Source organism: Cellulomonas sp. P2_B4, from assembly GCF_056404795.1.
The window spans coordinates 1-114,589 of the sequence record NZ_JBFUDI010000014.1 but is presented as its reverse complement, the minus strand read 5'-3'; the positions used below and the strand labels follow the sequence as shown (position 1 = coordinate 114,589).

Annotated in this window: 101 protein-coding genes, 3 tRNA genes, 1 pseudogene and 1 riboswitch; of the genes and pseudogenes, 32 read left to right on the top strand and 73 right to left on the bottom strand. The window is 71.8% G+C overall.

What is annotated here, in order from left to right; genetic code table 11:
* Window positions 1-525 precede the first annotated feature (525 nt).
* Together AC1DZC_RS18945 and AC1DZC_RS18940 are read left to right on the top strand one after the other, a co-directional pair.
* Window positions 526-2,421: a GH32 C-terminal domain-containing protein gene (locus AC1DZC_RS18945; RefSeq protein WP_477044336.1), complete on the top strand. Its 1,896-nt coding sequence runs from the start codon at window positions 526-528 to the stop codon at window positions 2,419-2,421.
* Between the two features lie 367 nt (window positions 2,422-2,788).
* On the top strand, window positions 2,789-3,865 hold the full coding sequence (locus tag AC1DZC_RS18940; RefSeq protein WP_477040952.1) for a LacI family DNA-binding transcriptional regulator: 1,077 nt from the start codon (window positions 2,789-2,791) through the stop codon (window positions 3,863-3,865).
* Between the two features lie 57 nt (window positions 3,866-3,922).
* Here AC1DZC_RS18940 and AC1DZC_RS18935 read toward each other — a convergent pair whose 3' ends face one another.
* The 7 genes and pseudogenes from AC1DZC_RS18935 to AC1DZC_RS18905 all read right to left on the bottom strand — a co-directional run bounded on the left by AC1DZC_RS18935 (window position 3,923) and on the right by AC1DZC_RS18905 (window position 12,503).
* Window positions 3,923-5,467 (bottom strand): glycoside hydrolase family 32 protein, encoded by a 1,545-nt coding sequence (locus tag AC1DZC_RS18935; RefSeq protein WP_477044335.1) that lies wholly within the window; start codon window positions 5,465-5,467, stop codon window positions 3,923-3,925.
* Between the two features lie 44 nt (window positions 5,468-5,511).
* On the bottom strand, window positions 5,512-6,597 hold the full coding sequence (locus AC1DZC_RS18930; protein WP_477044334.1) for an oligopeptide/dipeptide ABC transporter ATP-binding protein: 1,086 nt from the start codon (window positions 6,595-6,597) through the stop codon (window positions 5,512-5,514).
* On the bottom strand, window positions 6,594-7,574 hold the full coding sequence (locus AC1DZC_RS18925; RefSeq protein WP_477044340.1) for an ABC transporter ATP-binding protein: 981 nt from the start codon (window positions 7,572-7,574) through the stop codon (window positions 6,594-6,596). Before AC1DZC_RS18925 ends, AC1DZC_RS18930 begins: the two co-directional genes overlap by 4 nt.
* Window positions 7,575-7,655: 81 nt before the next feature.
* Window positions 7,656-8,624, bottom strand: a pseudogene (locus AC1DZC_RS18920) (ABC transporter permease); the annotation flags it as partial.
* A 21-nt stretch (window positions 8,625-8,645) separates the two neighbouring features.
* Window positions 8,646-9,623 (bottom strand): ABC transporter permease, encoded by a 978-nt coding sequence (locus AC1DZC_RS18915; protein WP_477040950.1) that lies wholly within the window; start codon window positions 9,621-9,623, stop codon window positions 8,646-8,648.
* Between the two features lie 120 nt (window positions 9,624-9,743).
* Window positions 9,744-11,408, bottom strand: coding sequence for an ABC transporter substrate-binding protein (locus AC1DZC_RS18910; RefSeq protein WP_477040949.1), 1,665 nt, complete (start codon window positions 11,406-11,408; stop codon window positions 9,744-9,746).
* Window positions 11,409-11,465: 57 nt separating this feature from the next.
* On the bottom strand, window positions 11,466-12,503 hold the full coding sequence (locus tag AC1DZC_RS18905) for a LacI family DNA-binding transcriptional regulator (protein ID WP_477044333.1): 1,038 nt from the start codon (window positions 12,501-12,503) through the stop codon (window positions 11,466-11,468).
* A 443-nt stretch (window positions 12,504-12,946) separates the two neighbouring features.
* Between AC1DZC_RS18905 and AC1DZC_RS18900 the strand changes: the two genes are divergently transcribed.
* The 5 genes from AC1DZC_RS18900 (at window position 12,947) to AC1DZC_RS18880 (ending at window position 18,331) form a co-directional block, all read left to right on the top strand.
* A complete protein-coding gene (locus AC1DZC_RS18900; protein ID WP_477040948.1) occupies window positions 12,947-14,062 on the top strand; it encodes a LacI family DNA-binding transcriptional regulator in 1,116 nt (371 codons plus the stop codon).
* Between the two features lie 96 nt (window positions 14,063-14,158).
* Complete coding sequence (locus AC1DZC_RS18895; protein WP_477044332.1) at window positions 14,159-15,430, top strand: sugar ABC transporter substrate-binding protein; 1,272 nt, start codon at window positions 14,159-14,161, stop codon at window positions 15,428-15,430.
* A 168-nt stretch (window positions 15,431-15,598) separates the two neighbouring features.
* A complete protein-coding gene (locus AC1DZC_RS18890) occupies window positions 15,599-16,441 on the top strand; it encodes a carbohydrate ABC transporter permease (RefSeq protein ID WP_477044331.1) in 843 nt (280 codons plus the stop codon).
* A gap of 3 nt (window positions 16,442-16,444) precedes the next feature.
* Window positions 16,445-17,359: a carbohydrate ABC transporter permease gene (locus AC1DZC_RS18885; RefSeq protein ID WP_477044330.1), complete on the top strand. Its 915-nt coding sequence runs from the start codon at window positions 16,445-16,447 to the stop codon at window positions 17,357-17,359.
* A 3-nt stretch (window positions 17,360-17,362) separates the two neighbouring features.
* Window positions 17,363-18,331 carry a family 43 glycosylhydrolase gene (locus AC1DZC_RS18880; protein ID WP_477044329.1) on the top strand — a complete coding sequence of 323 codons (969 nt, stop codon included), beginning with the start codon at window positions 17,363-17,365 and terminating at the stop codon, window positions 18,329-18,331.
* Window positions 18,332-19,389: 1,058 nt separating this feature from the next.
* On the opposite strand, the gene AC1DZC_RS18875 is transcribed toward AC1DZC_RS18880, so the two are convergent.
* From AC1DZC_RS18875 to AC1DZC_RS18800, 16 genes are all read right to left on the bottom strand, one after another.
* Entirely contained in the window at window positions 19,390-20,262 is an 873-nt protein-coding gene (locus tag AC1DZC_RS18875; protein ID WP_477044328.1) for a hypothetical protein, read from the bottom strand.
* Between the two features lie 1,613 nt (window positions 20,263-21,875).
* The gene (locus AC1DZC_RS18870) at window positions 21,876-23,156 is read right to left on the bottom strand and encodes a site-specific integrase (protein ID WP_477044327.1); all 1,281 of its coding nucleotides are present in this window, start codon (window positions 23,154-23,156) and stop codon (window positions 21,876-21,878) included.
* Entirely contained in the window at window positions 23,153-23,386 is a 234-nt protein-coding gene (locus AC1DZC_RS18865; RefSeq protein ID WP_477044326.1) for a helix-turn-helix transcriptional regulator, read from the bottom strand. The genes AC1DZC_RS18870 and AC1DZC_RS18865 overlap by 4 nt, the downstream gene beginning before the upstream one ends.
* A 160-nt stretch (window positions 23,387-23,546) precedes the next feature.
* A tRNA-Ala gene (locus AC1DZC_RS18860) sits at window positions 23,547-23,619 on the bottom strand.
* A gap of 72 nt (window positions 23,620-23,691) precedes the next feature.
* Window positions 23,692-24,384 (bottom strand): histidine phosphatase family protein, encoded by a 693-nt coding sequence (locus AC1DZC_RS18855; protein ID WP_477040943.1) that lies wholly within the window; start codon window positions 24,382-24,384, stop codon window positions 23,692-23,694.
* The gene (gene rsfS, locus AC1DZC_RS18850; RefSeq protein ID WP_477040942.1) at window positions 24,381-24,770 is read right to left on the bottom strand and encodes a ribosome silencing factor; all 390 of its coding nucleotides are present in this window, start codon (window positions 24,768-24,770) and stop codon (window positions 24,381-24,383) included. The genes AC1DZC_RS18855 and rsfS overlap by 4 nt, the downstream gene beginning before the upstream one ends.
* 22 nt (window positions 24,771-24,792) lie before the next feature.
* A complete protein-coding gene (locus AC1DZC_RS18845; RefSeq protein ID WP_477044325.1) occupies window positions 24,793-26,268 on the bottom strand; it encodes a hypothetical protein in 1,476 nt (491 codons plus the stop codon).
* A 149-nt stretch (window positions 26,269-26,417) separates the two neighbouring features.
* The gene (nadD, locus tag AC1DZC_RS18840; protein ID WP_477044324.1) at window positions 26,418-27,026 is read right to left on the bottom strand and encodes a nicotinate-nucleotide adenylyltransferase; all 609 of its coding nucleotides are present in this window, start codon (window positions 27,024-27,026) and stop codon (window positions 26,418-26,420) included.
* Window positions 27,027-27,063: 37 nt separating this feature from the next.
* The gene (locus AC1DZC_RS18835; RefSeq protein WP_477044323.1) at window positions 27,064-27,204 is read right to left on the bottom strand and encodes a hypothetical protein; all 141 of its coding nucleotides are present in this window, start codon (window positions 27,202-27,204) and stop codon (window positions 27,064-27,066) included.
* Between the two features lie 57 nt (window positions 27,205-27,261).
* Window positions 27,262-28,572 (bottom strand): glutamate-5-semialdehyde dehydrogenase, encoded by a 1,311-nt coding sequence (locus AC1DZC_RS18830; RefSeq protein WP_477040939.1) that lies wholly within the window; start codon window positions 28,570-28,572, stop codon window positions 27,262-27,264.
* A complete protein-coding gene (locus tag AC1DZC_RS18825; RefSeq protein WP_477044322.1) occupies window positions 28,569-29,729 on the bottom strand; it encodes an LLM class flavin-dependent oxidoreductase in 1,161 nt (386 codons plus the stop codon). Before AC1DZC_RS18825 ends, AC1DZC_RS18830 begins: the two co-directional genes overlap by 4 nt.
* Entirely contained in the window at window positions 29,695-30,801 is a 1,107-nt protein-coding gene (locus tag AC1DZC_RS18820; protein WP_477044321.1) for an LLM class flavin-dependent oxidoreductase, read from the bottom strand. The genes AC1DZC_RS18825 and AC1DZC_RS18820 overlap by 35 nt, the downstream gene beginning before the upstream one ends.
* Window positions 30,798-31,793 carry a GNAT family N-acetyltransferase gene (locus tag AC1DZC_RS18815; RefSeq protein ID WP_477044320.1) on the bottom strand — a complete coding sequence of 332 codons (996 nt, stop codon included), beginning with the start codon at window positions 31,791-31,793 and terminating at the stop codon, window positions 30,798-30,800. Before AC1DZC_RS18815 ends, AC1DZC_RS18820 begins: the two co-directional genes overlap by 4 nt.
* Window positions 31,790-33,136 carry a M20 family metallopeptidase gene (locus AC1DZC_RS18810; RefSeq protein ID WP_477044319.1) on the bottom strand — a complete coding sequence of 449 codons (1,347 nt, stop codon included), beginning with the start codon at window positions 33,134-33,136 and terminating at the stop codon, window positions 31,790-31,792. The genes AC1DZC_RS18815 and AC1DZC_RS18810 overlap by 4 nt, the downstream gene beginning before the upstream one ends.
* Window positions 33,133-33,549 carry a rhodanese-like domain-containing protein gene (locus tag AC1DZC_RS18805; protein WP_477040934.1) on the bottom strand — a complete coding sequence of 139 codons (417 nt, stop codon included), beginning with the start codon at window positions 33,547-33,549 and terminating at the stop codon, window positions 33,133-33,135. Before AC1DZC_RS18805 ends, AC1DZC_RS18810 begins: the two co-directional genes overlap by 4 nt.
* Window positions 33,550-33,578: 29 nt before the next feature.
* Window positions 33,579-34,397 carry an NADPH-dependent oxidoreductase gene (locus AC1DZC_RS18800; RefSeq protein ID WP_477044318.1) on the bottom strand — a complete coding sequence of 273 codons (819 nt, stop codon included), beginning with the start codon at window positions 34,395-34,397 and terminating at the stop codon, window positions 33,579-33,581.
* 175 nt (window positions 34,398-34,572) lie between these two features.
* A riboswitch (SAM riboswitch) is annotated at window positions 34,573-34,680 on the top strand.
* 43 nt (window positions 34,681-34,723) lie between these two features.
* Here AC1DZC_RS18800 and AC1DZC_RS18795 point away from each other — a divergent pair.
* From AC1DZC_RS18795 to AC1DZC_RS18780, 4 genes are all read left to right on the top strand, one after another.
* Entirely contained in the window at window positions 34,724-35,722 is a 999-nt protein-coding gene (locus AC1DZC_RS18795; protein ID WP_477044317.1) for an ABC transporter permease, read from the top strand.
* Between the two features lies 1 nt (window position 35,723).
* Window positions 35,724-36,638: an ABC transporter permease gene (locus AC1DZC_RS18790; protein ID WP_477044316.1), complete on the top strand. Its 915-nt coding sequence runs from the start codon at window positions 35,724-35,726 to the stop codon at window positions 36,636-36,638.
* The gene (locus tag AC1DZC_RS18785; protein ID WP_477044315.1) at window positions 36,635-38,272 is read left to right on the top strand and encodes a dipeptide ABC transporter ATP-binding protein; all 1,638 of its coding nucleotides are present in this window, start codon (window positions 36,635-36,637) and stop codon (window positions 38,270-38,272) included. Before AC1DZC_RS18790 ends, AC1DZC_RS18785 begins: the two co-directional genes overlap by 4 nt.
* Window positions 38,273-38,336: 64 nt before the next feature.
* Window positions 38,337-39,983: an ABC transporter substrate-binding protein gene (locus tag AC1DZC_RS18780; RefSeq protein ID WP_477044314.1), complete on the top strand. Its 1,647-nt coding sequence runs from the start codon at window positions 38,337-38,339 to the stop codon at window positions 39,981-39,983.
* A gap of 62 nt (window positions 39,984-40,045) precedes the next feature.
* Here the strand turns inward: AC1DZC_RS18780 and proB are convergent, their stop codons facing one another.
* From proB to AC1DZC_RS18755, 5 genes are all read right to left on the bottom strand, one after another.
* A complete protein-coding gene (gene proB, locus AC1DZC_RS18775) occupies window positions 40,046-41,194 on the bottom strand; it encodes a glutamate 5-kinase (protein ID WP_477040929.1) in 1,149 nt (382 codons plus the stop codon).
* Between the two features lie 49 nt (window positions 41,195-41,243).
* Window positions 41,244-42,767, bottom strand: coding sequence for a GTPase ObgE (obgE, locus tag AC1DZC_RS18770; RefSeq protein WP_477040928.1), 1,524 nt, complete (start codon window positions 42,765-42,767; stop codon window positions 41,244-41,246).
* Between the two features lie 203 nt (window positions 42,768-42,970).
* A complete protein-coding gene (rpmA, locus tag AC1DZC_RS18765) occupies window positions 42,971-43,231 on the bottom strand; it encodes a 50S ribosomal protein L27 (RefSeq protein WP_028050268.1) in 261 nt (86 codons plus the stop codon).
* A 64-nt stretch (window positions 43,232-43,295) separates the two neighbouring features.
* A complete protein-coding gene (rplU, locus tag AC1DZC_RS18760) occupies window positions 43,296-43,604 on the bottom strand; it encodes a 50S ribosomal protein L21 (RefSeq protein WP_477040958.1) in 309 nt (102 codons plus the stop codon).
* A gap of 282 nt (window positions 43,605-43,886) precedes the next feature.
* Window positions 43,887-47,048 (bottom strand): Rne/Rng family ribonuclease, encoded by a 3,162-nt coding sequence (locus AC1DZC_RS18755; RefSeq protein WP_477044313.1) that lies wholly within the window; start codon window positions 47,046-47,048, stop codon window positions 43,887-43,889.
* Between the two features lie 444 nt (window positions 47,049-47,492).
* On the opposite strand from AC1DZC_RS18755, the gene AC1DZC_RS18750 reads away from it, so the two are divergent.
* From AC1DZC_RS18750 to AC1DZC_RS18725, 6 genes are read left to right on the top strand one after another with little or no spacing between them, the layout of a single operon-like run.
* Window positions 47,493-48,995 carry a cytochrome ubiquinol oxidase subunit I gene (locus AC1DZC_RS18750; RefSeq protein ID WP_477044312.1) on the top strand — a complete coding sequence of 501 codons (1,503 nt, stop codon included), beginning with the start codon at window positions 47,493-47,495 and terminating at the stop codon, window positions 48,993-48,995.
* A gap of 13 nt (window positions 48,996-49,008) precedes the next feature.
* Window positions 49,009-50,076: a cytochrome d ubiquinol oxidase subunit II gene (gene cydB, locus AC1DZC_RS18745; protein ID WP_477040925.1), complete on the top strand. Its 1,068-nt coding sequence runs from the start codon at window positions 49,009-49,011 to the stop codon at window positions 50,074-50,076.
* Complete coding sequence (gene cydD, locus AC1DZC_RS18740; RefSeq protein WP_477044311.1) at window positions 50,073-51,707, top strand: thiol reductant ABC exporter subunit CydD; 1,635 nt, start codon at window positions 50,073-50,075, stop codon at window positions 51,705-51,707. The genes cydB and cydD overlap by 4 nt, the downstream gene beginning before the upstream one ends.
* Window positions 51,704-53,446 (top strand): thiol reductant ABC exporter subunit CydC, encoded by a 1,743-nt coding sequence (cydC, locus tag AC1DZC_RS18735; protein WP_477044310.1) that lies wholly within the window; start codon window positions 51,704-51,706, stop codon window positions 53,444-53,446. Before cydD ends, cydC begins: the two co-directional genes overlap by 4 nt.
* Complete coding sequence (locus AC1DZC_RS18730; RefSeq protein WP_477044309.1) at window positions 53,439-55,118, top strand: sensor histidine kinase; 1,680 nt, start codon at window positions 53,439-53,441, stop codon at window positions 55,116-55,118. The genes cydC and AC1DZC_RS18730 overlap by 8 nt, the downstream gene beginning before the upstream one ends.
* Before the next feature lie 22 nt (window positions 55,119-55,140).
* The gene (locus AC1DZC_RS18725; RefSeq protein ID WP_477044308.1) at window positions 55,141-57,141 is read left to right on the top strand and encodes an MDR family MFS transporter; all 2,001 of its coding nucleotides are present in this window, start codon (window positions 55,141-55,143) and stop codon (window positions 57,139-57,141) included.
* On the opposite strand, the gene AC1DZC_RS18720 is transcribed toward AC1DZC_RS18725, so the two are convergent.
* Window positions 57,138-57,761 (bottom strand): response regulator, encoded by a 624-nt coding sequence (locus AC1DZC_RS18720; RefSeq protein WP_477040957.1) that lies wholly within the window; start codon window positions 57,759-57,761, stop codon window positions 57,138-57,140. The genes AC1DZC_RS18725 and AC1DZC_RS18720 overlap by 4 nt on opposite strands.
* A gap of 68 nt (window positions 57,762-57,829) precedes the next feature.
* Between AC1DZC_RS18720 and AC1DZC_RS18715 the strand changes: the two genes are divergently transcribed.
* Window positions 57,830-58,777, top strand: a complete 948-nt coding sequence (locus tag AC1DZC_RS18715; RefSeq protein WP_477044307.1) for an NAD(P)-dependent oxidoreductase — start codon at window positions 57,830-57,832, stop codon at window positions 58,775-58,777.
* Here AC1DZC_RS18715 and mutM read toward each other — a convergent pair.
* The 6 genes from mutM to coaD all read right to left on the bottom strand — a co-directional run bounded on the left by mutM (window position 58,774) and on the right by coaD (window position 62,226).
* Window positions 58,774-59,664, bottom strand: coding sequence for a bifunctional DNA-formamidopyrimidine glycosylase/DNA-(apurinic or apyrimidinic site) lyase (mutM, locus tag AC1DZC_RS18710; RefSeq protein ID WP_477044306.1), 891 nt, complete (start codon window positions 59,662-59,664; stop codon window positions 58,774-58,776). The two genes, AC1DZC_RS18715 and mutM, sit on opposite strands and share 4 nt — an antisense overlap.
* 1 nt (window position 59,665) lies before the next feature.
* A complete protein-coding gene (gene rnc / locus AC1DZC_RS18705; protein WP_477040918.1) occupies window positions 59,666-60,328 on the bottom strand; it encodes a ribonuclease III in 663 nt (220 codons plus the stop codon).
* A 38-nt stretch (window positions 60,329-60,366) separates the two neighbouring features.
* Window positions 60,367-60,564 carry a 50S ribosomal protein L32 gene (gene rpmF, locus AC1DZC_RS18700; protein ID WP_028046804.1) on the bottom strand — a complete coding sequence of 66 codons (198 nt, stop codon included), beginning with the start codon at window positions 60,562-60,564 and terminating at the stop codon, window positions 60,367-60,369.
* 2 nt (window positions 60,565-60,566) lie between these two features.
* The gene (locus AC1DZC_RS18695; RefSeq protein ID WP_477040956.1) at window positions 60,567-61,145 is read right to left on the bottom strand and encodes a YceD family protein; all 579 of its coding nucleotides are present in this window, start codon (window positions 61,143-61,145) and stop codon (window positions 60,567-60,569) included.
* A 110-nt stretch (window positions 61,146-61,255) separates the two neighbouring features.
* Complete coding sequence (locus tag AC1DZC_RS18690) at window positions 61,256-61,741, bottom strand: hypothetical protein (RefSeq protein ID WP_477044305.1); 486 nt, start codon at window positions 61,739-61,741, stop codon at window positions 61,256-61,258.
* The gene (coaD, locus tag AC1DZC_RS18685) at window positions 61,738-62,226 is read right to left on the bottom strand and encodes a pantetheine-phosphate adenylyltransferase (RefSeq protein WP_477040916.1); all 489 of its coding nucleotides are present in this window, start codon (window positions 62,224-62,226) and stop codon (window positions 61,738-61,740) included. The genes AC1DZC_RS18690 and coaD overlap by 4 nt, the downstream gene beginning before the upstream one ends.
* 64 nt (window positions 62,227-62,290) lie before the next feature.
* On the opposite strand from coaD, the gene AC1DZC_RS18680 reads away from it, so the two are divergent.
* Entirely contained in the window at window positions 62,291-62,905 is a 615-nt protein-coding gene (locus AC1DZC_RS18680; protein WP_477044304.1) for a GNAT family N-acetyltransferase, read from the top strand.
* On the opposite strand, the gene rsmD is transcribed toward AC1DZC_RS18680, so the two are convergent.
* Genes rsmD through AC1DZC_RS18655 form a run of 5 tightly spaced genes read right to left on the bottom strand, consistent with a single transcriptional unit; the run spans window position 62,894 to window position 69,619 of the window.
* A complete protein-coding gene (gene rsmD, locus AC1DZC_RS18675) occupies window positions 62,894-63,439 on the bottom strand; it encodes a 16S rRNA (guanine(966)-N(2))-methyltransferase RsmD (protein WP_477044303.1) in 546 nt (181 codons plus the stop codon). The two genes, AC1DZC_RS18680 and rsmD, sit on opposite strands and share 12 nt — an antisense overlap.
* Window positions 63,436-65,082 carry a DUF6297 family protein gene (locus AC1DZC_RS18670; RefSeq protein ID WP_477044302.1) on the bottom strand — a complete coding sequence of 549 codons (1,647 nt, stop codon included), beginning with the start codon at window positions 65,080-65,082 and terminating at the stop codon, window positions 63,436-63,438. Before AC1DZC_RS18670 ends, rsmD begins: the two co-directional genes overlap by 4 nt.
* A complete protein-coding gene (locus tag AC1DZC_RS18665) occupies window positions 65,079-65,771 on the bottom strand; it encodes an ABC transporter ATP-binding protein (RefSeq protein WP_477040912.1) in 693 nt (230 codons plus the stop codon). Before AC1DZC_RS18665 ends, AC1DZC_RS18670 begins: the two co-directional genes overlap by 4 nt.
* 51 nt (window positions 65,772-65,822) lie before the next feature.
* On the bottom strand, window positions 65,823-68,129 hold the full coding sequence (locus AC1DZC_RS18660; protein WP_477044301.1) for an ATP-dependent DNA helicase RecG: 2,307 nt from the start codon (window positions 68,127-68,129) through the stop codon (window positions 65,823-65,825).
* A gap of 2 nt (window positions 68,130-68,131) precedes the next feature.
* Window positions 68,132-69,619 (bottom strand): DAK2 domain-containing protein, encoded by a 1,488-nt coding sequence (locus AC1DZC_RS18655; protein WP_477044300.1) that lies wholly within the window; start codon window positions 69,617-69,619, stop codon window positions 68,132-68,134.
* Window positions 69,620-69,903: 284 nt separating this feature from the next.
* On the opposite strand from AC1DZC_RS18655, the gene rpmB reads away from it, so the two are divergent.
* The gene (rpmB, locus tag AC1DZC_RS18650) at window positions 69,904-70,095 is read left to right on the top strand and encodes a 50S ribosomal protein L28 (protein ID WP_029289091.1); all 192 of its coding nucleotides are present in this window, start codon (window positions 69,904-69,906) and stop codon (window positions 70,093-70,095) included.
* 85 nt (window positions 70,096-70,180) lie between these two features.
* Entirely contained in the window at window positions 70,181-70,705 is a 525-nt protein-coding gene (locus AC1DZC_RS18645) for an N-acetyltransferase family protein (protein WP_477040909.1), read from the top strand.
* 14 nt (window positions 70,706-70,719) lie between these two features.
* On the opposite strand, the gene AC1DZC_RS18640 is transcribed toward AC1DZC_RS18645, so the two are convergent.
* Window positions 70,720-71,697 (bottom strand): thiamine-phosphate kinase, encoded by a 978-nt coding sequence (locus AC1DZC_RS18640; protein WP_477044299.1) that lies wholly within the window; start codon window positions 71,695-71,697, stop codon window positions 70,720-70,722.
* Between the two features lie 47 nt (window positions 71,698-71,744).
* Between AC1DZC_RS18640 and AC1DZC_RS18635 the strand changes: the two genes are divergently transcribed.
* A complete protein-coding gene (locus tag AC1DZC_RS18635; protein ID WP_477041081.1) occupies window positions 71,745-72,218 on the top strand; it encodes a DUF3515 family protein in 474 nt (157 codons plus the stop codon).
* Window positions 72,219-72,221: 3 nt separating this feature from the next.
* On the opposite strand, the gene AC1DZC_RS18630 is transcribed toward AC1DZC_RS18635, so the two are convergent.
* On the bottom strand, window positions 72,222-73,298 hold the full coding sequence (locus AC1DZC_RS18630) for a fatty acid desaturase family protein (protein ID WP_477044298.1): 1,077 nt from the start codon (window positions 73,296-73,298) through the stop codon (window positions 72,222-72,224).
* 334 nt (window positions 73,299-73,632) lie between these two features.
* Entirely contained in the window at window positions 73,633-74,766 is a 1,134-nt protein-coding gene (locus tag AC1DZC_RS18625) for a D-alanine--D-alanine ligase family protein (protein WP_477041083.1), read from the bottom strand.
* Between the two features lie 97 nt (window positions 74,767-74,863).
* On the opposite strand from AC1DZC_RS18625, the gene AC1DZC_RS18620 reads away from it, so the two are divergent.
* A complete protein-coding gene (locus AC1DZC_RS18620) occupies window positions 74,864-76,015 on the top strand; it encodes a trans-sulfuration enzyme family protein (RefSeq protein WP_477044297.1) in 1,152 nt (383 codons plus the stop codon).
* 169 nt (window positions 76,016-76,184) lie between these two features.
* Here the strand turns inward: AC1DZC_RS18620 and AC1DZC_RS18615 are convergent, their stop codons facing one another.
* The 6 genes from AC1DZC_RS18615 to leuC all read right to left on the bottom strand — a co-directional run bounded on the left by AC1DZC_RS18615 (window position 76,185) and on the right by leuC (window position 82,289).
* Complete coding sequence (locus AC1DZC_RS18615) at window positions 76,185-77,183, bottom strand: NAD(P)H-dependent glycerol-3-phosphate dehydrogenase (protein ID WP_477044339.1); 999 nt, start codon at window positions 77,181-77,183, stop codon at window positions 76,185-76,187.
* Window positions 77,184-77,188: 5 nt separating this feature from the next.
* Window positions 77,189-77,953 carry a lysophospholipid acyltransferase family protein gene (locus tag AC1DZC_RS18610; protein WP_477044296.1) on the bottom strand — a complete coding sequence of 255 codons (765 nt, stop codon included), beginning with the start codon at window positions 77,951-77,953 and terminating at the stop codon, window positions 77,189-77,191.
* Between the two features lie 20 nt (window positions 77,954-77,973).
* On the bottom strand, window positions 77,974-79,302 hold the full coding sequence (murA, locus tag AC1DZC_RS18605) for a UDP-N-acetylglucosamine 1-carboxyvinyltransferase (protein WP_477041086.1): 1,329 nt from the start codon (window positions 79,300-79,302) through the stop codon (window positions 77,974-77,976).
* 96 nt (window positions 79,303-79,398) lie between these two features.
* Window positions 79,399-80,046 carry an HU family DNA-binding protein gene (locus tag AC1DZC_RS18600; RefSeq protein ID WP_477044295.1) on the bottom strand — a complete coding sequence of 216 codons (648 nt, stop codon included), beginning with the start codon at window positions 80,044-80,046 and terminating at the stop codon, window positions 79,399-79,401.
* Between the two features lie 97 nt (window positions 80,047-80,143).
* Window positions 80,144-80,809 carry a 3-isopropylmalate dehydratase small subunit gene (gene leuD / locus AC1DZC_RS18595; RefSeq protein ID WP_477041088.1) on the bottom strand — a complete coding sequence of 222 codons (666 nt, stop codon included), beginning with the start codon at window positions 80,807-80,809 and terminating at the stop codon, window positions 80,144-80,146.
* Between the two features lie 25 nt (window positions 80,810-80,834).
* Window positions 80,835-82,289 (bottom strand): 3-isopropylmalate dehydratase large subunit, encoded by a 1,455-nt coding sequence (gene leuC / locus AC1DZC_RS18590; RefSeq protein ID WP_477044294.1) that lies wholly within the window; start codon window positions 82,287-82,289, stop codon window positions 80,835-80,837.
* Window positions 82,290-82,395: 106 nt separating this feature from the next.
* On the opposite strand from leuC, the gene AC1DZC_RS18585 reads away from it, so the two are divergent.
* The 3 genes from AC1DZC_RS18585 (at window position 82,396) to AC1DZC_RS18575 (ending at window position 84,293) form a co-directional block, all read left to right on the top strand.
* Window positions 82,396-83,115, top strand: a complete 720-nt coding sequence (locus AC1DZC_RS18585) for an IclR family transcriptional regulator (RefSeq protein WP_028046824.1) — start codon at window positions 82,396-82,398, stop codon at window positions 83,113-83,115.
* A 2-nt stretch (window positions 83,116-83,117) separates the two neighbouring features.
* Window positions 83,118-83,348, top strand: coding sequence for a hypothetical protein (locus tag AC1DZC_RS18580; protein WP_477044293.1), 231 nt, complete (start codon window positions 83,118-83,120; stop codon window positions 83,346-83,348).
* Between the two features lie 90 nt (window positions 83,349-83,438).
* Complete coding sequence (locus AC1DZC_RS18575) at window positions 83,439-84,293, top strand: LysR family transcriptional regulator (RefSeq protein WP_477044292.1); 855 nt, start codon at window positions 83,439-83,441, stop codon at window positions 84,291-84,293.
* Window positions 84,294-84,361: 68 nt separating this feature from the next.
* Here AC1DZC_RS18575 and AC1DZC_RS18570 read toward each other — a convergent pair whose 3' ends face one another.
* The 15 genes from AC1DZC_RS18570 to AC1DZC_RS18500 form a co-directional block, all read right to left on the bottom strand.
* The gene (locus tag AC1DZC_RS18570) at window positions 84,362-85,417 is read right to left on the bottom strand and encodes an LLM class flavin-dependent oxidoreductase (RefSeq protein ID WP_477044291.1); all 1,056 of its coding nucleotides are present in this window, start codon (window positions 85,415-85,417) and stop codon (window positions 84,362-84,364) included.
* Window positions 85,417-86,229, bottom strand: a complete 813-nt coding sequence (locus AC1DZC_RS18565) for an alpha/beta hydrolase (protein WP_477044290.1) — start codon at window positions 86,227-86,229, stop codon at window positions 85,417-85,419. The genes AC1DZC_RS18570 and AC1DZC_RS18565 overlap by 1 nt, the downstream gene beginning before the upstream one ends.
* A 31-nt stretch (window positions 86,230-86,260) precedes the next feature.
* On the bottom strand, window positions 86,261-87,949 hold the full coding sequence (locus tag AC1DZC_RS18560) for an FAD-dependent oxidoreductase (RefSeq protein ID WP_477044289.1): 1,689 nt from the start codon (window positions 87,947-87,949) through the stop codon (window positions 86,261-86,263).
* A 13-nt stretch (window positions 87,950-87,962) separates the two neighbouring features.
* On the bottom strand, window positions 87,963-88,781 hold the full coding sequence (locus AC1DZC_RS18555; RefSeq protein ID WP_477044288.1) for an ABC transporter ATP-binding protein: 819 nt from the start codon (window positions 88,779-88,781) through the stop codon (window positions 87,963-87,965).
* Window positions 88,771-89,625 carry an ABC transporter ATP-binding protein gene (locus tag AC1DZC_RS18550; protein WP_477044287.1) on the bottom strand — a complete coding sequence of 285 codons (855 nt, stop codon included), beginning with the start codon at window positions 89,623-89,625 and terminating at the stop codon, window positions 88,771-88,773. The genes AC1DZC_RS18555 and AC1DZC_RS18550 overlap by 11 nt, the downstream gene beginning before the upstream one ends.
* Before the next feature lie 9 nt (window positions 89,626-89,634).
* The gene (locus AC1DZC_RS18545; protein ID WP_477044286.1) at window positions 89,635-90,480 is read right to left on the bottom strand and encodes an ABC transporter permease; all 846 of its coding nucleotides are present in this window, start codon (window positions 90,478-90,480) and stop codon (window positions 89,635-89,637) included.
* A gap of 2 nt (window positions 90,481-90,482) precedes the next feature.
* The gene (locus AC1DZC_RS18540) at window positions 90,483-91,463 is read right to left on the bottom strand and encodes an ABC transporter permease (protein ID WP_477044285.1); all 981 of its coding nucleotides are present in this window, start codon (window positions 91,461-91,463) and stop codon (window positions 90,483-90,485) included.
* Window positions 91,464-91,524: 61 nt separating this feature from the next.
* A complete protein-coding gene (locus AC1DZC_RS18535; RefSeq protein ID WP_477044284.1) occupies window positions 91,525-93,066 on the bottom strand; it encodes an ABC transporter substrate-binding protein in 1,542 nt (513 codons plus the stop codon).
* 29 nt (window positions 93,067-93,095) lie between these two features.
* Window positions 93,096-94,448: an LLM class flavin-dependent oxidoreductase gene (locus tag AC1DZC_RS18530; protein ID WP_477044283.1), complete on the bottom strand. Its 1,353-nt coding sequence runs from the start codon at window positions 94,446-94,448 to the stop codon at window positions 93,096-93,098.
* 153 nt (window positions 94,449-94,601) lie between these two features.
* Window positions 94,602-94,727 (bottom strand): hypothetical protein, encoded by a 126-nt coding sequence (locus AC1DZC_RS18525; protein WP_477044282.1) that lies wholly within the window; start codon window positions 94,725-94,727, stop codon window positions 94,602-94,604.
* A gap of 152 nt (window positions 94,728-94,879) precedes the next feature.
* Window positions 94,880-94,952, bottom strand: a tRNA-Glu gene (locus AC1DZC_RS18520).
* A 97-nt stretch (window positions 94,953-95,049) separates the two neighbouring features.
* Window positions 95,050-95,121: transfer RNA gene (locus tag AC1DZC_RS18515), tRNA-Gln, on the bottom strand.
* Window positions 95,122-95,260: 139 nt separating this feature from the next.
* Complete coding sequence (locus AC1DZC_RS18510; RefSeq protein ID WP_477044281.1) at window positions 95,261-95,725, bottom strand: DUF6912 family protein; 465 nt, start codon at window positions 95,723-95,725, stop codon at window positions 95,261-95,263.
* 59 nt (window positions 95,726-95,784) lie between these two features.
* Window positions 95,785-97,026, bottom strand: a complete 1,242-nt coding sequence (locus tag AC1DZC_RS18505; protein WP_477044280.1) for a CpaE/TadZ family protein — start codon at window positions 97,024-97,026, stop codon at window positions 95,785-95,787.
* 1 nt (window position 97,027) lies between these two features.
* Window positions 97,028-97,690 (bottom strand): hypothetical protein, encoded by a 663-nt coding sequence (locus tag AC1DZC_RS18500; RefSeq protein ID WP_477044279.1) that lies wholly within the window; start codon window positions 97,688-97,690, stop codon window positions 97,028-97,030.
* A 117-nt stretch (window positions 97,691-97,807) separates the two neighbouring features.
* On the opposite strand from AC1DZC_RS18500, the gene AC1DZC_RS18495 reads away from it, so the two are divergent.
* Complete coding sequence (locus AC1DZC_RS18495) at window positions 97,808-98,032, top strand: helix-turn-helix domain-containing protein (protein ID WP_477041103.1); 225 nt, start codon at window positions 97,808-97,810, stop codon at window positions 98,030-98,032.
* Window positions 98,033-98,034: 2 nt separating this feature from the next.
* Here AC1DZC_RS18495 and AC1DZC_RS18490 read toward each other — a convergent pair whose 3' ends face one another.
* Window positions 98,035-98,559, bottom strand: coding sequence for a hypothetical protein (locus AC1DZC_RS18490; protein ID WP_477044278.1), 525 nt, complete (start codon window positions 98,557-98,559; stop codon window positions 98,035-98,037).
* 124 nt (window positions 98,560-98,683) lie between these two features.
* Between AC1DZC_RS18490 and AC1DZC_RS18485 the strand changes: the two genes are divergently transcribed.
* Window positions 98,684-99,544, top strand: a complete 861-nt coding sequence (locus AC1DZC_RS18485) for a LysM peptidoglycan-binding domain-containing protein (RefSeq protein WP_477044277.1) — start codon at window positions 98,684-98,686, stop codon at window positions 99,542-99,544.
* Window positions 99,541-100,119, top strand: a complete 579-nt coding sequence (locus AC1DZC_RS18480; RefSeq protein WP_477044276.1) for an Rv3235 family protein — start codon at window positions 99,541-99,543, stop codon at window positions 100,117-100,119. The genes AC1DZC_RS18485 and AC1DZC_RS18480 overlap by 4 nt, the downstream gene beginning before the upstream one ends.
* Window positions 100,120-100,176: 57 nt before the next feature.
* On the opposite strand, the gene secA is transcribed toward AC1DZC_RS18480, so the two are convergent.
* From secA to mtrA, 8 genes are all read right to left on the bottom strand, one after another.
* Window positions 100,177-102,984, bottom strand: coding sequence for a preprotein translocase subunit SecA (secA, locus tag AC1DZC_RS18475; RefSeq protein WP_477044275.1), 2,808 nt, complete (start codon window positions 102,982-102,984; stop codon window positions 100,177-100,179).
* 3 nt (window positions 102,985-102,987) lie between these two features.
* Window positions 102,988-103,968, bottom strand: coding sequence for a DMT family transporter (locus AC1DZC_RS18470; protein ID WP_477044274.1), 981 nt, complete (start codon window positions 103,966-103,968; stop codon window positions 102,988-102,990).
* Window positions 103,965-105,188 (bottom strand): winged helix-turn-helix domain-containing protein, encoded by a 1,224-nt coding sequence (locus AC1DZC_RS18465; RefSeq protein ID WP_477044273.1) that lies wholly within the window; start codon window positions 105,186-105,188, stop codon window positions 103,965-103,967. Before AC1DZC_RS18465 ends, AC1DZC_RS18470 begins: the two co-directional genes overlap by 4 nt.
* Before the next feature lie 131 nt (window positions 105,189-105,319).
* Window positions 105,320-105,955, bottom strand: a complete 636-nt coding sequence (hpf, locus tag AC1DZC_RS18460) for a ribosome hibernation-promoting factor, HPF/YfiA family (RefSeq protein ID WP_477041110.1) — start codon at window positions 105,953-105,955, stop codon at window positions 105,320-105,322.
* 204 nt (window positions 105,956-106,159) lie between these two features.
* Entirely contained in the window at window positions 106,160-106,915 is a 756-nt protein-coding gene (locus AC1DZC_RS18455) for a ComF family protein (protein ID WP_477044272.1), read from the bottom strand.
* A gap of 78 nt (window positions 106,916-106,993) precedes the next feature.
* Window positions 106,994-108,685, bottom strand: coding sequence for an LpqB family beta-propeller domain-containing protein (locus AC1DZC_RS18450; protein ID WP_477044271.1), 1,692 nt, complete (start codon window positions 108,683-108,685; stop codon window positions 106,994-106,996).
* Window positions 108,682-110,358: an MtrAB system histidine kinase MtrB gene (gene mtrB, locus AC1DZC_RS18445; protein WP_477044338.1), complete on the bottom strand. Its 1,677-nt coding sequence runs from the start codon at window positions 110,356-110,358 to the stop codon at window positions 108,682-108,684. Before mtrB ends, AC1DZC_RS18450 begins: the two co-directional genes overlap by 4 nt.
* Before the next feature lie 64 nt (window positions 110,359-110,422).
* Window positions 110,423-111,106: an MtrAB system response regulator MtrA gene (mtrA, locus tag AC1DZC_RS18440; RefSeq protein WP_477041113.1), complete on the bottom strand. Its 684-nt coding sequence runs from the start codon at window positions 111,104-111,106 to the stop codon at window positions 110,423-110,425.
* Window positions 111,107-111,290: 184 nt separating this feature from the next.
* Between mtrA and AC1DZC_RS18435 the strand changes: the two genes are divergently transcribed.
* Genes AC1DZC_RS18435 through AC1DZC_RS18425 form a run of 3 tightly spaced genes read left to right on the top strand, consistent with a single transcriptional unit; the run spans window position 111,291 to window position 114,432 of the window.
* The gene (locus AC1DZC_RS18435; protein ID WP_477044270.1) at window positions 111,291-112,547 is read left to right on the top strand and encodes a glycerophosphoryl diester phosphodiesterase membrane domain-containing protein; all 1,257 of its coding nucleotides are present in this window, start codon (window positions 111,291-111,293) and stop codon (window positions 112,545-112,547) included.
* A complete protein-coding gene (locus AC1DZC_RS18430; RefSeq protein WP_477044269.1) occupies window positions 112,544-113,233 on the top strand; it encodes a DUF4129 domain-containing protein in 690 nt (229 codons plus the stop codon). The genes AC1DZC_RS18435 and AC1DZC_RS18430 overlap by 4 nt, the downstream gene beginning before the upstream one ends.
* Window positions 113,230-114,432 carry a DUF4350 domain-containing protein gene (locus AC1DZC_RS18425; RefSeq protein WP_477044268.1) on the top strand — a complete coding sequence of 401 codons (1,203 nt, stop codon included), beginning with the start codon at window positions 113,230-113,232 and terminating at the stop codon, window positions 114,430-114,432. The genes AC1DZC_RS18430 and AC1DZC_RS18425 overlap by 4 nt, the downstream gene beginning before the upstream one ends.
* Window positions 114,433-114,589: the final 157 nt, after the last annotated feature.

The window sequence follows — 114,589 nt, the reverse complement described above, 5'->3', positions numbered from 1 at the left end:
CAGCGTCGAGCGCGCGCCTCGTGGCCTCGTCGATGCAGGTCGTCGCGCGGATTCGGTGGAGAGTGCGCATCGGCGGGCTCGACGTCTACGCCGCCATACTTCGCCCGAGGGCACCCGCTGCGAGCTGGATCCGGGAGCTCACATGGCTGCGGCGCGGTTGACGGCGTCCTTCTGCGGTGGCATCCTGCCGGTGACAACGTTGTCGGTACATGCTCCACAGCGCCGGGTCAGGCAAAGGTGCCTCTCTACGGATCTACCGGCGCGATCGGCAGACGCTCGCCGTCCCCGCCCCTGAAGAAGTGACCAGAAGGAAACTGCACCCCGACCGGACGGCTCCTGTCGAGCGGACGGTTCGGCCAATCGGCGATGACGCCATTTCGCTGCACCCAGACAACCTCGTGCTGAACCTGCGGAAGCGTCACGGCCAGAAAGTCGGTCCCTATGTCGCGAGCACATCGAAGCCTCGTGCGCGCCCTCTGCATTGCATTGTCCGCAGCAACCGCTCTTGCGGCCAGCGCCCTCTCCGTGGCAATTGCCCCGCGCGCGCAGGCCGGAAGTCCGAGCGCCTACAGCGCGCAGGATGCGCCGGCGGACTCCCTCTCGTCCTACCGTGCGGCTTATCACTTCACCGTGCCGGACAATTGGAAGAATGACCCGCAGCGACCCATCTTCATCAATGGGAAGTACCAGTATTACTATCTGTACAACGGCAACTACAACTCCGGTGGCGGGGGAACCGCGTGGCGGATGGCAAGCAGCACCGATCTCGTCAGCTTCCAGGACGAGGGCATCGCCATCCCGAAGTTCACGACTCCCAACGCTGACATCTGGAGCGGAAGCGCAGTCGTCGACACCAACAATACCGCCGGTTTCGGCGCCGGAGCCGTAGTCGCCTTCGGCACACAGCCGGACGCGGGAGGCGGAAACGCCCAGGCACAGTTCTTGTGGTATTCCACCAACGGTGGGGACACGTTCACCCCGTACAGCAACGCACCCGTCGTGGCGAACCCTGGGGTCGCCGACTTCCGGGACCCCAAGGTCGAGTGGGACCCGGTGCGCAGCCGTTGGGTCATGGTCGTCGCCATGGGAGAGCGCATCCGGGTGTTCACGTCGACGAACCTTCGCGCATGGACGTTCCGTAGCGACTTCGATCCGCCCAACCTGGGCTTCCTCGAGTGCCCTGACCTGTTTCAGATGCGGGCTGCCGACGGCACGCTCCACTGGGTGCTGGGCGTCAGCGCGACGGGTCCTGGCGGTTCGCCCTTCTCGTTTGCCTATTACACCGGCGCGTTCGACGGGAATGTGTTCGTCCCGGACACGAGCGCCCATCAATGGCTCGACCACGGCTACGACTGGTACGGCGCAGTGACGTGGGCAAATGCTGCTAGCAGCGACCAGTCCAGCCGCTACGCCATGGCTTGGCTGAACAACTGGGCGTACCCGGACAACACGCCCACGCGTGCATCTGACGGGTTCAACGGCACCGACTCGATCGTGCGAGAGATACGGCTCGTACGACGCAGCAATGGCACCTACGGCTTCAATTCTGCTCCCGTGAACCTCGATTCCGTCGCACGCTCGTCAGCGACCGTGCCGACGACAACCGTCGACGGGAAGACGGTGTTGCCGAACACCGGCCAGGCGTTCGAGCTCACGGCCGACGTGTCGTGGACGACGGCGACGAATGTCGGCCTGGAATTGCGTCGTTCCACCGATGGCGCGCGACATGTCGACGTCGGGGTGTACACGCCGGGGTCGTACTCGTACGTGAGCCGTCGAAGCACCAACCAACCGGACACGTCTAACACCCGGCTCGAGTCACAGGCGCCGTTCGATTCTGCACGCAAGTCCGTGAAGCTCAGGATTCTCGTCGACCGGACGAGCGTCGAAGTGTTCGTGGACGACGGGCAGTACGTGCACTCCGACCAGATGTTCGCTCCCCTCGCTGACCAGGGGATCGCGCTCTACAGCAGCGGCGGCGCCGCAACCTTCACCAACATGCGGATCCGTCAGCTCAACTACTCCTCAGGCCCGAGCACGGCCCCGACGGGAGGAGCAATCCGCTCCGCCGTCGATGCAAGCAAGTGCTTGGACCGCGATGGTGGCAGCGGTCGCGCCCAGATCTGGAGCTGCACCGGCGGCAGCAACCAGACGTGGGAGTTCAACACCAACGGGACCATCACGACGGGCGGCTCCTGCCTCACGCTGCCATCGGGTCAGACCGGCAACGGAACCCTGGTCTCGGCCGGTGCCTGCAACGGCACGGCCGCACAACGCTGGACACGCTCGACAAATGGGTCCTTGCGCAACGAGGCAGCCGCCCGCTGCCTCGACCGGCCATCGGGTGACCACTCCAACGGACGACAAGTTCAGATCTGGGACTGCAACGGCGGCGCCAACCAGACGTGGGCCGTGCAGTAGCACCGAACGGCCGAAAGGCCAGCTCGTGGCGGTGGGGCGAGCGTCAGCGCTCGCCCCACCGCTGGCTCAGCCGATGCTGAAAGAGCACAGTGCTCTGGGACCAAGTCGGAGACTTCCCGTCTGTCTGCGACCTGGCCGCCTGCGGGTCAGCGGCGGGCGCGGCCCGCGGGCTGACGTGTGTTCGCGTCGGTCCCACGCCGCGTCAGCAGGGTCGCGTCGTGGCGGATGACACGGAGAAAGTTCACACTCGGTATCCACGGAAGCGAGACTCGACAACCATCTCGACGGGCCGCTGATTCTGGCCGAGCGGGATCGGCACGCGTGAGCGCTCCGGCGGTCGTGCCATCAGCAGGGCTATGGTGCCGCCATGACGACGCTGTCGACTCAATCGACTTCCGCCGGAGGTGGGCGGCCCGAGCCGCGGTCGCGGTCCCGCGCGACGATGCGTGATGTCGCTGCCTTGGCGGGCGTCGGACTCAAGACTGTCTCCCGGGTCGTCAACGGGGAACCCGGTGTGGCTCCGGCGACGGCGGAGCGAGTCAACCGCGCCGCAGCGGAGCTCAACTTTCAAGTCGACATGATGGCCGGCAACCTCCGTCGGGTCGGCCGGCGCACGCGGAGCATCGGCCTGCTGTTGGCCAGCGTCGATAATCCGTTCGCCGCCGCTATACACCGCGCTGTGGAGGACGTCGCCGAGACCCGCGGAGTCGCTGTCTTCTCAGCGAGCACCGACGAGAGCCCAGCCCGGGAACGCGCGCTCGTCGAGGCCTTCACATCACGGCGGGTCGACGGGTTGATCCTCACGTCTACCGGCGCGGACCAGACGTTCCTCCTGCCGGAGATGGACGCAGGAACACCCATCGTCGTCGTCGACCGACCAGCGATCGGAATCGAAGTCGACACAGTCATGGCGGACAATGTCGAGGGGGCCCGGCATGCCGTCGAGCACCTCATCCGCCACGGGCATCGCCGGATAGCGATCATGAGTGACCTCGGGACTATCGCCACCGCCGCGCAGCGCCTGGAAGGCTTCCGACAAGCCCTGGCCGACGCCGAAATTCCGACCGATCCTTCGCTGGTGATCGAGGACCTGCATGACGAAGAGAGCGCCTTCGATGCGGCCATGGAACTCTTGATCCGCCCGCATCGACCGACGGCCATATTTGCGAGTCAGAATCTCGTCACCATCGGGGTGTTCAGGGCGCTCCGCACTCTCGGCCTCCACCACTCGATCGCTTTGATTGGTTTTGACGACTTTTCGCTCGCAGACCTTCTAGACCCGCCCGTGACGGTAGTCGCACAAGACCCGTTCGCCATCGGACGCGCTGCGGCCGAGCGGCTCTTTGGACGAATGACCGATGCGTCGTTCCCGCCGCAGAGAATCATTGTGCCCACTCGCCTTGTCCAGCGCGGTTCGGGCGAGATCCGACCGCCCAGAATTTGAGGCATGACTGAGACGGGCCCAAAGTCAGAGCCCGCCGGCCGGCCCGACGAGTGCAGCTCACGGCGGGCCTCCGGCCGTCGGCCACAAGGACCGTGGTCCGTCGACGATGCTCGCCATTCGCCAGGAATCGACACGTTCGACGCGGACGTCGGCGCCGTCGGCCCCGAGCGCGACGCCGACGGCGTCAGGACCGACCGGGTAGACCCGCGTCGTCAGCGGCACGCCGTTGACGAAGATCTCGACGGCCGAGCGATCCAGGACCACCCGCAGGTGCACGCGCCCGTCCGAACCCATCGGCGCGTCACCGGAACGCTCGGACATGTCGACGTCCGCGTCGAGGCTTGAGTCCGACCGGTCGAGCCGCACTGCCACGCGTCCTTGGTCGTCGGCGCGGCGGGTGACCGAGAGCACGGTCCGCTCGGGTCCGCCCTGCCGCACCACCAGATGTGCCGTCGCGCCGGGGGAAAGCACCAGCTGCATGTCGAGATCGAGCTCGTCCCCCCTGACCTCCTCGAGCGAGAGCAACGTGCCGGCCGCGAGCTCGAACGCGTCGATCCGCACGTGGTCCCGTCGGAGCGTCGCAACCTCTGGGGCAGGCTCCTGGTGAACCGATCCGTCGGCCGCCAGAGTGACGACCCGAGGCAGTGACATGACGCCCGACCACCCGGCCTCGACCTGAGCAGCGTCGGAGCGGCCCTCCTGCAGCCACCCGAACATGAGCCTGCGCCCCGACTCGTCCCGCATGGACTGCGGTGCGTAGAAGTACCGGCCGCCGAGATCCAGCCGGCGCAGGTCGCGCGGGACGAAGGAGTCGCCGTCGTAATCGCCCGTCCAGTAGAGAGCGTGGTGAGTCACGCCGTCGTCCCACGCCGAGAAGACGAGCACGTCGGCCCCACTCCCGCGATCAGCGCCCGGCACACTCGTGGATCCGTCGAACCCGAGGCGGAAGAGGTCGACGCACTCCCACATCGTTCCCGTCCAGAGCGGGTCCACGGATGTCTCTCCCGGGACCGGCTCCCTTTCCAGCGCATCACCCACGACCAAGGGACCTACCAGCTCCCAGGAACGCAGGTCTGCCGACTCGTAGAGGAAGGCCGTCCCGCCGACACCCGCGATCCCCGATCCGACCAGATGCCGCCACACACCACCCTGCCGCCACACGCAGTGGTCACGAAAAGCCGTGACGTCGACGCCAGGCGGAGTCGAGCTGATGACGGGGTTGCCCGGGTCCTTCGTCCAGGTACGAAGGTCGGATGATCCCGTCGCGACGCACGGCAGCTCGCGCTCCGAGTGTCGGCCCGAGTACACGAGAGTTGGCACGCCGTCGTCGTCGACCAAGACACCCGACCAGCAACCGTCGACGTCCGGACCGTGGGGCGACGGCGCCAGCGCTACCGGCTCGTCTTCCCAGCGGACGAGGTCCCGAGAGATGGCGTGACCCCAGTGGATGCGCTCGTGCACCGGGGCATGCGGGTTGTACTGGTAGAAGAGGTGGTAGATCCCGTCACGCTGAACCAGCCCGTTCGGGTCGTTGAGCCAGCCCGCCGGAGCCACGAAATGAAACCGGGGGCGGTGCGGATCGGCAGCTGCCCGTTTCAGCATCGTGGCGCCGACCTCGGAAGTTGCGGGCCGAGTGCTCTGGTCCGTCATCGCTCTATCCAGTCCTTCGTCGTGGGTTCGGGGGTGGCAGGGGCGGCTTCGACGGTCAGTGCGCGTCTCGCCACCTCGGCCCGCGGGCGGTAGAGGTGGCACCGCACCACGTGCTCGTCGCCGACGCGGTGCCACACAGGAGCGTCGGAACGGCAGGCTTGATCGACGTCGTTCGCAAACTCGCATCGAGTCGGCTCGAGCACCGCCGCCCTCAGTCGCGACCTCTCGATCGGGTCGTAACCGCCGACCCGGTGCGGGTCCGGCACAGCTGACAGGAGCAGCCGGGTGTACGGGTGCGCCGGCGCCTCCATGAGGGACAGCGACTCACCGCTCTCCACCACCTCGCCGGCGAACAGGACAGTGGTGCGGTCGGCGACGTACCGTGCTGACGCCAGGTCGTGCGTGATGTAGAGCATCGAGATGCCGCGCTCGTCGCGCAGCTTGCGCATGAGGTTGAGGATCCCGATCCGCACGGAGACGTCGAGCATCGACGTGGGCTCGTCGGCGAGGATGACTTCTGGCTCGACCGCGAGAGCACGCGCGATCGCGATGCGCTGGCGCTGACCTCCGGAGAGCTCGTGCGGGAAGGCGTCGAGGATGTCGTCCGTCAGGTCCACGGCCCTCATGAGCTCACTCAGGGCAGCCTGCAACTCCGCCTGGGACCGCACGTGCCCGTGCAGGCGCAGGGCACGCGTGAGGAAGTGGTCTACACGGTGCACGGGGTTCAGCGACCCGAAGGGGTCCTGGAAAACCATCTGCACGGTGCGGCGGTACTCGCGCGATGCGCGCCGCGGCTCCGCCCGGAGCACATCCACGCCGGCGACGGTCATAGAGCCTGACGTCGGCTTCTCCAGTCGCGCCAGGCAGCGTGCGATCGTGCTCTTGCCGCTGCCTGACTCGCCGACGAGAGCCATGATCTCGCCTCGACGCACCTCGAGGTCGACGCCACCCAGCGCCCGGATGTGACCACGAGAGAAGAGGCCACCCATCGGGAAGTCCTTGACCAGCCCGGTCACGCGGACCACTGGCTCGGCCGCGGGAGCGGCGACCGATGCGGAGGAATCGGCGACGGTGACGCTCATGAGTCGTGCCCCAACGAGTTCTGTACGGCGGTGTCGACGTCGCGCGACGCAGCACCGAGAAGGACTGGTGAGGCGACGGCGACACTCGATCCGGCTGCCACCCAGTGCCGCGGCGTCACCTCCTCCAGGTCTCCGATGTCAGTGAACCGGACCCCGTCGGCGAGGCCCGCGAGCGTGTTGCGCGGACCCGACAGCGGAGGGAACGCATGCATCAGCGCGTGCGTGTACGCATGGCGAGGGTGCGTCAGGATCTCGGCGGAGTCGCCCATCTCGACGAGCCGGCCGCCGTACATGATGCCCATCCGGTGGGAGAGCTCGACCATCAGCGAGATGTCATGGGTGATGAACAGGATGGAGAACCCGAGCTCGCGCTGCAGGTCGGCGATCTGCGCCATGATCTCCTGCTGGACGACGACGTCGAGCGCCGTGGTTGGTTCGTCCATGATCAGCAGCCGCGGTCGCAACGCGACGGCCATGGCGATGACCACCCGCTGCCGCATCCCCCCCGAGAGCTGGTGAGGGTAGGACTTGAGCCGGGCCGGCTCGATCTTCACCAGCTCCAGGAGCTCGGCAGCCCGGCGACGGGCGTCCCGCTTGGACATGTTCTCGTGCGTGGTGAAGATGTCGATGATCTGGTCCCCGACCGTCATCACGGGGTTCAGCGAGTTCATGGCGGACTGGAAGACCATCGCGACGTCACGCCAGCGGAAGCGCCGCAGCTCGTCCGGGGTCATGGCCAGCACGTCGCGACCACAGAACGTCACCGTGCCGGAGCTGATGACGGCAGGGTCGCGCAGGAGCCGCATGATCGCGTTGGCCACCGTCGATTTTCCCGAGCCCGACTCGCCGGCCAGCCCGAACGCCTCGCCTGCGCCGATCTGGAAGGACACCCGGTCAGCGCCGACCACGGTCCGATCCCCGCGATACTCGACCGTGAGGTCGAGCACTTCCAAGACGGGGTCCCCCTCCCCCCACACCTTGGCGGCCCCGACCTCGCTGACGTCGACCACCGTCGGCGCGCTGGCGGAGTGCCCATGGGAGCCACGACGCCGGCGCGGACGGCGCAAGCGGGGGTTCGTCACCTCGTCGACCGCGTAGTTGATCTGGGCCAGCGCGTAGGCGATGAGCGCGATGCAGATTCCGGACGGGACGAACACCCACCAGTTCCCGGTCAGGAGCGCACCGTCGTTGCTGGCCCAGTAGAGGTTGGTGCCCCAGCTGACGGTCGAGGTGTCGCCGAGGCCGAGGAACTCCAGCCCAGCCTGCGCACCGATCCCGAAGATGACGCACGCCAGGAACGTGCTCATGACGATCGACGCCATGTTCGGCAGGATCTCGCGGAACATGATCCAGGAGGCGCGTTCGCCGGTCACCGTCGCCGCGGCGACGAAGTCTTTCGAGCGGACGGACATCGCCTGCGAGCGCAGGACTCGCGCCGAACCTGCCCACCCTGTGATCACCAGCACGATGACGACCGTGCCCGACCCCGACGGCAGGAAGGCGGCGAGGATCACCAGCAGCGGCAGGCCGGGAAGCAGCAGGAACACGTTGGTGATCAACGAGAGGAGGTCGTCGGTGAGGCGACCGAAATATGCCGACGAGAGCCCGACGACGATGCCGATGAGGGTCGCCATGATCCCGACCAGGAACCCGACGGTCAGCGACGAGCGCGCGCCCCACAGCGTCAGGCTCAGGACATCCTGCCCCTTGCTCGTCGTCCCCAGCAGGTGCCCGAGCGAGGGCGGCTGGGAGCCGATATTCGTGACGAGGCTCGGGTCCGCCGGAGCGATCACAGGCGCGAGGATCGCCAGCGTCGCGAAGACGAGCAGGATGACGACCCCGAAGGTCGCCTTGCGATTGGCCAGCAGGGCACGCCAGAGATTGGTGCGCGGACGGCGCTCGACCTTCGATGCGACGACGTCCGGCGCGGCGCTCGACGAGCCACCCGTGGCATCGGGACCGGCGCCGGTGCCGACCCCGGCCTTGCGGGGCGTCGCCGAAGCGGCCCTGGGGTTGATGACGGACATGGAGGCTCCTTCGTCGCCGGTTCAGGAGACCCGTACGCGCGGGTCGAGACGGACGTAGACGATGTCGACGAGAAAGTTGGCGACGAGCACAGCCGCGGTGATCGTCAGGAAGATCCCTTGCATCAACGGGTAGTCGAGGCCCTGCACCGCGGCAAGGAGCTGGTAGCCGACGCCGGGATAGGCAAAGACGACCTCGGTGAGCAGCGCACCGCCGATCACGAACCCCAGCGACATGCCGAAGGCGGTGGCCGCGGGGAGCATCGCGTTCCGTGCCGCGTACCGCATCATGATCCGGCCCGGGCGCAGGCCCTTTGCCTCCGCCATCGTGATGTAGTCCTCGGCCGACGTCGCGATCATCGTGTTGCGCATCGCGATCATCCAGCCGCCGATGGAGACGAGCACGATGGTCAGTGCGGGCAGGAACAGGTGCGTACCGACGTCCGTGATGAACTCAGCGTTCCAGCCGGGAGCAGACCCGACGCTGAACGCATGCCGCATCGGGGCCCAGCCGAGCACCAGTCCGAAGATGTACAGCGCCCCCATGGCGAGCCAGAAGTACGGGAACGACCCGATGAACACGAGCATCGGCGGGAAGACCGAGTCGAGGATGCCGCCGCGACGCCATGCCGCGACGATGCCGAGCAGGTTGCCGATGACCACGGCGATGAGCAACGCGGTCCCGCCCAGCAGGAGCGTCCATCCGACCTGGCTCGCGATGACCTCGGACACCGGGGTCGGGAACCGCGAGATCGAGACGCCCATCTGCCCGGTGAAGAAGTTGTGGATGTAGTCGATGTACTGCGCCAGGATCGGGCGGTCGTCGACACCGAACAGCCGTTGGAGCTGGACGATCTGCTCGGGCGTCATCTGGCTCTGCGAGCGGGCGAACATTCTCGAGACGGGATCGCCAGGCATGAACCTTGGCAGGAGGAAGTTCAGGGTGATCGACACCCAGAAGGCGATGAGGTAAAAACCCAGTCGTCTGAGGACGAATCGCACGGCGGGCTCCGATCGAATGGGGTTGAGGCGGTGAGTCGCGACGACGCCCCGCGGGCTGCCCCGCGGGGCGTCGTCGAACAGAAGGGCGAGGATCGCTCACCCGGTTCGCAGTTCGCGAGGTCAGCCCTCGACGGGCTGCAACGTCGTGAGCACCAGGACCGTCGTGGGTGCACGAGTACTCAGCGTCGCGTAGGGGTTGTCCTCGCCCGGCCAGCCGGTGAACCGGACGTCCGTGTAGGCGCCCCACTCAGGGCCGGGGAACAGCGGGACGACCGGTGCCTGTGCGTCGAACTCGGCCTGCAGCTTGTTGACCACGTCGTGCTGCGCAGCCTCGTCGCCCGTGGCGGCGAACTCGGCGAGCAGAGCGTCAGCGGCGGGGTCGCCGAACCGGTGGTAGTTCTCGAACGCCTTCTCCCCCACCGGCTTGACGGTCTCGGTCGACATGACGCCGCGGTAGAACTGATACGGCGTGGGCGCGTTGTTCGACCACACGATGCCGGAGTCGAACGTGCCGTCCTCGTAGCTGGCGACCACGGACGCCCAGTCGGGAGAGTTCACATTGGCCGTGACGCCGATCTTGGCCAGGTCCTGGCTGATGATGTTGGCGACCGACAGCCAGTCCGAGGACGCCGAACCGACCGAGATGTCGAACGTGAACGGGCTTCCGTCCGGCTTCGTCCGCTTGCCGTCGGCGCCCTTGGTGAAGCCGAGCTCATCGAGCTTGGCGTTGGCGGCATCGACGTCCTGGACCGTCCACGTGCAGGTCTCGACGACGCTGTCGTCCCGCCAGGTGTCGTACCCACCGCTCAGACCTGTGCAGTCGGTCGGGTGCGTGTACCCGTTCATGGCGACCTTGGTGATCTGGTCGCGGTCGATCGCCATGCTCAGGGCCTTGCGCACCTCGACGTCATCGAAGGGCGCCTTCGTCGTGTTGAGCTGCCAGCTGACCAGCGACCCGGTCGGGGGGAACCAGTAGTGGTTGTGCTCGGGGTCCTTGGCGACGAATGCCTTGTCGATGTCCGGGATGAACTGGGGCGCCCAGTCGACCTCACCGTTGGCGGCAGCGAGGTTGGCGCCGTCATTGCCAGCGAAGGCGAGCATCCGGACGCCGGCGATCTTCTGCTTGTCCGGCTGCCAGTAGTGCGGGTTCTTGAGCAGGTCGAACGACTGGCTCTGGAAGTTGGAGACCTCGGTGTAGGGGCCGGTCCCGATCGGGGTGGCGTTCGTGTCCTTGGCCGGGTCAGAGACCTTCTCCCAGACGTGCTTCGGGATGATGATCTGCTGTCCGATCTCGTAGAGCGCCGGCGAGTATGGGCGGTCGAAGGAGAACTGGACGGTCTTGTCGTCGACCGCTTCGACCGAGCTCACGTAGTCGAAACCACCCATGATCTTCTTCTGGAGGTCGAACGTGTAGACCACGTCGTCCGCGACCAGAGGCTGACCGTCCGACCATTGCACGCCGTCGCGGAGGGTGAATGTGAGACCGGTTCCGTCCGGAGACGCCGTCCATTCCTCGGACAGCCACGGCGTCGTCGACCCGTCAGCAGGGTTGTAGATGAGCATCGACTCGTAGATCGCCTGCTGGGTCATGGGCGCCACGTTCGGCGAGAACGGGTTGAAGTTGCGGTTGAACGTGCCCATGTCTTCGCGCGGGATCGTCAGGAGCTGGCTGCCATCCGCATCCGCGTTGCTCGAGGCGTTCGAACAGCCGGAGATCAGAAGGGCGCCCGCGAGAGCGACCGCGGAGGCGAGCCAAGCACGCCTCAGGAGGGTAGTTCGTGCCATGATCGTGTTCTTTCCTCTCTTCAACACTGAAGACGAAGGGGCGGGGAGATCTCTCCTCTATGGGGCGATTCGCACTCGCACCGAGGAGCGTTCGAGCAGCGGGCAGCCGATCGTCACCTGTTGTGTGCCGGTCGGCTGTCCAGCTGTGAGAGCGGCGAGCATTGCTACGCCGCGCGCGCCCATCTCCTGAAAGGGAAGGGCGACGGTGGTGAGGGCTGGTCGCAGGTAGGCGGCGATCAGCTCCTGGTTGTCGAACCCGACGACACTGACATCGTCTGGGATGCGCAGGCCCCGCTCTTTGATGGCGTCGTACGCACCCATCGCCATGCGGTCGTTCGCGCAGAACAGCGCCGTGGGCGGCTCCCCCGCGGTGTCCAGAAGTCGAACTGCGGCGTCGTAGCCGCCGTGCGCTGTCGCGTGCCCCGAAGCAACGAGAGCGGGATCGAACTCCACCCTCGCCTCGGCGAGAGCACGTCGGTAGCCGACCTCTCGCCCGACCGCGGCAGGCGTCTCCGGGTCGAGGTTGATGAGTGCGATCCGTCGGTGGCCGGCATCGACCAGATAACGCGTCGCTTCGTAGCCGCCCCCGACCTCATCCGGGACGATGGACGGCAGCACGCCATCGGCGTCGAAGCAGTTCACCAGGACGGTCGGCACCTCATGCAAGGCCTTGGGGACGTGCACTGCACGGTGCCACGTCGCGGCATAGAGGATGCCCTCGACCCTCTGCTCGAGGAGCATCTCGACGGTGGCTGCCTCGTTCTCGCCTTCGCTCTCGGTGGAGGAGATGAGCAGCATCTTGCCCTCGCTCCACGCCTGGTCCTGAGCCCCTTTGATGATGTCGACAGCGAACGGAGCAGTCACGATCTCGGTCACGATGCCGTACCAGTCGCTACGTCGGGCCGCGAGCGCTCGCGCTCCGGCGTTCGGGCGGTAGCCCAGGGCGGCAGCGGCGTCGAGGACCCGACGTCGAGTCTCGGCCGACAAGCTGATGTCAGATCGCCCGTTGAGCACGAACGACACGGCCGTACGCGAGACTCCCGCGCGCTCCGCTACGTCGCCCATGGTGGCGCGCGTCGTCGTTCGTGTCGCCATTGACCAGGCTCTTCCTCGTTGTCCGCTGCGCACTAACGCGCGTTAACGCCGCAGAACTTACGCGCGTTAGTAGGGGCTGTCAAGAACCGGTGGTGGACCTGCACCCGCACCCCCTCGGCTCCACCCGAGCCGTGCTGCCGCTTGCCGGACTAGACAGCGACGCTCCTGCGTCCACATGACAGCGGTGTCACGGACCGTTCTCGACGCCGCCCCGCGAAGACGGCGTCGCTGCGCTCTCCGCGGACGCCTTCGTGCGCATCTCAGCCGTTCTGGTCGGAGGACCCTCTCGAGCCCCCCCAGCTCTTCGAGCTGACCGACAGGGCCACGGGACAGTCGCGTCGGTGGGTGCGCCAGCGTCCGCGCGCCCGGCTCCGTGCTTCCTCCCGCTCGTCGGTGGCCCACATTGCGGTTCGATCACGACGCTTGACGTCTCCTGGTGCGGGATGGATGCTTCCCGATGGTCGGTTAATCGATTTATCACTCACGAGGAGGTGAGATGTGTGCCTGTTGCCCGTGTCCGAATCTCGGACGTTGCTGCAGCGGCCGGCGTCTCGACCGCCACTGTCTCGTTGGTGCTGAATGAACGGACAGCGCGAATCTCCCCCGCCACGCAGGACCGCGTCCGGCGCGCGGCGGCGGCGGTCGGGTACACACCGAACTCCGTCGCCCGGGGTCTTCGCACACAGCGCACGCGGACCATCGGCTTGGTCTCAGACACCATCGCAACCACCCCCTACGCAGGCCGGATGCTCTCTGGCGCGCAGGATGCGGCGCGCGAGTACGGGTACCTGGTGTTCCTGGTCGACACGGACGCGGACCCCGCCGTCGAGCGTGAAGCCATCCGCGCACTGGCGGACCAGCAGGTCGACGCGATGATCTATGCCTGCATGTGGCATCGGGTCGTCGACGTGCCGGCGAGCCTGCCTGCCGGCAGCGTCTTTCTCGATTGTCAGCCAGTCTCCGGGGGCTTCCCCGCGGTTGTGCCTGACGACCGCGCCGGCGGTGTGGCCGCGGTGCGTGAGCTCATCGCCGCCGGACACCGCCGGATCGCCTACGTCGATGTCGAGGAATCGGATGCGCCCGTCGCGTCCGTTCTGCGTTGGGAGGGGTATCTCGAGGTCCTCGATGAGGCGGGCATCGTCCCGGACACGGCGCTGCACGTCCGGGGCGCCACCTCCGCCGCTGGCGGACGAGCGGCGACGGACCTCCTCCTCGATCTACCGGAAGGTCGTCGGCCGACTGCCTTGTTCTGCTTCAACGACCGCATCGCCGCCGGCGCATACATCGCCGCGCATCATCGCGGCCTCGAGATCCCGCGGGACCTGTCCATCGTTGGCTTCGACGACCAGCCTCTCGTGGCTGCGGAGCTTGACCCTCCCCTGACGACCGTGGCGCTTCCCCACTACGAGATGGGTCGCTGGGCGGTCGAGGTCGCCCTCGGGACGCGCTCCTCGGATGCTTCCGACGCCGCGTACCTCATGCCTTGCCCGATCGTGCGCCGCGGATCGGTGGGCCCGCCGCCGGCTACAGCTATCAACTCCAGCCGGCGACGAGCCTGACACACACCGTGATCACCGTCGGTGATCGCAGAGCGGGTGCCCCGACATGCAGGTCGGGCACCAAGAGAGGAACCCCCAATGAAACACAGATCCCTCATGACGATCGTAGCCGTGTCCGCCGCGTCAGCTCTGATGCTGTCGGCGTGCGGCCAAGCCGGTCAGGACGACGGCGGATCCGGTGACGGACCCACCACCCTGAAGATGTGGACGCACTCGGCGGGCAACCCGGCCGAGCTCGAGGTGTACAAGAAGATCATCGACGACTTCAACGCGTCCCAGAGCGACTACAAGGTGGTCGAGGAGTCCTTCCCCCAGGGCGCCTACAACGACGCGATCGTCGCCGCAGCAGCTGCAGGCGACCTGCCCTGCCTGCTCGACATGGACGGGCCGATCGTCCCCAACTGGGCCTGGGCGAAGTACATCCAGCCGCTCGGGATCTCTAGCGACATCACCGACTCGTTGCTCCCCACCGCGGTCGGCACCTACAAGGACGAGATCTACGCCGCCGGTTACTGGGACGCCGCTCTGTCGATCTTCGCCCGCAAGTCGGTCCTGGACGCCAACGGCATCCGGATCCCGACGGTCGACGAGCCATGGACCATCGACGAGTTCGACGCTGCGCTCGCCACGCTCAAGACGGCGGGCTACGACACCCCGCTCGACATCGGCGCCGAGGACACGGGCGAGTGGTGGTCCTACGCGTACTCGCCGATGCTGCAGAGCTCCGGCGGTGACTTGATCGACCGCGACACGATGCTCTCCTCGGACGGCGTCCTCAACGGCCCTGAGGCGGTCACCTTCTTCACCTGGTTCCAGGACGCCTTCGCCAAGGGCTATGCCAGCAACACAGGGACGATCGGCAACCAGGAGTTCAACGACGACAAGGCCGCGCTCAGCTACACCGGGGTCTGGAACGCCAAGGACTCCCTCGACGCGGTCGGCGACGATCTGCTGATCCTGCCGCCGCCCGACTTCGGCAACGGCCCCAAGATCGGTGGCGGCTCGTGGCAGTGGGGCATCTCGTCGACGTGCAACTCGGCGGAGGGCGCGCGCAAGTACCTGGAGTTCAGCTTCCAGGACAAGTACATCGCCGAGTTCAGCGACAAGCAGATCGTCATTCCGGCCACGAAGGCCGCCGAGGAGCTCTCGGAGAACTTCGGTGAAGGGGACCCGCTGCGCCCGTTCGTCGAGCTGTCGCAGAAGTTCGCGCTCGCCCGGCCCGCCACCCCGGCCTACCCGGTCATCTCCAGCACGTTCGAGAAGGCGGCCAAGGACATCATGAGCGGCGCCGACGTGCAGTCGACACTCGACGGAGCCGTTCAGGAGATCGACACCAACATCAAGTCCAACGACGGCTACGGCTTCTGATCCAGCCGTCCTGACCGGCGGGGGCAGTGCGCCGCGCTGCCCCCGCCCGATCGGACACGCACCATGACCACCACTTCACGAGCTCCCTCGCGCCCGCCGACAGCACACGGGCGCGTCCGGCCCAGATCTTCGGCCGCCTCGCGCGGGGAGCGACGGTCCGGACTGGCCATGGCGGCCCCGGCGGCCGTGCTCCTGATCCTCTTTCTCATCGTCCCGGTCCTCCTGGCTTTCGGGCTGTCGTTCACCAACGCCCGCCTGATCTCGCCGAACCCCCCGCGGTTCGTCGGGTTCGAGAACTTCGTGCGGGCCTTCACCGAGGACCCTGTGTTCCTGCGGTCGGTGCTCAACACCTTCCTGTTCGCGATCGTCGTCGTCCCGGTGCAGGCAGGCCTCGGCCTCCTGCTCGCGGTACTGGTGAACCAGAAGATCCGGGGCGTCACGTTCTTCCGCATCCTCTACTTCGTCCCGGTCGTCACCTCGATCGTGGTGGTGTCGATCCTCTGGAAGTTCATGTACCAACCGGACGGGCTGATCAACTCGTTCATCGACACGATCACCTTCGGTGCCTGGCAGGGGGCCGACTGGCTCAACAACCCCAAGACCGCACTGCCCGCCATCATCGTGCTGTCGATCTGGCAGGCCGTCGGCTTCCACATGCTCATCTGGCTCTCAGGCCTGCAGACGATTCCCGAGGAGCTCTACGAGGCCGCCCGCATGGACGGCGCCGGAGGATGGCAGCAGTTCCAGAGCGTCACCTGGCCCGGCCTGCGCTCGACCATGGTCTTCGTCCTGGTGACCATCACGATCGCCGCCCTCGGCCTGTTCGTGCAGATCGACGTCATCACGCAGGGCGGACCGCAAGACTCGACGACCACGATCGTCTACCACGCCGTGCGCAAGGGATACCGGGAGCAGGAGACGGGCTACGGCGCCGCGATCTCCCTCATCTTCTTCGTCCTGGTGCTTGTCGTCGCGCTGGTGCAGCGCTTCCTGACCCGAGAGAAGGACTGAACCATGACCGCCGTGGTCCCCACCCACGAGGCCCGGACCGAGCAGCAGGTGCGCCGCCGTCGCCGGGTCTGGTCGTACCTCGTCATGACCGGCCTCGGGATCTTCTTCCTGTTCCCGCTCGTGTTCATGTTCGTCTCCAGCCTCAAACCGGACGGACAGATCCTGTCCGACACCAGCTCGCTGCGCGCGTTCCTGCCCGTGGGCGACATCAGCCTCGACAACTACGCCGGCGTGTTCGACCGAGTCCCGGTGGGCAGATTCCTGCTCAACTCGATCTTCGTGACCACGGTCATCGTCGGGCTCGGCCTGGTCGTCAACAGCATGTGCGGCTTCGCCCTGTCCCGACTCGAGTGGAAGGGCCGGGGACTGGTGCTCAGCGTCATCATCGCGACGCTCATCGTCCCCTTCGAGACGATCGCCATCCCGATGGTCTACTGGGTCTCGAAACTGCCCACGCTCGTGTTCGAGGGCGCCGTCCCGAAATACGACTTCGGGTGGCTGAACACCTACCAGGTCCAGATCATCCCGTTCATCGCGAACGCCTTCTCGATCTTCCTGTTCACCCAGTACTTCTCGACGATCCCCAAGGCGCTCGACGAGGCAGCCCGCATCGACGGCGCCGGTTGGTTCACCATCTACCGCAAGATCGTCGTCCCCCTTGCCGGCCCCGCGTTCGCCACGGTCGCCATCCTCACGTTCCTGCCGGCGTGGAACTCCTACCTGTGGCCGCTGATGGTCGTGCAGAGCGAGGACCTGCGGCCGGTCATGGTCGGCATGCAGTACTTCTTCCAGCTCAACACGGCCTGGGGTGAGGTCATGGCGTACACGTCGCTGATCACGCTGCCGGTTCTCGCCGTGTTCCTGGTCTTCCAGCGGGCGTTCATCAGCAGCGTCGCCGCCAGCGGCGTGAAGGGTTGATGCATGTTCACGCTTCCTGACTCCTGGGTCTGGGACTTCTGGTTCGCCGACGACGGCGAGTCGTACCACCTGTTCTTCCTCTACGCGTCGCGCGCACTGCACGATCCCGAGGCTCGCCACTACCGGGCCTCGATCGGGCACGCGGTCTCGAGCGACCTGCGTGACTGGAACCGAGTGGCCGACGCTCTCGTCCGGAGCGACGAAGTCGGGTTCGACGACCTGGCCACCTGGACCGGTTCGGTCGTCCGGCATCCGGACGGCACCTGGTTCCTGTTCTATACGGGCTCGACCCTGACCAGCGCCGGCAACGTGCAGAGCATCGGGTACGCCACTTCGCGCGACCTGATGCTCTGGGACAAGTCGGCTGGCAACCCGGTCCTGCGAGCAGACGGGAACTGGTACGAGGTTCTCACCGACGGGCAGTGGCACGACGAGGCATTCCGCGACCCCTGGGTATTTGCCGACCCGGACGGCGTCGGCTGGCACATGCTCATCACCGCGCGCGCCCGCACGGGCCCCGCTGACGACCGCGGCGTCGTCGGTCATGCCTGGTCTGCGGACCTTCGACACTGGGAGCTGCGGCCACCCCGGACGGAACCCGGGCAGGGCTTCGGTCAGCTGGAGGTCATGCAGGTGGAGGTCGTCGACGGCGCCCCCGTGATGCTGTTCTCATGCCTGGCTAGTGACGCTTCCGCGCACCGGCGTGCCACGGGCACCTCGGGCGGCGTCTGGGCAGCCACTGCCACCTCCCTGCTCGGCCCGTACGACGTTGCCGGAGCCCAGCAGGTGACCGACGACCAGCTGTACAGCGGCAGACTGGTCCGCCGTCGTACCGACGGCCAATGGCTGCTGCTCGCCTTCCACCACACGAGCACTGACGGCTCCTTCGTCGGCGCCGTCAGCGATCCGACGAGCGTCACCTGGAAGGACGGCACGCTGCACCTCACCGTCCCGCCGCAGGTCGCTCGATGATCGGCACGCCTCGGCCGTGGGCGAGTCGCGACTGCTAGCGGATCAAGCACCGCTCGCCGAGACCACTTTCCGGCACCTGCGGGGCTTTGTCGGGTCGATCTGCAAGAAGCGGACGTCTGGGCAACCGCGCGCAGCGGTCGATCACGCGGACGCACGTGTGATCGTCGGGCAGTCGAGCACGTGCCGCGGCGAGTCGATCTCGACCTTGCCGAGCAGCAAATGGCCGATGGCCACGTCAGGCTCCTGTCTTCAGGATCCCGGCGTGGCCTCTGACCAGCACTTTCGGTGGAGCTGAGGGGATTCGAACCCCTGACCCCCTGAAGAACTGCAGCGACATTGACTCCTGGGCAATTCTCGACGGATCTCCGAGAATCGCCCTCCTGACCAGGGCTTTCGCCGGGATCGGCGATCAGCGCGAGCCGATCATATCGGCCGGTTTCGGCCGATCTCCAGCCCCTTCGGTGCCGAAAACTGTCTAATTTGTGTCCACCGTCCCCAACTGTCTACGACGGCTGAGACTGAGCCGCGATACCGGTCCTTCCACCGCGAGACCGGCGGGCTGCTGCGGGCGGACCTGGCCCACGGTTGCCGCGACCAGACCACGCGGTCCCACCTCGACGGGCACATCGTTGTCATCCGGGCGCTGCCCCACTACGACGTCCTGTTTGGCGTCGACTTCGAACCTGGCCAGCCACGCACCGGACCGATGATCGAGGAGCACAGATGACCGCGACCACCAAGACCCGACCAGTTGGGGTCCAAGCTCGCTTGCCTGACCCGGGTCCCGAAGACCCCACGATCGGACGGACCTGGAGCCGACCTGTCCGACACCCGCGCTCGTCGCGAACCGCTCGCCGGGGACCGCCGACCGCGCGTGTTCCCAACTCGACGAGGTGCGACGCCCCCGGTCGACGCAGTGGACCGGCGCGCGCAGATCGCGGTGTGACCGGATGTTTCCGCGGCTACTTGCTGAGCGTGGACGACCATGGTTGTGACTGCTGCGACGATGACCAGGACATGCGATCCGGCCATGTCAAGGTGTCTCTGCTCGTGTCTTCTCAGGGGTGTCTTCCGCGCCCACGGGGAGTCGGCGCCGTCGAGGGCGTCGGTGTCGGATCTGGCGACGGTGCCGGTGTGTGCGTCGCGGCGCCGGGCGGCGCGGGCTTGCGCCTCACGCGCCGGATGCCCCAGACGATCCACCATGTGACGAGCGCGAGGATGACTAGGGTGCTCGTCATGGCCCCGATGGCGTAGCTGCTCTCGTAGATGCCGGTCCCCACCGTGCTGCGCCCATCGCCCCCTTCGAATCGGATCGTCCGCATGACGTCGTAGGCCGGGGAGGCGTCTAGTGTCCCGCTGGGTGCCATGACGAGTACGACGACGAGACCAGACTGCCCGGTGGCGTGTGCTGCGACGACTAGCGCGTCCATTTCTGCGCCGCCTGCGCTGGTGTTGGTGAAGGAAAAGACGAGCGCTCCCGCGTCAGGCATCCCCGACCAGACGACTGGGAGTCGTCGCAGACGTAGGGCCAGGTCGCCCCAGGATTCAGAGGCACCGTCCAACGCCCTCTGCACGGCATAGGCATCGGCCGACCCTTCGCCGGTGGAGCTGACAAGTCCGACCTGGGTTTGACCGTCGAATAACCGCGCCGCGCTGCCGTGCTCAAGGTCCTCGTGCTCGGCGGTCCACCCCGCCGGCAGGTCGAGACCGACAGCACCGATAACGACGCGTTCACTGCCGGTGATCTGCTCAAGGGGCTCTATGACGACCGCTTCAGTCCCTGGCGGGTCCGCTTCCCGCGCGAGGTCGCTTCTGACGTGACCCGCGACGGTCAACTCCACCGCCATCGGCGTCGACAGCGCTGATGCGCCGGACAGGCAGCCGGTGAGGACGGCAACGCCGAGTATTGCGACGGCGAGCATGTGGGGCATGGCGATCCTAGGATTCGGCGGTCTCTTGACCTCTGGTCTTTCGACACCGCAACGCGGCGACTTGACTTGGACGACTAGGTCCGCGGGACGCCTCCGCGCTCCTATTGACGGCAGGCGCCCCAAGCCGTCGTCCTAAACGTGCTGGGCGGGTGATCGTGCGCCTTGCCGTCTTGTCAGGAATGCCCACACCGTCGTAGGGCCGGCAAAAGAGCTATCGCATCATGAAGAATTCACTGGGCTCATCCGGCCCCGCGGTCGACTCAACCCAGGCCGCCGAGCCAGCGACAACATGTCCGACACCGTTCGATGTTTCCAGTTTGTACGCAGCATAGGAGCCGTTGTCCAACGAAGGCAGAATGGTTCGAGGGCATCGACATACGTCCCCAGGTGCGCCACCGAAAGCCCGTAAAGCGAGGTGGCGATCGAGATGAACTTTACGTTCATGAATTGGATCTCCACCCGAGTTGGGTAGGAGCTATTCCCGTAGGACCTCAACAGCAGGCGATTCATCCCGCCCCTTAAGGTCTCGACGACAAACTCGTGATAAGGATACTTCGGATGGCTCCATCGATTCCACGCGAACGCGTCTCCAGCAAGACGGGCTGAAAGAATCCGGAGCCGAGTCCACCGTGGTGCCGATGTTTGCCACCGCCCCGGACGAGCGGACCTCAGGCCAGCGTGTCCGGTTGCCGTCCGCCTGGAGCGCAGGCACGTCAAATGCCATTCGCCCGGAGGGCGGATCGTAGCCTGCCAGGAAACAAACAGTCCTGAAGTGTAGTACTAACCCATTGGATGCGCAGTTCACGGCGGCGGAGTTCATTCACGAACGGAGCGAGTCGTGATTGCGTCGGGGCGGCGAAGCGGACCGCTTGGTGGTCTCGTCGCACAAGGGTGACGCTGCGAGCTGCACACCGCGCGAGCACAATGTCATCAAAAGTCGACTGCCAGGCGGGACCGGTCTTTGGTATCGGCTCGGCGCGCGGAGGAAAGGCTGACGCCACGCGGAGTACAGTCCGCATAAACTCCGTCGTCACATCGACCGTGACGGTCCACGTCGAAAATTCCATGTAGCCTAGTGGGTAGCCAGCAGTCATCTGCCCGTAGCCACCCACAAACGTCGCAGAGCCCTCGATGCGATGAGTCCACTCATCGATAAGTCATCACCCAATTCATCCAAAGTTGTAGGTCCGAACCGTTGAATACGAAACGCCGCCGTGGGCTTCCACACCCACACCGGGACCTCCGACGCCGATCTGGTTGGACCAGATAGTCTTGCCACCCGACGTACTCCACGAATAGTCGGCATTCCCCGTAAGAACGTACCCGCCCGAACCCCCAGCCGTCCAGGATCGGCCTTGGAGCTGACTCGGGCTCGTTGCATTACTCAGGAATAGGCCGACAGAAATACCGCGGCCCGATGTCCCGAGCCCGACCGAGCCTGTTTGAATCACTGCCCAGCCGAAGCGCTCGCTGCCGACGCTCGTCAGCGGCGACCTGGCTCAAGCTGCTAGGCCCAAGGAGGACGGCGGTGCGCGCGTCCAAGTCGGCCGCCACCAGCGATGGCGGCTGGCTGCGGGTCATCGACCAGCGGACGTTCGAGGCGCGACCCCAAGCTAGCCCGCCCTCTCGGTCGGGCCCTCCGCATCGTCGATGCGGGCGAGCGCGTCGAGCTCATCGTCGTTGCTGCCCAGCGTCAGCAGTGACCAATCCGGATCAAGCGGCCGCAGAGTCCTTTCGAGCACACCAGCCGGCGACATATCGACGGACTGGTCGGGAGCGACGTAGTGCCCTTCGGTAACCGCCGTGCTCGTGTGTCCGAGAAAAGCCGCCGCCACGTCGATCCCGAGCCCGCGTGCGAGCACGGTCGCTCCCGTTCGCCGGTACCAGCGCGGTGTGATGCCCGAGTCGGCGAGTCCAGCATCGGCAAGAAACTCTCTGAAGGTGCGGCGGAGGTTGTGCAGAGTGAGGACGCCGCCGTTGCGGTTGTGGAAGATCGTGACGTCGGACTGATCGGAGGGCATCTGCGCAATCCGGCGGCGCAAGACCTGGGCGGCGAACTCGGGCACCGCGATGGCTCGATGCGATGCGTCGGTCTTGGCCTGGTCCTGGCGGAAGTCACGGACCCCCTGTCGCCTCACGACAGTGCCCCGGACATGGGCGACCATTCCCCGGGTGGTGTCGTCGATGTCGCATGGTCTCAGGGCGAGAACCTCGCCGGGGCGCATCGCGGTACCGAGCAGCACCTCGCAGATGTCGCGGACCTGGCCGTCCGGCTTCGGCCCGGGCACCCCGGAACCTGTGCGCCAAGCCGCCGAGGCGGCTCGAATGGCTTGGACCTGCTCGAGCGACATCGCCTCGATCTCACGTTTGGGCCTGATGAGAGAAGAGGTTCCCTGGACCGGGTTTCGCGCGAGAGCGTCGTGCCGGAGCGCGAAGGCGAACATCTGGTTCAGCAGAGTGCGGGTGTGCTTGGCCCTTGAGTGCGAGATGGCAGCTTCGCGCCGCAGGAGCCACTCGACGCGCCCCGTGGTGATCTCGCCGAGTGCGTAAGACTCAAGCGCTGGGCGCACATGCAGGCGCAGGTCGTCTCGGTAGTTGTCCTTGGTTCCCTCGGAGATGTCCCGCAGCTCGAGATCCGCCAGCCACAGGTCGCACAGGTCGCCGAACGGGCTGGCCACGCTGAGCAGTCCCCCGCTGCCGTAGCCGGCGCGGTCGACGAGCCTTGCCTTGAGCTTGGCGGTTGCCGCGCGCTGACTTCCCGCGACGGCCGTCACGGCGCGCAGTCGGCCGTCCAGGTCGCGGTAGCGGGTCATCGCTCGGTACCGGCCGCCCAGGTCCGTGAGCGCGATCTCGCCGAACGTGCCGATCGCGGTCCGCGGCCGTCCGCGGCTCACGGCCTGCCTCGTCGGGGATGCCGCTCGCCGTCGGCGGCCTCCATCCGTGCCAGCCAGGCTTGGACCTCGCTGTCCCGGAAGCGCAGCTGGCGTCCGACACGAAAGCCTCGCGGGCCGCGGCCCTGCGAGCGCAGGTCGTACAGCGCCTGGGTGCTGACCGACAGGTACGCAGCGAGCTCGGGCAGGGTCATCGCCGGCTCCAGGGCCGACACCACATCGTTGGTCTCCATGGACACAGGTGTGCCCAAGGAGCCGTAACACGCGCGAGGCCGCCCGAGACTCGACCACCACGGGCCGAGTCTGGGTCGATAAGTGTCGATTAAATGTCTAGTGGCCACGTCTGGCTCCTGTGTTCAGGATCCCGACGTGGCCTCTGACCAGCACTTTCGGTGGAGCTGAGGGGATTCGAACCCCTGACCCCCTGCATGCCATGCAGGTGCGCTACCAGCTGCGCCACAGCCCCGTAGCCCGCCGTGACGGGCCACCACACCCTTGCGGGCGCTCGGAGAGTTTACGACGATCGGCCGCCCAAACGCTAATCGGGGTCCCGGGTCTCGGAGTCGGCGCCGTGACCGGCGTCAGGACCGGCGTTCCAGTCGGAGGACGCGTCGGTCGGGCCGATGTTGTAGCCGACCAGGCGCCAGGCCGGCGCGAAGTCCCCGCGGGTGGCGATGAGCTCGGTCCAGTGGGCGTTGAGCATGCCCGTGAAACCGTGCCAGTCCTGCGGCATGCCCAGCAGCGCGGTGACCGCGGAGCTGATCGCGGAGCCGTGCGAGACCACGACGAGGGTGTCGTCGGCGCCGTACCCGGCCGCGTGCTCCGTGATGCCGGCCAGGACGCGCTGAGCGACCTCCTCGCGGCTCTCCGCGCCGACGCCCGCGGGCTGGCCGCCCGCGCGCCACACGGCGAACTCGTCGGCCCAGTCCCTGCGCAGTTCCTCGCCCGTGAGCCCCTCCCAGACGCCGAACCCGCGCTCACGCAGGCGCGGGTCGACGGCCAGGTCGAGCCCCGAGGCGCGCGCCAGGAAGCTCGCCGTCTCGTGGGCGCGGGAGAGGTCGGAGACGACGATCGCCGTCGGCTCGTGGCGCGCCAGGAGGAGTGCTGCGGCGGTCCGGGCCTGCCAGCGGCCCACGTCGTCGAGCGGGATGTCGACCTGGCCCTGCAGCCGCGCCTGCGAGTTGTAGGCGGTGCGGCCGTGCCGGACCAGGACCAGACGACCCGCCGTCACGCGTCGGTGCCCTCGTCGGTCCCCCGCGCGTCGGCGGGCAGCTCGATGACCGGGCAGTCCTTCCAGAGGCGCTCGAGTGCGTAGTACACCCGGTCCTCGGCGTGCTGTACGTGGACGACGATGTCGCCGAAGTCCACGAGCACCCAGCGGCCGGCGCCCTTGCCCTCGCGGCGGATCGGCTTGGCGCCGAGCTTGAACAGCGACTCCTCGACGGCGTCGACGATCGCCCCGACCTGCCGCTCGTTGCTGCCGGAGGCGATCAGGAACACGTCGGTGAGCACCAGCTGCTCGCTGACGTCCAGGGCGATGATCTCCTCGGCCTTGATGTCGGACGCGGCGCGAGCCGCCGCAACGGCAAGCTCGATGGCACGTTCGGTCGCAGCCACAGGTCTCCTCGAAATCTTGGGGTCAGGCAGGATCGGCGACGAGGCCGAGTGGGGTGTGCACGGCCGAGGCCGATGCGGGTGTCGATCCGGTGCCCGAGGCGTCGAGCCCGCCGGACCGGCTCCACAGGAGCACGATGAGGAAGCCCAGCACGAACGCGACGAGCGCCAGTGCGAGGAAGTGCAGCCAGGTGTACGGGTGCCGCGGACGGACCTCGTCGTCGTCGTCCTCGTCGTCCTGCGCCGCGGCGGTGGTGGACGCGATGGCGGGGAGCGACTCGGCGAACGGGCTCGCGCCGAAGCCCGTGCCCCCACCCTCCGCACCCGTGCGCGGCGCGGGAACGGTGCCGCCGGCCGCGACCGGGGTCGGCGACCACGCGACGGGACCGGCCTCGGGCGGGGCGGTCGGGCTCGGCGTCGGCGACCAGCTCTGCGTGGGAGCCGGGGCCGGGGCGTCGGTCGGCCTGCTCGTCGCGGGTGCGGTGGCGCGTGCCTGGGCGGCACTGGGCTGCCACGTCGACGTCGGTGACGGCGCCTCGGCACCGCCTGCCGTGGGCCACGCTGCCGGCGCAGCAGCGGCGGGGGGCGAGGCGATCCAGCTCGGACCGTCGCGACGTGCCGCCGCCGGGCCGCCGGCGTCCGACGAGGTGCTGGACGGACCTGAGGGCTGACCGCCGAAACCAGGCTGCTGGCCGAATGTCGACGGCTGGCCGACGGAGGACGGCTGGCCGAACGTCGACGGCTGGCCGACCGTGGGCTGGGTGGCCGGGCGCTGCGGCGTCGACGGGCGGGAAGCCGGGCTCGGGACCTGGCTCGGCTGGCCCGGCGCGGGCAGGGCGCTCGTGCGAGCCGGCGGCGTGCTCGTCGGCTGGGGGGAGGACGCCTGGGCGGCGGACGGCTGGCCGGCGGACGGCTGGGCGGCGGACGGCTGGCCCGCGGATGGCTGGCCGGCGGACGGCTGCGACGGTGCACCGGGACGGCCCGACGACGTGCTCGGCTGCACGCTCGCGGCGGGGCGGGCCCCGGGCTGCGCGGACGGTGCCTGCCAGGGTGCGGTTGCGGGAGCGGACGACGCGGCAGCGCCCTGGACGGACGTGCGCTGCGGTACCTGCGCGGGGGGCTGTGCGGGCGTGCCGGGCCGTGCCGGGCCTGCACCGGGAGCGTTCGTCGGCGCCGGGCCGCGCTGGCCCCAGGCGGACTGGGCCGCGGACGGCTGCGCGGTGAACGACTGGGCGGTGGACGGCGTCACCGTGGACGGCCGCGCCTGAGGAGACGGCTGCGGGGCCGGGGCGGGCGTGCGGGACGGGCTCGGCACGGAGCCGCCGGTCGCCGACGGCGCCGGCGACGTCGCCGACCAGGGGGCCGGCCGGGTCGTGGGGGCGGGCTGCGCGGGGGGTCGCTCGCTCGTCGGGTCGAGCGCGGTGTCCCGGATGGAGCGGCGGGAACGCGCGACCGCGTCGGTGGGCGGCCCGGAGGCGTCGGGGATGCTCTGCTCGCGCATCGCCCGCCGTGAGACCGGAGGCGTCGTAGGTGAGCTGGCGGGCGGGGTCGGCTGGGGAGCCGCGGACCCGTCGTCGGGCGCGACACCTTCGACGGATCCCGTCTCGGGCCTGTGGAGCTCGCGGCGACTGCGCCGCTCTCCGGTTTCACTCATGACATTCCTCGATACAACCTGTGCTTGGCGATGTACTGAACAACCCCGTCCGGGACGAGGTACCACACCGGTTGCCCGGCGCTCTCTCGGGCGCGGACATCCGTCGACGAGATCGCCAGGGCCGGGACCTCGAGGACCTGGACGCGATCGCCGGGGAGCCCGTCGACCGACAGCGTGTGCCCGGGGCGGGTGACCGCCACGAACTGCGCCATCGAGAAGAGCTCGTCCGCATCCTTCCACGTCAAGATCTGCGTGATGGCGTCCGCACCCGTGATGAAGAACAGTTCGGCGTCCGGGCGGGCCGTCTTGAGGTCACGCAGGGTGTCGACGGTGTACGTCACACCTTCGCGGTCCACGTCCACCCGGCTCACCGTGAACCGCGGGTTCGACGCCGTCGCGATGACGGTCATCAGGTAGCGGTGCTCGGCGAGCGTGACGGCCTGGTCGAGCTTGAACGTCGGCTGACCGGTCGGGACGAAGACGACCTCGTCGAGGTCGAACCTCGCCGCGACCTCACTGGCGGCGACCAGGTGGCCGTGGTGGATGGGGTCGAACGTGCCGCCCATGACCCCGAGGCGCTGCCTCCGGACGGGCGGGTGCGTCATCGGTCGGTCCCTCCGTCGATCCCGACAGGGGGCCGGGTCAGTGGCGCGTCCCCACGTTCCGGAAGGCGTATGCGGTCAGCAGCATGGCAACCAGCCCGACGAACGCTCCGACGCCGAAGACCCACGGCTCGAAGGGCAGCTCGTTCACGACCTCGGCAGCTTCAGCAGCAACACGCACGACAATCCTCCAGGGGTGGGGCGGGTGCGATCAGTGTCGCACGGTCAACTGTGGTGCTCAGGGTCTGACGTGCCCGTCGCCGTGCACGATCCACTTGGTCGTCGTCAGCTCGCCGAGGCCCATCGGACCCCGCGCGTGCAGCTTCTGCGTGGAGATCCCGATCTCCGCGCCCAGGCCCAGCTGGCCGCCGTCGGTGAACCGCGTCGAGGCGTTGACCATGACCGCCGCGGAGTCCACCTCGGCGACGAACCGCTCCGAGGACGCCAGGTCCCGGGTGACGATCGCCTCGGTGTGCCCGGAGCTCCACGTGCGGATGTGCTCGAGGGCCTCGTCCAGGGAGTCGACGACGCGCACGGCCAGGTCGAGCGACAGGTACTCGGTCGCCCAGTCCTCGTCGGTGGCCGCGACGACGTCCGCCTCCTCGGGTGCCAGGGCGAGCGTCTCCTCGCAGCCGTGGATCGTCACGCCCTCGTCGGCGAGCATCGCGATCGCGACCGGCAGGAACTCGTCGGCCACGGCCCGGTGCACCAGCAGCGTCTCGGCGGCGTTGCACACGCCGACACGCTGCGTCTTGGCGTTCAGCAGGATCGGCAGGGCCATCGCCAGGTCGGCGGTCTCGTCGACATAGACGTGCACGTTGCCCACGCCCGTCTCGACGACCGGGACGGTGGACTCGCGCACGACGGTCTGGATGAGGTCCGCACCCCCGCGCGGAACCAGGACGTCGACCAGCCCGCGCGCGTGCATGAGCGCCACGGCGCCCTCGCGCCCGTAGGAGTCGATCGACTGGATCAGCGCACCGGGCAGGCGCTGCGAGACGAGCGCCCGCGACAGGACGTCGACGATCAGCTCGTTGCTGGCCGCGGCCGCGGACCCACCGCGCAGGATCACCGCGTTGCCGCTCTTGAGCGCGAGCCCGGCGGCGTCGACCGTGACGTTCGGGCGGGCCTCGTAGATCATGCCGACCACGCCCATCGGGACGCGGACCTGCCGCATGCGCAGGCCGTTGGGCAGCGTCGACCCGCGGACCACCTCGCCCACCGGGTCGGGCAGCGCCGCGAGCTCGCGCAGGGCGTCGGCGATCCCCGCGATCCGCTCGGGGGTGAGCGCGAGCCGGTCGAGCAGGCCGGCGGACGTGCCGTTGGCGCGGCCGCGCTCGAGGTCGATCTTGTTGGCCTCGACGATCTGTGGCGTGGCCTCGACGAGCGCGTCGGCCATGGCACGCAGCGCCGCGTCCTTGGTGGCGCGGTTGGCCGTGGCGAGCGTGCGGGAGGCGATCTTGGCGCGCTCCGCGACGGCGCGGACCGCGGCCGTGACGTCGGGCGCCTCGGGTGCTTGCTGGAGCGGCTGCTCGAGCGACGTGGTCATCTGGTCAGGGTAGTCCCGCTGTGCCGGAGTGCGTCCCGCGCGGTCACGCCCGCGTGCACCAGCGGGATGACGTTCTCGCCGAACTCGACCGCGTCCGCGAGCAGGTCGTAGCCGCGCAGGCCGAAGATCTCGAACCCGAGGTCGACGTAGTCCAGCAGGGCGTCGGCCACGGTCCGGTAGGAGCCGACGAGGGCCGTCGCGCTCGTCGGCAGCCCGCCCGCACCCGCGACGGTCGGCGTCCACAGGGCACGGTCGTGCCGCTCCCCCGACGCGGCCAGCTCGGCCAGGCGCAGGTTCGCGGTGTTCTCGGGCAGCTTCCCCGGCTCACGGGGTGCCTCGGTCAGGGTCCGCACCGCGCGCGGCGACGCGAGCTCGTCGATGCGTGCTCGGATCGCGTGCGCCCTGGCCCACGCCTCCTCGTCGGTGGGCGCCACGATCGGCCGGAACGCGATCTGCAGACGAGGCAGCGGACGGCCCACGGCGGTCGCGAACGAGCGGAGCAGGTCGACCTGGTCCGCGGTCGCGGCCAGCGGTTCGCCGAAGAGCGCGAACACGTCCGCGACGCGCGCACCGACCTCCAGGGCTCGTCGCGACGCCCCGCCCGCCGACAGGCCCGGACGCTGCTCGGTGCGGGCCCGCAGGACGAACTCCTGCGCTCGGTAGTACGGGCCGACGTGCGTGAACGGCTCGGCCGAGGTCCACGACCGCAGGAGCAGCTGCGCGTACTCGGCGAGCCGGTCGTAGCGCGCGTCCTTGTCCAGGTCGTCGCCCTCGGCCCGCTGGTCGCTGGTGAGGCCGCCCGCGATGAGGTGGACCGTGACGCGTCCGCCGGACGCCGCGTGCAGGGTCGCGAAGGTCTTGGCGGCGAACGTGGGCGCCGAGACGTTCGGGCGGTGCGCGACGCGCAGCTGGATGCGGTCGGTGTGTGCCGCCGCCCAGGCCGCCGCCTGCGCGGGGTCGGGGCCGTCGGACGCATAGGGGAACAGGACGTGGTCCCAGCCGCTCGCCTCGTGGGCGCGCACGATCTCCCGTGTGTAGCCGGGGTCCCAGACGGGTCCGACGAGCGGGGTGGTCTCGGTCGACGGGTTGCCGTACCCGGCGCCGAGGAACTCGACGGCCACGTCAGACCGCGACGAGCCGGTCGAGGCCGCGGGCACGGCCCGGGTTCTGCGGTCCCCACAGCGTCGTCGACACCTCGGCCCGGACCAGCGGGACGACCTCCTCGGCGAACCGTCGCAGGACGTCCTGCTGCTGCTCGTACGGCAGGACCGGGTTGAGCGAGACGGACTGCAGGTCGTGCCCGTAGGAGGCGTGGTAGTCGAGGATCTTCTCCGCGACGCGCTCCGGGGAGCCGACGAGCGCCGGGCCGCGCTCGACCGCGTCCTCGATGTGCGCGAACGACGAGACCTTGCCGGGCCGCGTCTCGCCGACGTGCCGGGCGGCCATCCGGGCGGCGAAGCCCTCGTAGACCGCGCGGTACTCCTCGGTCGCCTGCTCGGTGGTGTCCGCCAGGAAGAGGCCGCCCGAACCGGAGCCGACGTAGCCGACCGACGGGTCGTGCCCGTGGGCCACGAGCTGCTCGCGGTACCGGTCGATGAGCACCTTGTAGTTCTCGCGGGGCTGCAGCGCGTTCGCGGACACGATCGGGTCGCCGTGCTTGGCGGCGAGGTCGACCGCGATGGTGCTGGTGGCCGAGCCGTGCCAGATGCGGAAGGGGCCGTCGTACGGGCGCGGCAGCGTCGTCGCGTCCGTCAGCGGCGCGTGGAACGTGCCCTTCCAGTCGACGTGCTCTCGGCTGAGCAGCAGGGTGAGGAGCTCGTAGTTCTCCTCGAGGTAGTCGTACTGGTGCTCCAGCTGGAGCCCGAACAGCGGGAAGTGCTTGTCCTCGTTGCCCTTGCCGATGACGATCTCGAGCCGCCCGCGCGAGAGCAGGTCGATCGTCGCGTAGTCCTCGGCGACGCGGACCGGGTCGAGCAGGCTGAGCACGGTGACGCCGGTGCTGAGCAGGATCGTGTCCGTCGCCTGGGCCAGCGCGCCGAGCAGCACGGTGGGAGACGACGACAGGAAGTCGCCGGCGTGGCGCTCCCCCACCGCGAACGCGTCGATCCCGAGCTCCTCGGCCAGCACGGCGGTCTCGACGACGCGCTCGAGGCGGGTGGACGGGTCGAGCAGCTCGCCGGTGACCGGGTGCGGGCCGTGGGGGACGATGTCGAGGACCTGGAACTTCACGAGAGTGCTCCTTGCGTGAGTGGTGCTGTGTCGAGGCCGAACGCGAGCAGGGTGCCGCCGGCGACGACACGGGTCTCGCGCTCGGTCAGCCGGACGAAGCCGAGACGGTGGTAGAGCGCGTGGGCGCCGAGCATCTGCGGCCCGGAGTTCATGACGACGCGGTCGAGGGCCCGCTGCCGGGCGAGTGCGACGACGTGCTCGGTGAGCAGCACCCCGATCCCTCGTCGGCGAGCCGCGGGGTCGACCGCGAGCAGCCGGAAGTCGAGCTCGCCGTCCCGACCGAGCTCGGAGATGTGCTCGCCCGCGCGCGGCGTTGCGACCGTCCCGACCAGCTCGCCGGTCGCGAGGTCCTCGGCCACCCAGACCTCGTGCTCGCGAGCCCGGGCGGCGACGTCGGCGAGGGAGGCGCGGTACTCGTCGGGGATGTCGTAGTCGTGGGCGTACGCCTCGACCGACAGCTGCGCGACGCGGTCGTACTCGTGCGGCGCGACCAGTCGGACGCGCAGGCCGGTGCGGGCGACGTCGTAGCGGTACACGACCAGACCGGCGATCGTTTCCCGGTCGACCACCCGCTCGAACCCGAGCCGGTGGTACAGGCGTTGCGCGACGACGTTGCGGGCGCCGGTGTCCAGTACCAGCGCGGTGACACCCCAGGCCCGCGCGCGGGCGACCGACTCCGCCAGGAGCGCGGCGCCGACCCCGCGACCGCGGGCAGCCGGCGTGGTGGTCAGCAGCCGCACCTCGGCCTCGTCGTCGTGGGCCTGCCGCGTGTACCCGGTGCCGGGCCGCAGCAGGCTGATCGTGCCCAGCAGCTCGTCGCCGTCGACCGCCACGAGCAGGTCGCCGGCCGCCGCGCGCCCGGGAGCGTCGCGCAGCAGCGCCAGCCGCGCCGGGTCCGTGGTCGGACCGAACGGCCCGGTCGCGAACCCGTGCTCGGTGAGCTCCGCGACCGCGGCGTGCTCGTCCGGCCGCGACGTGCGCACCTCGATCATGAGAAGTACCCCTCCACGTCCAGGACGCCGCCGGCGTCCTGGAAGTCCTGCCGCACCGCGGCACGCAGCGCCGGGTCGGCCAGATAGTCCAGGGCCGTGAGCGCGAGCCCGACGGCACCGTCGACGGCGGCGGCGTCCCCGCGAGGACCTCCGGCGACCTCCGCGAACTCGCGGGTGTGCAGGGCCACCTCCGGGTCGCTCACCGCGATCATCGGGTGGATGCCGGGGAGCCGGACGCTCACGTTCCCGAAGTCGGTCGAGGCCGCGAGTATCTCGGGGACGACGCCCCCGGCCAGCACGGTCCGCCCCTGACCGGCCTGGTGCACCGCCCAGCGCTCTGCGAGCGGTCCGTTGGTCCGGACGGGGAGCGTGAACGGGGCCGCGTCCCAGACCAGCTCGGCGGTCGTCCCGGTGGCCAGCGCGGCGCCCCGCGCGATGTCGGCGAGCCGCTCGGAGAGGTCCTTGAGGGTCGTCGGGCTCGCGGACCGGACGTAGTACTCGACGGTCGCGCGCTCGGGCACCACGCTCGGCCGCGTCCCGCCCTCGAGCACCACGCCGTGCACACGGTCGCTCGGCGGGATGTGCTGCCGCAGCATCGCGACCGCCTGGTAGTTCAGCGCGACGGCGTCGAGGGCGTTGCGGCCCATGAACGGGCTGGCCGACGCGTGCGCGGCGACCCCGTGGTACGTGACGCGCAGCTGCCGCCGGCCGAGGAACGGGTGGTCGACGACGTCGAAGCCGAACGGGTGCACCATGATCGCCGCGTCGACGCCCTCGAAGAACCCGTTGCGCGCCAGGATCTCCTTGCCCGAGCTGCCCTCCTCCGCCGGCGTGCCGAGCAGGAGCACCCGACCCGGCAGGTCCAGACCGTCGGCGACCGCCCGGACCAGCGCGAGGAACGCCCCCGTCGCGGCGCCCGCGATGAGGTGGTGCCCGCACGCGTGACCCACCCCGGGCAGCGCGTCGTACTCGGCCAGGATCGCGACGGTCGGACCCGCGTCCTCGCGAGCCGCGCCGTCGTCGGGCCCGGCCTTGGTCAGTCCCGCGCGCAGCGCGGTCGACAGGCCGTGCGTCCCCACCGTCGCGGGCACGCCGCGCGCCCGCAGCAGGTCCGCGATCGCCGCGACCGAGCGGACCTCGCGGAACGCCTCCTCCGGGTGGGAGTGGATCGCGTGCGCGACGTCGAGGAGGTCCCCCTGGCCGGCGCTCGCCGCGTCCCGCACGAGGGCGCGCGACGTCTCGTCGGCCCCGTCGAACGGGGAGGTCAGCGGGACGAACGACCCGCGTCGGCGCTCGGTGAGCGCGCGCAGCTCGTCGAGGAACGCGGTGGAGGGGGTACTCATCCGGCGGTCGGCTCCTCGGCGGGCAGGCCCGCGTCCTTCCAGGCACCGAAGCCGCCGTCGACGTGGACGACGTTGGTGAAGCCCTTGGCGCGCAGCTCCGCGGCCACCGGGCCGGACCCGCGCACCGAGCCGCAGACGACCACGATCGGCGTGTCCAGCGAGACGACGGGTGCGTGGTGCGTGGCCGCGGCGAGGTCGAACTCGTCGTCGATCGCGTACCGGTCGCCGACCGTGGCGCCGGGGATCGCGCCCGTGCGCGACCGGCCCGTCTCGCTGCGGACGTCGAGCAGGAACGCGCCCTCGGCGACGCGCTCGGCGGCCTCCTGCGGGGTGACCGCGGGCGCGAGCGCCGCGGCGTCCTCGAGGCTGAGGTGCTCGGCGGGGGCGCCCGGGCGGGCGGTGGTCTCGGTCATCGTGCTCTCCTTCGTCGTCGTGCCTGTGCTCATCGGAGCCGGAAGCCCTGCGCCTCGAGCGCCGAGCGCAGCTGGTCGCGACCGTTGAGCGCCGCGGGGCCGGAGAGCCGGGCGAGCAGCCGGTCCGTCCAGGAGTGCGACAGCCCCTCGAGGGCGTAGAACTCGCCGATCCGCTCCTCGTAATCGGCGACCGCGTCGGCGTGGTCCGCGTCGTCGTACACCTCGTGGTGCAGCACGGCCGACTGGGGCAGGCGCGGCTTCACGCGCGTGTTCTCGGACAGGTCGGGCCGCCCGACGACGAGCCCGAACGCGGCGAACACGTGGCGCGGCAGGTGGAGCAGGTCGGCCACCTCCGCCGGCCGGTTGCGCAGCGCGCCGATGTACACCGTCCCCAGGCCCAGCGACTCCGCGGCGAGCACCGCGTTCTGCGCGGCCAGGGCCGCGTCGACGAACCCGACGACGGCCGTCTCGAGGTAGTCCGCGCCTTCGGTCGGCGCGTCGTGGGCCGCGGCGATGGCGTGGGCGCGGCCGAGGTCGACGAGCCAGACGAGCAGCAGCGGCGCCTGCGTGATGTGCGCCTGGTTGCCCGCGAGCGCGCACAGGGCCGACCGGCGCTGGTCGTCGCGCACGGCCACGACGCTCCACAGCTGGAGGTTCGAGCTGGTCGCGGCGGACTGYGCGGCGGCGACGACGGCAGCGAGCTCGGCGTCCGAGACGTCGTCGGGCAGGTACCGCCGCACGGAGCGGTGCGCGAGCTGCAGCTCGATGACGTCGGAGGTGGCGACGTCGTCGGGTGCGACGCCGCCGTAGCGGGCGTCGAGCGTGGACGGGAGGAGGGCGACGGACATGGTTCCCCTGGTGAGCGCGCTGTCGGAGTTCGCGGGGAGGGTGAGCCGCCCGGATGCCGAAGTCAACGAACCGTCGGCGACGTCTCACATCTCGGTCCTCGGGCGGTGCGTCCATTCCGTGAGACGCAGCGGCGGATCGTTGACGACCCCGCGCCTCGTCCTTACCTTCGCGGCCGGTATCGAGTCCCGACGCAAAGCCCTGGTTGGTCGGGCAGCAACCCTTCACGTGACGGGGTGCTCCAGGTGACTACCCGGCACGGCTCCCGCCGTGCAAGCACAGACGACGGAACGAGGACCCCGATGCGCGCCTTCCCCCGGGCCCCGCGATGAACCGCTACGTGCTCGCCCGCCTCGGGCAGGCGCTCCTCGTGCTCTGGGCCGCCTACACGGTGTCGTTCGTCGTGCTCTACGCGCTGCCGGGCGACCCGGTCTCGCTCATGTACGGCGGCGAGTCGTCGGACGTCACGCCCGAGCAGCTCGACGCGCTGCGCGCCCAGTACGGCCTCGACCAGCCGCTGCCGGTGCAGTACCTGACGCAGCTCGGGGGCGTCCTGCGCGGGGACCTCGGCACGTCGGTGGTCCTGCACCGGCCGGTGACCGGACTGATCGCCGAGGCGATCCCGCCGACCGCGGCCATCGCGGCGGCCGCGTTCGTGCTCGCGCTGCTGGTCGGCGGCGGGCTGGCCATCGTCGCGACCCTGGTGCGCAGCCGCGGCCTGTCCAACACGCTGCTCGGCCTGCCCCCGCTCGGGGTCGCGATCCCGTCGTTCTGGTTCGGTCTGATGCTCGTCCAGTGGTTCTCGTTCCAGAACCCGATCTTCCCCGCGGTGGGCAACAAGGGGTTCTCCTCGATCGTCCTGCCGGCGGTGACGCTCGCGGTGCCCACGGCGGCGCTGATCGCGCAGATGCTCTCGCGCAGCCTCCAGCACAGCCTGCGCCAGCCGTACGTCGACACGGCCCGTGCCAAGGGCGCCGGCTCGGTGCGCGTCCACTTCCGGCACGCGTTGCGCAACGCCTCGCTCCCCGCGCTCACGGTGACCGGACTGGTCATCGGCGAGCTCCTGGCCGGGGCGGTCGTCACCGAGACCGTGTTCTCCCGTGCCGGGATCGGCCGGCTCACCGCGACGTCCGTCAGCGCGCAGGACATCCCCGTCGTGATGGGCGTCGTCCTGTTCGCCGCCGCCGTGTTCGTGCTGGTCAACCTCGCGGTCGATCTGCTCTACCCGCTCCTCGACCCGCGGATCGTGCGGCACTCACGTCCACCGAAGGCCGCGGCCCCGGTCGCCGCGGCCGCGGTCCGTGAGCCCGCAACGGCGGGGGTGTGATGTGACGGACCTTCTCGACGACCTCGCCACCACCGCCGCCGACCTCCCGGCCGACGCGCCGCTGGATCAGCCCGACGAGCAGACGCGCGGGCGGTTCGCCTGGGTCGGCGACCTGCTGCGCAGGCCCGGGCTCCTCCTCGCTCTCGTCTGGATCGGGTTCGTGCTCGTGGCGGCGTTCGTGCCGCAGGTGCTCGCGCCCGGCGACCCGCTCACCGGAGTGCCGGCCGACAAGCTTCAGGCCCCCTCGTCGGCGCACTGGTTCGGCACCGACCAGCTGGGTCGCGACCTGTACACGCGGGTGGTGCACGGCACGCAGCTGACGCTCGAGGCGGCGCTCGTGGCCGTCGGCGTCGGCCTGCTGGTCGGGGCCGTGGTCGGTCTGGTCGCCGGCTTCGTCGGTGGCGTGTTCGACGACGTCGTCATGCGCGTCGTCGACGTGCTGCTGTCCATCCCCGCGCTGCTGCTCTCGCTCGCGCTCATCACGGCGCTCGGCTTCGGGACGGTCAAGGTCGCGATCGCGGTCGGCCTGGCCAGCGTCGCGACGGTCTCACGCATCATGCGCTCCGAGGTCCTGCGTGTGCGCTCGTCGGTCTACGTCGAGGCCGCGCACGCCGGCGGCAGCCGCTGGTGGTCGGTCCTGTTCCAGCACGTGCTCCCCAACGCCTCGGGCCCCGTCGTCGTGCTCGCCGCCCTGCAGCTCGGCACGGCGATCCTCGCGGTGTCCGCACTCAGCTTCCTCGGGTACGGCGCTCCCCCGCCCGCGCCCGAGTGGGGTGCGCTGGTGTCCGGCGGTCGCGACTACCTGCGCACGTCCTGGTGGCTGACCACGCTGCCCGGCCTGACGATCGCGCTCAGCGTGCTGGCCGCGGGCCGCCTGTCGCGTGCCCTCGACCGGCACGACGGGGGTGTGGCATGACCTCCTCCTTGCGGCTCCTGACGGTCACGGACCTCGCGGTCGCGTACCGGACGCGTCGCGGCACGGTCCGCGCCGTGCGGGACGTCTCGCTGCACGTCGACGCGGGCGAGACCGTCGCCGTGGTCGGCGAGTCCGGGTCCGGCAAGTCGACCACCGCCGCCGCGGTGGTCCGGCTCCTGGCGCCGGCGGCCGTGATCGACCACGGGAGCATCGACCTGCTGGGCCACGACGTGGTCCACGCCTCCCACCGCGACCTGCGCAACGTGCGCGGCGTCCTGGTCGGCCTGGTCCCGCAGGACCCCACGGTGTCGCTCAACCCCGTCACCCGCATCGGCGACCAGGTGGCCGAGGTGCTGCGCATCCACGGTCTGGCCGACCGCAAGAACGCCGAGATCGAGGCGATCGAAGCACTGCGCCGGGCGGGCCTGGCCGAGCCGGAGGTCCGGGCGCGGCAGTACCCGCACGAGCTCTCCGGCGGCATGCGACAGCGCGTGCTGATCGCGATCGCGCTGGCCGCCCAGCCGCGCCTCCTGGTGGCCGACGAACCGACGAGCGCCCTCGACGTCACCGTCCAGCGGCAGATCCTCGACCACATCGAGGACCTCACGGCCGGAACTGGGACGGGGGTCCTGCTCATCACGCACGACCTCGGCGTCGCCGCGGACCGGGCCGACCGCATCGTCGTGATGTCGCAGGGCAGGGTCGTCGAGCAGGGCACGCCCGACCAGGTGCTCGGCGCACCGAGCGACCCGTACACCCGCGCGCTGCTCGCTGCGGCGCCCAGCCTGCGCGGTGCCCGCACCATCGCCGCGCCGGTCCCGCCGACCGCCGTGCCGGCGCTCGAGGCGCGGCGCCTGACCAAGGAGTTCCCGCTCCCGCGGTCCGCCGGCGGGGGCACGCTCCGTGCCGTCGACGACGTCTCGTTCGTCCTGCCGCGCGGGCGCACCCTCGCGCTCGTCGGCGAGTCCGGCTCCGGGAAGTCCACGACCGCCCGCCTCGCGCTGCGGCTGGCGGAGCCGACGTCGGGCTCGGTGCTCGTCGACGGCGAGGACGTGACGCACACCCGCGGGGCGGCGCTGCGGCTGCTGCGCCGGCGGATGCAGGTGGTCTACCAGAACCCGTACGCGTCCCTCGACCCGCGGTTCTCGGTCCAGCGGATCGTGACCGAGCCCCTGCGCGCGTTCGGCGTCGGCTCGCGCGCCGAGCGTGCCGCCCGCGCCGCCGAGCTGCTGGACGTCGTCGCCCTGCCGCGCACCGCGCTCCAGCGCCGTCCCGCGGAGCTCTCGGGCGGGCAGCGGCAACGCGTCGCGATCGCCCGCGCGCTCGCCCTGAACCCGGAGCTCGTCGTGCTCGACGAGCCCGTGTCCGCGCTCGACGTCTCGGTCCAGGCCCAGATCCTCGACCTGCTGACGGACCTGCAGGTCGAGCTCGGGCTGTCCTACCTGTTCATCTCGCACGACCTGGCCGTCGTCCGGCAGGTCGCGCACGAGGTGGCCGTCCTGCAGCGCGGCCGGGTGGTCGAGCAGGGCCCGGTCGAGGGCGTGTTCGCGCACCCGGGCGACCCGTACACCGCCGAGCTGCTGTCGGCGATCCCCGGCGGCCGCGTGCGCGCCGGCGAAGGGGGTGCGTCGTGACCTCGTGTCGACGTGACTGAGCCCCCGCGCCGCCCGTCACCCACCCCCAGCAAGGAGCACCACCATGTCCGTCCGACGACCCTCGCGCCGTCAAGCCGGCCTCCTGACCGGCATCGCCACGCTCTCCCTCCTGCTCGCCGCCTGCTCCTCGGGCTCGGACGACGCGGGTTCCGACGAGAGCACGTCGACCGCCGCGGCAGACGCCCCCGTCGACGGTGGCGACCTCACCTTCGCCATCGGCAACGACCCCATCTCGCTCAACCCGCCCGCCATCGGCTCCGGCAACGACACCTGGTACGTGACCCGTCAGCTCGTCGACTCCCTGCTCTGGCAGGACCCCGCCGACGGCTCGCTCAAGCCGTGGCTGGCGACGAAGTGGGAAGCGAACGCCGACGCGACCCAGTTCACGTTCACGCTGCGCGACGACGTGACGTTCTCCGACGGCACGCCGTTCACCGCGGAGTCGGTGAAGAAGAACTTCGACGACACCGTCGCCGCCGGCGCCAAGTCCTCCGTCGCCGCGAACTTCGTCGGGTACGCCGGCACCACGGTCGTCGACCCGACCACCGTCACGGTCGCGTTCTCGTCTCCGAACGCGGCGTTCCCGCAGGCCACGTCGGCGGTGGGTCTCGGCTTCGTCGCCGACTCCACGCTCGCCATCCCGTTCGACGACCGCGCCAGCGGGACGGGTGTCGTCGGCACCGGGCCGTTCACGCTGGACCACTACACCAAGGACACCGAGACGGTCCTGACGGCCCGCGACGACTACGCGTGGGGCCCGCAGGGTCGCGAGAACACCGGCAGGGCGCACCTGGACACCGTGACGTTCCAGGTGATCCCCGAGGCGGGCGTGCGTACCGGCGCGCTCACCTCCGAGCAGGTGGACGTGATCGGCGGCGTGCAGCCGACCGACATCGAGACGCTCGGGTCCTCCGGGTTCGACCTGGTGAGCCGCGCCAACCCGGGCATCACCTTCGGCCTGACCTTCAACGAGGGCGGCGCGCTCGGCTCCGACCCGGCGGTCCGCGAGGCCATCGCGCTCACGGTGAACCCGACCGAGGTCCGCGACACCGCCCTGAACGACGGCTTCGCCGTGGCGACGAGCCCGCTGGCCAGCACGACCCCGGGCGTCGCCGACGTCAGCAAGGACATCGTCACGGACCCGAAGAAGGCCGCGACGGTCCTCGAGGACGACGGCTGGGTCAAGGGTGCGGACGGCATCTACGCGAAGGACGGCAAGCCGCTGGCGCCCGTCCTGGTCTGGATCACCAACTTCTCGCCGAACCAGACGTCCGTCGAGCTCATCCAGCAGGAGCTCAAGGCCAACGGCATCGACGCGCAGCTGTGGAGCGGCACGGTGCCGGACTTCCAGGCGAAGCTGAAGGACGGCTCGTTCGACCTGGTCTGGGGCAACCTGAGCCGGGCCGACGGTGACGTCCTGCGCACGCAGTACTCGACGGCGGCGACGAACTTCTACAAGCTCGCCGACCCCGAGCTGGAGGCGCTGCTGCAGAAGCAGCTCGCCGTCAGCGACCCGACCGAGCGGGACGCCGTCCTGGCCGACGCGCAGGAGCGCCTCGTCACCGAGCACCACGTGATCCCGGTGCACGAGCTGACCACGTTCCTCGGCCTGAACACCGACGTGCACGACGTACAGCTGGGTGCGGACTCGCGCCTCGACCAGCTGACGCAGGCGTGGATCGGTAGCTGACACACACCGCAACGTCCGCACTCGTGGGTGCCATAGGCCCCACGAGTGCGGACGTTGTGCTCTCAGCGGCGCTTGCGGACCAGGACCAGGTCGTCGCGGTGGACGAGCTCGCGGTCGTAGCCCGGCCCGAGCTCGGCGCGCAGGTCCTGCGTCGAGCGGCCGAGCAGCCCGGGCACCTCGGAGGCGTCGTACGCGACCAGCCCGCGGCCGATCAGCGCGCCGTCGGGTCCGACGAGCTCGACGGGGTCGCCCTCCTCGAATGCCCCTTCGAAGCCGGTGACGCCGGCGGGCAGCAGCGAGGTCCCGCGCTCGACGACCGCCCGCACGGCGCCCGCGTCGAGCACGAGGCGTCCACGGGTGTGCGCGGCGTGCGCGAGCCAGAGGCGCCGGATCGACGTGCGGCGGCCGGTCGCGGTGAACCACGTGCCGACGTCCTCGCCGGCCAGCGCCTGCGCGGCCTGGGCGGCGGACGTGAGGATGACGGGGACGCCGGACTGCGTCGCGATCGCGACCGACTCCAGCTTGGTCACCATCCCCCCGGTGCCCACGGCGCTCCCCCGCGACGCGACATCGATCCCCTCGAGGTCCTCGGCGTGGACCACGGACGCGATCCGACGACTGCCGTCGCGGGACGGGGGCCCGGTGTAGAGCGAGTCCACGTCGGACAGCAGCATCAGCGCGTCGGCGTGCACGAGGTGCGAGACGAGGGCGGCGAGCCGGTCGTTGTCGCCGAACCGGATCTCGTCGGTCGCCACGGCGTCGTTCTCGTTGATGACCGGCACGATGCCGAGGTCGAGGAGCCGCGTCAGGGCGCGGTGCGCGTTGCGGTAGTGCACGCGACGGACGGTGTCGTCGGCGGTGAGCAGCACCTGGCCCACCTGGAGCCCGTGCCGCCGGAACGCCTCCGTGTAGTGCGCGACCAGCAGCCCCTGACCGACCGACGCGGCGGCCTGCTGCGTCGCCAGGTCCTTCGGGCGGGTCGCCAGTCCGAGCGGGCCGATGCCGGCCGCGATCGCGCCGGACGACACGAGCACGACCTGCCCGCCCGCCGCCCGCCGCGCCGCGAGCACCTCGACCAGCGCGTTGAGCCGCTCCGGCGCGAGCCGCCCGTCCGGCGTCGTCAGCGACGACGACCCGATCTTGACGACGACACGGGACGCCGAGACCAGCTGTTGGCGGTCCTGCAGGGCGTCGGCGGTCACGACCGGCATTCTGCCGCGCGGGAGCGGCGCAGCATCGCTCATATCCGCGGGGCGGACGTCACTCCGAGGCCGCGTCGGTCCAGACCCCGGCCTCGCGCTCGGTCCACAGCTCCTCGCGGGCCTCGGTCTTGGCGTCCATGCGCTCCTTGTACTCCTGGCGCTTCTCGCCGCGCGTCGGACGCGAACGGTCCTCGAGCCGAACGTCGACGCCGCGCGGGCCGCCCAGGAACTCGGACCCCGTCATGAGGGTCGGCTCCCAGTCGAAGATGACCGCGTTGTGCTCGGGGCCGATGCGCACCTCGTCGCCGGGCGTAGCACCGACCTTGAACAGCTGCTCCTCGACGCCGAGGCGCGCGAGCCGATCGGCGAGGTATCCCACGGCCTCGTCGTTGGCGAAGTCCGTCTGGCGGCACCAGCGCTCGGGCTTCTCACCGCGCACGGAGAAGTAGACGCCCTGACCCTCGACCTCGCGACGCGTCACAGTGAAACCGGCGTCGTCGACGGCCTTGGGCCGCAGGATGACCCGCGTGTTCTCGGGCTTCGGCGCGTCACGGCGTGCCTTGTCGACGATCTCGCCGAGCGCGTACGTCAGAAGCTTCAGGCCCTCGTGGCTGGCGGTCGACACCTCGAACACACGCAACCCACGCGCCTCGAGGTCGGGCTTGACCATCTCGGCCAGGTCACGGGCCTCGGGGACGTCGATCTTGTTCAGGACGATGATCTGCGGACGCTCCGTGATGGGGACCCGGCCGCCCTCGATGCCGAGGTCGCCGGCGTACGTGGCCAGCTCGGCCTCGATGACGTCCAGGTCGGAGATCGGGTCGCGGTCGGGCTCGAGCGTCGCGCAGTCGAGGACGTGCACGATGACCGCGCACCGCTCGATGTGGCGCAGAAACTCCAGACCGAGCCCGCGTCCCTCGGAGGCACCGGGGATCAGGCCGGGGACGTCGGCGACGGTGTACCGGGCGGTGCCGGCCTGGACGACGCCGAGGTTGGGCACCAGCGTGGTGAACGGGTAGTCGGCGATCTTGGGCCGGGCAGCGGAGATCGCCGCGACGAGGCTGGACTTGCCGGCGCTCGGGTAGCCGACGAGGGCCACATCGGCGATGGACTTGAGCTCCAGCACGATGTCCTGCGTCTCGCCCGGCTCGCCGAGGAGCGCGAATCCGGGAGCGATGCGCCGGGCCGAGGCGAGCGCGAAGTTTCCCAGACCGCCACGGCCTCCAGCGGCGACGACGATGCTCGCGCCGAGGCCGACGAGGTCCGCCAGGACGTTGCCCTCGGCGTCCTTGACGACGGTGCCGTCGGGCACACCGAGCACCAGGTCGGCACCGGTCGAGCCCGACCTCCAGTCGCCCATGCCCTGGGTGCCCGACGGGGCGCGACGGTGCGACTGGTGGTGGAAGTCGAGCAGCGTGGTGACCTGCGGGTCGACCTCGAGGATCACCGACCCACCGTTGCCGCCCGCGCCGCCGTCGGGGCCGGCCAGCGGCTTGAACTTCTCCCGGTGGATGGACGCACAGCCGTGCCCACCGTCACCGCCGGTCGCGTGCAGCACGACCCGGTCGACGAATGTCACCACGGCTGAACCTCCTTCACTGCTTCATCTCGATACTCACACGCGAAAGGGGCGCACCGCACCGGTGCGCCCCTCCACGACTAGCTGACGCGGACCGATGCCGCGCGTCATGACACTCAGACCTCAGTACTTGCTGTCGGTCCGATCCTGCATTCCGCTCCCGGCACGTGACGCTCCGCGCCCCGTACCGTCCGCTTCATTTCGGATCAGACCTCAGCGGCCACCACGACGTCGATGACCTTGCGGCCACGGCGCGTCCCGAAGGTCACGGCGCCCGGGGCGAGGGCGAACAGCGTGTCGTCGCCGCCACGGCCGACGTTCACGCCGGGGTGGAAGTGCGTGCCGCGCTGGCGGACGATGATCTCGCCGGCCTTGACGACCTGGCCACCGAAGCGCTTGACGCCCAGGCGCTGGGCGTTCGAGTCGCGACCGTTGCGCGAGGAGCTCGCGCCCTTCTTGTGTGCCATGACGAACCTGCTTTCGTGCTCAGAAGTGTGTGGGGGTCCGCAGCCGGCAGGCCGCGGCGCGAGATCAGGAGATGCCGGTGACCTTGAGGCGGGTCAGCTTCTGGCGGTGACCCTGGCGCTTGCGGTAGCCGGTCTTGTTCTTGTACTTGAGGATGTCGATCTTGGGACCCTTCTCGTCCCGCACGACCTCCGCCGTCACCTTCACCTTGGCCAGCGCCGAGGCGTCGGTGGTGACCGTCGCACCGTCGACGAGCAGCAGGGCGGTCAGCTCGATGGTCGAGCCGGCCTGCGCGGAGAGGCGGTCGACGACGACGACGTCGCCGACAGCGACCTTCTCCTGGCGGCCGCCAGCCTTCACGATCGCGTACACCACGTTGCTGCTCATCTCTGCTCGTCGAACTGCCTGTGTCAAGAAACTGTCATAGAACTGCTGGTGTCGTGCCTGCACCGCGTCCGCGCACATCCCGCACCACCGGTGTGCACCGGTTCCCGTGGGGGTTCGCGTCGACGCTGATCTGTCAGAACAGAGCGGCACGCATGATCAGCGCGCACACGACGCGCCGACGTTCAAGAGTACGGACCGCACGGGCCAGGGTCAAACCTGGACGGCTCCCCCGCGGGCGACGTGACCGAACGCACGCCGCCCCGGGGCAGCTCAGTCCTGCTGGGGCTCGCCGTCCGGCTCCGGGTCCGCCTCGAACACGTCGGCCGGGACCGGCGTCAGCTCGAGCTGCTCGCCGCCGTCGACCGCCTGCTCGTCGTCGGCGACCGCTCCGGCACCGGGGTGCGAGACCGCGAGCTCCGCGAGCACGTCCAGCGCCGGCGGCGCAGGGGGTGCCTGCTCGGTCTCGACCTCGGAGACCTCGTCGGCCGGCGACTCCTGGTCGACCACGACGGCGGCGTGCTCGTGCTCGTGCTCGTGCGCGTGGGCGGCGGCCGCGGCGATCGTCGCGAGCGTGGCCTTGACGGCCTCCCGCGCCTCCGGCAGGACCGGGACACCCGCGTGCGGCGCGTGCGAGACCGGCTCCTTGGCGGTGCCGCCGCGCTTGCGACGCGAGCGGGCGCCGGCGCCCTCCCCGTTCGAGGGGGACTGCTGCTCGCCGGCGTCGGGACGCTGGTTGTTCTTCTCGATCGGCTCCTCGTGCACGATGAAGCCGCGCCCGTGGCAGTGCTCGCACGTCTCGCTGAACGCCTCGACCAGGCCCTGGCCGACGCGCTTGCGGGTCATCTGCACGAGGCCGAGCGACGTGACCTCGGCGACCTGGTGCTTCGTGCGGTCACGGCCGAGGCACTCGACCAGACGACGCAGGACGAGGTCACGGTTGGACTCGAGCACCATGTCGATGAAGTCGATGACGATGATGCCGCCGATGTCGCGCAGCCGGAGCTGGCGGACGATCTCCTCGGCGGCCTCGAGGTTGTTGCGCGTCACGGTCTCCTCGAGCGTGCCGCCCGAGCCCGTGAACTTGCCCGTGTTGACGTCGACGACGGTCATCGCCTCGGTGCGGTCGATCACGAGCGAGCCACCCGACGGGAGCCAGACCTTGCGGTCCATGCCCTTGGCCAGCTGCTCGTCGATGCGGTGCACCGAGAAGACGTCCGTCTCGGACGTCCAGCGCTCGACCTTCTGCGCCAGGTCGGGGGCGAGCTCACCGATGTACGACGAGATCGTCGACCACGCCTCGGCGCCCTCCACGACGAGCTTCGAGAAGTCGTCGTTGAAGATGTCGCGGACCACGCGGATCGCCATGTCGGGCTCGCCCTGCAGCAGGGCGGGGGCGGACGCGGTCTTCGACTTCTTCTCGATCGCCTCCCACTGGCCCTGCAGGCGCGCAATGTCGGCGCGCAGCTCGTCCTCGGAGGCGCCCTCGGCGGCGGTGCGCACGATGACGCCCGCCGAGTCCGGGACGATCTCGCGCAGGATCCGCTTGAGGCGGTTGCGCTCGGTGTCGGGCAGCTTGCGGCTGATGCCGGTCATGCCGCCGCCGGGCACGTAGACCAGGTACCGGCCGGCGAGCGTGACCTGCGAGGTCAGACGCGCACCCTTGTGGCCGATCGGGTCCTTGGTGACCTGCACGAGCACCGGGTCGCCGGACTTCAGTGCCTGCTCGATGCGGCGGGCGGACCCGCCCTCGAGGCCGGTCGCGTCCCAGTTGACCTCGCCGGCGTACAGCACGGCGTTGCGGCCCTTGCCGACGTCGACGAACGCGGCCTCCATGCTCGGCAGCACGTTCTGGACCCGGCCGAGGTACACGTTGCCGACCATCGACGTCTGCGCCTGGTTGGACACGTAGTGCTCGACCAGCACGCCGTCCTCGAGCACCGCGATCTGCGTCCGCGCATTCTTCTCGCGGACGATCATCGTGCGCTCGACGGACTCGCGGCGGGCCAGGAACTCCGACTCGGTGATGATCTGGCGACGACGACCGGCGTCGCGGCCGTCCCGACGACGCTGGCGCTTGGCCTCCAGCCGCGTGGAGCCGCGCAGCGCGGTGACCTCGTCGCTCGGCGTGCGCGTGCGGGCCGGGCGCTGCTCCCCGCCGCCCTCGCTCGAGCCACCCGAGGATCCGCGACGACGACGGCGACGACGCCGGCTCGAACCGCCCTCGTCGGACCCGTTCTCTTCGGTGTCGGCCTCGTCGGAGGCGTCCTCGTCGGCGCCCGAACCCTCGTCGGCGTCGGACTCGTCCTCGTCGGACGCGCCCTGACCGTTGGGGGCGTCGGAGCGGCTGCGACGGCCACGGCCACCGCGGCGACGACGGCGGCGCGGTGCCCCGGTGCCGGTCCCCGCGTCGTCGGACTCGTCCTCGTCGGACTCGTCGTCGACCTGGTCCTCGGCGCTCTCGTCCGCGCTCTCCTCGGACTGGGCGAGGTCCTGGGCGAGGTCACGCGCGAACGCGGCCTCGAGGTCGTCGGCGGCCTCGTCCTGCGCCTCGTCGGCGCCTGCGGCTGCACCGGCTGCACCGCCGCTGCGACCGCGGCGGCCGCGGCGACGCGAGTTGCGCGACGCCGACGTGGTGGCCTCGCCGGCCTCGACGTCGGCGCTCTCGACCTGCTCCGGCTCGACGACCGCGGCGACCGCGGCCTCGTCGACCTCGGCGCGGTGGGCGGCCTCGGAGATCTCCTCCGGGGAACCCGTGCTCGCCTGTGCGCGGCGGCGGCGGGGGCGGGTCGCGCTCGGGTCCGGCGCCTGGAACAGGAGCGCCGTCGTGGCGAAACGCGGACCGGTGGTGGTCGTGCTGGTGGTGGACGCCGGCTCGGCKGGAGCCTGCTCGGGGGTGCTCGACGCGAACTCGGCGAGCACGTCGAACGCGGGAGCGGCGGCTGCCTCCTCCTCGACCTCGGCGTCGGCCTCGGGCTCGGGCTCGGGCTCGGCGACCGGCTCGGGAGTCGCGACGGGGCGCGTGCTGGCTCGGCGGCGACGGGGCGCCTTGGCCKGGGGGGCGTCGTCGGGTGCGGACGCCTCGGGCTCGACGGCGGCCGGCTCGGCAGCGGCCGGCTCGGCAGCGGGCGCGGGCTCGACCGGCGCGGCGGCCTCGTCGGCGCTCACCGGGACGACGGTGCGCGTCACACGGCGGGACTTCTTCACGGGCGCCTTCGCCGGCTCGGCCACCGGGGCGTCGGGCTCGGCCACGGGGGCCTCGGCGACGGGGGCAGGCTCGGGCGTCGGCAGCGTGGTGACCGCCTCGACCGGGGTCTCGTTGCTGGGCGCTGCGGTCACACGGGTCGCACGGCGACGGCGCGGGGCGGCCACGGGTGCCTCACCCCCGGCCGGTGCAGCTGCGCTCTCGGTGGTGGGGGTGTTCTCGTCGGTCACGCGAAGTGCTCCTGGGTACCGAGCATCGCCACCCACACATCAGGCGGTACTCGGCAGGTCGGTCGTCGCACGCGTTCTGCGCGGCGACGGAAAGTCGGCGGTCGTGGCTGCTGCACCGAGTCGGCGCCATCGCCTGCGAGGCCGGGCCGGCGTCCCGATCTGGGGCGTCCGGCTGGCAGGGCGGCGGCTGGCGCGCACGACAAGCTGATGCTGCGAGCTCAAGGGTCCCGTGACGGTGTGGTCGCCCAGGGAGCCGCGGCCAGTATCGCACAGCGACACCCCAGTCGCAGCGTCCTCGACACGGCCTGTCGTCGGGACTCCCCCAGCCTCGTCGTACCGCACGGCTCAGATGTGGCGAACCTGCCAAAGGTCCCTGGTCGCAGACCTGGCCAGGAGGGGCAGGATGGAGGCACTCGCCTCGACCACCCCCGACGGAGGGCTCCCGTGGACCCGCTCGACCTGGCCCGCCTGCAGTTCGGCGTCACGACCGTCTACCACTTCATCTTCGTCCCGCTGACGATCGGCCTGGCCCCCCTGGTCGCGATCATGCAGACGATCTGGGTGCGTACCGGCAACGAGCGTTGGCTGCGGCTGACCAAGTTCTTCGGCAAGCTCCTGCTCATCAACTTCGCGATCGGTGTCGCCACCGGCATCGTGCAGGAGTTCCAGTTCGGCATGAACTGGTCCGAGTACTCGCGGTTCGTCGGCGACGTGTTCGGGGCTCCGCTGGCCATGGAGGCGCTCGCCGCGTTCTTCGTCGAGTCCACGTTCCTCGGCCTGTGGATCTTCGGCTGGGACAAGCTGCCCAAGAAGGTCCACCTCGCGACGATCTGGGCCGTCGCCCTGTCCACCAACCTGTCCGCGTTCTTCATCCTCGCGGCGAACTCGTGGATGCAGCACCCGGTCGGCGCCGTCTGGAACGAGGCGACCGGGCGCGCCGAGATGAACGACATCGGCGCCGTGCTCACCAACTCGACGCTGTGGGCCGCGTTCCCGCACACGATCTCGGCGGCCTTCGTCACCGCGGGCACCTTCGTCGCCGGCATCGGCGCCTGGTGGATGGTCCGGCTCGTGCGCGCCGGGCAGGTGGACAAGGCGCGCGACATCTACCGGCCCGCCGTCGTCCTCGGCGTGATCGTCATGTTCGTCGCCGGCGTCGGCGTCGCACTCACCGGCGACCAGCAGGCCAAGCTCATGTTCCAGCAGCAGCCGATGAAGATGTCGTCGGCCGAGGCCCTGTGCGAGACCGTCGACGGCGCGTCGTTCTCGCTGCTGGCCATCGGCGACCTGAGCAACTCGTGCGAGGGCGTCAGCCACGTGATCGAGATCCCGGGGCTGACCAGCTTCCTGGCCAGCGGCGACTGGAACGCACCCCTGCCGGGCGTCGAGGACCTGCAGACGCAGTACGAGGAGAAGTACGGGTTCACCGACGCGGCCGGCACCCCGATCTCGTACCAGCCCAACCTGCTCATCACCTACTGGTCGTTCCGCCTCATGATCGGCTTCGGCATCGGCTCGGCGGCGCTGGCGGTCTTCGCGTTCTGGGTGACCCGACGCGGCCGCGTGACCGGCAACCCGTGGATCGGCCGTCTGGGCATCGTCGCGATCGCGACGCCGTTCCTGGCGTCGACCTTCGGCTGGATCTTCACCGAGATGGGCCGCCAACCGTGGGTGGTCGCACCGAATCCCACGGGCGTCGACGGCGTGTGGCTGCTGACGCAGAAGGGCGTCTCGACCGTGGTCGGGACGGGCACCGTCGTCACGTCGTTGGTCACGTTCACGCTCCTGTACGGCGTGCTCGCGGTGTTCTGGTACCGGCTGATGCACCGGTACACGATCCAGGGCGTCGCGGACACCGAGCGCGACCCGAGCCCGGACAACCCCGACAACCACGTCGACCCCGGCGACCCGGACGCCGCGGCGCGCCCGCTGTCGTTCGCCTACTGAGAGGGCCAGGGCCATGGATCTCACCGTCGTCTGGTTCCTGCTCATCGCGGTCCTGTGGACCGGCTACCTGGTGCTCGAGGGGTTCGACTTCGGCGTCGGCATGCTCCTCGGGCTGCTCGCCCGCGGGGACCGGGCCGCCCGGGACCGCGACCGCCGCGTCATGATCAACACCATCGGTCCCGTCTGGGACGGGAACGAGGTCTGGCTGATCACGGCCGGCGGCGCCACGTTCGCGGCGTTCCCCGAGTGGTACGCCACGATGTTCTCCGGGTTCTACCTCGCGCTCCTGCTCATCCTGGTCGCCCTCATCGTGCGCATCGTCGCGTTCGAGTGGCGCGGCAAGATCAACACCGACGGCTGGCGCTCGCTCGCCGACGGCGCGCTGATCTTCGGGTCGTGGGTCCCGTCCGTCCTGTGGGGAGTGGCGTTCGCCAACCTCGTGCGCGGCGTCGAGCTGGACGCGGACCACCAGTACGTCGGCGGCTTCGGGGCCCTGCTGAACCCGTTCGCGCTGCTCGGGGGCGCGACGACCACGCTGCTCTTCCTGACGCACGGCGCCGTGTTCCTCGCCCTCAAGTCCGACGGGGACATCCGGGCGCGGGCCGGTGCGTTCGCGGCGCGCTCGTCGGTCGTCACGCTCGTCGTCGCCGCTGCCTGGGCCATCTGGGCGCAGGTCGCGTACTCGGTGGCGTGGACGTGGATCGCGGTGGCCGTCGCCGCCGTCTCGCTCGTCGTCGTGGTCGTCGCCGCCCGTGGTCGTCGCGAGGGACTGGCGTTCACCGCTTCGGCGGTGGCCATCGTCGCCGCCGTGGTGCTCATCTTCGGGTCCATGTACCCCGACGTCATGCCCGCCTTCGACCCGGCCAACTCGCTGACCATCGAGAACGCCTCCTCGACGCACTACACGCTCGTCGTGATGACGTGGGTCGCCGTGATCCTCACGCCCGTGGTCCTGCTCTACCAGGGCTGGACGTACTGGGTGTTCCGCAGGCGGATCTCGACGGCGAACATCCCCGAGCACACGGGCCTGACGTTCGACAAGGTTCCGCCGCTCGAGCGCCAGCCGGCTGCCCGGGAGTGAGGCCGCTCGACCCGCGGCTGCTGCGCTACGCCCGCTCCGCCCGGGGGTACGTCTACCTGACGACCGCGTTCGGCATCGTCACCGCGGCGCTCGTGGTCTGCCAGGCGCTCCTGCTGGCGCACGCCCTCGGGGGCGCGGTGCACGACGGCGCGACGCTCGCCTCGCTCGCTCCGACGATCGGGTGGCTCGTCGTCGTCGTCGTCGCGCGCGTGCTGGTGACGTCCGGCCAGGAGCGGTTCGCGCACCGGGCGGCGGTCGCGACGATCGCGGAGCTGCGCGAGCAGGTGGTCCAGCACGCGGTGTCGCTAGGCCCCCGCTGGCTCGCCTCCGGCGAAGGGCCCGGTGTCGTCACGCTGGCCACGCGCGGCCTGGACAACCTGCAGCCGTACTTCGTCCGCTACCTGCCCCAGCTGCTGCTCGCGGCGACCGTGACGCCCGCCGTCCTGCTCGTCGTGCTCGGCCTGGACTGGATCTCGGCGGCCATCATGGTCACGGTCCTGCCCCTCGTCCCGATCTTCATGATCCTGATCGGCAAGCTGACCCAGGGCCGGTCCGAGCGGGGCCTGGTCGCGATGCAGCGGCTCGGCGCACAGGTGCTCGACCTGCTGGCCGGGCTGCCGACCCTGCGGGCGCACGGCCGCGAGCGCGGGCAGGGCGCCCGGGTGCGGGCCCTCGGCGACGCCCACCGCGAGGCGACCATGGGCACGCTGCGGATCGCGTTCCTGTCCGGGATGGTCCTCGAGCTCCTGACCACGCTCTCGGTGGCTCTGGTCGCGGTCGCGATCGGGCTCCGCCTGGTGAACGGCGACCTCGCGCTCACCACCGGGATCGCGGTGCTCGTGCTGGCCCCCGAGGTGTTCCTGCCGTTGCGCCAGGTCGGGACGCAGTTCCATGCGGCCTCCGACGGGGTCGCTGCCGCGGCGCAGGCGTTCGCGGTCCTGGAGACGCCGGTGCCCGTTCGCGGTGTCGCCCAGGCACCCGACCTGCGCACCGCCACGATCACCCTGACCGCCGTCGGCGTCCGGACCGCCGGCGGGCTCACCCCGGCGGGCCTGGACCTGACGGTACGTCCGGGGACCGTGGTCGCCCTGACGGGGCCCAGCGGCGTCGGCAAGACGACCACCGTCGAGGTGCTCCTGGGCCTGGTCCCAGCCGACGAGGGCTCCGTGACGGTGGGGTCTCTCGACCTCGCGGAGGTCGACCCCGCGACCCTCTGGTCGCAGGTGTCGTGGCTCCCCCAGCGACCGGTCCTCGAACCCGGGACCATCGCCTCGATCGTCGGCGGCACGCACGCCGGGGCCGCGGCCCTCACCGGCCTCGACGCGGTCCTCGCGACCCTGCCGGACGGCTGGCAGACCGAGCTCGGACGCGGCGGCGAGGGACTCAGCCTCGGGCAGCGGCAGCGGGTCGCCCTGACGCGGGCACTCGTCTCCGACGCACCCCTGGTGATCCTCGACGAGCCGACGGCGCACCTCGACGCGGCCGGTGAGGCGGTGGTCCTCGACACGGTGCGTGCCCTGCGGGAGGCCGGACGGACGGTCCTGCTCGTCGCGCACCGCCCGTCGCTCGTGGCCTGCGCCGACACGGTCGTCGAGGTCCACAGCGACGTCGACGCGGCGGTGCCCGCATGAGGCCCCCGCGCGGGACGCTGCGCCGCGCCGTCGGGTTGCTCGACGTCGACCGGCGGCGCGTCGCCCTGGCCCTGGTGCTCGGCACGCTGGCCCTCGGGTGCGCGGTCGCGCTCGCCGGCACGGCCGCCTGGCTGATCGCCCGCGCCTCCCAGATGCCACCGGTGCTCGAGCTCTCGGTCGCGACCGTCGCGGTCCGCGCGTTCGGCATCGGGCGCGGAGTCCTGCGCTACCTCGAACGGCTCGTCTCGCACGACGTCGCGCTGCGCGGCATGACACAGCTGCGCACCACCCTCTACGACCGGCTCGCGACCGGCCGGCCGGAGGCCCTGCTGCGCCTGCGCCGGGGCGACCTGCTCGCCCGGGTCGGGTCGGACGTCGACGCGGTCGGCGACGTCGTCGTGCGGGGGCTCCTGCCGATCGGGGTCGCCGCACTGCTCGGGCTGCTGACGTCGGTCGTCATGTGCCTGTTCTGGCCCCCTGCCGGGATCGCACTGGCCGCGTGCCTCGTGCTCGCCGGGGTGGTGGCACCGGCGCTGGCGTCCCGCGGCGCGCGGCTCAGCGAGCAGCGCGCGGTGCAGGGGCACTCCGACATGACGGCCTCGGCGCTCGGGCTGCTCGACGATGCCGGCCCGCTCCTCGTCGCCGGCCGCGTGCCGACCGAGATGACCGCGCTGCGCGACGCCGACGCCCGGATCGCCGCCGCGACCGACAGCGGCGCACCGTCCGCCGCCCTGGCCGCCGGGCTCGGGCAGCTCGCCGTCGGGCTGGCGGTCCTCGCCGCGCTGGTCACCGGGATCCCAGCCGTCACCTCCGGGCAGCTCGCCGCGGTGGACCTCGCGGTGATCGTGCTCACCCCGCTCGCCGCGTTCGAGGCGACGATGCTGCTGCCCGCAGCCATGATCCAGGTGCACCGTTCGCGTGCCGCCGCCGCCCGGGTGCTCGCGCTGCTGGACGCGCAGGACGGCCCCGCGCCGGTCGAGGGCGACCCCCGTCGGCCGCAGCCGGACCTCGTGGCCGCCGACCTGGTCTGCGCCTGGCCCGAGGGGCCCGCGGTGGTGCAGGACCTCGACCTCGCGCTGCACCCCGGCCGGTCCGTCGCGATCGTCGGGCCCTCGGGAACCGGGAAGACGACGACCCTGCTGACGCTCGCCGGACTCCTGCCGGCGCGGTCGGGCACGCTGACCCTCGACGGGCACGACGTCGCCGCCTACGGACGCGAGGCGGTCACCGCGACGGTGCTGGTCGGCACGGAGGACGCGCACGTGTTCGGCACCACCGTGCTGGAGAACCTGCGCGTCGCGCGCGGAGACGTGACGCGCGACGAGGCGATCGCCGTGCTGGAGCGCGTGTCGCTCGGCCCGTGGCTGGCCGGCCTCCCGGACGGGCTCGACACCACCCTGGGACCGGACGCGCGCACCGTCTCGGGCGGTGAGCGCCGGCGGTTGCTCGTCGCGCGCGCCTTGCTCTCGCCGGCCCCGCTGCTGCTGCTCGACGAGCCGGCCGAGCACCTCGACCCGGCCACGGCGGACGCCCTGGTCAGAGACCTCCTGCACGACCCTCGCGGGGTCGTCGTCGTGACGCACCGCCTGAGCCCGCTCGACGCCGCGGACGACGTGCTGTGGCTCGACGACGGGCACGTGCAGGCCCGCGGCACGCACGCCCACCTGCGCGAGACCGTTCCCGACTACCGTGTGGCTCTGGACCTGGAGAGCGAGGGCGGAGGGACTGCTCGTGCCTGACGAGGTGCTGCCGACGTCCCTCGCCCTGACGCCCGAGGCTCTTGACCAGCTCCTCGACGCCATGGTCTCCGTGGCGGGCGAGCTCGAGCTCGAGGCGGTGCTCGACCGGTTCGTGCGCATCAGCGCGCGGCTCACCGGCGCCCGGTACGGCGCGATCGACGTGCGCGACTCCCACGGCCGGGCGATCACCTTCGTGCGGGCGGGCCAGGCCGGCGCCCTCGCGGCGGCGCTCCGGGACGGACCGCAGCGCCCCGCGATCCTGGGCGGCCTGCCGACCGAGGGTGCACACCGGCTGGTCGACCTGCGCCAGCACCCGTCGTTCGACGGCTTCCCGCACGTCGGCACCCCGGCCCACGGCTCGTTCCTCGGCGCCACCCTGCACGTCGGGTCGCGGGTGTTCGGGCACCTGTACCTCGCGGACAAGCCGGTCCCCTTCACCGCCGCCGACGAGAAGATCGCCGAGGCGCTCGCCGCCGCCGCCGGCGCCGCGATCGCCAACGCCCAGCTGTACGCCGAGGCGGAGCGACGGGAGACCTGGCTGCGCGCCGAGCAGGCGATCACGACGATGCTGCTCGAGGGCGTCGACGCCGAGGACGCCCTGCGGCACGTCGCCTCGACGGCCCGGGACGTCGGCGAGGCGGAGGTCGCGGCGCTCGCCCTGCCCGGGGTCGACGGTGAGCTGCTCGTCGAGCTGGCCGTCGGTCCGGGCGGCGACCGCCTGGTCGGTGCGCCCATGGCGGCCGGCACCCGCGCGAACACCGTCCTGATGACCGGCAAGGGCATCACGATCCCGTCGCTGCAGGCCGCCCCCTCGGTGGCCGTTCCCGTCCTGCGCGAGTTCGGGCCGGCGCTGTACGCGCCGTTCCGTGCACCCGGTCGCGGGCTCGGCGTGCTGATCCTGCTGCGCCGCGTCGGCGGCCCTCAGTTCGACGAGGCCGACCTGGTGACAGCCGTCGCCTTCGCCGAGCAGGCCGCCCTCGCCTACGTGCTCGCCGAGGCGCGGGCGGCCCAGGACGCCGCCGCGCTGCTCGACGAGCGCGAGCGCATCGCGCGCGACCTGCACGACCTCGCGATCCAGCAGCTGTTCGCCACGGGTCTGCAGCTGGAGACGGTCCGGCGCCGCGCCGCCCGCGGCGTCGACGCGACCGAGCTGACCGAGATCGTCCAGGACGCGCTCGAGAACGTCGACGGCTCGGTCCGCGAGATCCGGCACATCGTCCACGACCTGCGCGACCCGGACGGCGGCGTCGGCCTGGTCGCACGCCTGCGGCGCGAGGTCGACCTCGCGCAGACCGGGCTCGGGTTCGCGCCGACGTTCGTCGCGACCCTCGACGGTGCGCAGGTGGCCGCGGGCGACCTCGACGAGGACCGGCTCGACGAGCGGGTCCAGGGCGCGCTCGCCTCCGACGTCGTCGCCGTGGTCCGCGAGGCGCTCGCCAACGCCGCGCGCCACGCCGAGGCCCACACGGTCGACGTGCGTCTCGTCGTGACCCCGTCGGCTGTGCGCGTCGAGGTGCGGGACGACGGCGTCGGCATGCCGACGGGACCCGCGCGTCGGTCCGGCACCACCAATCTCGCCTCGCGGGCGCGCGCCCGAGGTGGGACGTTCGTCGTGGAGTCCCTGCGCGAGGGCGGGGGCACGACGCTCGCGTGGTCGGCACCGCTGCCCTGACCCACGGGCCGGGGAGGTCCCGATGGCGCAGGTCGACCAGGCTCCGGCCGCCCAGCTCACGCAACGCAAGATCTGGGCGATCTTCGGCGGGCTCATGCTCGCGATGCTGCTGGCGGCCCTCGACCAGACCATCGTCGCGACGGCGCTGCCGACGATCGTGCGCGACCTCGGCGGGGCGGAGCACCTGTCGTGGGTGGTGACCGCCTACCTGCTGGCGTCCACCGCGACCACGCCGCTGTGGGGCAAGCTCGGCGACCTCTACGGCCGCAAAACGCTGTTCGTCCTGTGCATCGTCATCTTCCTCATCGGCTCGGCCCTGGCGGGGACGTCGCAGACGATGACGCAGCTGATCATCTGGCGGGCCGTCCAGGGGGCCGGCGGCGGCGGCCTCATGGTCCTGGCGCAGGCGATCATCGGGGACGTCGTCCCGGCGCGGGAACGCGGCCGGTACCAGGGGGCCTTCGGGGCCGTGTTCGGCGTTGCGAGCGTCGCCGGTCCGCTGCTCGGCGGCTTCTTCGTCGACAACTTCACCTGGCGGTGGGTGTTCTACATCAACCTGCCCATCGGCGCGGTCGCCCTCGCGGTCGTCCTCGCCGTCCTTCCCGTCACCAAGGCCGGCCGGTCCCCCAAGATCGACTACTGGGGCATCCTGCTCCTGGCCACGTTCGCCACCTGCATCGTGCTCGTGACGAGCCTCGGCGGGCGGACGTGGGCCTGGGACTCGGTCGAGGTGATCGGGCTCGGGCTGCTCGCGGTCGTCTCCGTCGTCGTGTTCGGCCTCGTCGAGGCCCGCGTGCCCGAGCCCGTGATGCCGCTGCGCCTCTTCACCAACCGCGTCTTCTCGACGACGTCCGTGGTCGGCTTCGTCGTCGGCTTCGCGATGTTCGGGTCGATCACCTACCTGCCGCTCTACCTCCAGCAGGTCCAGGGCGCGTCGCCGACGCAGTCCGGGCTGGAGATGATCCCGATGATGGCCGGCCTGCTGCTCACGTCGATCGGCAGCGGCCAGCTGATCAGCCGCACGGGCCGGTACAAGGTGTTCCCCATCGTCGGCACGGCCGTGTTCACGATCGGGCTGTTCCTGCTCTCGCAGATGGGCCGCGAGACCACGCCGCTGCAGTCCGGCCTGTCGATGTTCGTGCTCGGCGCCGGGCTCGGCATGGTCATGCAGGTGCTCGTGCTCGCCGTGCAGAACGCGGTCGAGTACCGCGACCTGGGCGTCGGGACGAGCGGCGCGACGTTCTTCCGCACCATCGGCAGCTGCGTCGGCGTCGCCGTGTTCGGCTCGGTGTTCAGCTCGAAGCTCACCTCGAACCTCGCCGTCGCACCGCCGGCCGACGCCGTCGGTCCGTGCTCGGCACCGGCGTTGAGCGCCACGTCGCAGGCCCTGGCCGGCTGCTCGGCCGACGTGCAGAACTGGTTCCTGGACGGCTACTCCGACGCGATCCACACGATCTTCCTGTACGCGGTCCCCGTCGGCGCGCTCGCGTTCGTCCTGGCCTGGCTGATCCCCGAGGTCACGCTGCGGACCGCCGCGAGCCGCCCCGACCCGGGAGAGTCCTTCGCCCTGCCGGCGAGCCGGACCTCGTACGAGGAGCTGCGGCTCCTGCTCTGGCGCGAGGTCGGCCACCAGGACCCGCTGCGCGCGTACACGATCCTCAACAAGGACCTCGACGTCGACCTCACACCAGGCCAGTGCTGGCTGCTGTCCCGGGTCTCGGCGGTGCGCTCACGGACCATCGACGTGATGGTCGAGAGGTCGGGCGTGGAACGAGCCGCCGTCGTCCGCACCGCGGAGTCGCTCCGCGACCGCGGCCTCGTGGAGATCGACGGCGAGACCGTCACCCCGACCCCCGCTGGCGACGCGGTCGCCGAGCAGCTCAAGGAGAACGAGCGGGCCAAGCTGCACACGATGATCGCCCAGTGGCAGGGTGCCGACGAGCCCGACGTGCACACCCTGGTCGAGCAGGTCACCGAGCGTCTCTGGCGCGACGACCCGGCACCGGCGGGGATGCTGCGCTAGGACCCGTCCACTCGCCAGCCCGAGTGCTTGCGGGACGCCACCCACGCGGCGACCTGGGTGCGCCGCTGCAGCCCCATCTTGGCCAGGATCGACGTGATGTGGTTCTTGACGGTCTTCTCGACGACCCCGAGGCGGTCGGCGATCTCCCGGTTGGACAGGCCGTCGCCGATCAGGTCGACCACGCGCAGCTCGCTCGGCGTCAGCGTGCTGGTCAGGTCCGGCTGCGAGGAGCGGTGGCTCTTGACGGACCGCTCGTCGAGCAGGATCCGGCCGGCGGCCACCGCGCGGATGGCGTCCGAGATCTCGTTGCCGCGCACGGTCTTCAGCAGGAACGCGGCGGCGCCGGCCTCCAGCGCCGCGTCCATGGCCTCCTCGTCGTCGAACGACGTGAGCACGATCGACCGCGTCTCGGGCAGCGCCCGGTGCAGCGCGTTCATGAGGTCGATGCCCGTGCCGTCGGGCAGCTGCAGGTCGACGAGCACCACCTGCGGACGCACGAGGGCGGCGCGCTGCAGACCTTCGGCGACCGAGCTGGCCTCCGCCACGACGCGCATGCCGTCCGCCCGGTCGACGACCTCGGCGATGCCGCGGCGCACGACCTCGTGATCGTCGACGATCATGACCGCGATCGGGCGCGCCTCGACGGCTGCGTGAGCGCTGCTGGCAGGCACGGTGGCATCGTAGCGAGGTGACCACCCTCCTGCTGCCCTCGTCGATGTCCGACTCGCCCACCCTCCCCGACGGCGTGCGCGCCCTGCGCTACGACATCGACGAACCGCTCCCCGACGACGCCCTCGACGCCGAGGCGCTGGTGGTGTGGGGCAACGGGCACGAGCAGATGGCCGACGCCGCCCGGCGGCTGACCCGCCTGCGCTGGGTGCAGACCCTCGCCGCCGGCCCCGACTCGGTCCTCGGGGCCGGGTTCGCACCGGACGTCGTCGTCACGTCGGGGCGCGGCCTGCACGACGGTCCGGTCGCCGAGCACACGCTCGCCCTGCTGCTGGCGCTGGCGCGTCGGCTGCCCGAGCTCGTGCGCGCCCAGGACGAGCACCGCTGGGCGCACGAGCTCGGGGGCATGCAGGAGCTCCGGCCGGGGCTGGAGTTCCGCAGCCTGGCCGGCGCGCGCGTCCTGATCTGGGGTTTCGGCTCGATCGCCGCCCACCTGGCGCCGATCCTCACCGCGCTCGGCGCCGACGTGCGGGGCGTCGCGCGGACGGCGGGCGACCGGCACGGCTACCCGGTCATCTCCACGTTCGATCTGCCCGAGGCGCTCCCCCGCGCCGACGTCCTCGTCTCGATGCTGCCCGGCACGCCGCAGAACGCGGGGGTCGTCGACGGACCCGTGTTCGACCTGCTCCCGGACCACGCCTTCGTCGTCAACGTGGGGCGCGGCTCGGTCCTCGACGAGGCCGCGCTCCTGCACGCCGTCCAGACCGGGCGCATCGCCGGCGCCGCCCTCGACGTGTTCGAGACGGAACCACTGCCCGCCGACTCACCGCTGTGGCGCGAGCCGCGCATCCTGATCACGCCGCACGCCGCGGGCGGTCGGCCCCTCGGCGCGGGCGAGCTCGTGAGCGAGAACCTCGTCGCGTTCCTGGCCGGTGCCGAGCTGCGCAACGTGGTGCCGCGGGACTAGAAGCGCCCGTTCCGCGGCCGCGGCTGGCAGTGCGGGCAGCTGTACGACGAGCGGTTCATGAACTCGTCGCGACGGACGGCCGTCCCGCAGCGCGGGCAGGGGCGACCCTCCTGGCCGTAGACCTTGAGGGACCGGTCGAAGTACCCCGAGCTGCCGTTCACGTTCACGTAGAGCGCGTCGAAGCTGGTGCCGCCCTGCTCGAGCGCCTCGGTCATGACCTCGGCGGCGCCCGCGAGCGCGCGCTCGACCTCGGCGACCCGGAGGTTCTCGGTCGGGCGCGCGTAGTGCAGCTGGGCGCGCCACAGGCCCTCGTCGGCGTAGATGTTGCCGATGCCCGACACGACGGTCTGGTCGAGCAGGGCCCGCTTGAGCCCGGTCTTCCTGCGGCGGATCTTCGCGACGAGCGCGTCGTGGTCCAGTGCCGGGTCGAGCAGGTCACGGGCGATGTGCGCCACGGGCTCCGGGACGGCCGCCCGGTCCGAGCCGAGGCCGCCGGGCGCCCCGTCGCTCGTCGGCACGAGGTCGGGGACGCTCAGGTGGCCGAACGTGCGCTGGTCGACGAAGTCGAGGTAGCCGTCGTCGAGCGTCAGCCGGACGCGCAGATGAGGGTGGTCGACGGGCTCGGTGCGGACCAGGAGCTGCCCGCTCATGCCGAGGTGGGCCATGAGGGCGTCGTCCTCGTCGTCGAGGAGCAGCCACAGGAACTTGCCGCGGCGGACGGCGGCGTCCAGACGGCGACCCGTCAGCCGGCCCGCGAAGTCCAGCGGCCCGCCCGTGTGGCGCCGCACGCTGTAGTCGCGGCTCACCTCGACCGCGACGACCGTGCGGCCGAGCACGTGCCGCGCCAGCCCGTCGCGGACGGTCTCGACCTCGGGCAGCTCGGGCACGTCAGGCCTGCGCCGTTCGGAGCTCCTCGAGCACCCGGTACGCGTCCGCGGCGGCGTCCTGCTCGGCCACCTTCTTCGCGCGGCCGACGCCGACCCCGCGCGGCACGCCGTCCACGACCGCCCGGGCGGTGAACGTCCGGGCGTGGTCGGGACCTTCGCCGTCGACGTCGTACACCGGAGCCCCCAGGCCCATGGCCGCGGACAGCTCCTGCAGCGAGGTCTTCCAGTCGAGCCCGGCGCCGAGGTCGGCCGCCGCCACGAGGGACGGGCCGACGAGGCGCTCGACGAGGCCTCGCGCCGTCTCGAGACCGTGCGAGAGGTACACCGCGCCGAACACGGCCTCGAGGGTGTCGGAGAGGATCGAGTCCTTCTGCGCTCCCCCGGTGGCCACCTCGCCCTTGCCCAGCAGCACGTAGCTGCCCAGGTCGAGCTCGCGGGCCACGACGGCGAGCGCCCGCTGGGACACCGTGGCCGCCCGCATCTTCGCGAGCGAACCCTCGGAGAGCCCCGGGTGCGTCCGGTACAGCGACTCGGTCACGACGAGGCCGAGCACGGTGTCGCCGAGGAACTCGAGCCGCTCGTTGGTCGGCAGCCCGCCCGCCTCGTGCGCGAACGACCGGTGCGTCAGGGCAAGCACGAGAAGCTGGTCAGCCGTGGCACTCACGCCGGTCCTCCGGTCATCGGGTGCAGCACGGCGTGCGCTCAGCGAACCTCGAACTCGGTACGGACAGCCTCGGCGTACGAGCGGTCCTTGTACGTGCCGCACGACGGGCAGGCCGTGTGGGGCATCTTGTTCGCCTTGCACTTCGGGCAGGTGTGGAGCGTCGTGGCAGTGGTCTTCCACTGCGACCGACGCGCACGGGTGTTGCTGCGCGACATCTTGCGCTTCGGAACAGCCACGGCTAGCTCTCTTTCGTCTCGTCGTTCGAGCTCACGAGGCCGCCCAGAGCGGCCCAGCGAGGATCAAGCGTCTCATGCGAATGGTCAGGGTCGTCCGCCAGCCGGGCACCACACTCGGAGCACAGGCCAGGGCAGTCGGGGCGGCACAGCGGCTGGAACGGCAGAGCCGGAACGACCGTGTCTCGCAACGCAGGCTCCAGGTCGATCAGATCGCCCTCGAGCTCACGCACGTCCTCCTCGTCGTCACCGTCCTCGGCCGCAACTGCCGCGCGCTCGGGGTAGACGTAGAGCTCCGTGAGCGAGACATCGACATCCTCGATGACCTCACCCAGGCAGCGCACGCACTCCCCGATCGCCCGGCCGCGGACGGATCCGGTGACCAGGACCCCCTCCATGACCGCCTCGAGCCGCAGATCCAGCTCGACGTCGTTCCCGGTGGGGATGCCGATCACGTCAGTACCGAGATCCTCGGGGGCAGCCACGGTGCGCTGCACGGTCCGCGTCGATCCTGGACGTCTCCCGAGCTCGTGCGAATCGAGCACGAAGGGCGAACGAGGATCGAGGTGAACAGGGCGCTGCACGGCCAGGGTCCCCTCGTTGATCTCGGTCCGTGCCATGTCCGGCAGAACCAACGAACAACTCTACGGTACGGACGACGGGCCACCCAAATCGACGGCGGGTGGCGGAGGTCTCATTCCGAGCCCAGGCGGCCCGCCAGCTTCGCGCGTCCCGCCTGCACCTGGCCGAGCACCTTGCCCAGGTCGATCTCGAAGTCCGCGAGCCGACGGTCGCAGTAGTCGTCGGCGTCGCGCTGCAGCCGTTCCGCCGTCTCCTCCGCCTCGGCCAGGATCTGCCCGGCGCGCTCCTGCGCCGCGACCACGACGGCCTCCTGCTCGACCAGGGCGGCCGCCTCGCGACGCGCCCGCTCGAGGATCTCGTCGGCACCGGCCTGGGCCTCCACACGGGCCGCGGCGGCGTCGGCGAGCACCTGGTCGGCGCGGGTCAGCTGCGTCGGCAGCACGTCGCGCGCCTGCTCGACGAGGTCCAGCAGCTCCGCGCGGTTGACCAGCACGGACGACGACATGGGCATGGCGCGCGCCGTCGAGACCGCCGTGGCGATCGCGTCCAGCACGCCGGTCAGCCCCTCGGGGCGCGTCGTCGGGTCCTGCTCGGTCATGTTCCGTCCCTTCGTCCCACTGCTGCACGCACCGCGTCCCCCACGCCCGCAGGGACGAGGTCGTCGATCGCGCCTCCGAACCGCGCCACGTCCTTGACCAGCGACGACGCGATGTGTGCCAGCGCCGGGTCCCCGACGACGAACACGGTCTCGACCTCGGCCAGGTGCCGGTTCATGAGCGCCATCGGCAGCTCCGCGTCGAAGTCCGCCCCGCCGCGCAGACCCTTGACCACGGCGTTCGCGTGCACGCGACGCAGGAAGTCGGCGAGCAGCCCGTCCACGGGCTCCACGCGCACCCCGTCGATCTCCGCGAGCGCCGCGCGCGCCAGCGAGACGCGCACGTCCACGCTCAGCAGCGCCGACTTGGCGGAGTTCACCGCGATGCCGACCACGACCTCGTCGAACATCGACCGCGCGCGGCGGACCACGTCGAGATGACCGAGGGTGATCGGGTCGAACGACCCGGGGCAGACGGCGATGGTCACCCGGTCAGGGTAGGCCAGCGGGTGCGCCAGGTCGCGACCACACGCGGCGCCCTAGCATCGGGCCATGCCGATCGAGAGGCCGATCGAGATGCGCATCGAGTCCGCGACGTGGGCCGACGCCCCCGCGATCCGCACGGTCCTCGCCTGCGCCTACTGCGACAACCCGCTGATGGTCTGGGCGCTCCCCGACGCCGGCACCCGCGACGACGCGTGCGCCGCGTGGCTCGGCCCGTCGCTCGACCGCTACCTCGCCGGCGGGCGCGTGCACGTCTCGCGGCGGGCCGGTGCGGTCGTCGGCGTCGCGGCGTGGCGGCTGCCGTCCGGTCCCCCGCCTCCCGAGTCGCTCCCCTCGCCCGCGGCCGTGCTCGCCCTGCTCGTCGGGTCGGAGCGTGCCGCCGAGATCCTCGCCGCGCTGAGTCGCACGGCGCCTCTCGCGCCCGCTGAGCCCGCCGCCTACCTGAACTACATCGCGGTCGCGCCGGAGCACCAGGGTCGCGGGATCGGCGCGGCGCTGCTCGACGCCGGGGTCGCGCAGGCTCGTCGCGACGGGCTGGGCACGTACCTGGCGACGAGCGACCCGCGGAACCTGCCGTTCTACGAGCGCGCCGGGTTCGTGCGCTCCGGGGAGGTCGACCTCGGTGGGCCGTGCCTCACCGTCCTGCACGGCTCACGAGGCTGACGCCTCGGCGAACCACATGACCGTGTCGCCGTACGCGCGCTTGTCGAACCGCTCCAGGGCGTCCGGCCACGTCGGCTCCGGCGAACGACGCCCGCGCTCGACCACCAGGACCCCGTGGGCCGAGAGGGTCAGCGGTGCCAGGACGGCCGCGAGGTCGTCCTCCGTGACGTCGTACGGCGGGTCGACGAGGACGAGGTCCCACGTCGCCGGCCGCTGCACGAACCGGTCGGCCTTCTCGGCCGCGACGACGACGAGGCCATCGAGCCCGAGGGCCGCGACGTTGCGGCGGCACACGTCGGCCGCGTCGCGCACCGAGTCGACGAGAGTCACGTGTGCCGCTCCGCGGCTGGCCGCCTCGATGCCGAGCGCTCCCGACCCCGCGTAGAGGTCGAGCACGCGCGCTCCGTCGACGACGTCCAGGTGCTCGAGCCGCGAGAACAGGGCCTCCCGGACGCGCTCGCTGGTGGGCCGTGTCCCGGCGCGCGGCACCTGCAGGATCCGGCCTCCGACGGACCCCGCGACGATCCGGGTCACCGCGTGGCTCCCGCCTTGGCGTTCTCCTGGGCGTCCATCATCCGTTCCATGAGGGAGCCCTTCTTGATCGACGACGCGATGGCCACCGCGATCGCCGACAGGCAGATCTGGGCGAGCATCAGCGGTGTGTTGATCGTGCGCAGCAGCAGCGCGATCCACACGGGCAGCAGGCCGAGCACCACGAGGTCCGGCCCGCGCGCCAGGACGGACGCGACACCCGTTGGCAGGGCGCCCATCGGGGTCGACACGAGCGCGCCGCCCCAGTCGGGGGCCGGCCGGTACGACGACCGGACGGCCGCGGCCGCCCACACCGGGGTCGAGATGACGCCGAGGGCGATCCAGTTGGGCACGTCGGAGGCCCACCGGCCCACAGCCGCGAACGCGACGACCGACCAGAGCAGCATCGCCCCGGCCGGGACGATCATCCGCAGGCGCCGGACGGTCTGCGCGTCGATCGGCAGGAGCCGGTCGAGGATCGGCGCCATCTCTGCGCGTCGTGCGCCCTCGCCGGTCGCGCTCATCGCGACGTAGCCGGCGACGAGGACCGCGAGCAGCACCCCGAACGGGCTGGCCAGCTGCGGCACGGTGCTCACCAGCACGGGCACCAAAGCCGCGACGGCGAGCTGGACCACGTGCCGCGCCGAGCGCCGCAGGACCACCAGGTCGGCGGTCACCAGGGCGGTGGCCGGTCCGCGGGCCGTGCGCAGCTTCGACGTCCAGCGGCGGACCGGCGCCGCGGCGCCGTCCGTGAGGGCCCGGCCGAGCTCGCGCGAGTCCATCGAGACGACCGCCCCCGCGGCCTGAGTGGCCACCGAGCCGCTCTCACGCAGCGTCTTCTCGGGCATCCGGCCGAGTCGGGAGTCGACGAGGTACGCGAGCCCCGCGACGACGACCAGGAGCACCGCGACGAGCCACCACGGCGGACCCGGGACCTCGTCGACCGACCAGCCGACCGAGGCCAGGAGGACCGCGGCGACCGGTGCGAGGAACAGGAGCACGTCGCCCACCAGCGCGATCGTGCGGCGCGAGACGCTCGCCGACTGGCCGACACCGGCGACCAGCACGATGCCCGCGGCGACCAGGGCCGCGGCGGCGGCCACCCGCACGACGCGCGAACCCTCGTCCGCGAGCAGGCCCGCGTCCAGCAGCGCCACGATCACCGCGCCGACGAACCCCGCGAGCAGCGGCAGTCGTCGCGAGGACGGGCGCAGCAGGCCACGGCGGTCGACCGGCAGCCCGAGCCACCAGGCGGCCTCCGCACCCCCGGCGCCGACCGGCCCGAGGCGTCCGGCGAGCGAGAGCACCACGCCCGCGAGCGCGATGAGGATGACGATCACCAGGCTGGCCAGGCTGAGGCTCAGCGGGCTGCTGATGTCCGGCTCCGGCGGCAGGGCCACGCGCATCGCCTGGGAGAACCCGAGCGCCACGCCGATGCTGATCGCGATGCTGATCACGGCGTAGTAGACGTCGCCGAGCAGCGACCCGATCGTCGCGTTGCTGCGGGCGCTGGCGGCCTGCGCGGTGTACCGGCGGATGCTGCGGGCCGCCGGGACGGCGCCGAGCTCGTACGGCTGGACTGCCGGCTCGTCCTCGCCTCGGTCGTGCTCGACCTCGCTCACGCCGTCGCTCGAACCGGCGCTCACGCTGGGTTCTCCCGCGAGATCAGGTCGGCCGCCTGGTCAGGGGGCAACAGCTTGGAGACCTCGTCCGAGACGTGCACCGCGCGGTCGGCCACGGCGCGCAGCAGGTCCGGGTCGTGGGTCGCGACGAGCACCGCGCCCCCCGCCTTCTTCTCCGCGACGATCCGGGCCGCGAGGCGGTCGCGCATGGCGCGGTCCAGACGCTGCTCGGGCTCGTCGAGGACCAGGAGCGAGCGGGGCCGGACGAACCCGGCCGCGAGCAGGAGCCGGCGCCGCTGGCCCGACGAGAGCGCCACCGGGAGGGACCTGGCGTGGTCGGCCAACCCGAACTCGCCGAGCAGCTCCGCGACGACCTGGTCCGCACCCCGCACGCCGTGCCCGCGGGCCGTGAGGTACAGGTGCTCGGAGACGGTGAGCGCCGGGAAGTACGCGTCGTCGTCGAGCACGCTGGCCACCTTGGTGCGGAAGCCCACGTCGCGCTCGTCGACCTTGGTGCCGAACACCTGCAGCGAGCCCCCGGACGGCTCGAGCAGGCCGATGACGGCACGCAGCACGGTCGACTTGCCGGAGCCGTTGGCGCCGACGAGCGCGATGACCTTGCCGGGCGCGAGCGTGAACGTGACAGGGGCGCAGACGGGGGCGCCGCCATAGCCGACGAGGAGGTCCTTGGCGCTGATGACGGGCTTCGACACGCTCGCCAGGGTATCTGCGCCGGATGTGCGCGCGCGCCGACGCTCCAGCGGTCAGGTCTGACCGAGGAACTCCTCGCGCCCGTCAGACAGCTGCAGGTCGATCGCGTGCCGCAGCGCGGGCCACTGCTCGAGCTCCGGATCGGCGTCGACCAGCGCCCGGGCGTCCTCGCGTGCCCGGTCGATCACCGCGCCGTCGCTGACCACCCGGAGGAACCGCAGGGCGCCGCGACGGCCCGACTGGGCGGCGCCGAGCACGTCGCCCTCGCGCCGCAGCAGGAGGTCCACGTGCGCGAGCTCGAACCCGTCGGTCGTCGCGGAGAGCGCCTCGAGCCGGCGCCCGGCCGTGCTGCCCTCGGGCGCGTCCGAGACGAGCAGGCAGATCCCGGGCTCGCGACCACGCCCGATGCGTCCGCGCAGCTGGTGCAGCTGCGACAGTCCGAACACGTGCGCGTCCAGGACGACCATCACGGTCGCCGCCGGGACGTCCACGCCGACCTCGATGACCGTCGTCGACACGAGCACGGGTGTCCTGCCCGACGCGAAGTCGGCGATCGCCTGGTCCTTCTCCTCGCCCGACATGCGGCCGTGCAGCACGCCGACCGCGGCGCCACCGAGCCGGTCGTCCTGCCGCAGGGTCTCGGCGACCTCGAGCACCGCGCGCAGCGGCCGCTTCGGCGGCTTGGCGCCCGGGGCGGTCGCCTCGCCCACCGTGACGGGCTCGTCGGCGTCGAGGTACAGGTCGTCGCCGTCGTCCTCGTTGGTCAGGGCGTCGTCGTCGGGGTCGATCCGCGCGCAGACGACGAACGCCCGCCCGCCGCGCGCGACCTCCTCGCCGACCCGGCGCCAGGTCCGGTCCATCCAGGCCGGAACGCCCACCGGCACCACGTGCGTCGTGATGCCGCTGCGGCCGGCGGGCACCTCGCGCAGCTCGGAGATCTCCAGCTCGCCGAAGACGGTCATCGCGACCGTCCGCGGGATCGGCGTCGCCGTGGTGACGAGCAGGTGCGGCACGTTCTTGGCCTTGGCCAACAGGGCACCGCGCTGCTCGACGCCGAACTTGTGCTGCTCGTCGATCACCACCAGCCCGAGGTCCGCGAACTGGACCGGGCTCGACAGCAGCGCGTGCGTGCCGACGACGATCCCCGCCTGACCGCTCGCGGCGTCGAGCAGGTTGGCCTTGCGCTCGGCCGCCCCCTGCGCCCCGGTCAGCAGCGCGACGCGCGTGCCGATCTCGGAGCCGCCGAGCATCCCGCCCTCGGCCAGGTCGCCGAGCAGGGCGCGCAGGGTCCGGACGTGCTGCGCGGCCAGCACGGAGGTCGGGGCGAGCATCGCGGCCTGTCCCCCGGCGTCGATGACCTGCAGCATCGCCCGCAGGGCGACCACGGTCTTGCCCGAGCCGACCTCGCCCTGCAGGAGCCGCTGCATCGGACGGTCGTGCGCGAGGTCGTCGCCGATCTGCGCACCCGCCAGGAGCTGACCGGGCGTGAGGTCGAACGGGAGGCGGGCGTCGAACGCCTCCAGCAGCCCACCGGTCCGCGGCGGCCGCGCTGTCGACGCCTCCCGCTGGGCCCGGGACCGCCGCCGCGCGAGCTCGGTCTGCAGGACGAACGCCTCCTCGTACCGCAGGCGCGCCTGACCGCGGTGGACGTCGGCCTCCTCACGCGGGACGTGCACGTCGCGCAGGGCCTTCAGGCGCGAGCCCAGGCCCCGCGACTCACGGATCTGTGGCGGCACCGGGTCGGGGACCTGGTCGTCGGTGAGCGGGTCGAGCACCTTGCGCAGCGCCGCGCGGATGGCCTCGGAGTCGAGCCCCTTGGTGGCCGGGTAGATCGGGATCGGCCACTCGGCCTCCTCCATCGCCCGCGCCTCGTCCTCGACGCTGCCGAGGATCTGGTAGACCGGGTTGGCCAGCTGCAGCCGACCGTTGAACACGTTGATCTCGCCCGAGAACAGCCCGAGCTCACCGACCGCCAGCCGGGCGAGGTGCCACTTGGCAATGCCCTCGTTCGCGGTGAAGATCACCAGGCTGAGCGAGCGGTTCCCGTCCGTGATGGTCGCTTCGACCCGCGGGCGGCCCGTCTTCGCCGCGTGCTTCATCTGCGCGCCCCGCACGCGGGCGATCAGGGCGACGTTGAGCCCGATCGCCAGGCTCGCGATGTCGGTGACCTCGCGCGAGTCCGCGTACCGCCAGGGGTAGTGCACGAGCAGGTCGGACCTCGTCTCGACGCCGAGCGTCGCGAACTTCTTGAGGTCGGCCGCGTTCTTGGCAGGGACCGGCTCGTCCATCGGATCGACGTCGCTGTGCACGCCGTCCTCGTAGACCAGCCCGCTGCGGGGTGCCCTCGGTCGTCCGGCCACGGTCAGTCCAGCCCGATCAGGACCGCCGGCCCCCGACCCGTCGGCCCGACCACCGTCGGCTCGACACCCGGGTGGTGCTCGGCGAGGTAGGCGGCCAGCTCGTCGAGCTCGGCGCCGGGGTCCCGGAGCAGCACCGTGAGGCTCTCGACCGGTCCGGTCGCGGAGCGCAGGAGCGCGTCGGCCGCGTCGCGCACCGAGAGCACGGTGACCGGGTCGTCCAGCTCGACCGCGCGCAGCCGCAGCAGGGCCTCGTGCGCCGCAGCCAGTCCGGCGTCCGGGGCCGAGGCGAGCGCGAGCGCCGCGACCGCGACCCGCAGCTCGTCGCCCGCGTCGAGCAGCTCGACCCCCGGGTGCGTCGTCATCAGCCGCGCCAGCTCGTCCGCGTCGACCGCGTCGCCCGGGAGCACCGCGACGCGCGCCGCCCCGGTGTCCGTCACCGCGCGCTCCAGGTGGTGCGTGCTGATGGCCGCCTCGGGGCAGCGCACGACCGTGACGGCACCCGCCGACGCGTACCAGGCGGCCAGGTCCGGCGAGCTCGTGCACACGACGACCCCGCAGCGGCCCTCGTCGTGGTGGGCCGACGAGGCGTGGGCGCCCGCGACCAGGCGCACGAGCACCTGCTCGCGGCGGCCGATGCCCGCGGCGGCGATCGCGGCCGACGGGTCGTCGGTGTGCACGTGCACGTGCCACGTGCCGTCGCCGCCGACGACCGCGACCGAGTCGCCCAGCACCGCCATCGCCGCCTGCAGCGGGGCGTCGAGCTCGGCGTCCGCGCTGCTCACCAGGAGCATCACCTCGAAGGCTCCGCCCGCCTGCTCGACGGGCCAGGGGTGGGTGGGCGCCGCCGGAAGCCAGTCGAGGGCGGCGTCGGCCGGCTGCCCGGCGACGACCTTCGCCAGCGCGTCGAGGAGCACGAGCAGGGCGCAGGCACCGGCGTCGACCACGTGCGCGGCCCGCAGCACGGGGTGCGCCGCACTGATCCCGGCCAGCGCCAGGTGCGCGTCCGCGACGGCCGAGCCGAGCATCGTCGCGAGGTCCGCACCGGAGTCCGCGGCGGTGGCGGCGCTGCGGGCGACCGTGTCCGCGAGCGTGAGGATCGTGCCCTCCTGCGGCTCCTGCATCGAGCCCCGGGCCGCGCGGGCCGCCGCCCCGAGGCACCGTGCGACGTCGTGCGCGTCCGGGTCCTGGGGCAGCGCCTGCGCGAGTCCGGTGAGGTACTGGCTGACGATGACCCCCGAGTTGCCGCGGGCCGAGCGCATGGCCCCCCGGGCGAACACCCGCGCGACGTCCCGGGCGTCCTCCCCGTCGACGGCCGGCTCGGCGCCGAGCGCCTCCACCCCGCCCGCCACGGTGAGCAGCACGTTCGTCCCCGTGTCGGAGTCCGGAACCGGGAAGACGTTGACCGCGTCGATGCGGTCGCGGGACCCCGCCAGCGCGGTGTGCGAGGCCAGCGCCCAGGCGCGCACCGCTCCTGCTTCGAGCCGCTCCACCGCACCTCCGTCGGGCCTCGTCTGTCTGCCGTCGCCCGCGGGCTCGCGCAGTCCGTCCGGGCACCACCTTGCAGCATCGGACCCACATTTGGGTCGACGTGCGAGATGGGCTAGTCTTGACCGGTTGCCCGGCCATGTCGGGCACTGGTGGTGCCCCGCAGCGGCCCCCGAATCCTCTCTCGGAGTCGGCGTCGCTCGTGCGCGGCCACTCACCGAGATCACCGAGAACTCAAGACTTCGCCGCACATGCGGCTGATGACCGTACAGAGCAACAGGAGAAGACCGTGGCTGCCAACTGCGACGTCTGCGCCAAGGGCCCGAGCTTCGGGCACAGCATCTCGCACTCGCACGTGCGCACGAAGCGGCGCTGGAACCCGAACATCCAGCGCGTCCGTGCCGTCGTCGCGGGGACGCCCAAGCGTCTCAACGTGTGCACGTCGTGCCTCAAGGCCGGCAAGGTGCAGCGCGCCGTCTGACGTCCTCCAGACGTAAGCCAAGGCCCACGAGGTTGTCACCTCGTGGGCCTTCGCCATGTCCGATCCGTGTGGCAGGGTGACGTCCATGGTCGAGCAGCTGGACGACGTGACGATCCGCCCCGCAGCCGAGGGCGACGCCGCCGGGATCGCCCGAGTGCACGTGCGCTCGTGGCAGGAGGCGTACGCGGGGATCGTGCCCGAGGGGTACCTCGCCGCCCTGGACGTGGACCAGCGCGCGAGCGAGTGGGCGTCCTACCTGCGTCAGGGCCCGTCCGACCAGGTGCTGACCTGGGTCGCGCTCGCCGGCTTCCAGGTGGTCGGCTTCGTGACCGTCGGCCCCAGCCGCGACGAGGACGCGAGCCGCGGCGACCGGGAGATCTACTCCATCTACCTCGACCCCGGCACCTGGGGCCACGGTGTCGCCCGCGACCTCATGCGCACCGTGATCTCCTCCGTGGGCGAGAAGACGCCGATCTCGCTGTGGGTGCTCGCCGAGAACGAGCGGGCCCGGCACTTCTACCGGCGGCACGGCTTCCAGGCGGACGGCGTGGACCGCTACGACGACGTCGGCGGCGAGAGCCTCCTCGAGGTCCGGTACCGCCGGGGCTGAGCCTCGACGGGTCGTCACCGACCGCCGAAGTGGTCCCACCCGGAGGTCTGCGACACGGCTGAGCCGTCGACGAGGACGCCGGGCGACCCGTCGCGCACCCGCCCGACCGCGCGGAACCCGGGCGGCAGCGGGACGTCCGGCGGGAACGTCGCGAGCAGGCCGTGGTCCTCGCCCCCGTCGAGCACCCAGCGGTCCGCCGACGCGTCCAGCGCCGCGGCGGCGAGGCCGAGCCGCGCGACGTCGTCGGGGAACGCCTGCGCCGGCGCGACCAGGTCCAGCACCACGCCGCTCGCGCGCGCGATCCGGCCGGCGTCGCGCAGCAGCCCGTCGGACACGTCCATCATCGAGGTCGCCCCGGCCAGCGCCGCGGCGGGTCCCGCCTCGAGCGGCGACGACGGGTGCAGGTAGGCGCCGACGAGCCCGTCGTCGAGCGCCGGCCGCCCGGCGTCGAGCAGGGCCAGGCCCGCCGCGGACCACCCCGCGACGCCCGCGTGCGCGACCACGTCGCCGGGGCGGGCGCCCGAGCGCAGCAGGGGAGCACGTCCCTGCAGGTCCCCGTGCGCGGTGACCGACACGACGACCGCGGGACCGCCGGACAGGTCGCCGCCGACGACCCCGACGCCGAGCGGCCCGCACTCCTGCGCCAGCCCGCGGGCCAGCCCTTCGACCCAGGCCACGGGCAGGTCGGCCGGGATGACGAGAGCGACGACCAGGCTCGTCGGGCGGGCACCCATCGCCGCGACGTCCGCGAGGTTCTGCACCGCGGCTCGTCGGCCCACGTCCTGTCCCGAGGACCAGGCGCGCCGGAAGTGCCGGTCCTCGACCAGGACGTCCGTCGTCACGACGAACCGGCCGTCGGGGGCGGCCACCACGGCCGCGTCGTCGCCGGGGGGCAGCAGCGTGGCGGTGCCGGCGGGCAGGAGCGGGAAGATCCGGGCCAGGAGCGCCTCCTCGGACAGCTCCGAGACGAGGGGGCCGTCGCTGGTGGTCACCCGGACACGGTAGAGGGTCGAGCGCGCTGCCGGGTTACCGTGACCCCGTGCAGATCCGACGACTGGTGACTCCCCCGGCCGTCGTCGCCACCCTCGTCCTGCTGGCCGGGTGCTCGAGCGCGGTCGCGGCCGACGTGGCCCCGCACGCGACGGACCCGGTGTGCGCGAGCGTCGTGCTGGCGATGCCCGACTCGCTGGGCGACGGCCTGCCGCAGCGCGACACGACCGCCCAGGCGACGACCGCCTGGGGCGACCCCGGGGCGCCGATCGTCCTGCGGTGCGGCGTCGAGCCGCTCGGCCCCACGACGGAGCACTGCCAGACCGTCGACACGCCCGGCGGACCCAGCATCGACTGGGTCACGGTCGAGAACGAGGACGGCAGCTGGACGCTGACGACCTACGGGCGCTCACCCGCGGTCGAGCTGCACATCCCCGCCTCCGTGGCGGCGGACGGCACGTCGTACGTGGACCAGCTGGGACCGGCCGTCGCGATGACGGACAAGCAGCGCTCCTGCCTGTAGCGATCAGCGACCGTACGTGGCCGCGATCGGGCAGTCGAACGCACCCCGGTCGGCCAGGCCGACGTTGTTGAGGTACTTGACGATGATCCGGTACGACGAGAAGAAGCCGACCTCGGTGTACTTCACACCGAGCCGCTCGCAGTACTCGCGCACGACCGGCTGGACGTGCTTGAGGTTCGGGCGCGGCATGCTCGGGAACAGGTGGTGCTCGACCTGGTAGTTCAGGCCGCCCATCGCGAAATCGACGGCCGCGCCGCCGCGGATGTTGCGGGACGTGAGCACCTGGCGTCGCAGGAAGTCGACCTTCATCCCGGCGGGGATGATCGGCATGCCCTTGTGGTTGGGCGCGAACGAGCCGCCGAGGAACACCCCGAACAGGGCCATCTGCACGAAGAAGAACGCGACGGCCTTCCCGGGGGGCAGCAGGACCAGCAGGATCGCGATGTACAGGGCGAGCCGGCTGATCACGATCGTCGCGTCGACCTTGCGGTTGGGCACCGGGCCCTTGGCCAGCAGTGCGCGGACGCTCGAGATGTGCAGGCTCATGCCCTCGAGGGTGAGCAGCGGGAAGAAGAACCAGCCCTGGTTGCGGCCGAACCAGCCCTTGAACCCCGGGCGGCTCTCGACGACGTCCGACGTCCAGGCCACGACACCGGGGGCGATGTCCGGGTCGGCGCCCTGCTGGTTGGGCACGGCGTGGTGCTTGTTGTGCTTGTTGCGCCACCAGGACGCCGACAGGCCCGCGAACCCACCGGCGAAGATGCGGGCGGTCCAGTCGTTCCAGGCGTTCGACTCGAAGATCTGGCGGTGCGCGCTGTCGTGGCCGAGGAACGCGACCTGCGTCAGGACGATCGCGAGCACCGCGGCGACGGCCAGCTGCCACCACGAGTCGCCGACGACGACCACGGCGACCCAGACGGCGGCGAAGGCCACGACGACCGCGATCATCCGCGTCCAGTAGTACCCGTAGCGGCGGCGGAGCAGGCCCGAGTCACGCACGTGGGCGGCGAGAGCGGAGTAGTCCTGGGCATTGTTGCGCTGCGGCGTCGACAGGACGGCGCCTGCAGCGTCGGGGCTCACGCGGACACCCCGGGGGCGGTGTGGCGGACGGGCGGTGCGAGATGCACGACGCTCAAGAAGGTCACAACCGATCTGCGTGGGAGCCGCCCGTGCTGGACGACCGAGCTGTGCACCCACCGCTCGGCGGGTACGAAAGACGCTGGTGGGCGTCCCGACGGTGATGGAGACGCCTGCCGATCCGTCACGTCGTTGTCACGGCCGGTCCACCACGAATGCCCAGACAGTACGGCACCCACCTGAACTTTTCCGGAACTGTTGCCCGGGGAACGCAAACTCGTGGGCGAGCCCGAGGACCGGCCCGGGGGTATGCCCCCGTGCGGCTCTGAACCGGGCGTCAGCGCAGGCCGGTCGGGCGCTCCAGCGCGAGCCGGATCAGCTCGTCGACGAGCTCCGGGTACGTCACGCCGGACGCCTGCCACATCCGCGGGTACATCGAGAACGGCGTGAAGCCGGGCATCGTGTTGATCTCGTTGACGACGACCTCACCGGACGGGGTCACGAAGACGTCGACGCGCGCCAGGCCCTCGCAGCCGACCGCCTCGAACGTGCGCACGGCGACGTCGCGGACCTCGGCCGTCTCCTCGTCCGTGAGGTCGGCGGGGCAGGCCAGCGTGACGCCGGCCTCGTCGAAGTACTTGGCCTCGTAGTCGTAGAACGCGTGCCGGTCGGCGGTCACCAGGATCTCGCCCGGAAGCGACGCGCGAGCACGCTCGCCGGCGCGGCCGCCGAGCACACCGCACTCGATCTCGCGGCCGACGATCGCCGCCTCGACGATGACCTTCGGGTCGTGGAGCTGCGCCGCCCGGATCGCGGCCGACAGGTCGGCCAGGTCCGTGACGCGCGTGATGCCGAGGCTGGAGCCCGCACGGGCGGGCTTCACGAACAGCGGCAGCCCGAGGGCGGCGACCCGGTCGGCGACACCGACGGGGTCGCGGTCGAGCGCGCCCGGCAGGACCACCTCGAACGGTCCGACGGGCAGGCCCTGGCCGGCCAGGACGAGCTTCATCATGTGCTTGTCCATGCCGACGGCCGAGGCCAGCACCCCGGCACCGACGTACCGCACGTCGGCCAGCTCGAGCATGCCCTGCAGCGTGCCGTCCTCACCGAACGGCCCGTGCAGCAGCGGGAAGACGACGTCGACCTCGCCGAGGACCCTGGGCAGCTGCCCGGACTCCAGCACCTGGACCTCACGGTCGTCGACGGCCTGAGGCAGCAGCACGTGCGCGGCCGTGTCCTCGACCTGCGGCAGGCGTCCGTCGGTGATCGCCCAGCGGTCGGGGTCGTCCTCCGCGAGCACCCAGCGGCCCGACGGCGTGATGCCGACGGCGAGGACGTCGTAGCGGTCACGGTCGATCGCGCGCAGCACGCCGCCTGCGGTCGCACAGCTGATCGCGTGCTCGCCGGAGCGGCCGCCGAACAGCACCATCACCCGCGGTCGACGGTTCGGGAGGTCTGTGGGGATGTCCATCGGCCCGAACCTTACCCGGCGGTCGTGACCCCGGGTGCCGCTGTGACGGTCGCCCGCCGGAGCGGTCTCGCGGGACGCCTCCCGGTAATCTGCGACCGTGACCTCCTCGCCGCCTGACGACCTGTCCCCCGCGACCCTCGTCGTGAGCGCCGGCCGCCCGGCGCGGAGCCAGGGCGCGTCGCTGAACCCGCCCGTCGTGCTCTCGTCGACGAACGTGTCGCAGGGCGTCCCAGGCCCCGGTGAGCTGCTCTACGGCCGCATGGACACCGACGCGTGGCACCCGTTCGAGGAGGCCCTCGGTCGGCTGGAGGGATCGGCGCACACCGCGCTCGTGTTCGGCTCCGGCATGGCGTCGGTCGCGGCCGCGTTCTCGCTGGTCCCCGACGGGGGACGCCTCGTGCTGCCCCGGCACGCCTACCAGGTGACGATCGGCTACGCCGAGGACCTCGCGCAGCGGCACGGCGTCGACGTGGTGCTCGTGGACATCGACGACACCGACGCGGTCGTCGCGGCACTGCCAGGCACCTCCATGCTGTGGATCGAGTCGCCGACGAACCCCATGCTCGAGGTCGCCGACCTGCCGGCGCTCGTCGAGGCGGCCCACGCGGCCGGGGCGCTCGTCGGCGTCGACAACACGTTCGCCACGCCGCTGGTCCAGCGCCCGTTCGAGCACGGCGCCGACGTCGTCATCCACTCGGTCACCAAGTACCTAGCCGGCCACAGCGACGTGGTGCTGGGGGCGGCGCTCGCCGACGACGACGCCCTGCACGCCCGTCTGCACGCCTACCGCACGATGCACGGCTCCATCGCCGGGCCGTTCGAGGTCTGGCTCGCCCTGCGCGGGCTGCGCACCCTCGCCCTGCGCGTGGAGCGCGCGCAGTCCAACGCCGCCGAGATCGCCCGCCGCCTCGCCGACCACCCCGCCGTCGCCGAGGTTCGTCACCCGAGCCTGCCCGACGACCCCGGACACGAGCGGGCCACCCGCCTCATGGACGGCTACGGCTCGATCATCGGCCTGCGCCCGCACGGCGGCGCCGCGTGCGCCGACGCCGTCGTCGCGGCGCTCGAGCTCTGGGTGCCCGCCACGAGCCTGGGCGGCGTCGAGTCGAGCCTGGAACGCCGCCGCCGCTTCGCCACCGAGTCGGTCACCGTCCCCGAGGACCTGCTGCGGATGTCGGTCGGCATCGAGGACGTCGAGGACCTCTGGACGGACCTCGACCGCGCCCTGCGGTCGGCCGCGGACGCCTAGACGGCGGGCGGGCGTTCGCACCCGGTGCGGGGGCTGGGCGTGTCTACCTAGCCGCGCTGGGGACAGGTGGGACCGGTGTGACGCGTGAGGTACCTCACCAGTCCCACGCGTCCCAAGAGCCGCGAGATCGGCACGTCCGGGGATCCGAAGCGGACCGGAGCGCGACGGGCTAGACGCCCTCGGCCTTGTGCGGCCGCGCGAGCAGGAGCGCCGCGAGCTGCTCGATGGGCAGCCCCTCGTGCAGGACGCGGACGACGGCGGACGTGATCGGCATCTCGACGCCCAGCGACGTGGCCAGCTCCAGGACGGACCGCGACGACTTCACGCCCTCGGCGGTACCTCCCGTGGCGGCGATGGCCTCGTCGAGGGTCATGCCGCGGCCGATGTGCCCGCCGAGCGCGTGGTTGCGCGAGTCGGGCGAGGCGCAGGTGGCCATCAGGTCGCCGAGGCCGGCGAGGCCGGGGAACGTCTCGGCGTCAGCGCCGAGGGCGAGGCCCAGGCGCGTGATCTCGACCAGCCCGCGGGTGATCACGGTTGCCATGGTGTTGTAGCCGAGGCCGCGACCCTGCGAGATGCCGACGGCGAGCGCGATGACGTTCTTGACGGCCCCGCAGAGCTCGACGCCGACCACGTCGTCGTTGGTGTACGGGCGGAAGTAGGCGGAGGCGCAGGCGTTGGCGACGAGCTGGGCGGTCGCCTCGCTGGTCGACGCGACGACCGTCGCGGTGGGCTGCCGCTGCGCGATCTCGAGCGCAAGGTTCGGGCCGGAGACGACGGCGACGCGGGAGGCCGGGATGCCGAACGACTCGGCGACCACCTCGCTCATCCGTCGGTCGGTCGAGAGCTCGACGCCCTTCATGAGCGAGACGGCGACGGTGTCCGGGCCGACCAGCGACGCGAGCGGCGTGAGGAGCTCGCGGGCGGACTGCGACGGGACGGCGATCGCGACGAGGTCCGCGCCGGCCAGCACGACCGCGGGGTCCGTCGACGCCGTGACCCCGGCGGGCAGCGTGATCCCCGGCAGGTACGCCTCGTTGCGGTGCTCGTCGGAGATCTGCCGGCACACCGCCTCGTCGCGACCCCAGACCGAGACGGAGCACCCGGCGTCGGCCAGCACGGCGGCGAAGGTGGTGCCCCAGGAGCCGGCGCCGAGCACCGCGGCGCGCAGAGCCGTCACGGGAGCTCGGGCTTCGTCGCGTGGTCGCCGCCGACGCGCTTCTCACCGGGGGCGAGCGGCTTGCGCATGTCGTAGCGGACCTCGGGCGGCTGCTCGCCACGGATCTCGACCAGCAGCGCCGTGATCGCGGCCATCACGCGCTCGGTGGCCTCGCGCAGCGTCGCGGTGTCCTGCGGGTTCTCGTACAGGTCGCTGAGGTCCACGGGCGGCCCGGCGACGATGGTGATCGTCTTGCGCGGGAACGGCCGGAGAAGCTTCTCGTAGCGGCGCAGCAGCAGCTGCGGCCCCCACTGGGCGACGGGCACGACGGGCGCCCGCGTGCTGAGGGCGAGCCGCGCGACGCCGGTCTTGCCGACCATCGGCCACAGGTCAGGGTCACGCGTGAGCGTGCCCTCGGGGAACACGGCCACGCAGTCGCCGTCGTTGATCGCGTCGATCGCGGCGGTCAGCGACTCGGCGGCCGAGACGGTGTTGCGGTAGACGGGGATCTGCCCGGTCGCGTGCAGCACGTTGCGCATGACCGGCACCTTGAACAGTGACGCCTTGGCCAGGATCTTCGGCGCGAACCCGCTGTCCCACAGGAAGTACGCGAACGTCAGCGGGTCGATGTTCGTCATGTGGTTCGACGCGGCGATGAAACCGCGGTCGATCGGCAGGTTCTCCTCGCCGGACCAGTCCTTGCGGGTCATCGCCCGGAGCAACGGACGGACGATGTGCGCGACGGTGCGGTAGGCGCGGTTGGACCTGGCGGGGGGCTGCACGGGAGCCGATGCTACCGGGCTCAGGCGTGCGTCAGCTCGCGGCTGAACTCCGCGCCCAGCGCCTCGAGCTTCTCGGTGAACCGCTCGTACCCGCGGTCGATCAGGCTGATGCCGCGTACCGACGACGTGCCCTTGGCCGTCAGCGCCGCGATGAGGTGGCTGAACCCGCCGCGCAGGTCCGGCACCTCGATGTCGGCGGCGGCCAGCGGCGTCGGGCCCGAGATCACGGCCGAGTGGAAGAAGTTGCGCTGCCCGAACCGGCACGGTCGGCCGCCGAGGCACTCCTTGTAGACCTGGATCGTCGCGCCCATCCCGACCAGCGCGTCGACGAACCCGAACCGGTTCTCGTAGACCGTCTCGTGCACGATCGACAGGCCCTTGGCCTGGGTGAGCGCGACGACGAGCGGCTGCTGCCAGTCCGTCATGAAGCCCGGGTGGACGTCGGTCTCCAGCTGGATCGAGCGCAGGTCGCCGCCGGGGTGGAAGAACCGGATCCCCGCGTCGTCGACGGCGAACTCCCCGCCGACCTTGCGGAACGTGTTGAGGAACGTGGTCATCTCGGGCTGCGTGGCCCCGCGGACGTACACGTCGCCACCGGTCGCCAGCGCTGCCGCGGCCCAGGAAGCGGCCTCGATCCGGTCGGACAGGGCGGTGTGCTGGAAGCCGACCAGCCGGTCGACGCCCTCGATGCGGATGACCCGGTCGGTGTCGACCGAGATGATCGCGCCCATCTTCTGCAGGACGTTGATGAGGTCCATGATCTCGGGCTCGATCGCCGCGTTCGCCAGCTCGGTGATGCCCTCGGCGCGCACCGCCGTGAGCAGCAGCTGCTCGGTGGCGCCCACGCTCGGGTACGGCAGCGCGATCTTGGTGCCCTGCAGGCGGTGCGGCGCACGGATGTGGATGCCGTTGTCGGTCTTCTCCACGACCGCGCCGAACTGCCGCAGGATGTCGAGGTGGTAGTTGATCGGCCGGTCGCCGATCCGGCAGCCGCCCAGGTCCGGGATGAACGCCTCGCCCAGCCGGTGCAGCAGCGGACCGCAGAACAGGATCGGGATGCGGCTCGAGCCCGCGTGCGTGTCGATGTCCGCGACGTGCGCCGACTCCACGTCCGTCGGGTCCAGGTGCAGCGTGCCCGCCTCGGCGTCGGCGTCGACCTTCACGCCGTGCAGCTCCAGCAGCCCCGTGACGACCGCGACGTCGCGGATCTGCGGCACGTTGCGCAGCACGCTCGGGGTCTCGCCCAGCAGGGCGGCCACCATCGCCTTCGAGACGAAGTTCTTGGCCCCGCGGACCGTGATGTCTCCCGACAGCGGGTTGCCCCCGTCGACGTACAGCAGATCGCTCATCCGACCATCGTCTCCCACAGGTCCTCCTGCACCTGACCACTCGGGGTCAGGCACGCCGTAGCCGTGCAGGACATTCACACGGCGTCTGGCGAAGGCCTACTTCTTCTTCTTGGTGTCCTTGGACTTGCCGGACTTCTTCTTGCCGACGACGGCAGGCTTCTTCGCGGCCTTCTTGGTCGCCGGCTTCGTCGCCGGCTTCTTGCCCTTGGCCGCGACCTTCGCGTCCGCCTTCGCCTTGGCCGGCGCAGCAGCCTTCGCCTTCGTGGGCGCCTTCGCCGGGGCCTTCGCCTTCGACGACGACTTCACCGGGGCCGCCGCCTTCGCCGGAGCAGCTGCCTTCGGCTTCGCAGGGGCAGCTGCCTTCGCCTTCGTCGGCGCCGGAGCCAGCGGGGCCGGGGTCGTCGCGACCTCCGCAGGAGCCAGGGCCCCGACCGGAGCGCCCGAGAGCGCGGCGAGCGGCTCGGCCGTCCCGGACGCCACGCGGGACCGCAGCGTCGCACCCGGGTGGAACCGGGCCACCGTCGTCGCGGCGACGTCGATCGACGCGCCGGTCTGCGGGTTGCGGGCGGTCCGGGCCGCGCGAGCGGCGGACTCGAACGTGCCGAACCCGGTCAGCGTCACGCGCTCACCGGCGACCAGCGCGGCCGTGATCTCGTCGAGGACCGCGTCCACGGCGCTCGATGCCGCCGCCTTGCTCCAGCCGCGCGCTGCGATGCGGTCGGCGAGCTCAGACTTGCCGGGCATGGTCGTTCCCTCCGTCGGCCGACGCACGCGCGTCGGGCTCGGACCTCACGCTAGTCATCTGCGGCGGATCCGCAGTGGGACCCGCCGCAGACGGACGTCAGGGCCTGCGGCCGAGCTCGACCGGCACGCCCACGGGCCGCGCGGCGACGATCTCGACGGGCGGCAGGTGCTTGGCCGGCAGGGTGGCCGGACGCCACGACTCGCGCGTCGCCTCGAACGCCGAGATCTCGTCGGCGTGCTCGAGGGTCAGGCCGATGTCGTCGAGGCCCTCCATGAGGCGCCAGCGCGTGTAGTCGTCCACCTGGAACGGCACGACCACGTCGTCGCAGACGATCGTCTTCGCCTCGAGGTCCACCGTGACCTCGGTGCCCGGACGGGTCTCGAGGATCTTCCAGATGAGCTCGATGTCCTCCTGCGACGCCTGCGCGGCGAGCAGGCCCTGCTTGCCGGAGTTGCCGCGGAAGATGTCCGCGAAGCGGTTCGAGATGACGACCTTGAAGCCGTAGTCCTTGAGCGCCCAGACGGCGTGCTCGCGCGACGAGCCGGTGCCGAAGTCGGGGCCCGCGACGAGGACCGAGCCGGCCTTGTACGCGTCCTGGTTGAGGATGAACGCCGGGTCACCGCGCCAGGCGGCGAAGAGCGCGTCCTCGAACCCGGTGCGCGTCACGCGCTTGAGGTAGACGGCCGGGATGATCTGGTCCGTGTCCACGTTGCTGCGGCGCAGCGGGACGCCGACGCCGGTGTGCTGGCTGAACTTCTCCATGACGAATGTCTCGCTTTCCTGTGGTTCAGACCGTCTGGAGGTCGGTGAGGGGGCTGCCGTCCGGCGTCGGGACGCCCGTGTCGAGGTCGCTGTACGACGACAGCGTCCCGCGGATGGCGGTGGCGGCGGCGACGAGCGGCGAGACGAGGTGCGTCCGGCCACCCTTGCCCTGCCGGCCCTCGAAGTTGCGGTTCGACGTGGACGCCGACCGCTCCCCCGGTGCCAGCTGGTCGGGGTTCATGCCCAGGCACATGGAGCAGCCGGCGTTGCGCCACTCGGCACCGAAGTCGAGGAAGATCTTGTCGAGCCCCTCGGCCTCGGCCTGCAGGCGTACGCGCGCGGACGCCGGGACCACCAGGACGCGGACCTCGTCGGCCTTGTGCTTGCCCTGCACGACCTTGGCGACGGAGCGCAGGTCCTCGATGCGGCCGTTGGTGCACGAGCCGATGAAGACCGTGTCGACCTTGATCTCGCGCAGCGGCTGGCCGGGCGTCAGGCCCATGTACTCGATGGCCCGCTCGGCGGCGCCGCGCTCGTCGGCGTCGGCGATCTCCTCCGGGACCGGGACCGAGCCGGACAGCGGCAGGCCCTGGCCGGGGTTCGTGCCCCACGTGACGAACGGCTCGAGGTCCGCCGCCGCCAGCACGACCTCGACGTCGAACTCGGCGTCGTCGTCGCTCTTCAGGGTCGACCAGTACTCGACGGCGGCGTCCCAGTCGGCACCCTCGGGTGCGTGCGGACGGCCCTTGAGGTACTCGAACGTCGTCTCGTCGGGCGCGATCATGCCCGCGCGGGCGCCGGCCTCGATCGACATGTTGCAGACCGTCATGCGGGCTTCCATCGACAGGGCGCGGATGGCCTCGCCGCGGTACTCGAGCACGTAGCCCTGACCGCCGCCGGTGCCGATCTTGGCGATGATCGCCAGGATGATGTCCTTGCTCGTCGCGCCCGCCGGCAGCGCGCCGTCGACCGTGATCGCCATCGTCTTGAACGGGGCGAGCGGCAGCGTCTGCGTGGCGAGCACGTGCTCGACCTCACTGGTGCCGATGCCGAACGCGAGCGCGCCGAACGCGCCGTGCGTCGAGGTGTGCGAGTCGCCGCAGACGACCGTGAGGCCGGGCTGCGTGAGCCCGAGCTGCGGGCCGACCTGGTGGACGATGCCCTGGTCCGCGTCACCGAGCGAGTGGATGCGCACGCCGAACTCGGCCGCGTTGTTGCGCAGCGTCTGGATCTGCGTGCGGCTCGTCTCGTCCGCGATCGGGCGGTCGATGTCCAGCGTCGGGGTGTTGTGGTCCTCCGTCGCCAGCGTGAGGTCGGGCCGACGCACCGGGCGTCCGGCGAGCCGGAGCCCCTCGAACGCCTGTGGGCTCGTGACCTCGTGCACCAGGTGGAGGTCGATGTAGAGCAGGTCGGGTGCACCGTCGGTGCCCTGCCGCACGACGTGCGCGTCCCAGACCTTCTCTGCCAACGTGCCGGCCATCTTCTCGGTCCGTTCTCTCGTCGATCATTCGTCCGGGAGTGTGGAATTTCCCGGCTCTCCGTTCGTCGTACTTGCATCTCAGCCTTCGAGACGCCAATATCGACCTATGGACAACTCTAGCGGAGTCGGCGTGCTGGACAAGGCCGCATCCGTTCTCAGCGCCCTGGAGGCCGGTCCGGCCACCTTGGCGCAGCTCGTCACCGCCACCCATCTTGCTCGCCCGACGGCCCACAGGCTGGCCGTGGCCCTCGAGCACCACCGCCTCGTCGCCCGCGACATGCAGGGTCGGTTCGTGCTCGGACCGCGCCTCTCGGAGCTCGCGACGGCCGCCGGCGAGGACCGTCTGCTCGCCGCCGCCGGCCCGGTGCTCGCCGCGCTGCGCGACCACACCGGCGAGAGCGCGCAGCTCTACCGCCGCCAGGGCGACCAGCGCATCTGCGTCGCCGCCGCCGAGCGGCCGATCGGTCTGCGCGACTCGATCCCGGTGGGCGCGACGCTGACGATGCACGCCGGGTCCGCCGCGCAGATCCTGCTCGCGTGGGAGGAGCCCGACCGGCTGCACCGCGGCCTGCAGGGCGCCAAGTTCACCGCCACGATCCTGTCCGGCGTCCGCCGCCGCGGCTGGGCGCAGTCGGTGTCGGAGCGCGAGGTCGGCGTGGCGTCGGTCTCCGCCCCGGTGCGCGGGCCGTCGGGCCGCATCGTCGCCGCGGTGTCGGTGTCGGGTCCGCTCGAGCGCCTCTCCCGCCAGCCCGGCCGCCTGCACGCGGCCGCGGTCGTCTCGGCGGCCAACCGGCTGACCGAGGTCCTGCGCCGCACGGCGGACTGACCGTGGCCGTCCGCGGCGCTGCCGCGGCCCGACGCCGGCAGCGTCGGCGCGCCGCCCTGTGGTCGTTCGTCGGCGGGTTCGTCGTCGGCGGTGTGCTCAGCGCCATCGGCGGCGGTTTCCCCATCGGGTCGATCATCGTCGGCCTCGTCCTCGGCGGGTTCGGCGCCGCGGTCGCCGCGCTCGTCGTCAGCCTCCTGCCGACGACCTCCGGCGGGCCGCGCGGCCAGCACTGAGCCATCGGGTGAAACGTGGTCCGTCCCGCAGGTTGAGACGTTCCTGCTCAGCCCTGGCCACGTCCCACCGGGTGGCCCACACTCCCCGCCGTGAACCTCACCCTGGACATCGGCCCGCTCCGCAGCCTCGTGGCTGTGGCGGACTGTGGTGGGTTCCACCGGGCGGCCGCCTCGCTGCACCTCACGCAGAGCGCGGTGAGCCAGCACATCCGGCGCCTGGAGAAGACCGTCGGTCGCCCGCTCGTCGAGAAGGACGGACGCGGTTCCCGGTTCACCGTCGCCGGTGAGGTGCTGGTCGCCGAGTCGCGCCGGGTCCTGGCGGCGCACGACGCCGCGCTGCGCAGCCTCGGCGTGCGCGTGCCGGTCGCCGAGCTCGTGTTCGGCTCGACCGAGCACGGTGCCGACGACCTGCTGCCGGCCGTGAGCGCGGCGCTCGGCGACCTGCACCGCGGGGCGCTGCGCTTCCGGCTCGACCGGACGACCGCGCTGAACCAGGCGGTCGACGGCGGGAGCCTCGACGCCGCGCTGCTGCTCGGGAGCACGACCCCTGCCGGACACTCCGCCGGCACGATCCCGCTCGTCTGGGTCTCCGCGCCGCAGTGGACACGCGGGTCGACCACGTCGTTCGTCGCGTTCGACGAGCCGTGCGCGATCCGTCGGCGGGCCGTCCAGACGCTCTCGTCGGAGGGCCTGAGCCCGCACGTCGCGGCCGAGTCGCCGCACCTGGCCGGGGTGCACGCCGCCGTCCGGGCCGGCCTCGGGGTCACGCTCCTGCCACTGATCGGCGAGCCGCCGCTCGGGCTCGTGGTCCGCGACGACCTCCCGCCGGTCGAGGCCCTCGAGCTCGAGGTGCGCGTCCGCCGCGGCGCCGACCCCGAGATCGGTCGTGTGGCCGCGGCCGCGGTCCGTCGCCTCGTGGACGACCGCGCCCTCGTCGCCGCCTGACCGGTGCACCGCAAGCCGACGTCCGCACTCGTGGTCGCCAGGGGACCCACGAGTGCGGACGTCCGGTGTCAGACGAGTGCCGGCACCGTCGCCGTGCGGCCGACAAGCGGGAACACCTGCTCGGCGATCCGCTCGAGCTCGCTGTCGAGCGGCGACGCCTGAAGCAGCACGAGCCCCAGACCCGCGTCCTCGTAGGCCAGCAGCTTCTCGGCGACCTGCTCGGCGGTCCCGACGAGCCCCGGACGCAGCCCGCGGGTGCCCACCGAGTACTCCTGCAGGCTCACCGACCGCTCCAGCTGCGAGTGCTGCACGAACTCCTGGTACGACGCGTACGACGCCCCGGCCCCCTCGGCCGGCACCGTCGTGATGCGCTCGAGCTCAGCCTGGGCCTCGCGCTCGGTGTCCCGCACGATGACGTAGGCGGCCATCCCGGTCTCGACGAACGGGTCCTTGCCGATCGCCTCGCGCCGCCGGGCCATCTCGGCGATCTTGCCGCCGACCTCGTCGACGGTGCCGCCGTGCATCACGTACGCGTCGGCGAAGGTCGCGATGGACGCCTTGCCGCCCTCGCTCTCACCGCCCGCCCAGATCGGCGGCGTGCGCCGGGGCTTGGGCTCGAGGATCGCGTCCTCGACCGTGTAGTAGCTGCCCTCGTACCGGAACGGCGTCTCGCGCCAGAGTCCGGTGACGACGTCCACCCACTCCTGCGTGCGCGCGTACCGCTCGTCGTGCACGCCGAAGATGCCGCCGTACTGCTGGGCCTCCTGCGCCCACCACGCCGAGACCACGTTGAGCGCGAGCCGCCCGTTGCTGATCTCGTCGAGGGTGGCCGCCCGCTTGGCGAGCACGGCCGGGAGGTGGAACCCGGGCCGCACCGCGACCATGATCTCGACGTGCTCGGTCACCGCGGCGATGCCGGCGGCGAGCTCCCAGGCCTCCAGGCTCGGCGCCGTGACGCCCTTGCGGTCGTTCAGGTACAGCTCCGGCACGAGGGTCAGGTCGTAGCCCAGGCGGTCCGCCGTGCGCGAGACCTTCTTGACGTACTCCCAGGTCGCGGGCATGCCCTCGTCGCCCACGTTGCGCAGGAACCCGCCGTAGATCGGCGTCCAGTAGCCGTAGCGCATCAGATGCCCGTCCCGTCGGACTCGACCGAGTTCCCCAGCGGGACCCGGACCACGATGGAGCGGTGCGGGTTGCCGGAGCGGACGCGCTCCAGGAACTGCACCACGGAGGCCGCCACCGACCGGTGCGACGCGTCGTTGAGCACGTCGTGCACCCCGTCGCGGACCACCAGCAGCTCGGCGTCCGGCCACCAGGAGAGCGCGCGGACGACCTCACGCAACGGCGAGACCTCGTCCTCGGTCCCGTGCAGCGCGAGGACCGGGATCCCGACGTACCAGGGACCGTTCGCGGTGCCGGACGGCTCGCGCGAGGCGACCGAGACCCCCCAGGCCCGTGCCGCGTCGGTGACCTCGCCGAACGCTCGTGCGTACCGCGGGTCCTCGCCGAGCAGCCCGCGGTGCACCGGGCACGACGTCCGCAGCGCGATCTCGGAGGCGTCGTCGGCCGCCTCGGACACGGCCTCCCCCACCACCGCCCCCGCGACGATCACCGCGGCGGGGCTGACGAGCCCCCGGCGGACCGCGTCGACGACGACGGCCGCGCCGGAGTCCACGCCGACCAGCACCCGCGGGCCGTCGATCGCCGACTCCTCCACATCGATCTCGGCGAGCAGGTCGCTCAGTGCGGCGGCGCCGGAGGGCAGCGCGTCCAGGACGTCGACGACGTAGCCGTCGGCGGCGATCCGCTGCGCGAACCGGCCGTAGTGGCCGAGGTGCTCACCGCGGCCGGGCACGACGAGCAGGGTGCCGCGGGGCCGGACGGTCGACGGAGGCAGGACCCGGACCCGGGTTGCCGTCAGAGTGCTGGTGGACATGGTGGGGGAACCGTTTCTGTGGGGAGGACTGTCAGAGATGGGCGAGGGCGCGTTGACCGAGCACGACGTCGAGCACCGCGTCGGCGCCCTGCGGGACGTGGTCGCCGCGCCAGGCGACGTGGTGGTCGGGGCGGACGAGGACCAGATCGGCGCCGTAGAGCTCCCGGACGTGCTCGTCGTCCAGGTGCACGACCGACAGGGCCAGACCACGCTCGGCGGCTGCCTGCTCGAACGCCGCGCCGTGTCCGCCGAGCACCAGGAGCGTCAGGTCGTGCCCGATGCGGTCGTAGAGGGTGTCGCCGAACGGGTCGATGTACCCGTCGGGGGCCCGGTGGCCCGGTCGCGGGTCGAGGACGTACCGCTCGGCGGCCCACGGGTGGTCGTCGGCGGCCTGCCCGGGCTCGTACGCGACGACCGGTGAGTCGTCGTACCGCTCGTCGAACGTGACCCCGGGCGACGGTGAGTACTGCGCCGAGATGAGGCCGCCGATCAGGGCGCGGGTGGCCACCGCCTCGGCGCCGGTGTCCGCGTCGTCGGGCACCCCCAGCCGGCGGATCTCCGCGAGCGTCGACGCGGCCGCCTGCGAGCGGGCCAGCGCGTGCTCGGCGACCCGCCAGTTGTGCGGCCGCCGCTCGCGGTCGTACGAGTCCAGCAGGGCGTCGCCGCCGTGCCCGTGCAGCACCGCGGCCAGCTTCCAGCCGAGGTTGACCACGTCGCCGAAGCCCTCGCCGAGGTTGCCGCCCGGCGTGCGGACGTGCGCGGCGTCGCCGGCGAGCAGGATCCGCCCCTGCCGGAACGTGTCCGCGATCCGGGTGGCCCGGAAGAACGACGTCGCGGACAGCAGCTCGAGCTCCAGGTCGGGCAGGCCGAACGCGGCGCGAGCCGTGGCGAGGAGCTGGTCCTGGCTCGGCTCGGCGTCGAGCGCGAAGGGCTCGGAGTAGACCCGCCAGTCCGTGCTGCTGATGGCGGCGAGGAACCCCGAGGCGTGCTGGTTGAACACGATGTTCACACCGCTGGGCGCGTCCCCGAGGACGCCGGGCTGGGTGCGGACGACGAGCCGGTAGTGCTTCTCCGTCGCGTACTCGCCCGACCGCCCGATCCCGGCGAGCCGCCGGACCGTGCTGCTGCCGCCGTCGGCACCGATCACGTACCGCGAGCGCACCTCGCGCCGCTCCCCGTTGCCGACGACCGTCGTCACGACCCCGTCGCCGGTGTCCCGCACGTCCTGCACCCGCCAGCCGCCCGTGACGCTCACGCTGTGCGCCTCGAGCCGCTCCAGGAACACCTTCTGCAGCGCCGACTGCGGCCGGCGGATCGAGTCCGCCAGGGAGAACGGGGTCACGCTCGACTGCGCGAAGCCGCGCCGCGGAGGCGCGACCAGCACGTGCCCCGCGAGGGACGTGCGGAACTGCGTGGCGCGGTTCCACTCGGGCGGGAACGTCCACTCGTCGCGGATCTGCTGGAGCAGACCCCAGCGCCGGAAGAGCTCGACCACCCGGGGCGTGTGCCCGATCGCGCCGGCGCGCGCCAGCGAGGCGGAGGTGGCGGCGTCGACCACCGCGACCTCGACGCCGAGGCCGGTGAGCTCGACGGCGGCGGACAGGCCGACCGGGCCCGCGCCGACGACGAGCACGTCGACCTCGCTCGGCGGCCGTCCGATGGGGAACCGGACGGTGTCGACCTCGCGGCCGCCGGTCGCCCGGAGTCTGTCGTGGGTCATGGTCGATGTCCTCTCAGGAGACGAGTGCGCGCAGCTCGTCGCGGCGGGCCCGGTCGAGCGAGCCGGTGGCCAGGGTGGGTGCGGATCCGACGAGCAGCCGCGTGTACTGGTGCTGGGGTCGGTTGACGATCGCGTCGGTCGCGTCGACCTCGACGACGGCGCCCTGGTACAGCACGGCGACGCGGTCGGTGATGCCGGCGACCGAGCCGAGGTCGTGGGAGATGAAGACGAGCGCGACGCCGGACGCGCGCAGGTCGGAGAGGATCTCCAGGACCTGGACGCGGTTGGCCGAGTCGAGCGCGCTGACGGGTTCGTCGAGGATCACGAGCTGCGGCTCGGTGACCAGCGCACGAGCCACGGCTATGCGCTGGCGCTGGCCGCCGGACAGCTCCCCGGGCAGCCTCCCGAGCACGTCCTCGTCGAGCCGGACCCGCGCGAGGTGCGTCCGGATCACGTCCGCGACCTCGGTGCGCGACGACCGACCCTGCAGGATCAGCGGCTCAGCCAGCGAGGAGCCGATCGTCAGGTCCGGGTCGAGGCTGCGCAGGGGGTCCTGGAACACGAGCTGGACCACGCCGCGGCGCCGGAAGTCCCGCCACTGGCGGCCCGTGAACGCGGACACCACCTCGCCGCCGATCGTCACCGAGCCGCCCGACGAGGCGACCAGCCCGACGGCAGCGCGAGCGAGCGTCGACTTGCCCGAGCCGGTCTCGCCGATGATCCCGACGGTCTCGCCGCGGTGGACGTCCAGGGACGCGCCGTGCAGTGCGTGGGTGCGCCCGTAGTGGACGTCCAGGTCGGTGATCCGCAGCAGCGGGAGGTCAGGCGACACCGGTCAGCTCCTTCGCCTCGACGAGGACGGCCTCGGGCGTCAGGAACCGGTCGAGGCCGTACCGGTTGTGCTCGTCGATCAGCAGGCGCGTGTACTCGTGCTCCGGGTCGAAGAGGATGTCGTCGGTGCGGCCGCTCTCGACGATCTCGCCGTCGCGCATGACGAGCACCTCGTCGCACAGCTGCGCGACGACGGCCAGGTCGTGGGAGACGACGACCAGCGACAGCCCGGTGCGCTCGGTCAGCTCGGTCAGCAGGTCGAGGATCTCGGCCTGCACCGTGACGTCGAGGGCCGTCGTCGCCTCGTCGGCGATGAGGATCTGCGGGTCCAGCGCGACGGCCGTGGCGATCAGGACGCGCTGCAGCATCCCGCCCGACAGCTCGTGCGGGTACTGGTCGTACACCCGCCCGGGGTCGCGCAGCCGCACCGCGGCGAGCAGGTCGAGCGCCTCAGCCTTGGCCACCTTGCGCGACACACGCTTCTTGACCCTCACCACCTCGGCGATCTGCTTGCCCACCCGGATCGACGGGTTGAGGTAGGACGCAGGATCCTGGAAGACCGCCGTGATCTCGGTGCCGCGCAGCCGCTGCCAGTCCCTCGACGAGAGCCCGGCCACATCCTCGCCGAGAAGGTCGATCTCGCCGCCGGAGACCTCGAACCGCGGCGGCAGGATGCCCAGGACCGCGCGGCACGTGAGCGTCTTGCCGCTGCCGGACTCCCCCACGATGCCGAGCACCGCGCCGCGGCGCAGCGTGAGGTTCACGCCGCGCACGAGGTCGCGGCCGTCGGCGGTGTTGGTGATCGTAACGTCGCGCAGCTGCAGGACGATGTCGTCGTCGGACATGGGTCTCTCCTAGGCGGTGGCGAGAGCGGGACGGGTACGGGCGCGGCCGGCCTCGCCGGTCACGTCCCGGATGGCGTCGGCGAGCAGGTTGAAGGCCCAGACGGTGAGCATGATCAGGACCGTCGGCACGAGCGGCGCCCAGGGCTGGTAGCTGAGGTACTGGAGCTCCGAGGCGAGCACACCGCCCCACGTCGGCGCGGGCGGCTGCACGCCGATGCCGAGGAACGTGAGGCTGGAGACGACGACGAAGCCGGCGCCCATGGTCGTCGCGAGCGCGATCGACAGCGGCGGCAGGACCTTGCCCCACACGTGCGTGCGCACGACCCAGCCGACCGACGCGCCGGCCAGCAGCGCCGCCTCGACGTACTGCGACCGGGACACCGTCAGCGCCGCGGCCCGGGAGACCCGGTAGAACAGCGGCGACACCAGGAGGCCGACCGTGAACATGGCCTGCGGGATCCCGTTGCCCAGCAGCGCGGTGACCGCGACGGCGAACACCAGGAACGGCAGGGCGATCAGGGTGTCGACCAGCCGCAGGGACAGCCACTCGAACGTCCGCCCGAGGTAGACCGACAGGATGCCGGGCACGGCGCCGACGACGAGCGCGATGAGCGCGACCTGCACGGCACCCAGGACGCTCACCGTCGACCCCGCCAGGATCCGGCTGAGCACGTCCCGGCCGAGGTAGTCGGTGCCGATCCAGTGCTCGGTCGACGGTCCGGCCAGGACGGCGTCGCCACCCTCGAGCGGGTCGTAGGGCGCGAGCGCGGGCCCGAGGACCGCGAGGAACAGGACGAGGACGAGGATCCCCAGCCCGAGCCGGCCGGTGGGCAGTCGCAGGATGCGTCGGAACACGGTCAGACCCCTCTCGCCGAGGCGGGCGTGATCTTCACCAGCGCGGTGTTGACCAGGAGGTTGAAGACGACGACCACGACGATCGAGATGACCAGCACGCCCTGGACCGCGGGCACGTCGCCGCGCTGGGCGGAGTCGGCGGCGTACTTGCCGTAGCCGGCCAGGCCGAAGATCGCCTCGGTCACCACGGCCCCGCCCAGCAGGTTCGGGAACTTCATGCCGAGGACCGTCAGGGCCGGGCCGACGCCGTTGCGCAGCACGTGGACGAAGAAGATCCGCCGCGCTCCGAGGCCGCGCACCACCGCGCCGACCACGTAGTTCTCGCGGTACGCCCCGATGAGGCCGGCCCGCAGCTGCCGCGCGACGTCCGCGATCGTGTCGAAGCTGATGGCCAGGGCGGGCAGCCAGATGTGCTCGAACCACGGGGTCACGCCCTGCGAGACGGGCACGTACCCCGCCGACGGGAACCAGCCGAGCGTCACCGCGAACACTGCGACGAGCGCGATGCCGACGACGAACGAGGGCATCACCGAGATGACCGTGGTGAACCCGGTGATCGCGCGGTCCACCCAGGTGGTCTGCCACAGGGCGGCGAGCGTGCCGAGCGCGAACCCGAGCGTCACGCCGATGACGAGCGCCAGTCCGGCGATCGACAGGCTGATGATCGCCCGGCCGACGAGCGCCGACGAGATGGACGTGCCGTCCACCCAGCTGAGGCCGAGGTCACCGTGCAGCACCGACGTCAGCCAGGTCCAGTACTGCGTGAGGAACGGCTGGTCGAGGCCCCACTGCGCCTCCAGCTGCGCCACCTTGTCGGGTGTCGCCGACTCGCCGAGCTGCAGGTGCGCGGGGCTGAGCCCGCTGAGCTGGCGCAGGGCGAACGTGATGAACGTGCCGAGGAAGAACACAGGGACGAACACAGCCAGGGTGCGTCCCAGACCGCGCGTGATGCCGTGCGCCCGTGCCGTGGTGGTGCTGCTCATCGAGTCCCCTCCTCTCGGGGTCCGTCCCCGGGGGCGCGTGGCGCGCCCCCCGGGGGTCGGGCTACTTGTCGGAGACCGTGACGCCGGTCCAGTGCACCTGGCCGGGGATGGCCGGCAGGTCGGAGACCCGCGGGCTCTTCACGAACAGGTTGGGCTGGCTGTACGTGAAGACCAGCGCCTGGCTCTCCAGGCCCGCACGCGTCGCCGCCTGCAGGTTCTTCGCGTAGTCCGGCGAGTCGAGCGGCGTCTGACGGGCCAGCGCGATCGCCGCGTCGAACCCCTCGGGCGTGTACGGGCTCGACAGGTTCAGCGGACCCTGCGGACCGAAATGGGCCGTCAGCGTCTGCACCGGCGACTCCCGGCCCGTCGTCCCGTAGAGCGACAGGGCGAGATCCTTGGCGAAGAACGGCGTCGCCCAGTCCGGCTGCACCTTGATGTTCACCGTGATGCCCACCTCGGCGAGCTGGGACTGGACGATCTCGGCCGCCGGCTGCTCGGTCGGGATCACGAGGTCGACGGAGATGTCGTTCGGGTGGCCCGCCTCGGCGAGCAGCTCCTTGGACTTGTCGGGGTCGTACGGGTACAGGTCCTCGGACTGCTTGTCGTACGCGATGTACCCCGCCGGGAACGGCTGGTCCGTGGCCGAGCCCGTGCCGAACGTGACCTTGCTGACGAACTCGTCGCGGTTGATCGCGTAGCGCACCGCATCGACCACCACGGGGTCGTCGAACGGCGGCTTGTTGATGTTCAGGCTGATGTTCGCCGCGTTGTAGCCGGGCTGCTTCACGACGTCGAGACCGGCGGCCTCGGCGGCCTTGACCTGGCTCGGGGCGAGGTAGGCGAAGTCGAAGACCCCCGTCTGGATGCCCGAGACCACGGTGGCGGGGTCCGGGGCGGCCGAGAGGTCGACCTCGTCGATGTCGATGTTCGCCGCGTCCCAGTAGTCCGGGTTCTTCACCAGCACCGCGTGCGAGCCGGCGACGAGCTCCTTGACGACGAACGGTCCGGCGCCGACCGGCCAGGTGGTGAGCTTCGCCGGGTCCTTCGCCGCCTCGGGGCTCGTGATCTGGGCGACGCGCTGGCCGAGCAGGAGCGGGAGCTGGTAGTCGGTCTGTGTCAGGTGCACGACGACGTCCGTGGCGCTCGCGGCGTCGACCGACGCGATCGAGCCGAGGTCACCATCGAGGGCCGAGTTCTCCTGCGTCTTGGCGCGCTCCAGGTAGAGCTTGACCGCCTCGGCGTCCAGCGGCGTCCCGTCGCTGAACTTCAGCCCGTCGCGCAGGTGGAACGTCACCTCATCGCCGGTCGCGTTGTAGTCCCAGCTCTCGGCGAGCCCGGGCTGCGCGACGCCGTCCTCGTCGATCTCGGTCAGCGAGGCGTAGGCCAGCGACAGGATGCGGAACTGCGCACCACTGCCGGAGACGACCGGGTCCCAGCTGGCCGGGAAGTCGATGGCCCACTTGAGGACCTGGGGCTGGTCACGATCGGGCGTGTGCGAGGCATCGGCCGGGGCGGCTCCGCCGGCGGTCCCGCCGCACGCCGCGAGCAGGAGCGACGCGGTGAGTGCGGTGGTCAGGGCTGCGGCTGTTCTGAGACGTCTCATGGGACTTTCCGGTTGGTGTGGGTGGGACTTCAGACGAGGGACGGCTGGCGCTGCGCCCGGCGGGCGGCGGTGTGCACGTTCTCGGGGATCGGGAGGCCGAGGTTGCCGCGCAGCGTCGTGGACTCGTACTCGCTGCGGACCACACCCCGCTCGCGCAGGATGGGGAGCACCTCGTCGGTGAAGCGGGTGAACTCGCTGGGCACGCTGGTGTGGATGTTGAGACCGTCGAACGCCCGGCCCTCGAACCAGCGCTGGATCTCGTTCGCGACGGTCAGCGCCGAGCCGACGAACGGCGAGCGGTGGCTCGTCGAGACGACCTGCACGACCTCGCGCAGCGTGTAGCCGTTCTCCTTCGCGAGCGCCTTGATGCGCTCGGCCTGGGTCTTGAAGCTGCGGTCGCCCAGGTCGCCGACCTCGGGGAACGGCGCGTCCAGGTCGTACTGCGAGAAGTCGTGCCAGCCGAACGGCCGGCCGAACTCCGCGAGTGCGCGCTCGAAGCTCTTGCTGCCGAGGATCGCCTGCTCCTTGGCGCGGGCGTCCTCGTCGGTGTCGCCGATGATCGGCGAGACGCCGGGCAGGATCAGGACGTGCTCCGGGTTGCGGCCCTGGGCGACGGCCCGCGCCTTGATGTCCTGGTAGAACGCCTGGCCGGCCTCCAGCGTCGGCGCGTGCGTGAAGATCGCGTCCGCGATGGTGGCGCCCAGGTCGCGACCCTCGTTCGAGTCGCCCGCCTGGAAGATGACCGGCTGCCCCTGCGGCGAGCGCTCGATGTTCAGCGGACCGACGACCGAGAAGTACTCGCCCTTGTGGTTCAGCTGGTGCTGGCGCGACCGGTCGAGGAACACGCCGGCCTCCTTGTCGCGCGGGAAGGCGTCGTCCTCGTAGGAGTCCCACAGGCCCTTGACCACGTTGACGTGCTCGAGGGCCCGGCCGTACCGGGTGGCGTAGTCGAAGTGCTCGTCGCGGCTGTAGTTGCCCGCGGTGCCCCCGTCGCCCGTCGCCACCACGTTCCAGCCGGCCCGCCCGCCGCTGATCAGGTCCAGGCTCGCGAGCCGGCGGGCGACGTTGAACGGCTCGTTGTACGACGTGCTCAGGGTGCCGACGAGCCCGATGTTGCTGGTGCTCACGGCCAGGGCGGACAGCAGCGTCAGCGGCTCGAGGCGGTTGAGGTAGTGGTGCGGGGAGTCGGGGGTGATGAACTGGCTGTCGACGATGAAGACGAGGTCGAACTTCGCCGCCTCGGCCTGCCGGGCACGCTCGATGTACCAGTGGATGTCGACGGAGGCGTTGCCGGGGATCTCGGGGCTGAGCCAGGTGGCGTGCTGCCCCGGGCCGCCGACGCCCATAAGGACGGCGCCGAGCTTGAGCTGACGAGTGGTCACGATGGAGCTCCTGGTGGTGTGTTTTTCGGGTGTGCGCGCACCACCGGCGCCCGACTGCTCGGAGGCAGACGGGTGTCGGTGCTCGTGCGGAGGTGGCCCTGGCAGAGGGCGGGAGGTCGGCTCAGCCGACGGGCGACAGCGGGCGGCGCGAGGTCAGCGACGCGCGAGGCTGCGGCTCGACATCGAGTCCGGACAGCGTCGACACGCACGCGGCACGACGACCAGCGCGGGGCTGGTCAGCGCCGTGCGGCGCGGGGCGAGGCTGAGGACCGAGGTCATGGGACGAGTCTGGTGCCGGCATCACGGCACGTCCAACGACGCGTGCGCATCGCCACCGATCACGCAGCGCGATCGGTGTCGCGGTCGCATGCCTTCGTCGGGGCCCGAGAATGCAGAAAGGCCCGGTCCAGTGGACCGGGCCTCTCGTGATGTACCCCCGACCGGATTCGAACCGGCGCTACCGCCGTGAGAGGGCGGCGTGCTAGGCCGCTACACAACGGGGGCCTATACGCTGCGAGGCCCGTGGGCCCTGCTTGCGGTTGAACACTCTACCCGATGCACCTCGGTGCACCGAACCATCCATCAGTACGGCATGGCCGCGCTGGGGTACCAGGACTCGAACCTAGACTAACTGAACCAGAATCAGTCGTGCTGCCAATTACACCATACCCCATGGGGGTATAACGCCCGGCGCTCGCGAGCCGCCTGGCGGGGCGGGTGTGCGTGCGACCGGACGTCGTACCGGCGGTGAACACTACCCGGTCGCGGGGACCGGGTCCAACCAGCTCCGTCGGCCGTGACGAATGCCACGCTCAGCGCGGGATCGCGCTGAGCTGACCGAGCTCCGACGCGTCGTACCAGAGCAGGTCGCGCTCGTCGAGGCGCTCGATCGCCGCGTCGTCGCCCGTGATCGCGGCGTCGACGTCGGCGCCGACCCCCGGCTCGTCCACGTGCACGCACGCGATGTCGTCGCGGTCCACCGCACGCAGGAGGTCCAGCGCGCTCGGCACCTCGTCGTCGTCGAGCAACGGCCGCACGTCGTCCTCGGAGACGTCCACCGAGACGACGAGCCGTGCCCGCGGTGCGCCCGGCAGCTCGCCGAGCAGGGCCAGCGAGTCGTCCGCTGCCGCGAGCTGCGCCGCGAACTCGAGACCCTCGTCGTCCTCGTCGGGGAACATCGCTCGCAGCGCCGGCGTGACGGCGTGCACCCGGCGGGGCGTCAGCGGGCCTGCTGCGGGCTCGATCTGGTCGAGGGTCGCGGGAACGTAGATGCGCACGCCTCCAGTGTGCCGGGCGGAGCCGAGATCGGTCCGCTCCCGCGCCCGGGCACGTCCGGTCAGCCGGCCGGGACTGCCGCCAGGACCGAGTCCACCTGGACCGCCACGGCCGCGAGCGCCCGTCGGGCCGGCGAGCCGGGCGCGACCTCGCGCAGCGTGCGCGCCGCCAGGAGCGCCGCGTCGAGGGACGGGCGGTCGTCGGGGACCACGTGGGCGTCCGTCACGCCCGCGTACCGGGCGAGCGCCTGCTCGACGGCCTCCCCCGGGTGCGCCCCGGCGACGGAGGCTCGGACGCGGTTGACCAGGACCATCCGCGTGCCGGCCAGGCCGAGGTCGGCCAGCTCGCTCAGTCCGCGCACGAGACGCTGGATGCCGACCGGGTCACCCGAGCCGACGACGATGACGACGTCGGCGGCCTCCAGTGCGCTGAGGGTCGCGGCGTTGCGGCGCGGGGCGCGGGTGTCGTAGCTCAGCAGCTCGTCCTGCTCGAGGTTGAAACCGCAGTCGACCACCGTCCACTCCGACAGGGAGCGGGCGACGGTCCAGACGGCGTCCAGCGACGACGACGGCAGCTCGGGCCAACGGTCCGCCCGCGAGATGCCCGACAGCACCCGCAGGTCGGGCGCGATCTGCGGGGTCAGCCGTGCCAGCGCCATCAGGTCGAGGGAGCCCTGACCGGCGGCGCGGGCCGCGGCGGCCAGTCCCGGAGCCTCGTCGAGCATGCCGACCACCTGCGCGACGCAGCCGCCGTACGTGTCGGCATCGACCAGGAGCGTGCGACGGCCTGCGGCGGCGAGCTCCGCGGCGACGTTCACGGCGACGGTCGTGCGTCCGGGCGCGCCGGTGGGACCCCACACCGCGACCACCAGACCGGCGGCCGGCCGGCGGACGGGGACCTCCTCGGGCGGCGGCACCGCACTCTCGGGTGTGCCTGTCGCGTCCAGGATCGCGAGCGCCTCGCGCACGACCGTGCCGCCGGCGTCCTCGTCCTGCGGCGCCATGACCACCAGGTCGGCGCCGAGGGCCGACAGCCGTTCCCCGAGCCAGGGCCGCGTCGCGTCGCCGACCCCGACCACCCGCACGCCGGCGCGGTGCAGCAGCTCGACGGCCTCCCGGTCGAGCAGGTCCAGGTCGCCCGAGACGACCGCCAGGCGCCCCAGGCCCGCCTCCGCGGCCGCGAGCAGCTCGGTGAGGTCGGCACAGCGGCGCGTCACGCTCAGCCGGCCGCCGGAGCGCTCGACCGCCTGCACGATGATCGACTCGGCGGAGCCGTGGACCGCGCAGAGCACCCCGACCGGCACGTCAGCTCCCCGAGCCGGGGACAGGAACCACGTCGAGCGTGCCGTCCGCCGCGAGCGCCGCGAGGATGTCCGGCAGCCGGCCGCTCGGCACGAGCACCTGCACCTGGGCCCCGCCGCCCACGCTGAACGCACCGTCCTGCGAGGTCACCTCGGCCACGACGAGGTCCGTCGCGAGCTGCACCGGCTCGGCGGGCTCGGCATCCTCGCCGGACGGCGGCGTCGGCGTGAACCAGAGGTCCACCTGCGCACCCTCGGTCACGTCCCTGGACGGGGTCCGCTCCAACGTCACCGACACGGGCCGCAGGTCCAGGTCGCCGGCATCCCCCACCGCCGAGGCCGGGACCAGCTCGCCGCGGCCGACGACGCGCACGACGACCGCGTCCTCGAGCGGCTGGTCCGCGCGCAGATAGTGGTCGAGGTTGACGGTGCCGAGGCGGACGTCCACGACGGCGAGCCGGCTCGGCTCGAGCCGGTCGCCCGGGACGAGCGCGCTTCGCGACACGTAGACGGGCACCGTCGCCTGCGCGGTCCGCACGACCCACGAGCCGAGCAGCACGGACGCCGCGACCATCGCGATGCCGGCGAGCAGCCGCGGGTCACGCCAGCCCGGCCGACGCAGCCTGGCCGCGACGGGCGCGGGCAGATCGATGACGCTGGTGTCCATGACTCCCCTGTTCGTCGGCAGACCTGTGCATCCTGCCGCGCCGAGCACCCCCCGTGGGCGAGAACGGTGCATTGTGGACAAACCGGTTCTGGCGTCCGTGCGTGCCAGACTGCGGTCATGCCTTCGCGGTTCCTGACCCTCGCGGACGTCACCGAGGTGCTCAACATCTCGGCCCCGCAGGCCTACGCCCTCGTGCGCTCGGGCGATCTGCCCGCCATCCAGATCGGCGGGCGGCTGCAGTGGCGCGTCGAGTCCGCCGAGCTCGAGAAGTACATCCAGCGGATGTACGAGGAGACCCGCGCGCGCAACACCTCGGACGCGACCTCGAGCGCGGACGCCTGACCTCAGGCTTCGTGCACGACCTGGAGCCGGTCGAACGGGACCGCCCACAGCGCCCGCCCCTGCGTCCCGAGCTCCGCGACGTCGAGGTGGTCCGCTCCGACGCGGTCGATGCGGCCGACGACCTCCGCCCCACCCGAGACGACCCGGACACCGAGCCGGTCGCGCGAGAGCGCACGCAGCACCTGACCGAGCCCTAGCCGGGACTCGACGACGCCGACCGCAGGTGCCGCGTCGATGGCGAGCCCGTCGACCGCGACCACCGCCGAGAGCGGGACGAGCGCTCGCCTCGCCGGCGGCGTGGCGAGCAGGAGCCACTCGGGCGCCGCCTCCAGCAGCGTCCCGGCAAGCGGTTCGGCGCCGTCGATCCGGATCCGCAGCGTGTGCCCGACTGATGCGCGGACGCGCGCCGAGAGGGTCACCGAGGCGCGTTCGGCCCGCGCCAGCTCGGCGACCTCGGCGCGCAGGTCCGCCGACCGGGCCGCCGCGAGCTGGGCCTCCATGTCCGCGAACAGCTGCTCCCATCGCATCCGAGCACCGTAGGGCCCGCGACCCGATCGTGGGACAGCACTGGACACGAATCGGACATTCAGGTACATCTATGACCTACAAGCGAGATCAAACTGCATCAAACGACACGATTGAGGGTCAACCATGGTGATCGATACGGCGCCCCGGAGCAGGACCGCGCCCCTTCCCCCGCGCCGGCCCTCCGTCGCCACGGCGGCGCTCGGACTCCTCGCCGCAACGGCGGCCGGTGGCGCCCTGGCCCTCGTGCTCGCGATGCGCGTGCTCTCGCTGGTCACCGGCTCGTCGATGCGGACGGTCGACGCGCTCCTGGAGGTCGCGGTCTGCGGTGTCGGGGCGCTGGTTGCCGCGTGGCTCGCCGTCTCCGCCCTGCTCGCGCTCGGCTGCCTGGCCGTGCGGCTCGTCGGGTCGAGCTGGCGGGGCGGGGAGCGGCTCGTCCACCGGTGCGCTCCCGCGGTCGTGCGTCGGGCGCTCGTGCTCATGGTCGGCGCGACCGTGGGGCTCGGTTCCGTCACCGGTGCCTCCGCGGTGGCCCCCGCACCGACACCGCCCCCGGCGACGGTCACGGCTGACGACCTCGGCTGGCCGGTGACGACCCGCGCCGATGCGGAGTCGGCCGGTCACGGCGTACTGCCGACCACCACGAGCGCAGAACCGACGGCGACCGGTCCGACCGCCGCCGTGCCGCCGCTGGTTCCCGTCGCCGAGCCGGTGGTCGATCCGCCCGCCGCGATCGCAGCGGCTCCAGCGACGCCCGCGCCCGCCCTCGCACCCGCGGAGTCCGAGCCCGTGGTCGTCGTCGCCGGCGACAGCCTCTGGGCCATCGCCGCGCGACATCTCGCGCCCGACGCCACCGACGCGGAGATTGCCGCGTCGTGGCCGCAGTGGTACCACGCCAACGCGTCGGTGATCGGGTCGGACCCCGGTCTGATCGTCCCCGGTCAAGAGCTCGCGGCGCCCGTCGTGCAGGACGGGGCGGCGTCATGAGCGCGGTCGCCGTCGAGCTGGCGCAGTCGAGCGCGGAGGACGCGTTCGCCCGGGTGCGCGAGGAGGAGCCGGCCGCTCCCGAGCCCCGGATCCGCCTGGTCGCCTCACCGGAGAGGGCGCTCGTCCCGCGGGCGACCGGCCCCGCCCAACCCGTCCATCCGACGGTCGCCGCGCGCATCTCGGTCCTGCGGGCGCGCGAGACGTCGGCGGCCGCGGACGACGAGGACGTACCGAGCGCGGTCCCGTCGGCCGACCCCGGTGCCGTGGGTTGCTCCATCGCCCTCGCCGCGCTGGAGGTGCTGGCCGGTCGCCGCCCGGTGGCCCAGCTCGCGCGCTGGTTGGCGCCGGGCGTCTACGAGGCGTTGCAGGTCCGCAGCAGCCTGACCGCGCGCGTGCTGCGCACCCCGCAGGGAGAGCGACGCCCGGTGGTCCGGCGCGTGCGGCTGACGCCGATCGTCGCGACCGCGCACGAGGTCAGCGTCGTCACAGACGACTCCGGCCGGGTGCGGGCCGTCGCTCTCCGGCTCGAGGCGCACCGCGGCGCCTGGCGCGCGACGGCCCTGGAGATCGGCTGACTGAGTACGCCGACGGCCCGCTCACCGGATCGGGAGGCGGGCCGTCGACGATGGTGCTCAGCGCTTGCGCTGCTGCTTGGCCGCCTTGCGGCGCTCCTCGCGGTTGGCGGTGCCGCCGGTGGGTGCACCGGCCGTGGGCGCTGCGCCGCCGTTCTTGCCCGAGGGGTTCGTCCCGCGGGTGACCACACCGCCGTCACCGTCCACCGACGGGGCGGAGTACTGCAGCGGCGCCTGCTCGGCGGGACCGTCGATGCCCTTGGCGACCAGCTTGCCGGCGGCGGGCCGGTCGGCCGCCGCGGCACCTGCGGTCGTCTGGGCGTCGGCGATCGAGTCGAGCGTGATCGGCGAGGAGGGCGCGGACTCGTCCTGGACCTGGACCTCCAGGTTGAACAGGTAGCCGACCGTCTCCTCCTTGATCGCGTCGTTCATCGCGTTGAAGAGCTGGAACCCCTCGCGCTGGTACTCGACCAGCGGGTCGCGCTGGGCCATCGCCCGCAGGCCGATGCCCTCCTTCAGGTAGTCCATCTCGTAGAGGTGCTCGCGCCACTTGCGGTCGAGGACCGACAGGGTGACGCGACGCTCGAGCTGACGCATGTTGTCCGCGCCGATCGACTCCTCGCGCTCCGCGTAGGCGACCTGGGCGTCCGAGAGGATCTCCCGCGTGAGCTGGGCCGCGGTCAGGCGAGTCGCCCCGCCCGCCTCCTCGACCACCTCGTCGGGCGTGATCGAGATCGGGTACACCGCCTTCAGGGCGGTCCACAGCGCGTCGAGGTCCCAGTCCTCCGGGCGACCCTCGGACGTCGCGGCCGTGACGTAGTCCGTGAGGACGTCCTCGCGGAAGTGCGTGATCTGGACGTGCAGGTCCTCGCCCTGCAGGACCCGACGACGCTCCTTGTAGACGACCTCGCGCTGGCGGGACATGACGTCGTCGTACTTGAGGACGTTCTTGCGGATCTCGAAGTTGCGCGACTCGACCTGCGACTGCGCGGACTGGATGCCGCGCGTCACGATCTTCGACTCGAGCGGCATGTCCTCGGGGAACCCGGCGCGCGTCATCATCGACTCCGCCAGACCCGAGTTGAACAGGCGCATGAGGTCGTCCTGCATCGAGAGGTAGAACCGGGACTCGCCCGGGTCGCCCTGACGGCCGGAACGACCGCGCAGCTGGTTGTCGATGCGACGCGACTCGTGCCGCTCCGTCCCGAGGACGTACAGGCCACCCAGGTCGGCGACCTCGTCGTGCTCGGCCGCGACGGACTCCTTGGCCTTGGCCAAGGTGGTCGGCCACGCGGCCTCGTACTCCTCGGCGTTCTCGGCGGGGTCGAGGCCACGCGCCTCGAGCTCCTCGACGGCCATGAACTCGGCGTTGCCGCCGAGCATGATGTCGGTACCGCGGCCGGCCATGTTCGTCGCGACGGTGACGGCACCCTTGCGGCCCGCCTGAGCGACGATCGACGCCTCACGCGCGTGCTGCTTGGCGTTCAGGACCTCGTGCGGGACACCCTGCTTCTTGAGCTTGGCGGAGAGCAGCTCGCTCTTCTCGACGCTCGTGGTGCCGACGAGCACCGGCTGACCCTTCGCGTGCCGCTCGACGATGTCGTCGACGACCGCGTCGAACTTGCCGTTCTCGCTCTTGTAGACGAAGTCGCGCTGGTCGATGCGCTGCATGTCGCGGTTGGTCGGGATGGGCACGACGCCGAGGTTGTAGGTGCCCTGGAACTCGGCGGCCTCGGTCTCGGCGGTACCGGTCATGCCGGAGAGCTTGGTGTACAGGCGGAAGTAGTTCTGCAGGGTGATCGTGGCGAGCGTCTGGTTCTCGGCCTTGATGGCCACGCCCTCCTTGGCCTCGATCGCCTGGTGCATGCCCTCGTTGTAGCGACGGCCCGGCAGCGTGCGGCCGGTGTGCTCGTCGACGATCAGGACCTCGCCGTCCTTGACGATGTAGTCGACGTCGCGCTTGAACAGCTCCTTGGCCTTGATGGCGTTGTTCAGGAACCCGATCAGCGGCGTGTTGAGCGACTCGTAGAGGTTGTCGATGCCCAGGTAGTCCTCGACGCGCTCGATGCCGGGCTCGAGGACGCCGATGGTGCGCTTCTTCTCGTCCACCTCGTAGTCGCGCTCGGCCTGCAGGCGGCGCACCACCTTCGCGAACTCGGCGTACCAGCGGTTGGCGTCGCCCGTGGCCGGTCCGGAGATGATCAAGGGCGTGCGCGCCTCGTCGATGAGGATGGAGTCCACCTCGTCGACGATGGCGAAGTTGTGGCCGCGCTGGACGAGCTCCTCGGTGTTCCACGCCATGTTGTCGCGCAGGTAGTCGAAGCCGAACTCGTTGTTGGTGCCGTACGTGATGTCGGCCGCGTACTGCTCGCGGCGCTCGGAGGGACGCTGCGACGAGAGTATGACACCACTGGTCAGGCCGAGGAAGCGGTAGACGCGCCCCATGAGCTCGGCCTGGTAGCTGGCCAGGTAGTCGTTGACCGTGACGACGTGCACGCCCTTGCCCGCGAGCGCGTTGAGGTACGCGGGGGCCGTGGCGACGAGGGTCTTGCCCTCACCGGTCTTCATCTCGGCGATGTTGCCGAGGTGCAGCGCGGCGCCGCCCATGAGCTGGACGTCGAAGTGCCGCTGCCCGAGCGTGCGGCGTGCTGCCTCGCGCACCGCGGCGAACGCCTCGGCGAGCAGATCGTCCAGCGACTCCCCGTCCGCCAGGCGTGCGCGGAACCGGTCGGTCTCCTCGCGCAGCTCGGCGTCGGACAGCGCGACGAAGCTGTCCTCCAGGGTGTTGACCTGCTGGGCGATGCCCGACAGCTTCTTGACGATCCGGCCTTCACCGAGGCGCAGGACCTTCTCGAGGATCGCTGGCACGCACTACTCCCGACGTGTTCGCACTCCGGGCGCGCGCGGCGTCGGAGCGGCTTGGGTGCCGGCCGCACGGCCGGGCCCGTCCATCGTAGGCGAGCCTGCGGGGCGTGGGCGAAGAACCACGACCGCCGTGCCCAGAAGGACCGCCCCGACCACGCCTGCGACGCCGAGCTGCTCCCCGCGCAGCAGGACCGCCCCGACCGTCGCGGTGAGCGGTTCGAGCAGGGCGAGCAGCGTGGCCGTGGTGGCCGGGACGCCCCGCAGCCCCGTGAAATACGCTCCCCAGGCGGCCGCGGTGGGCACGATCGCGAAGTAGGCGAGCAGCAGCCACCCCTGTGCGTCGTCCGGCAGCCCGACGGTCGGGCCGACGACCGCGGCGACGGGCAGCAGCAGGATTCCGCCGAGCGTGAACGCGGTCGCCGTCATGGGCAACGGGGACAGACCGGGCACCGGGCGGCGGTTCAGCCCGGTCATCGTCGCGAACGCCGCCGCCGCCACGAACGCGAGCGCCGCGCCCGCGGGGGCGCTGCCTGCCGCGTCGCCCGGCCGCCCGACGAGGAGCACGAGCCCGACCAGGGCGAGCGCGAGCGCCACGACGGTGCGGGCGGCCGGCGCGCGGCGCGAGCTCACGGCGGTACCGATCGCGACGAGCAGTGGCGCGGCCCCCAGGGCGATGAGCGTGGCCACCGCAACGCCGGCCCGCACCACGGCCGCGAAGTAGGCGCCCTGGTAGACGGCGAGGAGCAGCGCCGTCACGACGATGCGCACCAGCGCCGGGCGCGTGCGGGCCAGGCCGCGCAGCCGGCCCGTCACCGCGAGCGCGACGAGCAGGACGGCGCCACCGCCGAGCAGCCGGTAGGACGCGACGACGAGCGGCGCGAGGCCGGCGGAGTCGGCCAGAGCGGCCCCGGCGAGGCCACCGGTTCCCCAGAGGATCGCGCCCAGAGCGACGAGGCCGAAGTCCCGCCGGCTGCTCACGTGGCTCACACGACGGCTCGCAGAGCGGGGGCGAGGTCGCCGCGGTCCGCGACGACCACCTCCCCGAGCCCGAGCCACCCGGCCAGCTCGTGCAGCTCCGCGGCGAGCTCCTCCACGACGTGCGACTGCGAGCCCGGGGTGCGGTGGGCGGCCTGGACGCGCAGGACGCCGGCCTGGCGGTCGGCCTTGAGGTCCACCAGGGCGGGCATCGACTCACCGAGCAGGAACGGCAGCACGTAGTAGCCCCAGACGCGCTTGGGCTCGGGCACGTAGATCTCGATGCGGTACCGCAGCCCGAACAGCGCCTCGAGGCGGCGACGCTCGAAGACGAGCGGGTCGAACGGGTTGAGCAGCGCCCGACCGGTCGCCCGCCGCGGCAGGGTGGCGTCGCGGTGGCGCCAGACCGGTCCCTCCGTCCAGCCGTCGACGGTGACCTCGGTCAGGACGCCCTCCTCCACCAGCTCGGCGATCGCGCGGGCGGCGGGGGCCAGCTTGATGCGGAAGTAGTCGGCGAAGCTGCGCACCGTGCCGATGCCGTGCGCCCGCGCGCCGATCTCGACCAGGGCGCGGACGCAGTCGTCGCGGGGCAGGTCGGGTGCGTTGAGCAGCGCCGGCGGCAGCACGCGCGACGTCAGGTCGTACTGGCGCTCGAACGCCCCGTTGCGACCCGACGAGGTGACCTCGCCGGTGAAGAACAGGAACTCGAGCACCCGCTTGGCGACGGTCCAGTTCCAGCCCCACTCCGTCCGGGTGGTGGGGTGGTCGGCCTCGAACGTCTCCTGGACCTTCGACGCCGTGATCGGGCCGCGCGCCGTGATGATTGCGCGGATCTCGTCGACCATCGAGCTGTGCTGCAGGGGGACGTCGGCGATCGAGCCCCACGCCTCGTCCAGGTAGGCGCGCTGCCGCCAGACGAGCAGCCGGTAGGTCTCGGGCGGCACGAACGAGGCCATGTGCGCCCACGTCTCGACGAGCCGCCGCGGCGCCCGCCCCGACGCCCGGTCCAGCAGTGCCGGGTCGTAGGCGCCGAGGCGCGAGTACGCGGGCATCAGGTGCGCGCGGGCCAGCACGTTGACCGAGTCGATCTGCAGGACGCCCAGCCGGTCGACCACCTGCTGGAACTGCCTCATGTTCGCGGGCGCGGCCCTGCTGGGTCGGGGCGCGTCGAGCCCCTGGGCGCGCAGGGTGATGCGGCGGGCCTGCGACAGGCTGAGGCGCTCGACGGTCACGGGGCCATCCTGCCGTCCACCTCCGACATGGGACGACCACACGGCGCATCGCCGACGGACCACCGGGAACGACGACGCCCGGCCGGTTGCTGCCGGCCGGGCGTCGAGGTGTGTGCAGATGGGGAGGTGCGTCAGCCGACGCCGACCGCCTGCGGGACGTGGTTCGTGGCGACGGCCGTGTCGAGCTTGATCACGCCGTAGCTCCAGCCACGTCGGCGGTACGCCACGGACGGCTGGGCGGTCTCGGCGTCGATGAACAGGAAGAAGTCGTGCCCGACCAGCTCCATCTCGTAGAGCGCGTCGTCGACGGTCATCGGCTGGGCAGCGTGCACCTTCTCGCGGATGATCACCGGCGAGTCGCCGAGCGTCGTCTCCACGGCGGCCTGCGGGTCCACGGGTGCGGCCGCCTCGGGCTCGGGCTCGGGGGGCCGGACGTCGACGGGGGCGATCGGAGTGTGGTTGCGGTGGTCCTTGCGCCGGTCACGGGTGCGACGAAGCCGTTCGAGCAGCTTGCCGAGCGCCATGTCCAGAGCGGCGTACCTGTCGTCTGCGCACGCTTCGGCGCGGATCACGGGACCTCGGTCCACCACGGTGAGCTCGACGCGTTCGGAGCTTCCGGACTGGCGGGGGTTCGTCTCGTGCGACACGACGACATCGATCCGCTGGGCGCGGGGGGCCAGCTGCTCGACTTTCGCGAGCTTCTGCTCGACGTGCGTCCGGAACTTCGGAAGCACCTCGGTGTGCCGGCCGGCAACCACGATCTCCATGTGAGCCTCCTGCGAGGGTCGGGGGCGGAGCTTGACTCGCCCGCCCGGGGTGACATGCGTTGGGCTGCCCTGAGGGCAGTCGGGCGGCGTCACCTCCTCCCGCAGCCGAGCCCGGACGACCTGTGAGGTCCCCCCGGTTCGGCGCCGGCTCTGGCTCCCCACGTTAACCCCGTGACCCATCCGTGACCACTCCCACGCCGGTGATCACCCCCATGCGTCCGAGGGGCGGACAACCGGCCGGTCCGGCAGCGCCGGCGACCGCGCGGGGCCCGGTGTGGAGGCGAGCGTGAGGGCGGCCACGACGGCGCCGCCGGCCCGCTCGAGCGCGCTGCGTGCCGCCGAGAACGTCGCTCCGGTGGTCAGGACGTCGTCGACGAGCAGGACGCGACGACCGGCGACCGCACCGACGCAGCGACCGGGGACCCACAGCCGGCCGGAGAGGTTGCGGGCGCGTTCCCGCGCGCCGAGCCCGACCTGGTCGCCGCCACGGGCCCGGCGGAGCACGCGCCCGATCTCGGCCGGGACCGCGCCGTCGACGAGCCCACCGACGACCGCCGCGGCGAGGGCGTCGACCAGGTTGCCGCCGCGTCGCCGCCGGGAGGCGGGAGTCGACGGCGCGGGGACGACGAGGAGCGGCGCGACCGGCGCGAGCGAGCCCGCGACGTGCCGCGCCTCGTCGGCCACCGCGCGCGCCAGGACGCCGGTCAGGTCGACCCGGCCCCGGTCCTTCCAGGCGATGACCGCCCGCCGGACGTCCCCCGTGCAGTCCGCGAGCGTCCACACGGGCAGCGGCCCGCGCCCGTCCATCCGGTCGAGGCGTGGGGCCCGGTTCTCGCACCGCCACGGCTCGCCCGCCAGGAGCGCGGCGCAGTTCGGGCACCAGGCGACGTCGTCGCGACCGCACCCGGCGCACTCCACCGGCAGCACCAGCCCCACGAGGTCGCGCAGCACCGAGGTCACGCGACCAGCATCGTCGGCGTCGACCTCGCCGCGACCCTCCCGGGCGAGCGGCCGGCGGTCAGCCGGGCTGAGGTCGGCTCAGCCGGGGTAGGACGGGTAGGACGCCCCCGTGACGCCCGCGACCGGGGCCCACGTGGAGCCGACGAACCGGCGCAGCCCGCCGTCGAGGGAGGTGACGTAGATGACCGTGCCCCCGGCCATCGCCGACGGGTCGGAGACCTCGGGCAGCGACGAGGTCGGACCGGAGACCGGGACCCGGTGCACCGCGACCTTCGAGGTGCTGCGCCCCAGGACGCCGAGCGTCGACTCGTCCACCCAGTCCACGGCGGTGGCGTCCACCATCGACGCGCCCGCGCGGATAGGGACCCCGAGCTGCTGCGGCGACCCGGACTCGTCGCGGATGATCCCCGCCACCTCGATCGCGACGCCGTCCGCCCCCGCGGAGACCACCGCGATCCGGGTGCCGTCCGCCGCGACCCGGAGGGCCCGCACGGTCCTGCCGACGAGCCAGTCGGCCTTCACCGACACGGTCGACGAGCCCGCTCTGACCGCCACGATCCCGTCGTCCTGGGACGCGGTCCAGGTCCAGCCGAGCCGGTCGACGGAGGGTGCCGCGAGACCCGTGCCCTCGTACAGGGTGGCGGCGGGCGCGACAGCCGTCGGTGCGCTGATGAGCGTGTCGGGCCCCGACAGCAGCACGCGGAGGCTTCCGTCGACGCTGCTGGCGGGGCTGCGCGGGTCGAGCCCCTCGAGCGAGCCGACGGACGGCACCGGCGAGACGTCGTCGCGGGAGAGGTACACGAGCCGGTCGTCCTGCAGGAACTCGACGTTGCCGGAGGGGGCGGTGCCACGCTCGAGCTTCGCGGGGTCCTCGAGCGGCACCCCGTCGGTCACCGCGTTCCCGCCGGCCGCGACCGCGACGACCTCGACGGAGCCGACGCCGGGCACGGGTCGCAGGCTCTCCTCGATCTGCGCGAGCAGCAGCCCCCGGTCCGCCTTGGTGACGACCGCCTGCGGGCTCAGGCCGACGAGCGCCACCCCGTCGCGACCCAGCGGCACGGCCTCCGGGTTCATCTCGACACCCTCGGGGATGGCCGTGGTGACGGCGTCGCTCAGCCACGGGGACGGGCCGGCCAGCAGCTCACGCACCACGGACGTCTGCAGGTTCTTCTTCGGCAGCCACCGGGTGTCGGGCACCAGGAACGTCTGGTCGGGCGAGAGGAAGTACAGGGCCGCCGACTGGAAGGTCCGCTCGAAGTCCTGCTCCTGCAGGATCAGCCCGTCGGGCACGCCGGAGATGCGCCACTGGTCGGCGTCGTCCTGCACGAGGTCGAACGTGACCGACTCGATCGCGTTCGGCGGCGCCTCGACGTACCGGCCGTCGCCGTCGACGCGCGCGGCCACCGGCACGTTCCCGACGATCTGCGCGTCGCTCGTGGACGGCCCCCACTCGATCGGTCCGGCGACGACCTGGCCCGAGAGCGGCTTCCACTCGACCTTCGCCGCGCCGGCCAGGTACTCGCGGGCCCGGGCGAAGTCGTCGGAGAACCCGGCCGCGCTCGCCGTCAGGAAGCCGTCGACGATCTGCTGGGGCGTGTCGTCCTCCTCCGGCCCCGGGGCCAGCACATCGACGTCCTCCTGGGTCGAGACCTTCGTGTCGCTCTTCTGCACGGGGCCTGAGGTCGGCATGGCGACGCAGGCGGACAGCAGGAGGAGGGCGGTCGCGGCGACGCCCGCGATCGTCGCCCGCCGTCGGCGGCTGCTGCTCATCGGACCTCCTGCCGTTCGTCGGACGGTTCCGCCCCGCGATTGTGCGAGACGTCGTCGTCGAGCTCCGGCAGCGCGGCGGGGTCGGTGCTCGCCCGGACCAGCGGGATGCGGACGGCGTCGACCGCCGGGGTCTCGTCGGGAACCAGCGGCAGCGGGGAGTCCGTCAGCCGGATGCCCGCGCGCCGCGGGAGCGTGAGCCGGAAGCACGCCCCGCGACCCGGCCGGCCCCACGCCTCCAGCCAGCCGCCGTGCAGGTGGGCGTCCTCGAGCGAGATGGCCAGCCCGAGCCCGGTGCCGCCCGTCGTGCGCGCCCGCGCGGGGTCCGCCCGCCAGAACCGGTCGAAGACGTGCAGCGCCTCGTCGGGGGTCATGCCGACGCCCCGGTCGCGCACCGTCACCGCGACCGCGTGCGCGTCGGCCCCGACCGTCACCTCGACGGCGGTCCCCTCCGCGTGCTCGATGGCGTTGACCAGCAGGTTGCGCAGGATCCGCTCGACGCGGCGCGGGTCGATGTCGGCCACGCACGACATCTCGGGCACCGTCACCCGGAGCCAGGTGCTGCGGCGCTCCGCCAGCGGCGTGGCGTGGTCCACGGCCGAGACGACGACGTCGCGCACGTCGCGCCCGCCCGCCTCCAGCACCGCGGCGCCGGCGTCGAACCGGCTGATCTCGAGCAGGTCGGCCAGCAGCTCCTCGAAGCGGTCCAGCTGCGTCTGCAGGAGCTCGGCCGAACGCTTCACGGCCGGGTCGAAGCTGCCGCGCGCCGTGTAGATGACCTCGCCCGCCATCCGGACCGTCGTCAGCGGCGTCCGCAGCTCGTGGGACACGTCGGACACGAACCGTCGCTGGAGCAGCGAGAGCTCCTCCATCCGGTGGATCTGGTCCTGCAGGCTCGCGGCCATCTCGTTGAACGAGCGGGCCAGCGTCGCCATCTCGTCCTCACCGCGCTCGGGCATCCGCTCGGAGAGGTGTCCGTCGGCGAGCCGCTCCGCCACCTCGGCCGCGCGACGCACCGGGCGCACCGCCTGCCGGGTCACCAGCCACGTCATGCTGCCCAGCAGCGCGACGAGCGCCACGGCCGCGAGCAGGAGGGTGCGCTGCAGGAAGTCGAGCCGGTCCTGCTCCGACTGCAGGCTGTACAGGAAGAACAGCTGGTACGTGCCGGCGCCGCGCACGGTCACGTCCTGGCCGACCATCACGGCGGGCTCCTCGCCCACGTCGACCGGCCACGCCACCGACTGCCAGTGCTGGCCGCCGGTCGCCGTGGCGACGCGCAGATCGTCGGTGACGAGCGGGATGAGGTCGGGGTCGGAGGCCGCGCCGGTCAGCGAGACACCCCCACCCTTCTGGCCGGGTGCCCGCAGCAGGAAGACCTCTCGCTCGCCGGAGCCGCCGGCACGCTGCGCGAACGCGACGTCGTGCAGCAGTCGCTGGACCTCCGTGCCGGAGGTGGCCGTCGAGGCGTCGAAGGTCGCCTGCGCCGCGAGCGTCGAGCGCGCGCTCTCCTCGAGCACCTGGTCGACCCGCGCCTGGAACAGCCCGTCGCGCATCCGGTCGCTGACGTAGACGCCGATCACCGCGAGCGCGACCAGGCCGATCGCCATCGTCGTCGTGATGACCCGGACCTGCAGGGAGCCGCGCCACTTGCGCGCGCCGGAACGGACCCGCCGCATCGTGCGGGCCCGGAACAGCCGCCACGCGCTGTTCACACGCACGACGGCGCCGCCCCCGCCAGGATCACGTCGAAGCCACGCCCGCCTTGTAGCCGACGCCACGCACGGTCACGACGATCTCCGGCTGCTCCGGGTCGTTCTCGATCTTCGAGCGCAGCCTCTGCACGTGGACGTTCACCAGCCGGGTGTCCGCGGCGTGCCGGTAGCCCCAGACCTTCTCGAGCAGCACCTCGCGCGTGAACACCTGCCACGGCTTGCGCGCCAGGGCCACGAGGAGGTCGAACTCCAGCGGCGTCAGCGAGACGGGCTTGCCGGCGCGCGAGACGCGGTGACCGGGGACGTCGATGGAGACGTCGCCGATCGAGAGGTGCTCGGGGGCCGGCTCGTCGCTGCGGCGCAGGCGGGCACGCACCCGCGCGACGAGCTCCTTGGGCTTGAACGGCTTGGAGATGTAGTCGTCGGCCCCCGACTCCAGGCCCAGCACGAGGTCGACGGTGTCGCTCTTGGCGGTGAGCATCACGATCGGCACGCCCGACTCGGCACGGATCTGGCGGCAGACCTCGTTGCCGTCCTTGCCCGGCAGCATGAGATCGAGCAGGACGAGGTCCGGCTGGGTCGCCCGGAACACACCCAGCGCCTCGTCACCGTCCTCGCAGAACACCGGGTCGAAACCCTCCGAGCGCAGCACGATGCCGATCATCTCGGCCAGCGCGGTGTCGTCGTCGACCACCAGCACGCGTCCCTTCATGCGCGCATTCTCGCACCACAGCGGCCGACCGATGGCCAGTACGTGTCCGCGATGCGGCACGCCGCTCACAGATCACCCGGTCGCGCCTCCCGCGCACCGGCCGCCGTGGCACGATGATTCCTCCGCGGGGGCCCGGAGAAGGCTCCCGCGCGAACGCACACCGAGCCGAGGGAGCAGTGCTCGCATGACGAGCCCGCACGACGAAGTGCCGCAGGAGCCGACCTGGGCCTCCCCGACCGGTCCGAGCAGCGACGCCACCCCTCCGGCTCCCCCGGTACCCACCCCGCCGCCGCCCTACGGACAGCCGGCACCCACCCCGCCGGCCCCCGGCTACCCGCCCGCCTACGGCCAGCCCGCGCCGGGCTATCCCCAGCAGCCGCCGCCGCCCGGCTACGGCCAGCCTCCGGGCTACGGCCAGCAGCCCCCGCCGCCCGGCTGGGGCGGACCTCCGGTCGCGCCCGGGTGGGGTCAGCCGATGGCTCCCCCGCCCGGCGCCTCGTGGCGGCCCCCCGCGCTGCAGCCCGGGATCATCCCGCTGCGGCCGATCGGCCTCGGCGAGATCTACGACGGCGCGTTCCGCGCGATCCGCGCCAACCCCAAGGTCATGTTCGGCATGTCGGCGCTGGTGGTCACCATCGCCGTCGCGCTGCAGTCGCTCATCGCCTGGTACGTCCAGGGCGTCGTCGCGGGGCAGATCGCCGACATCGCGAGCGAGGCGGACCCCCAGGGCACCATGGGCCTGGAGAACCAGTGGAGCGCCAGCACCGGCTCGATCGCCGGGCTGCCGATCACCTCCCTGGCCACGACCATCCTCACCGGACTCCTGATCGTGTCGGTCAGCCGGTCCGTGCTCGGCCAGACCGTGTCGATCCGCGACGTCCTGCGGTCCAGGCGCGTGTGGCTCGTGGTCGCGTTCTCCCTGCTCCTCGCCCTGGCGTCGATTGTCGTGGTCGGGATCGTCGTCGGGGTGGTGGCCGTCCTGGCGGTCAACGGGAGCGTCGGTCTCGCGGTCGCGCTCGGCATCCTGAGCGCCGTCGCCCTCTTCGTCGTCGCGATCTGGTTCACGGTCCGGACGCTGCTTGCCGCTCCCGCGCTGATGCTCGAGGGCAAGAAGTTCTGGCCGACGATCGCCCGCGCGTGGCGCCTCACACGCCGCAGCTTCTGGCGGCTGCTCGGCATCTGGCTGCTGACGGCCATCCTGGCCTCGATCATCAGCTATGTCTTCACCGTGCCCGCCGCCCTGTTCTCGGCGCTCTTCCTCGGCGACGAGGCGGGCAGCTCGTTCGCGTCGATCGTCATCCTCGGGATCGCCGACATCATCGCGCTGACGCTGTCGACGACGTTCGTCGCAGCCGTCACCGCGCTGCTGTACATCGACGTCCGGATGCGTCGCGAGGGCCTCGACGTCGAACTCGCGCGCGCGGCGGAGCAGACCGCGTGATCCTGTCGGCCTGGGCGGTGAGCGGTGCGGTACGGCTGCCCGTGTCCGTCCCGGTCGACCCCGACGCCGCCACCGCGCGCCGCTGGGCCACCGAGGAGCTCCTCGATCCCGTGTACCACCGGCAGCCCTCGCTGCTCAGCCGGATCCTCGAGTGGCTCGCCGACCAGATCTCCGGCGTCAGGGCGCCCGGCGTCCCCAGGCCGCTCGTCCTGCTGGCGGTCGTCGCCGTCGTCGCGATCGTCGTCGCCATCGCCTTCGTCCTGAACGGTCCGGTGCGCCGCGCGCGCCGGGTCGCGTCCGAGCGCGGCGTCCTCGACGCCGACGACTCCCGGACCTCGGACCAGATCCGGCGGGCCGCGGACGCCGCGGCGGGTGCCGGGGACTGGACCCTGGCCGTCGTCGAGCGGTTCCGCGCGATCGTGCGCGGGCTCGAGGAACGCACGGTGCTCGACGAGCGCGCAGCGCGCACCGCCCACGAGGCGGCCGACGCCGCGGCCGCCCGCCTGCCCGACCTGGGCGCCGAGCTCGTCGCCGCCGGGCGCCTCTTCGACGCCGTCGCGTACGGCCACGCCTCGGCCGGCGCGGACGACGACGGACGCCTGCGCGCGCTCGACGGGCGCGTGCGTTCCGCGCGGCCCTCGGCCCCCGCCGGCACCGTCGACGCCGTGATGAGCGTGCCGTCATGACGACCACCCACGCCGGCACGTCGACACCGGTCGTCGGCGACGGGACCACCGGGCGATCGCGCGCGGCGTCGCGGTGGCGACGCTGGCGGCTGCCGCTGGGCATCCTCGGCCTGCTCTGCGTCGTCGGTCTGCTCGCGGCCCTCCCCAAGCCCGTCACGTCGACGGAGTCGCTCGCGCCGGACAACGCCCTGCCGGGCGGTGCGCGGGCCGCCGCGCAGATCCTCGGCGACCAGGGCGTCGACGTCCGCTACGTCCGCCGGATCCACGACGTCGAGCGGCTCGCGGGGCCCGGCTCGACCGTCCTGCTCGTCGGGGACGGCTACATCGACACCCCGCACACGGACGCGCTGCGCGCGACCGGCGCCGACCTCGTGCTCGTCGACACCTACTGGGCGGTCGGCGAGCTGACCGGCTCGCTCGGGTACGGGACGTCGTCCGGCGGCGCGTCGGAGACGCGGGACGCCGAGTGCGACGACCCCGACGCCGTCGCCGCCGGCACGATCACCGCGTCCGGCACCCTGCAGGCCCTCGACGACAGCGCGGTGGTCTGCTTCCCGGCCCCGGGGACGCCGACCGCGGCGGGCGGCGCGTACGGCGTGACGACCGCCGACGGCCAGCGCATCACGGTCCTGACCGACCGCGGACCTCTGACCAACGCCGAGCTCGCCGACGAGGGCAACGCCGCGCTCGTGCTGCGGATGCTGGGGCGCAACGAGCGGCTCGTCTGGTACATCCCGTCGCAGGACGACGTCGACCCGGGCGAGGCCGGCAGCCCCGCCATCACCGACGTCGTCCCCCCGATCGTCAACATCCTCGCCCTGCAGCTCCTGCTCGTCTTCGTCGTCGCCGCACTGTGGAAGGGACGCCGGCTGGGCCGCGTCGTGACCGAGCAGCTGCCGGTCGTCGTCCGGGCGGGCGAGACCACCCGCGGTCGCGGTCGCCTGTACCGGCGCTCGCGCTCGTTCGGGCACGCCGCCGCGGCCCTGCGCGCCGGGGCGACGGCTCGCTGCTGCGCGCGCCTGGGGCTCCCGCGCTCGGCCGCGCCCCAGGTCGTCATCGACGCGCTGTCCCGCGCGTCGGGACGACGCACCGACCAGATCGAGGCCCTCCTGTACGGGCCGCCCCCCACGGACGACAACGGGCTCGCGCAGCTGGCGCGTGACCTGGACCATCTCGAGAGCGAGGTTCACCGATCGTGAGCGACGACAGCCCGCAGCGGCCGCCGACGGCGCCGTCCGCCCCGTCCCCGTTCGGGGCACCGCAGCATGCCGCGGCGCCCCCGCCGTTCGGCACCCCGCCGAACCCGGCGCCGCAGCTCGGCACCCCGCCCGGCCCGGCGCCGGCACCCGCCAGGAG

What these genes read in the sequence shown, in the direction of transcription:
- AC1DZC_RS18940 (WP_477040952.1), top strand. Translation starts at nt 2,789, where the DNA reads ATGACGACGCTGTCGACTCAATCGACTTCCGCCGGAGGTGGGCGGCCC.
- AC1DZC_RS18935 (WP_477044335.1), bottom strand. Translation starts at nt 5,467, where the DNA reads ATGCTGAAACGGGCAGCTGCCGATCCGCACCGCCCCCGGTTTCATTTC.
- AC1DZC_RS18930 (WP_477044334.1), bottom strand. Translation starts at nt 6,597, where the DNA reads ATGAGCGTCACCGTCGCCGATTCCTCCGCATCGGTCGCCGCTCCCGCG.
- AC1DZC_RS18910 (WP_477040949.1), bottom strand. Translation starts at nt 11,408, where the DNA reads ATGGCACGAACTACCCTCCTGAGGCGTGCTTGGCTCGCCTCCGCGGTC.
- AC1DZC_RS18905 (WP_477044333.1), bottom strand. Translation starts at nt 12,503, where the DNA reads ATGGCGACACGAACGACGACGCGCGCCACCATGGGCGACGTAGCGGAG.
- AC1DZC_RS18900 (WP_477040948.1), top strand. Translation starts at nt 12,947, where the DNA reads ATGGATGCTTCCCGATGGTCGGTTAATCGATTTATCACTCACGAGGAG.
- AC1DZC_RS18895 (WP_477044332.1), top strand. Translation starts at nt 14,159, where the DNA reads ATGACGATCGTAGCCGTGTCCGCCGCGTCAGCTCTGATGCTGTCGGCG.
- AC1DZC_RS18890 (WP_477044331.1), top strand. Translation starts at nt 15,599, where the DNA reads ATGGCGGCCCCGGCGGCCGTGCTCCTGATCCTCTTTCTCATCGTCCCG.
- AC1DZC_RS18885 (WP_477044330.1), top strand. Translation starts at nt 16,445, where the DNA reads ATGACCGCCGTGGTCCCCACCCACGAGGCCCGGACCGAGCAGCAGGTG.
- AC1DZC_RS18880 (WP_477044329.1), top strand. Translation starts at nt 17,363, where the DNA reads ATGTTCACGCTTCCTGACTCCTGGGTCTGGGACTTCTGGTTCGCCGAC.
- AC1DZC_RS18875 (WP_477044328.1), bottom strand. Translation starts at nt 20,262, where the DNA reads ATGCCCCACATGCTCGCCGTCGCAATACTCGGCGTTGCCGTCCTCACC.
- AC1DZC_RS18865 (WP_477044326.1), bottom strand. Translation starts at nt 23,386, where the DNA reads ATGGAGACCAACGATGTGGTGTCGGCCCTGGAGCCGGCGATGACCCTG.
- AC1DZC_RS18845 (WP_477044325.1), bottom strand. Translation starts at nt 26,268, where the DNA reads ATGCGCGAGCAGAGCATCCCCGACGCCTCCGGGCCGCCCACCGACGCG.
- nadD (WP_477044324.1), bottom strand. Translation starts at nt 27,026, where the DNA reads ATGACGCACCCGCCCGTCCGGAGGCAGCGCCTCGGGGTCATGGGCGGC.
- AC1DZC_RS18830 (WP_477040939.1), bottom strand. Translation starts at nt 28,572, where the DNA reads ATGACCACGTCGCTCGAGCAGCCGCTCCAGCAAGCACCCGAGGCGCCC.
- AC1DZC_RS18815 (WP_477044320.1), bottom strand. Translation starts at nt 31,793, where the DNA reads ATGATCGAGGTGCGCACGTCGCGGCCGGACGAGCACGCCGCGGTCGCG.
- AC1DZC_RS18810 (WP_477044319.1), bottom strand. Translation starts at nt 33,136, where the DNA reads ATGAGTACCCCCTCCACCGCGTTCCTCGACGAGCTGCGCGCGCTCACC.
- AC1DZC_RS18805 (WP_477040934.1), bottom strand. Translation starts at nt 33,549, where the DNA reads ATGACCGAGACCACCGCCCGCCCGGGCGCCCCCGCCGAGCACCTCAGC.
- AC1DZC_RS18795 (WP_477044317.1), top strand. Translation starts at nt 34,724, where the DNA reads ATGAACCGCTACGTGCTCGCCCGCCTCGGGCAGGCGCTCCTCGTGCTC.
- AC1DZC_RS18785 (WP_477044315.1), top strand. Translation starts at nt 36,635, where the DNA reads ATGACCTCCTCCTTGCGGCTCCTGACGGTCACGGACCTCGCGGTCGCG.
- AC1DZC_RS18780 (WP_477044314.1), top strand. Translation starts at nt 38,337, where the DNA reads ATGTCCGTCCGACGACCCTCGCGCCGTCAAGCCGGCCTCCTGACCGGC.
- proB (WP_477040929.1), bottom strand. Translation starts at nt 41,194, where the DNA reads ATGCCGGTCGTGACCGCCGACGCCCTGCAGGACCGCCAACAGCTGGTC.
- rpmA (WP_028050268.1), bottom strand. Translation starts at nt 43,231, where the DNA reads ATGGCACACAAGAAGGGCGCGAGCTCCTCGCGCAACGGTCGCGACTCG.
- cydB (WP_477040925.1), top strand. Translation starts at nt 49,009, where the DNA reads ATGGATCTCACCGTCGTCTGGTTCCTGCTCATCGCGGTCCTGTGGACC.
- cydC (WP_477044310.1), top strand. Translation starts at nt 51,704, where the DNA reads ATGAGGCCCCCGCGCGGGACGCTGCGCCGCGCCGTCGGGTTGCTCGAC.
- AC1DZC_RS18725 (WP_477044308.1), top strand. Translation starts at nt 55,141, where the DNA reads ATGGCGCAGGTCGACCAGGCTCCGGCCGCCCAGCTCACGCAACGCAAG.
- AC1DZC_RS18720 (WP_477040957.1), bottom strand. Translation starts at nt 57,761, where the DNA reads ATGATCGTCGACGATCACGAGGTCGTGCGCCGCGGCATCGCCGAGGTC.
- AC1DZC_RS18690 (WP_477044305.1), bottom strand. Translation starts at nt 61,741, where the DNA reads ATGACCGAGCAGGACCCGACGACGCGCCCCGAGGGGCTGACCGGCGTG.
- AC1DZC_RS18680 (WP_477044304.1), top strand. Translation starts at nt 62,291, where the DNA reads ATGCCGATCGAGAGGCCGATCGAGATGCGCATCGAGTCCGCGACGTGG.
- AC1DZC_RS18645 (WP_477040909.1), top strand. Translation starts at nt 70,181, where the DNA reads ATGGTCGAGCAGCTGGACGACGTGACGATCCGCCCCGCAGCCGAGGGC.
- AC1DZC_RS18625 (WP_477041083.1), bottom strand. Translation starts at nt 74,766, where the DNA reads ATGGACATCCCCACAGACCTCCCGAACCGTCGACCGCGGGTGATGGTG.
- murA (WP_477041086.1), bottom strand. Translation starts at nt 79,302, where the DNA reads ATGAGCGATCTGCTGTACGTCGACGGGGGCAACCCGCTGTCGGGAGAC.
- AC1DZC_RS18600 (WP_477044295.1), bottom strand. Translation starts at nt 80,046, where the DNA reads ATGCCCGGCAAGTCTGAGCTCGCCGACCGCATCGCAGCGCGCGGCTGG.
- leuD (WP_477041088.1), bottom strand. Translation starts at nt 80,809, where the DNA reads ATGGAGAAGTTCAGCCAGCACACCGGCGTCGGCGTCCCGCTGCGCCGC.
- leuC (WP_477044294.1), bottom strand. Translation starts at nt 82,289, where the DNA reads ATGGCCGGCACGTTGGCAGAGAAGGTCTGGGACGCGCACGTCGTGCGG.
- AC1DZC_RS18585 (WP_028046824.1), top strand. Translation starts at nt 82,396, where the DNA reads ATGGACAACTCTAGCGGAGTCGGCGTGCTGGACAAGGCCGCATCCGTT.
- AC1DZC_RS18570 (WP_477044291.1), bottom strand. Translation starts at nt 85,417, where the DNA reads ATGCGCTACGGCTACTGGACGCCGATCTACGGCGGGTTCCTGCGCAAC.
- AC1DZC_RS18565 (WP_477044290.1), bottom strand. Translation starts at nt 86,229, where the DNA reads ATGTCCACCAGCACTCTGACGGCAACCCGGGTCCGGGTCCTGCCTCCG.
- AC1DZC_RS18560 (WP_477044289.1), bottom strand. Translation starts at nt 87,949, where the DNA reads ATGACCCACGACAGACTCCGGGCGACCGGCGGCCGCGAGGTCGACACC.
- AC1DZC_RS18550 (WP_477044287.1), bottom strand. Translation starts at nt 89,625, where the DNA reads ATGTCCGACGACGACATCGTCCTGCAGCTGCGCGACGTTACGATCACC.
- AC1DZC_RS18540 (WP_477044285.1), bottom strand. Translation starts at nt 91,463, where the DNA reads ATGAGCAGCACCACCACGGCACGGGCGCACGGCATCACGCGCGGTCTG.
- AC1DZC_RS18535 (WP_477044284.1), bottom strand. Translation starts at nt 93,066, where the DNA reads ATGAGACGTCTCAGAACAGCCGCAGCCCTGACCACCGCACTCACCGCG.
- AC1DZC_RS18525 (WP_477044282.1), bottom strand. Translation starts at nt 94,727, where the DNA reads ATGACCTCGGTCCTCAGCCTCGCCCCGCGCCGCACGGCGCTGACCAGC.
- AC1DZC_RS18500 (WP_477044279.1), bottom strand. Translation starts at nt 97,690, where the DNA reads ATGGACACCAGCGTCATCGATCTGCCCGCGCCCGTCGCGGCCAGGCTG.
- AC1DZC_RS18495 (WP_477041103.1), top strand. Translation starts at nt 97,808, where the DNA reads ATGCCTTCGCGGTTCCTGACCCTCGCGGACGTCACCGAGGTGCTCAAC.
- AC1DZC_RS18490 (WP_477044278.1), bottom strand. Translation starts at nt 98,559, where the DNA reads ATGCGATGGGAGCAGCTGTTCGCGGACATGGAGGCCCAGCTCGCGGCG.
- AC1DZC_RS18485 (WP_477044277.1), top strand. Translation starts at nt 98,684, where the DNA reads ATGGTGATCGATACGGCGCCCCGGAGCAGGACCGCGCCCCTTCCCCCG.
- AC1DZC_RS18480 (WP_477044276.1), top strand. Translation starts at nt 99,541, where the DNA reads ATGAGCGCGGTCGCCGTCGAGCTGGCGCAGTCGAGCGCGGAGGACGCG.
- hpf (WP_477041110.1), bottom strand. Translation starts at nt 105,955, where the DNA reads ATGGAGATCGTGGTTGCCGGCCGGCACACCGAGGTGCTTCCGAAGTTC.
- AC1DZC_RS18450 (WP_477044271.1), bottom strand. Translation starts at nt 108,685, where the DNA reads ATGAGCAGCAGCCGCCGACGGCGGGCGACGATCGCGGGCGTCGCCGCG.
- mtrB (WP_477044338.1), bottom strand. Translation starts at nt 110,358, where the DNA reads ATGCGGCGGGTCCGTTCCGGCGCGCGCAAGTGGCGCGGCTCCCTGCAG.
- mtrA (WP_477041113.1), bottom strand. Translation starts at nt 111,106, where the DNA reads ATGAAGGGACGCGTGCTGGTGGTCGACGACGACACCGCGCTGGCCGAG.
- AC1DZC_RS18435 (WP_477044270.1), top strand. Translation starts at nt 111,291, where the DNA reads ATGACGAGCCCGCACGACGAAGTGCCGCAGGAGCCGACCTGGGCCTCC.
- AC1DZC_RS18425 (WP_477044268.1), top strand. Translation starts at nt 113,230, where the DNA reads ATGACGACCACCCACGCCGGCACGTCGACACCGGTCGTCGGCGACGGG.